This is a genomic window from Micrococcus sp. 2A (assembly GCF_039519235.1).
In the GTDB taxonomy this organism is placed as follows: domain Bacteria; phylum Actinomycetota; class Actinomycetes; order Actinomycetales; family Micrococcaceae; genus Micrococcus.
The window spans coordinates 847978-960105 of record NZ_CP154351.1 but is presented as its reverse complement, the minus strand read 5'-3'; the positions used below and the strand labels follow the sequence as shown (position 1 = coordinate 960105).

Sequence of the window (112128 nt, the reverse complement as noted above, 5' to 3'; positions counted from 1 at the left end):
AACGCGGGCGCGTCGGCGTGGGGCAGGGTGACCTGCGTGGACTGGAGGGCCGCGAGCGCCCGGCGCGCGTCGTCGAGCTTGGCGGCGGTGAGCGCGTCCTCGGTGAGCGCGCGGTGCTCCGCCTGCTCGTCCGGGTCCGCGTCGGCCAGGGCCTCGGGCAGCAGGCGGGCGACGGCGGCGTCGGTCGGCGCGGCGCGGCGCGGCCGCGGGTCGGCGGAGAGGTGGAGCCCCGCGACGAGGTCCCAGAACGCGGTGTCCTCCTCGGAGAGGCCGGCCGCGGGGCCCGCCTCCTTCCCCGTGGAGTCCGCGGCGGCCGCCTGCTCCGCCGCGGGGGCGTCGGAGGCTGCCGCGGCGCCGGCGGCGGGGTGCTCGGCCGAGACGACGTCGGCGTCGTCGTGGGCGCGGACCTCGTCCTGGCGGTTCTCCAGGAGGGTGACGACGTCCTTGACGAGGCCGCGCAGCAGGCGGACCTCCGGCTTCTCCAGCTGCGCGACGTAGCCGCGCCGCGTCCAGCGGAACCTCTGTGCCATGGCCCTCCTCAGTCCTCTGCCTGCTCGAGCGTCGCCCACAGGCCGAACCCGTGCATCGCGTTCACGTGGACCTCCGCGCTCTCCCGCGAGCCGGTGGACACCACGGAGCGCCCGCGCTCGTGGACCTCGAGCATGAGGGCCTCGGCCTTGGCGGCCGAGTAGCCGAAGTGGGAGCGGAACACGTAGGCCACGTAGCTCATCAGGTTCACGGGGTCGTTCCACACCACCGTGTTCCACGGGCGGTCCGCGCCGAGGTCCTCCCGGGGACGCTCGAGCAGGGCCGTGTCCGTGCCGGAGGCGGGGGCATCGGGGGCGGGCATGCCGTCCAGTCTACGGACCCGTGCCCCTGGCGGGGCCGCCCGCCCCGTTCGGTAGGGTGGCCACGTGAGCGAGACCACCGCGAAGAGCCCCCGCCCCGCCGCCTCCGTGGAGGCCTGCGTGGACGACTGGCGCATCCCCACCGCCCTCATGACGGACCAGTACGAGCTGACCATGCTCCAGGCGTCGCTGAAGGCGGGCACCGCGCACCGGCGCAGCCGCTTCGAGCTGTTCACCCGCCGCCTGGGCGACGGCCGCCGCTACGGCGTGGTGGCCGGCACGGGCCGCGCGCTGGAGGGACTGAGCCGCTTCCGCTTCGCCACCGCTGAGCTGGACCACCTCGCGGACAACTCCGTGGTGGACGACGCCACGCTGTCCTGGCTCGCGGACTTCCGCTTCTCCGGGGACATCACGGGCTACGCCGAGGGCGAGGCCTACTTCCCGCACTCCCCGCTGCTGCAGGTGGAGTCCACCTTCGCCGAGGCGTGCATCCTCGAGACCTATCTCCTCTCCATCCTCAACTACGACTCCGCGGTCGCCTCCGCCGCCTCCCGCATGACCGCGGCCGCCGGCGGCCGCCCGTGCATCGAGATGGGCTCGCGGCGCACGCACGAGGAGTCCGCCGTCGCCGCCGCCCGCGCCGCGGTCATCGCCGGCTTCGCGGCCACCTCCAACCTCGAGGCCGGCCGCCGCTACGGGATCCGCACCGTGGGCACGGCGGCGCACTCCTTCACGCTCCTGCACGACTCGGAGCGTGCCGCCTTCGAGGCGCAGGTGGACGCCCTCGGCGCCGCCACCACCCTCCTCGTGGACACCTATGACATCGACGCCGGCGTGCGCACCGCCGTCGAGGTGGCCGGGCCGGACCTGAAGAACGTCCGCCTCGACTCCGGCGACCTCGTGCAGCAGGCCCACCACGTGCGCGAGCTCCTCGACGAGCTGGGCAACACGGAGACCGGGATCCTGGTCACCTCCGACCTGGACGAGTACGCGATCGCGGCGCTGCGCTCCGCGCCCGTGGACTCCTACGGCGTCGGCACGCGGCTGGTCACCGGCTCGGGCGTGCCCACCGCCTCCATGGTCTACAAGCTCGTCTCCCGCCATGACGACGACGGCGCGTGGGTCGACGTCGCGAAGGCCTCCTCGGGCAAGGCGTCCCTGGGCGGCCGCAAGGAGGCCGCCCGCCGCCGCGACGCGCGCGGCCGCGCTGTCGCCGAGCTCGTGGGCGTCAACCGCGGCCCCGACGCGGACGCCGACGACCGTCCGCTCATCCAGGAGTTCGTCCGTGACGGCGAGCTGCTGCCCGGCTGGACCGGCCCCGAGGCCGTGACCCGCGCCGCCGAGCGCCACGCCGCCTCCCTGCGCGAGCTGCCGCCGAACGTCGCTCGGCTGCAGTCCGGCGAGCCCGCGATCCCCACCCTCATCCAGGAGCACTGACATGCCCGACCTCACCCGCGCCCTGATCATCGTCGACGTCCAGAACGACTTCTGCGAGGGCGGATCGCTCGCCGTCACGGGCGGCGCCGCCGTCGCCGCGGCGATCAGCGAGCACCTGGACGAGCACGTGGACCGCTACACCGCCGTCGTCGCCACGCGCGACTGGCACGTGGATCCTGGCACGCACTTCGCGTCCGAGGGCGAGGAGCCCGACTTCCGCGCCACGTGGCCCGTGCACTGCGTGGCCGGCACCCGCGGCGCCGAGCTGCACCCGGACCTGGACGCCGAGTATGTGGAGGCGGAGTTCCTCAAAGGCGCCCGCACCGCCGCGTACTCCGGCTTCGAGGGCTTCCTCGGGGAGCCCGACGCCGTCCGGTCCGGTGACGAGGCCGGCGCCCCGGCCGGCCCCCACGGCGCGACCCAGGGGGCGGCCCGCGCCGTCGCCGAGGGCGCTCCGGGCCTGGACGAGTGGCTGCGCGATCAGGAGGTGGAGGCGCTGACCGTCGTCGGCCTCGCCACCGACCACTGCGTGCGGGCCACCGTCCTGGACGCTGTGGACGCCGGCTACGAGGTGACGGTGCTGACCGACCTGTGCGCGGCCGTGGACGAGGCCGCAGGCCAGGCGGCCCTCCACGAGATGGAGGCCGCCGGGGCCGTGCTGGAGCTCGCCGAGGAGCTCTGAGCCGGATGGCCCGGGACGACGCGCCGGACACGCGCGCCTGGGACCGCCCCGTGCGCCGGGTGACGGAGCACCCGCTCTCCCCCGCCGACCGGACCGTGTGGCCTGCCGACATCCCGGCGGTGCGCCACCTGCTGGACCACGGCCTCGACCTCGGCGACGCCACCGTGATCGTCGGGGCGAACGGGGCGGGGAAGTCCACGGTCGTCGAGGCGATCGCGGAGGCGTTCGGCCTCAACGCGGAGGGCGGCACCCGCCACGTGTTCCACGAGACGCGGCGGACCTCCTCCGACCTCGCCGAGCACCTGCAGCTCGCGCGCGGGGCGGGAGCACCCAGGGGCGGCGTGTTCCTGCGGGCCGAGAACATGTACGGGCTGTTCACGTACCTGGAGTCCACGATTCCGGGATCGACCCTGCACCTGCGCAGCCACGGCGAGGCGTTCCTGCAGTTCTGCGAGGAGCGTGCCGGCGTGCGCGGCCTCTGGATCCTCGACGAGCCCGAGTCCGCGCTGTCCTTCGAGAGCTGCCTCGCGCTCCTGGTCCACCTGCGGATCATGGTCGAGGCGGGATCCCAGGTCGTCCTGTCCACGCACTCCCCCGTGCTCGCGGCGCTGCCAGGAGCCCGGATCCTGCTGCTCGACGAGGACGGCATCACGCCGACGGCCTACGACGACCTCCCGTTCGTCCGGCACCACCGCGCGTTCCTCGCGTCTCCCGAGCGGTACCTGCGCCCCCTGTGCTGACATCCGAGCTGAGCGCCCGCGGTCGAGCCGAGCCGCATCCAGCCGACCGAGACGTCCAGACGGCCCTGGGTGAGGACGGCTCGGTCCGGCGGTCCGCCCTGTCCGGGCCGCCTCCGGCGGCTCACCTCCGCCCGACGAACCACCCGCGGATCGTGGACATCCGCTTCTCCAGCTGGTCCTGGGACGCCTGGGCCACTGCCGGGCCGCCGCTGACCTCGCGGAGCCGGTTGTGGATCACGCCGTGCGGGGTGCCCGAGCGCGCGGACCACGCCGACACCAGCTTGGACAGCTCGGCGCGCAGCTCCTTCATGCGCCGGTGGTCCACCACCTCAGCCGGCTCCTTCGGCTCGGCGGCCTTCGGGCGGCGCTGGACCTGCTCCGCCTGGCGCTGGCGCAGCAGGGCGGAGACCTGGTCGGCGTCGAGCAGGCCGGGGATGCCGAGGAAGTCCTGCTCCTCGGCCGAGCCCACGGCGCCGCCGAGGCCGAACTCGCCGCCGTCGAAGAGCACCTTGTCGAAGCTCGCCCGGGACTCGAGCGCCTCGAACTTGGCGCCCGTCAGGGAGTCCGACCCCTTCTCCTCCCGGTTGGCCTGCGCGATGAGGTCCTCCTCGGGGGCGTCCTCGAGGTCCTCCACCTCGACGGCGCCCTCGCGTCGGTCCAGGGCGTGGTCCCGCTCGAGCTCCATCTCGTTGGCCAGGAGCATCAGCTGCGGCACGGAGGGCAGGAAGACGGATGCGGTCTCCCCACGGCGCCGCGATCGCACGAAGCGGCCCACGGCCTGCGCGAAGAACAGCGGCGTGGACGTGGACGTCGCGTAGACGCCCACGCAGAGTCGGGGCACGTCCACGCCCTCGGACACCATGCGCACGGCCACCATCCAGCGCTCGTCCGAGGCGGCGAACTCGTCGATGCGGTCCGAGGCGCCCTTGTCGTCCGAGAGGATGACGGCCGGCTTCTGGCCGGTCAGCGCCTCGAGCTGGGCGGCGTAGGCGCGGGCGTCCTCGTGGTCCGAGGCGATCACCAGGCCGCCGGCGTCGGGCACGTTGCGCCGCACCTCGGTGAGGCGCTGGTCCGCGGCCTTGAGCACGGAGGGGATCCACTCGCCCTGCGGGTCCAGCGCGGTCCGCCAGGCCGATGCGGTGATGTCCTTCGTGGCCGCCTCGCCGAGCTGGGCCTCCATGACCTCGCCCGTCGAGGTCTTCCACCGCATCTGCCCCGAGTAGGCCATGAAGATGACCGGCCGCACCACGTTGTCCCGCAGCGCGGGCCCGTAGCCGTACGTGTAGTCCGCCTTCGAGCGGGAGAGCCCGTCGGGCCCGTCCACGTACTGCACGAACGGGATGGTGGAGGTGTCCGAGCGGAAGGGGGTGCCGGTCAGCGCGAGGCGGCGCGCGGCCGGCTCGAACGCCTCCCTGATGCCCTCGCCCCAGCTCAGGGCGTCGCCGCCGTGGTGGATCTCGTCGAGGATCACCAGCGTCTTGGCGGCCTCGGTGCGGTTGCGGTGCAGCACCGGCTTGTTGGCCACCTGCGCGTAGGTCAGCGCCACGCCGCGGTACTCCGCGCCGTGCCGTCCGTCCGCGTTCTTGAAGTTCGGGTCGATCGCCAGGCCCACGCGCGCCGCGTTGTCCGCCCACTGCCGCTTGAGGTGGTCCGTGGGCGCGACCACGGTCAGCCGCTGCACCACACCGGCGTCCATGAGGATCTTGGCCACGCGGAGCGCGAAGGTCGTCTTGCCCGCACCGGGGGTGGCGACGGCGAGGAAGTCCTGCGGGGAGGCCGAGAGGTACTTCTCGAGGGCCTCCTGCTGCCACTGGCGCAGCTTGGGGGCGGTGCCCCAGGCTGCACGCTCGGGCAGAGCCGGGGGCAGGTCCTCGCCCACGTGGAAGAGATCGGGCTGGACGCCGGCGGACGGGACGGCGCCGGACGCGTCGGAGCCGGCGGGGTCAGGCCCGCCGAAGAGGGTGCCGCTCATCGACGAGCGGCCTCAGCCACGCCCGCGACCGCCGAAGAACCCGCGCTTGCCGCCGCCCGAGCCGGAGTCGCCGTCGCCGTCCTGGGGATCGCGCAGTCCCTCGTAGATCTCCTTGCACGTGGGGCACACGGGGAACTTCTCCGGGTCGCGGCCCGGCACCCACACCTTGCCGCACAGCGCGATCACGGGCGCGCCGGACAGGGCGGACTCCATGATCCTCTCCTTGCGCACGTAGTGCGCGAATCGCTCGTGGTCGCCCGGCTCGATGTCCTGGAGCTGCTCCTCGCGCTCCAGGACGGAGGTGCCGCCGCCGGCGGGCGCGAAGGGGTCGTTCAGGTCGGGTTCGCCGGTCACACTCATGCGGCCCATCCTAGCCAGTCGGTCAGAACGCCTTCACGGCCTGGAAGGTCTCGGCCTGCGCCCGTTCGTACCAGCGGGCGCCGAGCCGAACGCCCAGCCAGAGCAGCAGCGCGCCCCACGCCAGGCCCACCGCGAGCGCGCCCCAGGACCACACGGGCTCCCGCGTCACGGAGAACACGATCGCGGGGACGAGCATCGGCAGGGCCATGGCCGCCGAGGCCAGGAGCGCGCCGAACTGCACGATCATGGTGCGGACCATCGCGCCCTGCGGCTGCTGGAACGGGCTGTCGCCGGGCTTCGGCACCGGGTAGACCCAGCGCGCGGAGACGAGCGCTGCGAGGCCGCACACGGAGCCGAGGAGGCCGAGGGACAGGCCCAGCACGGCGGGCAGCGCGCCCCAGTCCTCCGCTGCGGCGCACGTGGCCACGGCCACCACGACGACGAGCGGGACGCCCCAGCCGAGCATGCCCATGAGCCGCCCGATCCGGTCGTCGATCCCCTTCACGCCGGCGACGACGTGCAGGTGGAACGCCGTGTGGTCGTAGGCGATGTCCGCCGAGAGGGAGTGGGCCAGCGCCCACGCCGTGATGGGCGCCATGGCCAGGAACACGGCCGGTCCGGCGCCGTCCTCGCCGATGCTGCCCGTGAACCACAGGAGCACGGCCATGAGCGGGATGGTGATGAGGCCAGCCATGTAGCGCGGGTCCGTGAACCAGTAGTGCTGCGCGCGGGCCGCGATCGCGGTGCGGGGGCCCGTGGCGGGGCGGCCGAGCCAGCGCAGCGGACGCGGGTCGGCGGCGGCCGCCTTCGCCTCACGCGCCGGCCCGCCCCCGACGCCCACGGGCCGCACCGTGCGGCGGACGGCCAGGTGCCACAGGGCGAGGGCCAGGGCGCACCAGAGGAGGGCGACGGCGAGCCGCACGGCCGCCAGCCCCCAGCGTCCCTCGGCGGCGGCCCAGGCGGCGGCCGCACCGGCGCCGAACGGCGTCCAGGAGGCGGCCTCGGCCACGGGCGGCGCGCCGGCCATGAGCGTGTCGAAGGACTCGGCGGCCTGGGCGAAGGCGATGCCGCCGAGCATGAGCGGGATCATGAGCAGCACGGAGACCGTCTCGCGCACCCGGCGGCGGCCGGCATAGGCCGAGATCATCCCCGTGACGCCGTAGCCCAGGGAGACGGCGGCGACCGCGCTGATGACGGCCCCGACCAGGCCGAAGGCGAGCGCGGCCGGCTGGTCCCGCCAGGACGCCGCGACGCCCAGGGTGACGATCAGCGTGGCGATCCCGACCGGCGTCGTGAAGGCGCTGAGGAGCAGACCGCGGACGAGCGTGCCGACGGGCACCGGGTAGACGAGGAAGCTGCGGGGGTCCAGAGTGGCGTCCACGCCGGTGACGAGCGGCGGCAGCACGAGCCACAGCAGGACGACCACCGAGGTGGCCAGGACGGTGAGCACCCCGCGGAAGGCGACGTCCTCGCCCGGCAGGGCCACGGTGAGCCCGACGACGAGGAAGACCGCCGCCCCGAGGATGTACAGCGCGCCGATGATGCTCATCACGAGCGTGAACGGGGAGCGGCGCCACTGGTTGACGGTGAGCGCCCAGCGCAGGCGGACAAGGGTGGCGGCCATGCCGTTCACAGCCATGCGAGGCCCTCCCCCGTGTGGCGCCCGCCGACGAGGTCCACGAAGCGCTCCTCGAGGTCGCGCCCGGCGCGGACCTCCTCCACCGTGCCGGTGGCGCGCAGGGTGCCGTCGGCGATGACGGCGACGTGCGTGCACATGCGCTGCACGAGGTCCATCACGTGGCTGGAGACGATCACGGTGCCGCCGCGGCCGACGTAGTCGTTCAGGATGTCGCGGATGTTCGCGGCGGAGACGGGGTCGACGGCCTCGAACGGCTCGTCGAGCACCAGGACGTCCGGGGCGTGGACCATCGCGGCGGCCAGGTTGACCTTCTTGGTCATGCCCGCGGAGTAGTCCACGACGAGCTTACGGCCGGCGTCCTGCAGGTCCATGACGCGCAGCAGGTCGGCGGTGCGCTGGGCCACGGTCTCGGCGTCGAGGCCGTGGAGCAGGCCCGCGTAGGTGACCAGCTGCGCGCCGGTGAGGCGGTCGAACGTGCGGACGCCGTCGGCGAGCACGCCCACGCGGCGCTTGGCCTCGAGGGGCTGCGCCCACACGTCCACGCCGTGGATCCAGGCCTGGCCGTGGTCCGGGCGGAGCAGGCCCGTGGCCATGGACAGCGCCGTGGTCTTGCCCGCACCGTTCGGGCCCACGACGCCGAAGAACGAGCCCGCCGGAACCTCCAGGTCCAGGCCCGCGAGGGCCGTCCTGTCCCCGAATCGCTTGGCCAGCGCCCGGGTGACGAGGGCGAGGTCCGGGTCAGGGCTGTCGTGGGCGCGGCGGAGCGGAGGCTCGGGGGCGGCGATCATGCCGCCGACGCTAACAGCGCGCTGACAGGCTTCGCCTCCGCCCTGGGGATGATCTCGCCGGCCCCTCCTCCCCCACCTGGCGGAGCCGCGGGGCGCTCAGGGCACGCCCGCGGGGCGTCGCCGCGCCGTGACGCTCAGTACAGGGCGGCGGCGAGGCGGCGACGCGAGGCCTGCACGCGCGGGTCGTCCACGCCCACCACGGTGTAGAGGTCGACGAGGTGGGAGCGCACGTCCTCGCGCGCGTCGCCGTGATGGCCGGCGATGAAGCGGACCAGGCGGGCGAACGCGTCCTCGACGTGGCCGCCGAGCACGTCGAGGTCCGCCACCGCGATCTGCGCGGCCGCGTCGTCGGGACGCTCGGCCGCCCCCGCGCGCACCGCGGCGGCGTCCGCGTCCTGCGTGCGCAGGAGCAGCTGGGCGGCGGAGCGGCCCTGCAGGGCGACGGCGTCCGCCGGGTTCTCGGCGAGCGCCCGTTCCCACGCGGCGACGGCGGCGGGCATGTCGTCGGCGGCGAGGGCCTCGTGGGCTGCCCGGTGCAGCGGGGGCACGGGGGGCGCCGCCGGTGCCGGCTCGCCGCCCGCGCCGGGACGCGCGTCCGCGACGGGAGGCACGGTGCCGGACACGCCGTTCTGGCGAGCGACCTCGAGGATCTCGCCCAGGAGCTGGGCGAGGGTCTCCTCCGGCACGGCTTGGTTCACGAGCGGCACGGGCTGGCCGGCCACCACCGCGAGGACGGCCGGGCCCGCGGGCAGGCCGATGGCCTGCAGCAGCCCGGGGTCTGCCACGACGTCCAAGCGCGCCATGACGAGGCGGCCCGCCTGGGCGTCCACGGCGTCGGCGAACTGGGTGTACAGGGCCTCGCTCGTCTGGTCCCCCGGGACGTGGAGGTGCAGGAGGACGGGGACCTGCGCGGAGAGCTGCACGAGCTGCTGGAACATCTGCTGGTCCGCCTGCGGGATCACCCATGAGCCCTCGGGCATCGCGTCCGGGCTCGGTCCCGCCGTGCCGGTGCCCGCGGCGGGCCGGGGCGAGCGCAGAGAGGACAGGTCGACAGCCCCGCGCAGGTGGGACGGGGCGGCGGAGGAGGGCTGGGAGGTCACGGTGCACGGTCCTTTCGAGACGGTCTGGGATCCACGGTAGACGCTCGACCGGCCGGGGCGCCCGCGGCCACCTCCGCCGCGGCCCCTGCCGTACCCTGATCCCGTGCATCATCCCGAGGACCAGGCGCCCCAGGCCGCGCCGGACGCCGCCTTGCCCACCCACGGCGCGTCCACGAGCCCGGCCCGTGCCTCCGCGCACCCGTCCACCCCGGCCGACTCGAGCCCGGTCGGCGCTCCGCCGGAGGGCTCCCCGGTCCGCGGCCGCCTGAGTCTGCGCCCCCTCGCCTGGCGCCGCTCCGGCCCGGCGACCGCGCCCGGCGACGACGCCGCACAGGACGAGCCGGTCCCGGAGCCCACCGAGGCGACCCCCACGGTCTCGTTCCGATCGCCGGTGAGCACCGGTTTCCTGCTCACGACGGGCGTCCTGCTCGCCCTCGCCGTCCTGGGATTCCTGGCCACCAACCAGCAGCTGCTCGTGATGATCATGGCCGCCCTGTTCATCGCCCTCGGCCTGGACCCCATCGTGCGCCGCTTCGAGCGATGGGGAGCCCCCCGCTGGGCCGGAGTCCTCGTGGCCGCCCTGGGCCTCGCCGCCGTCGCGGCCGCCTTCATCTCCCTGCTGATCCCCACCGCGGTGGAGCAGTCCACCCAGCTCGCGGAGGAGATCCCCGCGACGGTGGAGGAGGTGATGCGCTCGGAGTGGTTCCTCGCCCTCGACGCCCAGTTCCACATCCAGGACGCGGTGCGCCAGCACACGGACCAGCTCAACGGCGACGGAGCCTCGGTGGCCGCCCTCTTCGGCGGGATCGTGGGCCTCGGCCAAACCGTGCTGAACTCCCTGTTCGTCACGGTGGTCGTGGTGGTCCTGACCCTGTACTTCCTCTCCTCCCTGCCGCACATCAAGCACTGGGCCTACCGCCTGGCGCCCCGCTCGCGCCGCGCGCGTGTCCGTGAGCTCTCGGAGGAGATCACCTCCTCCGTGGGCCTCTACGTCATGGGCCAGACCCTCGTGGCCGCGCTGAACGCCACGGTCGCCTTCATCGCCATGAGCATCGCCGGCACCCCGTTCGCGGCCCTGCTCGCGTTCTTCGCCGCCATCATGGCGTTCATCCCGCTCGTGGGGGCGATGATCGGCGGGACGGTCATCACCCTCATCTCCCTCCTGGACTCGTGGCAGTCCGCCGCGCTGTTCGCGGCGATCTACGTCGTCTACCTGCAGGTCGAGGCCTACGTCGTCTCCCCCCGCGTCATGTCCCGCGCGGTGGACGTGCCCGCCGCCGTCGCGGTGATCGCCGTGATCGCGGGCGGCACCCTGCTCGGCGTGCTCGGGGCGCTCATGGCCATCCCGACGGCGGCCGCCCTGCTGCTGATCGTCCGCGAGGTGTTCATCCCGCGGCAGGAGACCCGGTGACCGGGACGATCCTCAGCGGCTGGCCCTCGTGCGCCAGCACACGGGGTGCCAGTGGCGCCGGTCCTCTCCGGCGTCCGCGTCTCCCATGATCCAGTCGGAGCGCCACGCCACGAGGTGGGCCTGGCCCTGGCGGATCACGCGTCCGCAGCCGGGGCAGGAGTAGTCCTTCACCGCGCGCCACGCGGGGATCTGGCGCACGTGCCAGCCGCCGTCGCTGCCGCTCTCGTGCGCGTAGCCCGGGTCCAGGCCGAGGCGCTCCTCGAGGGGATCGACCCGGCCTGGACCGGGGCGGGAGCGTCGTGAGGCGTCCCCCGACCCCGACCGCTCGCCCCGGCGCGGAGCGGACGAGCGGCGCGGGCGGTGGGAGCGGGGCATGCGTCCATGCTGGCACAGCGCCGTCCGCCGCGGCGCCGAGGGGCGGGCCCGCCCCTAGACTGGACCGGTGCGCCTCGTCATTGCCCGCTGCTCCGTGACCTACGAGGGCCGCCTCAACGCCCACCTGCCCTCCGCCACCCGCCTCCTCATGGTGAAGGCGGACGGCTCGGTGCTGGTCCACTCCGACGGCGGCTCCTACAAGCCCCTCAACTGGATGAGCCCGCCGGCCACCCTCCATGTCGAGGAGCCGAGCGAGGAGCAGGCGGCCCAGGGCGTCGTCGCCGTGTGGCGCGTCCAGGCGAAGAAGTCGGACGACCGGCTGCTGGTGCTGCTCGAGGAGGTCCTCTCGGACGTCTCCCACGAGCTCGGCGTGGACCCGGGGCTCGTGAAGGACGGCGTGGAGGCGGATCTGCAGCGCCTGCTCGCGGAGCAGATCGAGCTGCTCGGCGACGGGCACACGCTCGTGCGCCGCGAGTACATGACGGCCATCGGCCCCGTGGACATCCTGGCCAAGGGCCCGGACGGCACCGTGGCCGTGGAGCTCAAGCGCCGCGGGGACATCGACGGCGTGGAGCAGCTCACCCGCTACCTCGAGCTGATGAACCGCGACCCCCTCCTCGCGCCCGTGAGCGGCGTGTTCGCAGCGCAGCAGATCAAGCCGCAGGCCCGCACCCTCGCCGAGGACCGCGGCATCCGCTGCGTCACCCTCGACTATGACGCGATGCGCGGCGTGGACGATGCCGAGTCCCGCCTCTTCTGATCCGGCGCCCCCGACGGGCCCGCTGCGCTCCGCCCGCGCGCCGTGGGTGGCCGCGGACCACGGAGCGGACCCGGTGGAATGGCTGGTGACGTGGGCGGAGACTCCGGAGGCCGGACCGGGCGACGACGGCGCGCGCCTCGTGTGGGCCGGCCCCGCCGAGGCGGCGCCGCGCGAGGTGCTGGCCGCCGCGGCGGAGCCGGGCGTGGACCGGGACGCCGTGCGCGTGACCGGACCGCTCCTGGACCATCACGTCCACGGGGGCGCCGGGGTGGACCTGGCGACCTCTCCCGTCGGAGACGTGGCCGCCTGGCTCGAGCGCGGGCGCCGCGCCGGGGTGGGGACCGTGATCGGCTCGCTGCCGGCACTGCCCGCCGCGGATCTGGCCTCCGCCCTCGACCGGCTGCGGCCGCTGTGGGAGGAGGGCTCGCTGGCCGGCGTGCACCTCGAGGGCCCGTTCCTCTCCCCCGCCCGCGCCGGCGCCCACGACCGGGCCGCGCTGTGCACGCCCGCCTCGGCCGCCGGCCACGCGGTCCGTGCGGCGCTGCGCGGCCGGCCGCGCGGCCTCGTGCGCACCATGACGCTGGCCCCGGAGCTCGCCGGGTCGGCCGCGCTGGAGCGGGAGCTGGCTGCGGCCGGGACCGTGCCGTGCCTCGGCCACACCGACGCGGACCTGCTCGCGGCGAGGGCGGCGCTCGACCGGTGGGAGGCGTTGCGCCGGAGGACGGAGCGGTGCGGCGGACGGGCTCCGCGCCCCGTGGTCACCCACCTGTTCAACGCGATGCGCGGCTTCCACCACCGCGAGCCGGGACCGCTTCCGCTGCTCCTGGACGCCGCCCGCCGGGGGCGGCTCCGCCTCGAGCTCATCGCCGACGACGTCCACGTCTCCCACCACCTCGTGGACCTGCTGCTGGGCGATCCGGCCCTGGCCCCGGCCGTGTGCCTCGTCTCCGATGCGGTCGCCGCGACCGGCGCCGCGCCGGGAACGCGGCACCGCCTCGGCCCGCGCACGATCCACGCGGGCCACCACGCGCCCCGGCTGGGGCGCACGCCGGCGTCGACCGGAGCGGAGGAGGCCCCGCTCGCGGGCGGCCGCCGGTCCCTCGCGGACTCCGTCGCGGCGCTGCTGCGCCGCGGTCTCGACCCCGACGCCGTCCTGCGGGCGGCGACCCACGTGCCCCGCGAGAGCCTCGGCGCGGAGGCCTGCGACGGGGACGACCCGGCGCGGGCCGGCGTCGTGGTGTGGGGGCCCGCGGGGACGCGGACCGTGCTCGTGCGGACGCCGACACGGGTCACGCCGGCAGGATGAGGCCCTCTCCGTTCAGCGGGCCGACCGGGGTCAGCGGCGCGTGCGGGGGGTGGACCCGTCGCTGCGCCACCACAGCTGCCCGGCCTGGGACGGCCCGGCCTCGCACCACGCGCGGAGGGCGCCGGCGTCGGCCTCGTCCACCGTCAGGCGGACCGGCTCGCTGCCCCCGTGGACGTCGAGGACCGTCTGACCCACGGGCGCCGCATCCGGCACCCGGTCCATCTGGAGCGCCCAGCGCTCCCCCCGCCACGCGAGCGGGCCGGCGGGCATGAACCCGTTGAGCACCAGGACGCGCTCGTCGTAGCGGCCGATCACCCGCCGGGGCCGTCCCCGACCGGTGACCGCGATCCCCGGGAACGACCCCGGCGCACGCAGAAGGGCCCGGTGCCGCACCAGTCCGGCGACGGCCAGCAGTCCGAGGACTGCCAGCACGCCGACCAGGACGATGAGCACCGGGCCCCTCATGGTCGTGCCTGGACCGCGCGGCTCAGACGGCTGCGGCGTCGCCCAGGCGGGCGGACGTCGCGGCGATCACCACGCGGTCGTGGTCGACGGAGAAGAACCCGCCGTTGGCCTGCGCGGTCACGGTCCCGCCGTCGGCGGTGCGCACCACGACCTCGCCGTCGCCGAGCACGGCGAGCAGCGGGGTGTGGCCCGGCAGGATGCCGATCTCACCCTGGTAGGTGCGCGCCGAGACGGCCGACGCCGCGCCCTTCCAGATGGACCTCTCCTCGGAGACGATCTCCACCTCGAGCTCAGCCATGACGGATCAGCCCTCGGCCTGGATCTTGGCCCACTCGCGCTCGACGTCGTCCAGGCCGCCCACGTTGTAGAAGGCCTGCTCGGCGACGTGGTCGAGCTCGCCGTCGGCGATCGCCTTGAAGCCCTCGACGGTGTCCTTGACCGGCACGGTCGAGCCCTCGACACCCGTGAACTGCTTGGCGGTGTAGGTGTTCTGTGAGAGGAACTGCTCGATCTTGCGGGCGCGCGCCACGGTGATCTTGTCCTCCTCGCCGAGCTCGTCCACACCGAGGATCGCGATGATGTCCTGCAGCTCCTTGTTCTTCTGGAGGATCTGCTTCACGCGGATGGCGGTGTCGTAGTGGTCCTGGCCCACGTACTGCGGATCCAGCAGGCGCGAGGTCGAGGCCAGCGGGTCCACGGCGGGGTACAGGCCACGGGACGCGAGGTCACGGGTCAGGTTGGTGGTCGCGTCGAGGTGCGCGAACACGTTCGCCGGGGCCGGGTCGGTGTAGTCGTCCGCGGGGACGTACACGGCCTGCATCGAGGTGATGGAGTGGCCGCGCGTCGAGGTGATGCGCTCCTGGAGCACACCCATCTCGTCCGCGAGGTTCGGCTGGTAGCCCACGGCCGAGGGCATGCGGCCCAGCAGCGTGGAGACCTCGGAGCCGGCCTGCGAGAAGCGGAAGATGTTGTCGATGAAGAGCAGCACGTCCTGGTTCTGCACATCGCGGAAGTACTCCGCCATGGTCAGGGCCGAGAGGGCCACGCGCAGGCGCGTGCCCGGCGGCTCGTCCATCTGGCCGAACACCAGGGCGGTGTCCTTGAGCACGTCGGCCTCGTCCATCTCGACCCAGAGGTCGTTGCCCTCGCGGGTGCGCTCGCCGACGCCGGCGAACACGGAGGTGCCGCCGAAGTTGCGGGCCACACGGGTGATCATCTCCTGGATGAGCACGGTCTTGCCCACGCCGGCGCCGCCGAACAGGCCGATCTTGCCGCCCTTGATGTAGGGGGTCAGCAGGTCGATGACCTTGATGCCCGTCTCCATCATCTCGGTGGAGCCCTCGAGGGAGGCGAAGTTCGGGGCCGGCCGGTGGATCGGCCAGCGCTCGACGTCGCCGAGCTCCGAGGTCGGCATGTCCAGGGTCTCGCCGAGCACGTTGAAGATGTGGCCCTTGACCGCATCGCCCACGGGGACGGAGATGGGGGCGCCCGAGTCCAGCACGTCGGCGCCGCGGACGAGGCCGTCGGTGGACTGCAGGGAGACGGCGCGGACCATGTTGTCGCCCAGATGCTGGGCGACCTCGAAGGTCACGGTGCGCTTCTGGCCGTTGAGCTCGATCTCGGTGGTCAGGGCGTTGTAGATCTCGGGCATGGCGTTGCCGGGGAACTCGGCGTCGATCACGGGGCCGATGACCCGGGCGACGCGCCCGGTGGCGCCACGGGCCGGGGTGCCGGTGCCGTGGTCGGTGATGGTGGCAGTCATCTCTCTCACTTCTATCGTGTGTGGATGGCGGGTCAGTCGAGCCGAGGGAAGGCTCAGGAGTTGTTGAGCGCGTCCGCGCCCGCGATGAGCTCGGTGAGCTCCTGGGTGATCTCGGCCTGTCGGGCGTTGTTCATCAGGAGCGTGTACTCCTTGATGAGGCTCGAGGCGTTGTCGCCCGCCGACTTCATGGCCCGCTGACGGTTGGCGAGCTCAGAGGCCGCCGACTGGAGCATGGCGTTGAAGATGCGCGACTCGATGTACTTCGGCAGCAGGGCGTCGAGGACCTCCTCGGCGTCCGGCTCGAACTCGTAGAGCGGCAGGACCTCCTCCGCGGTCGCGACGTCCTCCTCCACGACCTCGAGCGGCAGGAGCCGCACGACGTGCGGGTTCTGCTTCACGAGGGAGACGAACTCGGTGAAGACCACGTGGATCTCGTCCACGCCGCCCGCCGCGGTGTCCGTGAGGAAGGCCTCGACGAGCGTCTCACCGATCTCGGTGGCGCGCTCGGCGACGGGGGCGTCGGTCTGGCCCGTCCACAGGCGCTTGTACTCGCGCCCGCGGAAGTCCATGTACGTCTGCGCCTTGCGGCCGACGACGTAGATGTCGACCTCGCGTCCCTCCCCGTGCAGACGCGTGAGCAGCTGCTCGGCCTTGCGCAGCACGTTCGCGGAGTATGCGCCGGCGAGGCCGCGGTCCGACGAGAGGATCAGCACGGCCGCCCGCGTGGGGTTCGGGGACTCGGTGGTGAGGACGTGGTCGATGTCGTGCTGGCTCGACACGGCCGAGACGGCGCGGGTGATCGCGTTCGCATACGGCAGCGACGCGTTGACGCGCTCACGGGCCTTGGTGATGCGGGACGTGGCGATCAGCTCCATCGCCTTGAAGATCTTCTTCATCGACGAGGTCGATGCGATCTTCTGACGGTAGACCCGGATCTGGGCTCCCATGGTGATCCTTTCCCTGGCGGGAGGGCGGCCCGGCGTCGTCCCCGTGGGGGGCCCGACGCCGGACCGCTGACCTCACCGACCTTCGGTCAGCGCTTCTGCTTGGTGATCTGCTCCTGCGCGACCTGGTCCTGGCCGATCGCGGCGTGCTTCTCGTTGTCGGCGACGCCGTGGCCCGAGACCTGGAAGCCCTTCTTGAAGTCCGCGATCTCCGCCTCGAGGGAGGAGAGGGTCGCGTCTTCGAGCTTGCCCGTGGCGGCGATGTCGCCGAGCACGGTGTCGCGGCGGCGCAGGTGATCGAGGAACTCCCGCTCGAAGCGGAGCACGTCCTCCACCGGCACCTCGTCCAGGTGGCCCTTGGAGCCGGCCCAGATGGACACGACCTGCTCCTCGACCGGGTACGGCGAGTACTGGGGCTGCTTCAGGAGCTCCATGAGGCGCTCGCCGCGGGCGAGCTGGCGGCGCGTGGCCGGATCCAGGTCCGAGGCGAACATGGAGAACGCCTGCTGGTCGCGGTACTGCGCCAGGTCCAGCTTCAGCGTGCCGGAGACCTTCTTCATGGCCTTGACCTGCGCGGCGCCGCCGACGCGGGACACCGAGATGCCCACATCCACGGCGGGACGCTGGTTGGCGTTGAAGAGATCCGACTGCAGGAAGATCTGTCCGTCGGTGATGGAGATGACGTTGGTCGGGATGTACGCCGAGACGTCGTTCGCCTTGGTTTCAATGATCGGCAGGCCGGTCATGGAGCCCGCACCCAGCTCGTCCGAGAGCTTGGCGCAGCGCTCGAGCAGGCGGGAGTGGAGGTAGAACACGTCGCCGGGGTAGGCCTCGCGTCCCGGCGGACGACGCAGCAGCAGGGACACGGCGCGGTAGGCCTCGGCCTGCTTGGAGAGGTCGTCGAAGATGATCAGCACGTGCTTGCCGCCGTACATCCAGTGCTGGCCGATGGCCGAGCCGGCGTAGGGGGCGAGGTACTTGAAGCCGGCCGGGTCGGACGCCGGGGAGGCCACGATGGTGGTGTACTCCAGGGCGCCGGCCTCCTCGAGGGTGGCGCGGACGCCGGCGATGGTCGACGCCTTCTGGCCGACGGCCACGTAGACGCAGCGGACCTGCTTCTGAGGATCTCCGGTGGCCCAGTTGGCGCGCTGGTTCAGGATGGCGTCCACGGCGATGGCGGTCTTGCCGGTCTGGCGGTCGCCGATGAGCAGCTGACGCTGGCCGCGGCCGATCGGGATCATGGCGTCGATCGCCTTGATGCCGGTCTGGAGCGGCTCGTGCACCGACTTGCGCTGGGTCACCGTGGGGGCCTGCAGCTCGAGGGCACGGCGGCCCTCGGACTCGATCGGGCCCAGGTCGTCCATGGGCTCGCCCAGCGGATCCACCACGCGACCGAGGAAGGCGTCGCCCACCGGCACGGAGAGGATCTCCCCGGTGCGCTGGACCTCCATGCCCTCGCGGATGTGCTGGAACTCTCCGAGGACGACGACGCCGATCTCGCGGCTGTCCAGATTCTGGGCCAGGCCCAGGATCCCGTTCTCGAAGCGCAGCAGCTCGTTCGCCATGACGGAGGGGAGGCCCTCCACACGCGCGATGCCGTCCGCCGCGGAGATGACGCGGCCGACCTCGGTGCGCTCGGTGCCGGACGGTTCGTAGGATGCCGCGAAATCGTTCAAGGCATTGCGGACGTCGTCGGCATTGATGGTCAATTCGGCCATCTGCAGTCCCTGCTCTCTGTGCTTGGTGATCATCGACGTGACGATGATGCGGTGGTGTGTTCTGCGGTGCGTCCGGGGCCGACCGAGGGGTCAGCCGGCCATCCGGCGCTGGAGGTCGTTGAGACGGCTGGCCACGGAGGCGTCGATCACGTCGTCGCCCACCTGGACCCGGATGCCCCCCACCACGGCGGAGTCGACCGTGACGTCTACGACGAGGTCGCGGCCGAAGGTCCGGCGCAGCCCGTCTGCGAGCCGCTCCTGCTGGACCTGCCCCAGGGGACGGGCGACCGTCACCTCGGCGATCCACTGGCGCTGACGCTCGGCGACGACGTCCGCGTGCGCGCGGACGGCCACGGAGGGCTTGACGCCACGGGGAACCGTGACGGCGCGCTCGACGAGCAGCTGCCCGGCCGGGCTGGCGGTGCTGCCCAGCAGGCGACGGGCCAGCGCGGCCCGCGCCTCGACGGGGGCCTGCCGGTCGGTCAGTGCGCGCTGCACCTCGTGCGACTCCTCGGTGAGGCGGTTGAAGGCCAGCAGCTCGCCCGAGAGGGCGGACAGGCCGTCATGGCCGCCACGCGCGGACTCGGCGGCCGCGGCATGCGCGGCCACCGTCTCCAGCGCATCGCCGAAGTCACGTTCCGCCGACCAGCGGCGGCCGGCAAGGTCCTTGAGGACCTGCAGAGCACCGGGGGTCGCCCGGGTGCCGAACAGGGAGTCCACGAGGCCGTGACGGCGCTCGGTGCTCCAGGCGGGGTCGGTCAGGGCACGCCGCAGCGCCCCCTGCTCGTCCACGACGTCCAGCGCGCTGAACAGCTCGCGTGCCAGGGCGACGCCGCCCTCGTCCAGCACCGGACCGACAGCCTGCAGAGAGGCGGTCAGGGAGTCCCTCGATGCACCCGTCATCATTCGGCCACACCCGCGCTCTGGTGCCGATCGAGATCAGCCAGGAAGCGGTCGACCACGCGCTGCGCGCGCGCATCGTCGTTCAGGGACTCGCCCACGATCTTGCTCGCGAGCGTCGTGGCCAGCGTGCCGACCTCGCCCTTGAGCTGCGTCGCGGCCTGGGCGCGCTCCGCGGCGATGTGGGCCTGGGCCTGCTCGGAGACGCGGTTCGCCTCGGCGACGGCACGCTCGCGGGCCTCGGCCACGATCTGGGTGGCCTCGGTGCGAGCCTCCTCGCGGATGCGGTTCGCCTCGGTGCGGGCGTCCGCCAGCTGGGACTCGTAGTCCGCCATCATCGCGTTCGCCTCAGCCTGGGCCTTCTCGGCCTTGGCGAGACCGCCCTCGATCGCCTCGACGCGGTCCGTGTAGGACTTCTCGAGGGTCGGGACGATGAACTTGATGACGATGAACATGAGCAGGGCGAAGCCCACCGCGACGACGAGGATCTCCCACGGATTGGGGATCAGGGGGTTGGCCCCCTCGGCCGCCGCGAGGATCAGTCCATTGCTGATCATGTTTCAACCATCCTTCGGTCGTGTGTCCTACAGGGCGTGAGGTGCGGACGACGTGGACACGGCGTCCCGCCCCGTGCGGTGCAGGGGATCAGAGGACGAACGCGAAGACCAGGCCCAGGATGGCGAGGGCCTCGGCGAGGGCGAAGCCGAGCAGCGCGATCGGCTGCAGGATGCGCTGGGCCTCGGGCTGACGGGCGACGCCGTTGATGTAGGCGGAGAAGATGAGGCCCACGCCGATGGCGGAGCCGATGGCGGCCAGGCCGTAGCCGATGAGGTTGAGGGAGCCCGAGATTTCCATGGTGTTCCTTTCACGGTGCCGGGGAGCCGGCAGGGTTGTGGAGGTAAGTCCGCCCGGGCGGCGCCCGTGGGGCGCTCCGAGTGGTCGGGTGGCGGCGAACCGCCGGACCGTGGCGACGATCTCGGATGAGGTCGCCGCCCGGCTGGTCAGTGGTCGTTCGCGTCGATCGCGCCCTGCACGTAGATGGCGGTGAGGAGCGTGAACACGAACGCCTGGAGGTACATGATGAGCAGCTCCAGGAAGTAGAGGGCCACGGAGCCGAGGATCACGAGGATGCCGGTCCCCTGCAGCGCGAGGTTGTGCGTCTGCGTGATCAGGAAGGCGGCGCCCGCGCCGGCGAGCATGACGATCATGTGGCCGGCGAGCATCGTCGCCATCAGACGCAGGGAGTGGGTCAGCGGACGCACGAGGAAGTTGGAGATGAACTCGAGCGGCACGAGCAGCGGGAGGATCCAGCCCGGCACGCCGCTGGGGACCACGGCGAGCTTGAGGTAGCGCGGGCCGTGGTGGCGCAGGCCGACGCCGATCCAGATCACATAGACGATGAGCGCGAGGCCGTAGGCGGCGCCGGCGTGGGAGAAGGAGGGCAGCTGCAGTAGCGGGATGGCGCCGAACAGGTTGTTCACCAGCACGAAGAAGAAGAGGGCGAACAGCAGGGGCACCCACTGCTTGAAGTGCTTCTCCCCCAGGATGTCCTTGGCGATGGAGTTGCGCACGAAGGAGTAGCCCGACTCGGCGAGCCACTGGGCCTTGCCCGGCACCAGCTTCGGGCGGCGCATCGCCCACGCGAAGAAGCCCGTGATGAGGACGACGCTCAGGAGGACGAGCAGCATCTGCTTGCCGAAGCCCGTGCCGTAGTGACCCATCCACGGGAAGATCTCCGGGAGGTGGCCGTCACTGATGGACGGGGGCACGAATTCCTTGGTGGCCAGCACGAGGGGTAGCACGCGGTTCCTCTCCGAAGTGATGCGTCGACTGGACGGCGGCATCGCCCCGTGCCGCGCTCGAGACCCGCTTCGATGCGGGGCTGAGAGGCGGTGCCGGAGGCGAGAGGCGGCACGAACATGCCGTCGAAGTGTTCGCTGGCAACGATACCAAACGGCGGTCCTTGTTCCGTACCGCACACGCGGCCCGCTGGCCAGGCGTCATGCACCGACGATCGCGCCCTCCGCGGCGGGCGGACGGCCGGAGGCGCCGCGGCTCAGTCCGCGTAGATGGAGCGGCGCGTGCGGGCGAAGACGAGCACCTCGGCGGCCTGCCACGCCACGATCACCACGAGGGCGGCGACGGCGGCCGGCGTCGCCTCGAGCCACCCCGGCCGCGGCGCCATCCCGGCCAGGATGCCGAACACGGCGATCTTCACCACGAACATCCCGATGCTCACCGGGAGCACGGCCTCGCGGGCGTGGTCCCACGCGAGCGCCGTCGTCGCGCCGGTGACCGCGGAGAGCGCCAGCACGATCCCCCCGCCGGTGAGGACAGAGGGCACGCCGCCGGGCCCGGAGAGGGTCAGGAACGCGAGCGCGGTCAGCGCGAGGGCGGCGCCGGCGCCGCCCACGCTCCACCAGAGGATCCCCCACCACCCCGCGCGGTTCTCCCAGCGGCGGCGTGGTCGGGCGGTGCGGGCGGTCATCGGACCTCCTGGTCGGGGCGGGCCGCGGGGCGGGCGTCACGACGACGGCGCGCGAGGGGCCGCAGCGTGAGCCACCCGGCTGCGGCGAGCGCGAGGGCGAGCACGGGGAGGACGATCGCGTCGTCCACGAAGTTGAGGGACACCACGCCCCAGGCCACGAGGAAGGCCCACAGCCACAGCAGCCAGACCGCCTGCGCGTGCGTGTACCCCCCGTCCACCAGCTTGTGGTGCAGGTGGCCGCGGTCCGCGGAGAAGGGGCTCGTGCCGCGGGCCGTGCGGCGCAGCACGGCGAGCACGAGGTCGGCCAGCGGCAGGGCCAGCACGGCGAGCGGCAGGAGGATGGGCATGTAGGCCGGCACGTTGCGGAAGCGGAGCCCGGCCAGGGAGTCGAGGTCCGCGGTCACGGCGACGGCGGCCGAGGCCATGAGCAGGCCGAGCAGCAGCACGCCCACCTCGCCCATGAAGATGCGGGCCGGATGGTGGTTGGACGGCAGGAAGCCGATGCACGTGCCGATCAACAGGGCCATCAGCAGCGTGGCGAGGTTCGAGTAGTCGAACTGGTCGATCGTGCGCGTGAGCAGGTAGGAGTAGACGAAGAACGCCGACCCGCCGATGAGGGCCATCCCGGCGGCCAGCCCGTCCAGCCCGTCCACGAAGTTGATGGCGTTCATGGTGAGCACGATGGCGAACACCGTGAGCCCGACCTGGACCGTCGGACTGCCCACGGGGATCCATCCCACCGGCATGGCCTCGATCCGGATCCCTCCGAACGCCACGGCGAGGGCCGCGGCGCACTGGCCGAGCAGCTTGATCCACCAGCGCAGGTCCCACAGGTCGTCGGCCATGCCCACGAGGATCACGATCCCCACCGCGACGAGCAGTCCGCGCACGGCGGCATCGTCGGTGAAGATGCCGTGGAAGAAGGGGACGGTGCCGGCCGTCGCGAGGCCGATCAGCACCGCGGCCGCCATCGCCACGCCGCCCAGCTTGGGCACGGGGGCACGGTGCATGTCCCGCTGGCGAGCGGGCGTGTACACGTGCGCCGCGGTGCCCACGCGGCGCACGAGCGGCGTCAGTGCTGCGCACGCGACGGCGGTGACCACCACCACGAGGAGGTAGGCGCGCATGGGCGGGGCTCAGGCCTCGCGGGTGTCGGACGCCCCGGGCTCGGCGGCGGTCGGCGCGGGCTCGGCCGATTCGACCTCGGCGGCGGTCGTCGCAGGGCCGTCGGCGCCGCCGGTGCCCTGCGGCGTCAGCATGGCCTCCGGGACGGGCGGCTCCTCGCCCTCCGCCAGCAGGTCCGGCACGATCTCGCGCATCTCCTCGAGCGGGACGGCGCCCTGCCGGGCCACGCGGAACGGGGTCACGGTGCAGTCCACGATCGTGGACGGCGCCTGCTCGGCGCGGTCCCCCGCGTCCAGGTACAGCGCGACGGACTCCCCGAGCATCTCCTGCGCGGCCACCGCCGTGGTGGCCGCGGGCAGGCCGGTGCGGTTGGCGCTCGAGACCGCCATGGGCCCCACGGCGTAGAGCAGCTCGCGGGTGACGGCGTCGTCCGGCACGCGCAGTGCCACGGTGCCGCGCGTCTCCCCCAGGTCCCACGTCAGGGTGGGCTGGGACTTCAGGATCAGGGTGAGGGCGCCGGGCCAGAAGCGATCGGCGAGCTCCTCGGCCTCCGCGGGGACGTCGTAGGCCAGCCCCGCCATCACCTTGGCGTCCGCGATGAGCACGGGCGGCGGCATGGTGCGCCCCCGGCCCTTGGCGGCGAGCAGCACGGCCACGGCCAGGGGGGAGAAGGCATCCGCGCCGATCCCGTACACGGTGTCCGTGGGCAGGACCACACACGCGCGGTCGGCGAGGACCTCGCGGGCCCGGGCGATGCCCTGTTCCAGCGCGGCGGGGTCGGAGACGTCGAAGAACTCACTCACGGCGCCCATTCTTCCACTACTGTCCCGCGGGACGGGCCCCGGCTCGCCCCGCCCGCCGCGGGACGGTCCGTGCGCACGGCGCCGATCCAGCGGTCGCGGCCGGTCAGGTCCTGGTGGACCCGCACGTCGGAGAACGCCCCGGAGTCGAGGAGGGCCGCCGTCAGCGCGGCCCCCTGGGTCTCGTGGTGCTCCATCGCGAAGACGCCGCCCGGGCGCAGCAGGACGGCCGCGCGTCCGGCGATCCCCAGCGGGAGGCGCAGCCCACGGTCGTCTCCCCCGTACAGCGCGCGGGGCGGGTCCGCCAGCGCCTCGGGCTGCACGGCGAGCTCCGCCTCCGGGACGTAGGGAGGGTTGGACAGGACCACGTCCACGACGCCAGCCAGGTCCTCCCCCGCCAGCAGCGCGTCCTCGCGGCGCAGGTCCACGCCCCACGGCTCGAGGTTGCGCCGCGCCCACGCGTGGGCGGCGTCGTCCAGCTCGACGGCGGTGACCGCCACGTCCCGCCCGTGCGCGCGGGCCCACGCGGCGAGCGCGGCGGCGAGGGCGCCCGAGCCCGTGCACAGGTCCACCGCGCGGGCCGGGCGGTCGAGGGCCCTGAGCGCGCGGACGCCCTCGGCGGCGACGAGCTCCGTCTCCGGCCGCGGCACGAAGACGCCGGGACCCACCGCGAGGTCCACCCCGTGGAAGTGCGCCACGCCGGTGATGTGCTGGAGCGGGTCGCGCCGCACGCGCCGGGCCACGGCGAGCTCGAAGCGCCGGGCCTGGTCCTCGCTCGGGCGCGCGCCGGCGAAGACGCGGGCGAGGGCCACGCCGCGGTCGGCCTCCATCACCGGGGCCAGGAGGGCCTCGGCGTCGGCGCGTGGGGCCTCGACGCCGGCCTCGGCCAGACGGGCGACGGCGACCCGCAGCAGCTCGGACCACTCGGGGAGCGCCCCCGTGCCGCGCGGCGCGGTGCTCACGCCCCCTCCCCCAGGGCGGCGAGACGGCGCTCCTCGTCGAGGGCGATGCAGGAGGCGACGACGGCCTCGAGCTGGCCGTCGAGGACGGCGTCCAGGTTGTGCGCCTTGTACCCCGTGCGGTGGTCGGCGATCCGGTTCTCCGGGAAGTTGTAGGTGCGGATCCGCTCTGAGCGGTCCATCGTGCGCACCTGGGCGGCGCGCGCGGCGGAGTCCTCCGCCTGCTGCTCCGCGCGCTGCCGTTCGAGGAGCCGGGAGCGCAGCACGCGCAGCGCCGCCTCGCGGTTCTGGATCTGCGACTTCTCGTTCTGCATCGAGACGACGATGCCCGTGGGCACGTGGGTGAGCCGGACCGCCGAGTCCGTGGTGTTCACGGACTGACCGCCGGGGCCCGAGGAGCGGAACACGTCCGTCTTGACGTCGTTCGGGTCGATCTGGACCTCATCCGGGGCGTCCACCTCGGGCAGCACGAGGACGCCGGCGGCGGAGGTGTGGATGCGCCCCTGCGACTCGGTGACGGGCACGCGCTGGACCCGGTGCACGCCGCCCTCGAACTTCAGCCGGGCGTAGACGCCCTCGGCCGGGTCCGTGGCACTGCCGCGGATCGCCACGTGGACGTCCTTGTAGCCGCCGAGGTCCGAGTGGGTGGCGGAGAGGACCTCGGCCTTCCAGCCGCGGGACTCCGCGTAGCGCAGGTACATGCGCAGCAGGTCGCCGGCGAAGAGGGCCGCCTCCTCGCCGCCCTCGCCGCCCTTGATCTCCAGGATCACGTCGCGGGCGTCGTCCGGGTCGCGCGGGATGAGCAGTCGGCGCAGCCGCTCGGCGGCCTCCGCCTCGGCGGCCTCGAGGCCGGGGAGCTCCTCGGCGAACGCCGCGGCGTCGTCGCCGCCCTCCCCCGCGAGCTCCCGCGCGTCGGCGAGGTCCGCCGCCGCGACCGTCCACACCTCGTGCGCGGCGGCGACCGCGCCGAGCTCGGCGAAGCGCCGGCCCAGGCGTCGGGCGAGCGCCGCGTCCGCGTGCACGGCGGGATCCGAGAGCCGGCGGGTCAGCTCGCGGTGTTCGTCCAGCAGCGTCTGAACGGAGTCGAACACGTCGGTCAGGCCTCTCGTCGTCGGAAGGATGGGGCGCCGTCGTCCCTCGGGGCCGGCGCGGCGCCCCACCACGACGGCCCCGCCCCGCGCCGGTCAGGTCGCGGGACGGGGCCGAGGCGGTCACGCCGGGATCAGTCGTCGCCCTTGGCGCCGGGCGTGTTCTTGGAGACCATCATGAGGAACTCCGCGTTGGACGCGGTGTCCTTGATCTTGTTGGTCAGCAGCTCGAGGGCCTGCTGCTGCTCGAGGCCCGAGAGCACGCGACGCAGCTTCCACATGATCTTGATCTCCTCGGCGGAGAGCAGGGCCTCCTCGCGGCGCGTGCCGGACGCGTTGACGTCCACGGCCGGGAAGATGCGGCGCTCGGCGAGCTGGCGGGACAGGCGCAGCTCCATGTTGCCGGTGCCCTTGAACTCCTCGAAGATCACCTCGTCCATGCGCGAGCCGGTCTCGACGAGCGCGGTGGCCAGGATGGTCAGCGAGCCGCCGTTCTCGATGTTGCGGGCGGCGCCGAAGAACTTCTTCGGCGGGTACAGCGCGGAGGAGTCCACGCCGCCGGAGAGGATGCGGCCCGAGGCCGGTGCCGCCAGGTTGTATGCGCGGCCCAGGCGGGTCATGGAGTCCAGGAGCACGACGACGTCGCGGCCCATCTCCACGAGGCGCTTCGCGCGCTCGATGGCGAGCTCGGCCACGGTGGTGTGGTCGTCGGCCGGGCGGTCGAAGGTGGAGGCGATGACCTCGCCGGCCACCGAGCGCTGCATGTCGGTGACCTCCTCGGGACGCTCGTCGACGAGCACCATCATGAGGTGCACCTCGGGGTTGTTCGTGGTGATCGCGTTGGCGATCGACTGCAGCACCATGGTCTTGCCCGCCTTGGGCGGGGAGACGATGAGGCCGCGCTGACCCTTGCCGATGGGGCTGACCAGGTCGATCACGCGCGGGCCCACGAGCTTGTGGTCCGTCTCCAGGCGCAGGCGCTCCTGCGGGTAGAGCGGCACGAGCTTGGCGAACTCCACGCGGTCCGGGTTCTCCGTGGCGGGCACGCCGTTCACCGTGGTGATCTTGGCCAGCGCATGGAACTTCTGGCGGTTGCCGCTCACGCTCTGCGAGGGCTTCTCGCCCTCGCGGGGGGCGCGGATCGCACCGACGACGGCGTCGCCCTTGCGCAGGCCGTAGCGCTTGACCATGGCCAGCGAGACGTAGACGTCGTTGTTGCCGGGCAGGTAGCCCGAGGTGCGCACGAACGCGTAGTTGTCCAGCACGTCGAGGATGCCGGCCACGGGCTGCAGGACGTCGTCCTCGGTCAGCTCGACCTCGTCCACCTCGGGGTTGCTGCGGCCCCGGCGGGCACGGCCGCGCTCGTTGCGATTGCGACGATTGCGGCGCCCGCCCTCGTCATTGCGGTCCTCGCGGCGGGAACGGCCGGAGCCGCCCTCGGAGCGGTCGCGGCCGCCGTCGTCGCCACGGTCGTTGCGATCCCGGTCGTTGCTGCGGTCACGATCGCGGTCCCCGCCACGGTCACGATCGCGGTCGTTGCGCTCGCGGTCCCCGCCACGGTCACGATCGCGGTCGTTGCGCTCGCGGTCCCCGCCACGGTCACGATCCCGGCCTCGGCCACGTCCGCGGCCGGAGTCCTCGCGGGTGCCCTCACGCCCGCCGCGGTCGTCCTCGCCGGAGGCCGAGGAGTCCTGCTCGCCGCGCTCGGCGGCGCGGTCCTCGCCGGAGGCGGCGTCGGCGTCCTCGGAGCGGCCGCGGGCGTCCTCGTCCCCGGCGCGACGGCGGCCACGGCCCCGACGCTCCTGGCGGGAGTCATCGCCGCGGGTGTCGTCGGCACGGGTGTCCTCGCCGCGGGAGTCGCCGCCACGGGCGGTCTCCACGGCATCCTGCTCGGCGCGCTCGGCGACCGGGGCCGTCTCGACGGAGCCCGAGGACTCCGCGCGGCGGGAGCGGCGGCGGGCCGGACGCTCGGCGGGGGCCTGCTCGGCGTCGCCGGAGGCGGCGGGAGCGGCGGCCGGCGTGTCAGCGGGCTTCTCGACCGGCTTCTCCGCGCGGGCCGCGGCATCGCGGTCGGCGACGGAGCCGCCGCGCTGATGGTCGGAGATCGCGGTCACGAGGTCCGACTTGCGCATGCGCGAGCCGCCCGTGATCCCGAGCTGCGAGGCCAGGGCCTGCAGCTGCGCGAGCTTCAGCGAGGCAAGGCCCCCGCCGGTGGTCGGCGTGGACTGTTCCGTGGATTCGGTCACGAAGGTTCCTTCTCCCTCGACAGCAGCTTCGGGGGCGCGGTGCGCGGTGAGGCTGCAGTGTGCGTCCGGCCGGGCACGCAGTGGTGCCCTGAGAACCGGGTCTGATGGTCTTCCCTGGGGTGGCCCCTCCCCGGCTCGCGCGCAGTCACTGCGTGGCGGAGCGGAGGAGCCGGAACTCGACCGGGCCGGGAGGCGGGGTGGCGACGCGCTCCGTGGATTCCACGGAAGCGGGGTGCCGCGTCCACTCAGCCGGCGGCGGGCTGGCGCGCGATCCTCACGAGGATCCCGCACCGGCGACGAGGCCGTGGGCCGGCCAGGTCAGCCGCGGTGGAGTGCTTCCACCCTAGCACCCTCGGTGGCCACGCCCGGCACCAGCACGCGCCACGCACGGCCCGTCTCCGCCGTCAGCGCACGGGCCGCGGCGGCCGCCTCCTCCCCGGCGCCAGCGCCGTGGGCGAGGACGAGCACGGTGGGACCGGCCCCCGAGACGACCGCGGCGTGGCCGCGGGCGCGCAGCCTGGCCACGAGGGCCGCGCTGTCCGGCATCGCCGCGGCGCGGGCGTCCTGGTGCAGCCAGTCCCGCGTCGCCGGCAGGAGCAGTTCGGGCGCGGCGGCGAGCGCGTGGACGAGCAGCGCCGCACGGCCCGCCTGCGCCGCCGCCACCGCGTGCGGCACGGTCGCGGGGAGCGCGGCGCGCGCGTCGCGCGTGGAGAGCTGCACGTCCGGGATCGCGATGACCGGAGTGAGGTCTGGGTGCAGGGTCAGGGGCGCCGTCTCGAAGCCGTCGCCCTCGTCCCGCGTCCATGAGACGGAGGCGCCGCCCGCGAGGGCGGGCGCCACGTTGTCCGGGTGTCCCTCTCGCCGGGCCGTGGCGTCCAGCAGCGCCGCGGTGGGCAGCCGCTCCTCCTCCGGCAGCAGCGCCTCGGCCGCCGCGCACGCCGCCACCACGGCCGCCGCCGAGGACCCGAGCCCCCGCGCATGCGGGATCCGGTTGACGGCGCTCAGGCGCAGCCCCGGCGCCCGGAAGCCGCGGAGCCCGAGGTGCTCGTGGGCCAGGTGAAGGATCAGGTGGCTCCCGTCGGTCGGGAGCGTGCCCGCCCCCTCCCCCGTCACGGATGCCCGGTCCGGGCCGTCCACGACGCTCAGCCGGACCTCGTCCCTCAGCTCGACGGCCAGGCCCAGGGAGTCGAAGCCGGGACCGATGTTGGCCGACGTCGCCGGGACCGCGACGACGGACTCGGCACCGACGGGGAGCTCACGCAGCGCAGCCATGCGCTCAGGCGAGCCCGAGGGCGTCGGCCACGGTCACGACGTCGAACGGCACCGAGCGGGGCGTGATGTCGTCGCCCTCCGCCGTCTTGAGGGCCCACTGCGGGTCCTTCAGGCCGTGGCCCGTCACGGTGATGACCCAGGTCTTGCCCGCGGGGACGTCCCCGGCGGCGTGGTGCTTGAGCAGGCCCGCGACGCCCGCGGCGGAGGCCGGCTCCACGAAGACGCCCTCCTTCGAGGACAGCCAGCGGTGCGCCGCGAGGATCTCCTCGTCCGTGACCGAGTCGATCAGGCCGCCGGAGGCGTCACGCGCCGCCGTGGCCATGTCCCACGAGGCGGGGTTGCCGATGCGGATGGCGGTGGCGATCGTGTCCGGATCGGTGACGGGGTGGCCGAGCACGATCGGGGCCGCGCCGGCGGCCTGGAAGCCCCACATCACCGGGGTCTTCGTGGCCACGGCCGGCAGCTCCTCGTCCGAGGTGCCCGGGTGCGGGTTCACGTAGGGGCGGGCGTACTCCTGGTAGCCCTTCCAGTACGCCGTGATGTTGCCGGCGTTGCCGACGGGCAGCAGATGGTAGTCCGGGGCGTCGCCCAGGAAGTCCACGACCTCGAAGGCGCCGGTCTTCTGGCCCTCGATGCGCGCCGGGTTCACCGAGTTCACGAGGAACACGGGGTAGTTCTCGGACAGCTTGCGGGCCACGTCGAGGCAGTCGTCGAAGTTGCCCTGCACCTGGAGGAGCTCGGCGCCGTGCGCGACGGCCTGGGACATCTTGCCCATCGAGATCCGGCCCTCGGGCACGAGGACCGCGCACGTGATGCCTGCCTGGGCCGCGTAGGCCGCGGCCGAGGCGGAGGTGTTGCCGGTGGACGCGCACACCACCGCCTTCGCACCGTTCTCCACGGCGGCGGTGATGGCCATGGTCATGCCGCGGTCCTTGAACGACCCGGTGGGGTTCATGCCCTCGAACTTGACGTGCACCTCGCCCTCCGCGAGCGCGGAGAGGTGCGGCGCGCGGATGAGCGGGGTGCCGCCCTCCCCCAGCGTGATGACGCGGGTGTCCTCGGTGACGGGCAGGCGGTCGGCGTACTCGCGGATGACTCCGCGCCACTGGTGGGCCATGGTTCAGTTCCCTTCGACTTTCAGGACGGAGACGACCTCATGGACGGCGTCCAGGGCGGCGAGCGCGTCCACCGTGGCGTCGAGGTCGCGCTGGCGCGCTCGGTGGGTGATGAGCCGCAGCGAGGCGCCCGGGGCGGCGGCGCGGTCGGACTGCACCTGGCGCAGGGTCTCGAGGGACACGCCGTGCTCCTCGAACACCGCGGCCACCCGCCGCAGCACGCCGGGCTCGTCCGCCACGTGCAGCACCACCATGCAGGAGGTGCTGGCCTCGGCGGCGTCGAGGGCGGGGAGCTGCGCGACGGGGGTGCGCAGCCGCGCCGGGCCCCCGCGCACGATGCGCTGGGCGATCGAGACGACGTCGCCCATCACGGCGGACGCGGTGGGCGCCCCGCCCGCGCCGGGACCGTAGAACATCAGCTGGCCGGCGTTCTCCGCCTCCACGAACACGGCGTTGTACGCGCCCCGCACGGAGGCGAGCGGGTGCTCGCGGGGAAGGAGCGTGGGATGCACGCGCAGCACGGCGCCGGACGTGCCGTCCTCGGCGGTGGCCCGCTCCGCGATCGCCAGCAGCTTGATGACGTAGCCGGCGTCCGCGGCCGCCGCGTTGTCCTCCGCCGTGATCGCGGTGATGCCCTCCACCGCGACGTCGTCCAGCGTGTAGGGCGCGCCGAAGGACAGCGTGGCCAGGATCGCCGCCTTCGCGGCGGCGTCGAGGCCGCCGACGTCGGCGGTGGGGTCCGCCTCCGCGTAGCCCAGGCGCTGCGCCTCGGCGAGGGCGTCCGCGAAGTCCGCGCCCTCGGTGTCCATGCGGTCCAGGATGAAGTTCGTGGTGCCGTTGGCGATGCCCATCACGCGGGTCACGGTGTCGCCCGAGAGCGAGTCGCGCAGGGGGCGGAGGATGGGGATGGCACCGGCCACGGCGGCCTCGAAGCTCAGCTGCGCGCCCGTCTCGGAGGCCAGGGCGAACAGCTCCTCGCCGTGCTGGGCCAGCAGCGCCTTGTTGCCCGTGATCACGGAGGTGCCGGCGGCCAGGGCACGGCGGATGAGGGTGCGGGCGGGCTCGATGCCGCCCATCAGCTCGATCACGATGTCCGCGCCGTCCACGAGCGCCTCGGCGTCCGTGGTGTACAGCGCCGGGTCGGCCCGCCAGTCGCGCTCGGCACCGCGGGAGCGCACCGCGATGCCGGTGAGCTCGAGCGGGGCGCCCACGCGGTCGCGGAGCGCCTCGGCGTCCTCGGTCAGGATGCGCGCCGCCTGGGAGCCCACGGTGCCGCCGCCCAGCAGGGCGACCTTGAGGGCGGCGGGGCCGGATGCCGCGGGGGCGTCCTGTGCAGGGTTCGTCATGCTCGGGTCTCCTCGTTGTGGGGATCCGCCTCGCGGGCGAAGAGGTCGTCCTCGGTCTCGCGCCGGATGATCACCCGGGCGGCGCCCTCGCGCACGGCGACGACCGCCGGGCGCGGCAGCGCGTTGTAGTTCGAGGACATCACGTGGGTGTAGGCGCCCGTGGCGGGCACGGCGAGCAGGTCACCGCGGCCCAGGTCGGCCGGCAGGTAGACGTCGCGCACCACGATGTCGCCGGACTCGCAGTGCTTGCCCACCACGCGGGAGAGCACCGGCTCGGCCTCCGAGGTGCGGCGCGCCGAGACTGCGGTGTAGTCGGCGTCGTAGAGCACGGGCCGCGGGTTGTCGGACATGCCGCCGTCGACGGCGACGTACCGGCGCGAGGCCGTCCCGCCGTCGGGGGCGTCCGCGTCCACCGTCTTGGTCACGCCCACGGTGTACAGCGTCAGGCCCGCCGGCCCGGAGATCGCGCGGCCGGGCTCGAGCGAGATGCGCGGGCACGCCAGGCCGAGGCGCTCCACCGCCCTCTGCACGTCCGCCGCGAGGGCGTGCGCGATCTCGGCGGCCGGGCGCGGGGAGTCCACCGCGGTGTAGGCGATGCCGTGGCCGCCGCCGAGGTCCAGCTCGCCCAGCTCCACGCCGTGGCGCTCCTTCACCTCGGCCAGGAACGCGAGCACGCGCTCGGCGGCCAGGCCGAAGCCGTCCGCCTCGAAGATCTGCGAGCCGATGTGGCAGTGCACGCCCAGCAGCTCGACGCCCGGCGCCGCCAGGGCGGTCTCCACGGCGACGGCGGCCGGGGAGCGCCCGGCCGCGTTGCCGTCCGCGTCCTGCACGGACGGGGCGAGCGAGAGGCCGAACTTCTGGTCCTCGTGCGCGGTGGCGATGAAGTCGTGCGTGTGGGCGTGCACGCCCGGCGTCAGGCGCAGCATGACCGGGGCGGTGCGGCCCGCGGCCTCCGCGAGCGCGGCGAGGTGCGTCAGCTCGTCCACCGAGTCCACGATGATCCGGCCCACGCCGACCTCGAGGGCACGGCGCAGCTCGGCGTCGGACTTGTTGTTGCCGTGCAGGCCGATGTGCGCGGGGTCGACGCCGGCGCGCAGGGCGATGGCCAGCTCGCCGCCCGAGGCGGTGTCCACGCGCAGCCCCTCCTCGGCGGCCCACCGGGCGGTGGAGACCGTGAGGAAGGACTTGCCGGCGTAGTACACGTCCGCTCCCCCGCAGAGCTCGCGGAACGCGGCGTCGAAGCCGTCGCGGAAGGCGCGGGCGCGAGCGCGGAAGTCGTCCTCGTCGATCACGAGCAGCGGGGTGCCGAACTGCTCGGCGAGCGCCGAGGCAGCGATCCCCTGCACCGTCAGCTCGCCGGAGGCGTCGCGGTCCACGCCGGCGGCCCACAGGACGGGCTCGAGGCGGTCCGGATCCCCGGGCACAGGCAGCCAGGCGGGGGCCAACGGGGAGGCGGCGGAGGCGCCGTCTTTCGTCGTCGCCATCCGCGCGCTCACATCGTCTCCGTCGCGGACACGCCGAGCAGGCCGAGGCCGTTGGCCAGCACCGTGGTGGTGGCGTCGTTCAGCCACAGGCGGGTGCGGTTTAGCGTCTCGACGGGACGGGGCGTGCCGTCGTCGGTGGGCAGCGGCACGATCCGGCACGCGGCGTACCACGCGTGGTACGCGCCGGCGATCACCTCGAGGTGCCGGGCCACGCGGTGCGGCTCCCGCAGGCGTGCCGCGGACGCGACGACGGCGGGGAACTCCGCCAGCTGGGCCAGGAGCTCGGACTCGGTCTCGTGGGTGAGCAGGGCGCCGTCGAACTCCGTGCGCTCCACGCCGTGGGCCACGGCCGTTCGCGCCGCGCCGCGGGTGCGGGCGTGGGCGTACTGCACGTAGTACACGGGGTTGTCGTTGGTGTTCGAGCGCAGCTTCTCGGGGTCGATCGTGATGGGCGAGTCGGCCGGGTAGCGCGCCAGGTCGTAGCGCAGCGCGTCCTTGCCGAGCCACTCGACGAGGTCCTTGAGCTCGATGATGTTGCCCGCGCGCTTGGAGAGCTTCGCTCCGTTCACCGAGATGAGCTGGCCGATGAGGATCTCGATGTTCTTCGCGGCGTCGTCGCCGGCGGCGGAGGCGATCGCCTTGAGGCGGTTCACGTAGCCGTGGTGGTCGGCGCCGAGCAGGTAGACCTTCTCCTCGAAGCCGCGGTCCCGCTTGTCCAGGTAGTAGGCGGCGTCGGCGGCGAAGTACGTGGGCTCGCCGTTCGCGCGGATGAGCACGCGGTCCTTGTCGTCGCCGAAGTCGGTGGTCTTCAGCCACACGGCGCCCTCGCGGTCCTCGATGTGCCCCTGCTCGCGCAGACGGGCGACGGCGGACTGGATGGCGCCGGACTCGTGGAGGGTCCGCTCCGAGGTGAAGACGTCGAAGTGCACGCCGAACGCGGTGAGGGTGTCCTTGATGTCCTGCATCTGCAGCCGGTAGGCGGTCTCGCGGACCACGGGGCGAGCAGCCTCGTCCGTCAGCTCGCGCACATCCGGGTGCTCGGTGAGGACGGCGTCGGCGAGGTCCTTGACGTAGCCGCCCGGGTAGCCGCCCTCCGGCACGTCGCGGCCGTGGAGGCGCGCGAGGACCGAGTCGGCGAAGACGTTCATCTGGTTGCCGGCGTCGTTGACGTAGTACTCGGCGGTGACCTCCGCGCCCGAGGCGCGCAGCAGGCGGGCGATCGCGTCGCCGAGCGCGGCCCAGCGGGTGTGGCCGATGTGCAGGGGGCCCGTGGGATTGGCGGAGACGAACTCCATGTTCACCACGTGGCCGGTCAACGCCGTGTTCCGGCCGTAGGACTCGCCGGCCTCGACGATCTGGCGGGCCAGCTCGCCCGCGGCGGCGGCGTCCAGGGTGATGTTCAGGAAGCCCGGGCCGGCGACGTCCACGGAGGCGATGCCCTCGGCGGCGGCGAGGCGCTCGGAGAGCAGGGCGGCGAACTCCCGCGGGGCCATCCCGGCCTTCTTGCCCAGCTGCAGCGCCGCGTTGGTGGCCCAGTCGCCGTGCTCGCGGCTGCGGGGTCGCTCCACCTTCACCCGCTCGGGGGTGATCTCGGCGCGCAGGTCGGACGGCAGGTCACCGGCGTCGACGGCGGCGTTGAGGACGGCGGACAGCAGGGCGGAGAGGTCTTCGGGCTTCACCCGGGCAAGTCTAGTTTGGCGGCGGGCGCCGTCCGCGCGGGTGAAGGCGGGAGACCCGCCGGGCCGGCCGGACCCATGGTGTAGTGTTGGGGAGTCCGCCGCGCGATCGACTCAGCCGCGCGTGCGCACCCCCGCCTCCGTAGCTCAGGGGATAGAGCGTCTGCCTCCGGAGCAGAAGGTCGTAGGTTCGAATCCTATCGGGGGCACCAGCCACGGGCGGCCACCACACGGTGGCCGCCCGTCGTCGTCCCCGCCCCGCCGGCATCGTGAGAACCTGGAGCAATGCCCCAGGTCACATCCGCCAGCCCAGTCCCGACCCCGACGTCGGAGCCCGAGTCCGCCCTGCGCCCCACCTCGGCGCTCGGGATCGCCGCCACGTTCATCGGCACCACGATCGGCGCCGGCTACGCCTCCGGCAACGAGATCCTGCAGTACTTCGTGAGCTTCGGGCTCTGGGGCGGCACGGGGGCGCTCATCATCGCGGGCGCCCTCTTCGTCCTGCTCTCGGCCATCGTGCTGCGCCTGGCGCAGACGCTGCGCACCACGGACATCCACCGGCTCGTGAACCCCACGACGTCGCGCATCCCCACGTGGTTCGCGGACCTGTGCATCACCGCGTCCCTGCTCGGCACGCTCGTGATCATGCTGGCCGGGGCCGGCGCGGCGGTGCAGACCTCCTTCGGCCTGCCGCACCTCGTGGGGTCCCTGCTCATGGCGGGCGTCTGCGTCGTCACCGTGCTGGCCGGCATCAACGGACTCGTGAAGGTCCAGGGGATCGTGGTGCCCCTGATCATCGTCGTCGCCGTCGGCGTCGCGTGGTGGGGGCTCGCGCACCCCGCTCCCCCCGTGGCCGACGTCGCCGCGCTGGTGACCTCGTCGCCGCTGATCAACCAGTGGTGGGTCTCCGGCATCCTCTACGTGGCGTTCAACGTCCAGCTCGCCTACGCCGTGCTGGCGCCGATCGGCAAGGAGAGCTCCTCGTCCGGCCGCACCCTCGTCGCCGGCGCCGGGCTCGGGGCGATCGGACTCGTGGTCATGGCCGGCGCGATCATGGTCGCGATGAGCGCCCACGCGGACCTCATCGGCCGCGCCGAGCTTCCCATGGTGGAGCTCGCCGCCATGATCGGCGGCTGGGCCGCCCTCCTGTACACGGTCATCCTCCTGCTCGCCCAGTTCACGACGGCGGTCTCCTGCCTGTACGGCGGCGTGGAGCGCCTGAAGATGCTCAGCAGCCTCCAGGCCGTGCCGGGCTGGGCGATCGCCGTCGCGACGGCGATCGCGGCCACCCTGCTCTCGAGCGTCGGCTTCTCCCAGCTCGTGGGGACCGTCTACCCCGTGCTCGGCTACGCGGGCGTCGTGATCGTGGTGATGCTCGTCATCACCGGGATCATCGAGCGGACCACGGTCCGCCGCCGGGCGGCGCGGGCCGCCCGCACCTGAGCCTCGCCACGGCGTCGACGCTCAGTCCCCCTCCCGCTCCCACGCGGCGTACCCGCCGGACAGGGAGAGCACCCGGCCGGTCAGCTCGGGTCGGGCGGCGAGGATGAGGTCCCGGGCCTTCGCGGAGCGCACCCCGGCGGCGCAGTGCAGCACCCAGCGTGCCGGCTCGCTGTCCCCCGCGCGCGCCAGGCCTGCCGCAGGATCCCGTTCGATCGCCCCGAGCGGCACGTGGACCGAGCCCTCGATGGCGCCGAGCCGGCGCTCCCAGTCCTCGCGCACGTCCACCACCACGACGTCGCCGCCCGGCTCGGCCAGCGCCCGCGCCAGCGCCGCGGCCGAGACCGCCTCCCCCGCCGACGGGGCCGCGCAGCCGACGTCGCCGCGGGCGGCCCGGTGCGCGTCCAGCGAGGTCACGGGCGAGCGGTCCGGATCCGGGGCGAGGGCCAGCGTGGTGAACCGCATGGTCAGCGCGTCGACGGTCAGGAGGCGCCCGAGGAGCGTCCCCCCCACGCCGGCCAGGTGCTTGATCGCCTCCGCCGCCATGAGCGTGCCGATGATCCCCGGCAGGACGCCGAGCACCCCCGCCTGCGCACACGTGGGGACATCGCCGGGCTCCGGCGGCTCGGGGAACAGGTCGCGGTAGACGGGGCCGTGGCCGGCATGGAACACGCTCACCTGCCCGGAGAAGCGCAGGATCGCGCCCCACACCACCGGCACGCCGAGGATCTCGCACGCGTCGGCCACGAGGTAGCGGGTGGCGAAGGTGTCCGTCCCGTCGACGACGAGGTCCACCGCGCGGACCAGCTCCAGCGCGTTCTGCGCCGTGAGGCGCTCGCGGTGCTCCACGACGCGCAGCTCGGGGTGCAGCGCGCGCATGCGGGCGGCGGCCGAGGCGGTCTTCGGCCGCCCGAGGACGTCCTCGCCGTGGATGACCTGGCGGTGCAGGTTCGAGCGCTCGACGACGTCGTCGTCGATCACGTGGACCTCCCCCACCCCGGCCGCGGCCAGGTAGGTGAGCACGGGCGCACCGAGGCCGCCGGCTCCCACCACCAGCACGCGGGAGCGCAGCAGCGCGAGCTGGGCCTCGGGGCCGAAGCCCTCGAGGGCGATCTGCCGGGAGAAGCGCTCGAGCTGCGTGTCGGCGAGCTCGTCGAGGCCGTGCGGCGCGCGGCACCCGCGGGGGTCCGCGGCGCTCACCTCACCACCACCCCGTCCGGTCGTCGCCCTCGCCCACGGGGGCGATCCGCCCGGCCATCGGCGAGGACGCCGTGGCGAGCGGACGCGGCGGGATGCGCCCGGCGTGGGCGGCCTCCCAGCCGGACTCGACCGCGAGCGCGAGCGCCCGGGCCATGCGCGCCGGATGCGCGGCGCGCGTGATGGCGGACGCGGCCAGGACGGCGTCGCACCCGGCCTCCATCGCGAGGACCGCGTCCGAGGCGGTGCCCACGCCGGCGTCGAGGATGATCGGCACGGACGCGCGCTCGCAGATCAGCTCGAGGGAGTGGCGGTTGAGGATGCCCAGGCCGCTGCCGATCGGCGAGCCGAGCGGCATGACGGCGGCCGCGCCCGCCTGCTCGAGGCGCCGCGCGGCCACGGGGTCGTCCGAGGTGTAGGCCAGCACGGTGAAGCCGTCGGCGACGAGCCGCTCGGTGGCCTCGAGGGTCTCGACGACGTCGGGCAGCAAGGTGCGCTCGTCGGCGATCACCTCCACCTTGACCATGTCCGTCTCGAGCGCCTCGCGGGCCAGCTGCGCGGTGAGGACGGCATCGCGCGCCGTGTGGCAGCCCGCCGTGTTGGGGAGCACCTCGATGCCGAGACGGTCCAGCAGCGGGATCACGCCCGAGCCCCCGCCCACGGCGTGGCGGCGCATGGCGACGGTCGTGAGCGTGGTGCCCGAGGCGACCAGGGCGGCCTCGAGCGCGGCGAGGTCCGTGATGCCGCCCGTGCCCATGATGAGGCGCGAGCCGATCTCGCGACCGCCGACGGTGAGGGGCGGGACGACGTCCGGTGCTCCCCCGCGCTCAGCCACCCTGCACCGCCGTCACGATCTCGAGACGCGCACCGGCCTCGGGCACGGTGGCGTCCCAGCGGGAGCGCGGCACGACGGCCTCGTCCACCGCGACCGCGACGCCGAGCCGTCCGCCGTCGGCGGCCGTGCCGTCGGGGCGGATCTCGCGGCCGGTCAGCTGCGCGACCACCGCGCGGAGGGAGAGCGGCGCGTCGAACGCTCTCGCCTCGCCGTTGACCGTCAGGGTGTGCGGGTTCATGCGGGGACCTCCTGCGTGGGGGCGGGGGACGACTCGGCGGACGGCGCCGAGACGGCGAAGCGGTCGGGGCGGACGAGGTCGAGCAGCCCCTCGTCGGCGGCGGTCCAGGCGGGGCCGGCCCCGCCCGGCCTGCCCGGCTCCCCCGCCGCCCGGCGAACCAGCTCCAGCGCGGCGTGCGCCGACCACGCCGCGAGCAGCACCCCGTGCCGGTGGTGGCCGGTGCAGACGATCACTCGGGGCGCATCCGGCAGCGGGCCGAGGAACGGGGCGTCGTCGGGGCTGCCGGGGCGGGCGCGCGTGGTGACCTCCTCGAGCAGGCAGTCCCGGATGGCGGGCAGGATGCGGGCGGCGTCCTCGAGGAGGTCGAGCACGGCGCCGGCGGGGGTGCCGGCCTCGCGGTCCTCGCGGCTCGTCGCGCCGAGCACGAGCCCGCCGCCCGCGCGCGGGACGAGGTACACGGGCCGTCCGCCCACCAGAGCGCGCACGGTCCGGCTGAGCAGGTGCTCCTCTCCCGGGGCCAGCAGGGACGCCGGCACCCGCAGGCGCAGGATGTCCCCGTGCACGGGGCGCAGCGGCAGGGGCAGGGCGGCGGGGTCGCCCCCGAGCGCGGCGTGGCCGAGCCCCGCGGCCAGCACGGCGACGTCGGCGGTGATCGGCTGCGCGGTCCCGGCACACCCGGCGGTGGTCACCTCCACCTCCTCGCCCACCTGGTGCACCGTCACGGCACGGGCGGGGACCAGGTGCACGCCGTCGTCGGCGGCGAGGCGCGTCAGGGCCGCGGCACGGGCCCGGCGGGGGTCGAGCTGATCGTCGTCGGGGGCGTCGAGGGCGCCGGCGAGGGCGGGTGAGAGGGCCGGCTCGGCGCGGCGCAGCGCCGCGACCGTCACTGGGGCGACGGGACGCGGCAGCCGCAGGGCGGTGCCGGGCTCCGCGGCGGGGGCCTGATCCGCGCCCGCGGCGTCGACGGCCGCGAGCGTCTCGCGCCAGCGCCGCGCGTCGGCGGGCTCGGCGCCCACGAGCCACGCACCCTCCACGCGGTGACCCGCGGAGGCGCCACCGGCCTCGATCCGGGCGACGAGGTCGCCGGTGAGCGCCCAGGACCGGGCGAGGAGCGCGCCGAGCCCGGACTGCGAGTACTGGGTCTCCCCGAGCGGGGCGAGCATGCCGGCCGCGGCGTGGGTGGCGGCGTCGCCGACGGCGGGCGCGTCCAGGTCTGGGGCGATCACGGTCACCTCGTGGCCGGCGTCCCGCAGGCGCACGGCCGTCGCGAGGCCGACGATCCCGGCCCCCACCACCACGCAGCGCATGGGCTCCTCCTCACGGCGGCATGATCCGCATCGAGTCTGATGGTCGGCGCGCCCCGCGCGTGCGCGGACTGCGTCCCTCTCAGCCCGCTGTGGCGCGGGCTCCCATGGATGCCGCCCAGCATACGCCCGGTGGGCGGACGTGGCAGGGTGGGCGCATGCCGCACCGCCCCGCCGCCCTCGCCACACGCGCCGAGCGCGCCCGCCGCCTCGCGGGCGCCCGCCTGTACGTCTGCACGGACCTCTCCCGCCACGTCCGCGACGACGGCGCCCTTGACGCCGGCGCGTTCGCCGCCTTCGCGGCCGCGTGCTTTCGCGGCGGCGTGGACGCCCTGCAGGTGCGGGACAAGCGGGTCGAGGTGGGCGTCGAGCTCGAGGCCCTGGCGATCGTGGTGGAGCTGGCGCGCGAGCACGGGGCGCTGTCCGCCGCGAACGACCGGGCCGACGTCGCACTCCTGGCCGGCGCGGACGTGTTCCACGCGGGCCAGGACGACCTGACGAGCACGCAGGCGAGGCGCGTGCTCGGCCCCGAGGTGCTGCTCGGGCGGTCCTGCCGCACCGAGGAGCAGGTGCGCGGGGCCGCGGCCGATCCGGAGCTGGACTACTTCTGCACCGGGCCGGTGTGGGAGACGCCGACCAAGCCCGGCCGGGCCGCCGTGGGGCTCGCTCTGCCGCGGTTCGCGGCGGAGATCACCGCCCCCGGCGGCGAGGCGGCGGGACGTGTGTTCTTCGCGATCGGCGGGATCGACGAGGACCGTGTGCCCGCGGTGCTGGGCACGGGCGCCGAGCGGATCGTGGTGGTGCGGGCCGTGACCGGCGCCGACGATCCGGAGGCGGCGGCGCGGAGTCTGCGTGCGGCGGTCACGGGCTGACGCTGCCGCGCCCGGGTGGGAGCGGCGCGGCAGCGCCGCGTGGACGACCCCCGCCCTCGCCACGGGGTCATCGACCGTGACCATGACGCGGTCGTGCTCCTGCGTCTCGTCGAGGGGTACCTCCAGGAGCGGCCTCGTCGAACTCCCTGGGTCTGCCCATGGTTCGAGGGCAGCCATTCCAGAACGATCAGTCCCGATCGCCCGCCCCCCGGTCCCGATGGCTGTGGTCGAGCGGGCCGTGCCAGCGGTCGGTGCGCCGGCCGACGTCGAGCCGCTCCCCCGCCGCGATGGCCTCCGCGAGCCACGGCTTGGCCGTGCGCAGGGCGTCCTCCCAGGCCGTCCCGCCCGCGGCGAGCACCGCGAGCGCCGAGGAGAGCGTGCAGCCCGTTCCATGCGTCGACCGGGAGGAGACGCGCGCGCCGCGCACCTCGGTGACCCGGCCTTCGGGGCCGATCACGGCGTCCGGGACCCCTTCCGCGAGGTCCGCGGCATGCCGGAGGTGGCCGCCCTTCAGGACGACCGTCACGCCGTGCTCCGCGGCGAGGCCGCGGGCCAGCTCCAGGGCGTCCGCCCACCGCGCGGGGACGTCCGCGCCGGTCAACGCCGCGAGTTCGGGCAGGTTGGGCGTGACGACGTCCACCGCTGCGAGCAGCGGCGCCCACCCGGCGGGCACGGCGGCGTCGGAGAGCGCGTCCCCCGAGCTCGCCACCATCACGGGATCCAGCACGACGCGCGGGGGCCGGACCCGCTCGAGCCAGTCGCGGACGGCATCCCGGAGCTCGGGCGAGCCGAGCATGCCGATCTTCACGGCGTCGAGCCCGATGTCCGCGGCGACCGAGTCCAGCTGGGCGCGGACGACGTCGACGGGCAGCGGATGCACCGCCTGCACGCCCTGCGTGTTCTGCGCCGTGACGGCCGTGATCGCGGTGAGCCCGTAGCCGCCCCACGCCGCGATGGTCTTGAGGTCGGCCTGGATGCCGGCGCCGCCGCCGGAGTCGGAGCCGGCGATGGACAGGACGCGGGGCACGGACCGGCAGTCGGGGGCGCTCATGCGGCCCAGGGTGCCACGTCCGGCGCCCCCGCCGGGCGGTTCGACACACGCGGCCCGGATGGTCTAGCGTCCGTGGTATCCCCACGGGGGCCCCTGGCATGGGGCTGAGATCGGACTGACGCCGTCCGACCACCGTCTGAACCTGTCCGGGTCATGCCGGCGAAGGAAGAAGGAGACACGGCCATGGCCGTTTCCGAGCGCACCGCTCCGCCCACCACCCCTGCCCCCGCCGAGGCCGCCGCGTCCGAGTCCGCCGAGGCCGGCGCCGCCGTCGTCGCGGAGGAGAACTACCCCACGCACCGCCTGGGCTTCCTCGAGGACCCCGAGCACGGCATCCGCGTGCCGGTGACCCGCGTGCACCAGGACGACTCCCCCGACGGCACCCCGAACGAGCCGCTCACCGTGTACCGCACCATGGGCCCGGGCGCCGACCCCACCCGCGGCCTTCCGCCCCTGCGCGCGGAGTGGATCCGCACGCGCGGCGACGTCGAGGAGTACGCGGGCCGCGAGCGCGACCTGCTCGACGACGGCCGCTCGGCCGTGCGCCGCGGCGCCTCCACCCAGGAGTGGCAGGGAGACAAGCGCGCACCCCTGCGCTCGGTCGAGGGCCGGCGCGTGACCCAGATGCACTACGCCCGCCGCGGGGAGATCACCCCGGAGATGCGCTACGCCGCCCTGCGCGAGGGCGTGGACGTGGAGCTGGTGCGCTCCGAGGTCGCGGCCGGCCGCGCCATCATCCCGGCGAACGTGAACCACCCCGAGTCGGAGCCGATGATCATCGGCAAGGCGTTCGCCGTGAAGGTCAACGCGAACATCGGCAACTCGGCGGTGACGTCGTCGATCGCCGAGGAGGTCTCGAAGCTGCAGTGGGCCACCCGCTGGGGCGCGGACACCGTGATGGACCTGTCCACGGGCGACGACATCCACACCACCCGCGAGTGGATCCTGCGCAACTCCCCGGTGCCGATCGGCACCGTGCCGATCTACCAGGCCCTCGAGAAGGTCGGCGGCGACCACCAGGCCCTGACCTGGGAGATCTTCCGCGACACCGTGATCGAGCAGTGCGAGCAGGGCGTGGACTACATGACCGTGCACGCCGGCGTGCTGCTGCGCCACGTGCCGCTGTCCGCGGACCGCGTCACCGGCATCGTCTCCCGCGGCGGCTCGATCATGGCCGGCTGGTGCCTGGGCCACCACAAGGAGAACTTCCTCTACGAGAACTACGACGAGCTCTGCGAGATCTTCGCGCGCTACGACGTCGCGTTCTCCCTGGGCGACGGCCTGCGGCCGGGTTCCGTGGCGGACGCCAACGACGCCGCCCAGTTCGCCGAGCTCGACACGCTGGCCGAGCTGACGGAGCGGGCGTGGGCGTACGACGTCCAGGTCATGGTGGAGGGCCCCGGCCACATCCCGCTGCACCTGGTGCGGGAGAACGTGGAGCGCCAGCAGGAGCTGTGCAAGGGGGCCCCGTTCTACACGCTCGGCCCCCTCGTCACGGACATCGCCCCGGCGTACGACCACATCACCTCGGCCATCGGCGCCACCGAGATCGCCCGCTACGGCACCGCGATGCTCTGCTACGTCACGCCCAAGGAGCACCTGGGCCTGCCGAACCGGGACGACGTGAAGACGGGTGTGATCACCTACAAGATCGCCGCGCACGCCGCCGACGTCGCCAAGGGCCACCCCGGCGCCCGCGACCGCGACGACGCGCTGTCCAAGGCGCGCTTCGAGTTCCGCTGGCGCGACCAGTTCGGCCTCGGCCTGGATCCGCAGCTCGCCGAGGAGTACCACGACGAGACGCTGCCGGCCGAGCCCGCCAAGACCGCCCACTTCTGCTCGATGTGCGGGCCGAAGTTCTGCTCCATGCGCATCAGCCAGGACATCCGCAGCGAGTTCGGCGGCGCGTCCGAGCAGGCGAGAATCGCCGAGGCTGGCATGGCCGCGAAGTCCGCGGAGTTCCGGGCCGCCGGCGGGTCCGTGTACCTGCCCGAGCCGAGCCTGCGCCGGCCCGAGGGGGACGCGGTGCTCGCGAGGGACTGAGCGGTCCGTGCCGCGGCGCGGGGGCCAGGGTGCTGGCCATGAGCACCTCCCCCGCGCGCGGGGCGAACCTGCCCGCGATCGCGGCGGCCACCGGCTGCCCCTGGGCGGAATGGAGGCGCGTCCGCCGGCCGACGGGAAACCCACGAAGGCCGCAGTCACCGCCACGCAGTCCAAGGTTGCTTCCCCCGAGGAGACGGCCGCCTGGAGGTGGCTCTGGAAGGACCTGCTGGGGCGACACTGTGACCAGCCTTGAGGGGCCAGCAGGAAGGGTGCGAGTGAGCTCTTGACACACACACACACTTCTTAGCGTTCGGTTCGACACCTGTAATGTGTGTCACATTCGCCCGCGAGGGCCCTGTGGAGGGAATCCGCCATGTATAAGACCAAGAAAGACGCGACAGTCTGGATCCTGGGCACAGCAACGCCTGCTGCTGCCGCCTTGGCTTCGAGCGCAGCAGCAGCCACGGTCGCTTCTGGGAATGGCTGGATCGTCACGAACGACCACGTCTCACTTTCCGTCAACTACTACGGCAACATCAGCGTCACCATCTGCGTGAAGCAAAGCAACGGGGACCGGTACAGCGGGGGCAGCATCACATACTCCGGCGGATCCCAAGGCACTCGGACTGCGACCACTGCATGCGCAACCGCCTGCGGGCAGCGCGTGAGCGCTTCCATGACGTACAAAGACACTCTTTCATTCACGGCGCCGAAAACTCGCATGACCTACAGCCTGAACCGTGCACCCGTGGGGGCCGTCGGCATTCCGGTCGACCGCGTCGTGGAGGTTGAGGTGAAGTGACCGCTCATTCGATCCTGACGCGTCCTCCCAGACGCCGCCCGTGACACGGTTGTTCGCCTCGCGCTTCCTCCTTCTCCTGATCGCGCTCGGAACAGCAGCGCTCCTCGCGTCCTACGTCGGGGTGGAGAAGGAGGAACGCTGGCACCTGGACGGCACGGTGTACGAGATCTCGGCATTCCCCGCTGGCGAGGCCTGGCCCATGATCCGGACGTCGCTGACGGGACCGGACTCCGGTTCTGCGGCCACGTCCACGAGCCCCCACGTGACGGCCCTCGCCGGCCGACCTGCTCTGGGCGTGCTCCCGGACGGCGTCGCCCCTACCGCGGTCGTCCCCAGCACCTCCCCCTTCGCCGCACGTGCCGCTGCGGGCGAGCTGAGCTGGCCGGACGTCGATCGGGTCGTCGTCCGAGACCTCTCCTCCGCGCCGGATCGCGCCACCGAAGCGGACCTCCTGGTCCCGTTCCTCTCCACCGACAGTTCGTCCCTTGCCGGCGTGATCGGCGGATCACCGGCCCAGGTCGACGAGCTCGTCCAATCGCTGCGGCGGGCCGGTGTCGTCGTCGACGTCGTCCCGCTCCCGCCGCCGTGGGAGGCAGCGATGCGACGCAGTGTCCATGTGCCCCTGCTCGCCGTGATCGCCGGCTTCGCCCTGCTGGGCGCACAGGTCGTCTGGCGCACGACCCTGCGCAGTCGACTGCTCCCTGCCGTCACCTCACACCGCCTCGTCGGTGCCTCCCCGCTGCGAGCGGCCCGGCTCGGTGTCTGGCCCGCCATACTCGCCTGGGCGACCGCCGCCGCGAGTGCCGGCGGAGTCTGGCTCGTGGCATGGCCCCGGTGGGACGCGGAGATCGGGCTCACGGGGGACACCGCTCTCCTCTGGTCCGCCGTGCTCGTCGTGGACGCCATCCTCATCCTCGGCACGACCCTGTCCACCCTCTGGGTCCGAAGGGCACACGCATGATGGCAGCCATGCGGGCCATTGCGGACGGTCTCCGCGACCTGTTCAACACGCCCGGACTGCTGTTCCTGTCCCTGCTGCACACGACCATGGCGTCGGTCGTGTTCGGACTGGCCCTGGGCGTCGCCGGCGGGGTGACCACGGCGCTCGAGGTGCTCGAGGACGCCGAGTCGTCGGGCCTGGTGACAGCCAGGATTCTGGACCCCGCCGTCACGACCGACCTCCGCCCCCGCGCCGTCGACACCGTCTCCCGGGCGTTCGCCGCCCATGTCGACGGAGTCGACCCCCGTGCCTTCCTCGTGACGGACGCCATCGGAATCGAGGACCCCCGGCTGCAGGGGGCGGTCATCGCCACGCCTGGTCTGGCCCGGGAGTTCGGCGCTGCCGCTGCCGTCAGTCCCGCCGAGGGTGTGTACTTCGCTCCCGCCGCGATCACCTCCGGGGGGCCGGGCGGCACCGTGTATGTGGGGTCCACACCCCACAGCTATGCCGGCCCACTCCCCGGGGACGCGGCCGCGCCGCGGGCCGACGGATCCCTCTGGCCCCTGGGTGAGTCGCCCGTCATCGTCACCAGCACCACGACCATGGCCGGCCTGATCGAACCGGCCCAGCTCGCGGCGGTCTACGGTTCCGTCGTGGCACGTCAGGACGCGGCCTCCGAGGTGAGAGCGGCACTCGACGTCCTCGAGGACGAGACGGGCGTGGTCGCCGAGTTGGCCCCGATCGCCTCGGCCAGGTCCCCGATCGCCCGAGAAGCCCGCGGTGCCGCTCTCATGATCACCGCCTACACCGCCGGGCTTGCCAGCGCCGTCGTGACAGTGGTGAGCCTCCTGACGACCATGACCCGTCGACTCACGCCCACGTGGCTGGCGCACCTGACGGTCGGGGCGCCCAGACGACTGATCCGGCTCCGGATCGCCACATCCGTGGCCGCGGTATGGGGCATTCCGGCCGTGCTCGGATCGTTGCTCGGCCTCGGCATCGCCTCGGAAGCGGGCGGACTGCGTCCGGCGCCTGTCGTCGTCGTGGTCGGACTGGCGGTCGTCCTGGCGATCGCCGCCGCATGCACCCGCCATCCCCTCCGCCGGCTGCACCGGGCCGTCCGCACGGCGGCACTCGTCGAAAGGACCGTGTGATGTCCCTGCTCACCGTGCACGACGTGCACCGCTCCTACCGCGGCCCCGCCGGGGATGTCCCCGTGCTCCGCGGCGTCTCACTCCAGGTCCCCGAGGGCGGCGTCCACGCGATCATGGGACCCTCCGGGTCTGGCAAGTCGACCCTGCTGCGGCTCCTCGCCTGCCTCGACACACCGGACGCCGGGAGCATCCGTGTGGCCGGGCGGAGCCTGCCGGCACCGTGGTCGTCCGACGGCGACGCCTACCGGAACCGGACTTGCGGCATCGTGCTCCAGGACCATCTGCTCATCGATCGGGCGACCGCCGTGGACAACGCGGCCCTGCCGCTGCTCTACGCGCGGCCGCGCACCTCGAAGCGGGAGCGCCGCGACATGGCCGCGGAGCTTCTGACGCGGCTCGGACTCGGAGACCGTCTCCGCCACCCCGTCGGCCGACTCTCCGGCGGCGAGCGCCAGCGCGTGGCCATCGCCCGGGCCGTGATCATGGGGCCCTCCCTGCTGCTCGCCGACGAGCCGACGGGCGCCCTGGACGAGGAGCGCACCGACGAGGTGATGGGGCTCTTCCGCTCCATGTCCCAGCCGGGGCGGGCGATCGTGATCGTCACGCACGACCCCGCCGTGGCGGCCCGGTGCGACCACACGTGGCGGCTGCGGGCCGGGCGGCTCGAGTGACGACGTCTGGCCGTGCCTCCTGCACAGGTGTCCGCAGACGGCGTGGCGTCCCCGGGCGTCGCGTTCCGGCTCCGGATGTCCGGGACCACTCCTAGGCTCGGGTGCATGAGCGCGCACCACGCCGACGACGGCCTCCCCGCCCCCGTCTCCACCCTCGCCGAGGATCCACCGGCCGACGGGCGACAGGCGCTGCCGAGTGGCGTCGTCGTGGGTGAGGACGGGCGGGCCCGCCCGCCGTGGGCGGCACGGGATCCGCTGCTGCGGGAGTACTACGACACGGAGTGGGGCCTGCCCGTCACGGACGAGCGGGGCCTGTTCGAGCGCCTCGTGCTCGAGGCGTTCCAGTCGGGCCTGAGCTGGCGGACCGTCCTGGCCAAGCGGCCCCGGTTCCGGGAGGTGTTCGCGGGCTTCGACGCGGACGCCGTCGCGGCGTTCGGGGACGCGGAGGTCGAGGCGTTGCTGGCGGACTCCGGCATCATCCGGAACCGGCGCAAGATCGAGGCCGCGATCGCGAACGCACGAGCCGTCGTCGGGATGCGCGGCGAGCGGTTCACCCCGCTGCACCCGGGCTCCCCCGGCGCGGGCCCGGCCTGGCACGGCGACGGCGACCGTCCCGCCACCGGCCTGCCGGGGCTGGTCTGGGCTCACCAGCCTGCCGCGACCCCACGGCCGGAGACGGTGGCGCAGGTCCCCTCGACCTCCGACGAGTCGCGCGCGCTCGCGAGGGCGCTGAAGGCGCACGGCTGCCGATTCGTGGGGCCGACCACGTGCTTCGCCCTGATGGAGGCCGCCGGGGTCGTGGACACCCACCTTCTCGGCTCGTGGCGAAGAGGGGCGTCCGGGATCTGGGAGTGAGCGGGGGCCTCCGGCAGGATGGGGAGCTCAACGCAGGACGTCCACACGAAAGGGTGACGACTGATGACCACCACCTCCGCCTCTCAGGGCTACCGCACGATCAACCCGGCCACCGGGGAGTTGCTGAAGTCCTTCGACAACGCCACGGATCAGCAGATCGCCGACGCCCTCGACGCCTCGCAGGCCGCCTACGAGCAGTGGTCCCAGAAGTCGGTGGCCGAGCGCGCCGCCGTCGTGAAGCGGATCTCCGAGCTGCTGGCCGAGCGGTCCAAGGACATCGCCGCGGTGATCACCACGGAGATGGGCAAGTCCCTCGGCGCGGCGGTCGGCGAGGTGCGCTACGGCGCCCAGATCTTCGGGTACTACGCGGACGAGGCCGAGGAGCTGCTCGCGGACCAGCCGATCAAGCAGTTCTCCGGGCAGGAGGCGTTCGTCCAGCGGCTGCCGATCGGCCCGCTGCTGGGGATCATGCCGTGGAACTTCCCGGTGTACCAGGTGGCCCGTTTCGTGGCGCCGAACCTCGTGCTCGGCAACACCATCCTGCTCAAGCACGCCGAGATCAACCCGCAGGTGGCGCAGCTGCTGGAAGAGCTCTTCACCGAGGCCGGGCTCCCAGAGGGCGTGTACCAGAACGTGTTCGCCACCCACGACCAGATCTCCACGATCATCGCCGATCCGCGCGTGCAGGGCGTATCCCTCACCGGTTCGGAGCGGGCCGGCGCCGCCGTCGCCGAGCAGGCCGGCCGGAACCTCAAGAAGGTCGTCCTCGAGCTCGGCGGCTCCGATCCGTACATCGTGCTCTCCGCGCCGGACGCCCGCGCCGCCGCCCGCGACGCACTGGCCACCCGGATGGGCAACTGGGGCCAGGCCTGCAACTCGAACAAGCGCATGATCGTCATGGAGGACCTCTACGACGACTTCGTGGACGAGCTGGTCCAGCGCTCCTCGGCGATGAAGCCCGGCGACCCAACCTCGCGCGACGCCGACGTCTACGGCCCGCTGTCCTCCGAGTCTGCGGCCGACGGGCTCGCCGAGCAGATCGCCGCGGCCAAGGAGGCCGGCGCCACCGTCCACGTGGGCGGCGAGCGCGTCTCCGGCCCCGAGGGCGAGGGATTCTACGTCTCCCCGGCCGTGATCACGGACGTGGACCAGGAGAACCCCGCCTACACGCAGGAGCTGTTCGGCATGGCCTCCGTGGTCTACAAGGTGTCCTCGGCCGAGGAGGCCGTGGCCCTGGCCAACGACTCCCAGTACGGTCTCGGCGGCGCCGTGTTCTCCACGGACCTGGACGAGGCCAAGCGCGTGGCCAACCAGCTCGAGGTGGGCATGGCGAACGTGAACCTCGCCTCCGCCGCCGGCGCGAACCTGCCCTTCGGCGGCGTGAAGCGCTCGGGCTTCGGCCGCGAGCTCGGCCCCATGGCCGTGGACGAGTTCGCCAACAAGCGCCTGTACGCGGTGCAGGGCCCCCTGGAGGGCTGACCCGGGGCCGGGTCGGCCGGACGGGTCCCCCGCTCCGGCCGGCCCGTCGGCCGCCTGACGCACACAGAGTGGTCACGACACGCCGTCACCGGACGCCGGTGGCGGCATGTCGTGACCACTCTGTTGGTTCGGGCCTGCTCGTCGGCCCCTCAGCCGCGCAGCGGGACGGTCGCCAGCACCTCGTGCAGCGGCCCGCCGGACCGGCCCTCGCCGAGCCGGGACGCCACGACCTCGAGCTCGTCCGCGGTCCACTCCGGCCCGCGGTACACCGCGAGCGCGCGCACGGCCTCGGCCAGCAGGACGGTGGCCGGCGCCGGCGGACGGGACTCGCCCCGCCTCCGACCCCGAGGTCGGGGCGCGACCCCCGAGACCCGCGCCACGGTGAGGTGGGCGCGCCGGCGGTCCCGGCCGTCGTCGTCGGCGAGCCAGGGCTCCGCCAGGAGCGCGCCGAGCTCCCGGACCTGCCCGCCCACCCCCACCCAGAGCGTGCGGTGGGAGAACTCCCCCGCCCCGGCCAGGTGCAGGTCCAGCGGCGCATGTCCCGCCGCGATGCAGCCGGCGTCGGCGACGACGTCGTCCACGGCGCCGGCGGGCACCTCCGGGTGGAACGCCAGCGTCAGGTGCCGCTGCTCCGGATCGGTCCAGCGCAGCGCGCGTCCGGCCCGGTCCCGGACGCCGTCGAGGGCCGGCTCGAGGTGGTCGAGCACGGCCCTCGGCGGACGGATCGCGAGGAAGAGCCTCACGCCTGCGCGTGCGGATCCGCGGCGGCTGCGGTCGAGCCCCCGGCGGCGTCCCGCGTCATGGCGGCCGGGGCCACGTCCGGGTGCGGATCGCGGCCGGCCACGATGTCGATCGCGCCGGTGAACTCGGCGTCGATCCGCCGCTGCACCCGGCGCGAGCGCTGTGTCACGAGGGACACCACCACACCCACCACGAGGGCGGCGACGAAGCCCGGCAACAGCTCGTACAGGCCGAACCACTCCCACGTCTCGGCACTGGCCTCGGACCAGAACCAGGCGACGGCGGCGCCGGTGACCATGGCGGCCATCGCGCCCCACGAGGTGAACCGCGGCCAGTACAGGGCGAGCAGGATCACGGGGCCGAAGGCGGCGCCGAAGCCGGCCCACGCGAAGGAGACGAGCTCGAGCACGGAGGAGTCCGGGTTCAGCGCGAGCAGGCCGGCGATCAGGGCGATCACGAGCACACCGAGGCGGCCCATCCACAGCAGCGTCTTCGGGGAGGCGGTGCGCCCGCCCACCTTGAACAGGTCCTCCACGAGAGCGGAGGAGCACACCACGAGCTGCGAGGACAGGGTGGACATGACGGCGGCGAGCACGGCCGCCAGCACGAGGCCCGCGATGAACGGGTGGAACATGATGGAGGAGAGCACGAGGAACACGGTCTCCGGGTCGGCGAGCGTGGTGCCCGGGTTGGCCTGGAAGTACGCGATGCCCACGAGCGCGGTGAGGACGGCGCCGAACACGGAGAGCGTCATCCACGTGATGCCCACGCGCCGGGCGACGGTCGCATCCTGGGCGGTGCGCAGCGCCATGAAGCGCACGATGATGTGCGGCTGGCCGAAGTAGCCGAGGCCCCACGCGAGCGAGGAGAGGACGCCGATCAGTGTCGCGTTGGCGAACAGCGAGAAGTGGTCCACGGGGTCACCGGCCCCCGCCGAGGCGGCATCGGCGGCACGCAGGCCCTCCACGACGGCGTCCCAGCCGCCCATGGAGATGATCACGACGATCGGCACGATCACCAGCGCGAGGAACATGAGGATGCCCTGGGCCACGTCAGTCAGGGATGCGCCCAGGAAGCCGCCGAAGAGGGTATACAGCACGGTGATGCCGGCCACCACGATCATGCCGGTGAGGTAGTTGATGCTGATGCCCTCGGCGTAGAGCGAGTCCGGCCCGAAGGTCGACTCGATGAACTTGCCGCCGGCCACCATGCCGGAGGACACGTAGAACGTGAAGAAGACGAGGATGATGAGGCCGGCCACGATGCGCAGGATGTGCGTGCGGTCCTTGAAGCGGTTCTCCAGGAAGGAGGGGATCGTCACGGAGTTTCCGGAGACCTCGGTGTAGGAGCGCAGGCGCGGGGCCACGATCTTCCAGTTCACCCAGGCGCCGACGACGAGGCCGACGGCCATCCAGCCCTCGACGAGGCCGGCGGCATAGATGGCGCCGGGCAGGCCCATGAGCAGCCAGCCGGACATGTCCGAGGCGCCGGCGGAGAGAGCGGCCACCGAGGGCTTCATGTTTCGCCCGGCCAGGAGGTAATCGTCCAGGTCGGAGTTCTGTTTCGAGGCGTACAGGCCGATCGCCACCATGGCGGCGAAGTACAAGCCGATTGCCAATAACAAATAGATCGTGTTCATGTCCATTATTCCAGAGTTCCACAGATCGTCTCTGAACCCCAGCCGAAAGTTCGTGTGACAGAATGCCCGGCTCACGGCGATGACGAGGCCCACACCCGCCGGGACGTCATCCCTCCGCGGCGAACACCCCGCGCAGCGCCGACCGGCCTCCGTAGACTGGTCCGGCCATGACCGACTCCTCACGCCCCGGGACCCCCGACGCCGCCCCCACCGCGCCCGTCGACGCCCCCGGCAGCACCCCCACCTCCCCCGCCCCGCGCCAGCCCTCCTTCCCCGAGCACCTGCCGGTGGCGGAGCGCCGCGAGGAGATCATGGCGGCCATCCGCGACCACCAGGTGGTGATCGTCGCGGGCGAGACCGGCTCCGGCAAGACGACCCAGCTGCCCAAGATGTGCCTGGCCCTGGGCCTCGGGGACGCCGGGACGATCGGCCACACCCAGCCCCGCCGCCTCGCCGCCCGCTCGGTGGCCGAGCGCATCGCCGAGGAGATCGGCGAGCCGATCGGCCAGACCGTCGGCTACCAGGTGCGCTTCACGGCGCAGACCTCCAAGCAGACCCGGGTCAAGGTCATGACGGACGGCATCCTGCTGGCCGAGATCCCCCACGACCCGCTCCTGAAGCGCTACTCGGTGATCATCATCGACGAGGCGCACGAGCGCAGCCTCAACATCGACTTCCTCCTGGGCTACCTCCGGCAGCTGCTGCCGCAGCGCCCGGACCTGAAGGTGATCATCACCTCGGCCACGATCGACCCCGAGTCGTTCGCGCGTCACTTCGGCCGACCCGCCACGGACGCCGAGCGCGCCGAGCGCGTGGCGGACGGGGTGCCGGAGGAGCAGGCCGACGTCGTCCCCGCCCCGGTCATCGAGGTCTCGGGCCGCACGTTCCCGGTCGAGATCCGCTACCGGCCGCTCACCGACGAGCCCTCCCCCGACGATCCCGACGACGACGCCGACGACGCCGCGGAGACGCGTGACCCCCTCGACGCGATCGGCGATGCCGTCCTCGAGCTGGCCGCGGAGCCGGCCGGGGACATCCTCGTGTTCCTGCCCGGCGAGCGGGAGATCCGCGACGCCGCGGACCACCTGGCCGGCGTCGTCGCGGGCTCGAAGCGCCTCGCCGGGACAGAGATCCTGCCCCTGTTCGGCCGCCTCTCGATGGCCGAGCAGCACCGCGTGTTCGGCCGCGCGGCGTCCGGGGTGCGCCGGCGGATCGTGCTGGCCACCAACGTCGCGGAGACCTCGCTGACGGTGCCGGGCATCAAGTACGTGATCGACACGGGCACGGCCCGCATCTCCCGCTACTCGAACCGCACGAAGGTGCAGCGTCTGCCGATCGAGCGCGTGTCCCAGGCGAGCGCCAACCAGCGCTCGGGGCGCTCGGGCCGCACGAGCGACGGCATCGCGATCCGCCTGTACTCGCAGGAGGACTTCCTCTCCCGCCCCGAGTTCACCGACCCGGAGATCCTGCGCACCTCGCTGGCCTCCGTCATCCTCCAGATGATGTCCCTCGGCGTCGCGCGGACGCCCGCGGACGTGAAGGACTTCCCCTTCCTCCAGCCCCCGGACGGCCGCCAGGTCACCGACGGCGCCACCGCACTCACCGAACTCGGCGCGCTCGCCGCCAAGGCGGGGACCATCACGCCGATCGGGCGCCGGCTGGCCCGCCTGCCCGTGGACCCGCGCCTGGGCCGCATGATCCTGGAGTCGGGCGAGCGCGGCTGCGTGCGGGAGGTCATGGTGATTGCCGCCGCGCTCACCATCCAGGACCCCCGGGAGCGCCCCACCGAGCAGCGCGAGGCGGCGGACGAGATGCACCGCCGGTTCGCGGACGAGAACTCGGACTTCTCCGCGATCCTCCGTCTGTGGGCCTACCTGCGAGAGCAGCAGAAGGAGCTCTCCGGCTCGCAGTTCCGCAAGATGTGCCGCCGCGAGCACCTGAACTGGCTGCGCGTGCACGAGTGGCAGGACCTCGTCCAGCAGCTGCGCCAGATCGCCAAGGACGTGGGCGTCACGGTCCAGGCCGGTCCCGTGGACCCGGTGGGCCAGCACGAGGCCGTGCACAAGTCGCTGCTGACGGGCCTGCTCTCGCAGATCGGCTCCTACGACGAGCGCCGCCGCGAGTACGCGGGCGCGCGCGGCACCCGGTTCGCCGTGTTCCCCGGCTCCGCGCTGTTCAAGAAGCGCCACCCGTTCGTCATGGCGGCCGAGCTCGTGGAGACCTCCCGCCTGTGGGCCCGCTCCGTCGCCCGGATCGAGCCGGAGTGGGCCGAGGAGGTGGCGGGCGACCTGGTGAAGCGCACGTACAACGAGCCGCACTGGTCGCGGCGGGCGGGCTCCGTCGTCGCGCGTGAGAAGGTGACGCTGTTCGGCGTCACCCTCGTGCCGGACCGCTCCGTGCGCTTCGGTCGCATCGACCCGGAGCTCTCCCGCGAGCTGTTCATCCGGCACGCCCTCGTGGAGGGCGACTGGCGCACACGCCACCACTTCTTCGCCCGCAACCGCCGCGCCCTCGAGGAGGTCGAGGCCCTCGAGACGCGCCTGCGCCGCCGCGACCTGCGCGTGGGCGACGAGGACCTCTTCGCCTTCTACGACGCGCGGATCCCGGGAGACGTCGTCTCCGAAAGGCACTTCGACGCATGGTGGAAGAAGGCGCGCCAGGAGCAGCCGGACCTGCTCGACCTCGACGTGGACGCCCTCCTCACGCAGGACGCTGCGGACCTCGACACGGACGCGTTCCCCACGACCTTCCGCTATCCGCTGCCCGGCGGCGACGTGGACCTCGACCTCGAGTACACGTTCGACCCCACGGGCGCCTCCGGCACGGACGGCGTCACGGTGGCCGTTCCGGTCCTCCTCCTGAACCAGGTGGCCCCGAGCCCGTTCGCGTGGCTCGTGCCCGGTCTGCGCGTGGAGCTCGTCACGGCGCTCATCAAGGCCCTCCCCAAGGCCGTGCGCAGGAACCTCGTGCCCGCCCCGGACGTGGCCCGGCAGCTCGTGGCCGACCTCGCAGAGCACGCGGACCCGCTCACGGACGACCTGCCCGCGGCGCTCTCGGCCGCCGTGCGCCGGGTCCGCGGGATCGTGGTGGAGCCGGAGCTCTGGGCGCCCGACGCGGTGCCCCCGCACCTGCGGATGGACTACCGCGTGGTGGACGCCCGCGGCGCCGTCATGGGCGCCGGCCAGGACCTCCCCGCCCTCCAGTCTCGCCTCGCCCAGGCGAACCGCTCGGCCATCGCGGCCCGCCTGGCCGGCACGGACGACCCCGCGAACGCGCGCCCGGGACCCCGCCAGGACGGCCGGGGCTCGGATCGTGGGGGCACCGGCGCTCGCGACGGCGGCCGGGGACGCCGCGGGCCGGGGAAGGACCGTCAGGGTGCCGAGTCCTCCGCCCAGGCGGCGGGTCACGGGGACGGTGGGCCGTCGTCGACCGCGCCCGACGCCGGCCGTGCCGCCCCCGCGTTCGCGGAGCGGCATGGACTGACCACGTGGAGCGTGGGCACCGTGCCCCGCAAGATCACCACGGAGGCGGGCGGCCGCGGCCCCGCGATCACGGGCTACCCCGCACTCGTCCCCGAGACGACGCCGGAGGGCCGCCCCGCGGCGGGGCTCACCGTGGCCCGCTCGGCCGAGGACCAGGCCGCGTGGCACCGCGCCGGCGTGATCCGGCTCCTGCTGGCCGCCCTTCCCAGCCCGCAGCGCTACGTGCTGGACCACCTCGACAACCGGGAGAAGCTCGCGTTCACGCAGAACCCGCACGGCTCGGTGGACTCGCTCGTGGCGGACTGCACGCAGGCCGCTGTGGACCGGCTCGTCGGCCCGGAGCTCCCGTTCGGCGAGGCCGAGTTCCGGGCGCTGTTCGACCGGGTCCGCGCCGACCTCATCGACACCGTGTTCGCGGTCACGAAGCTCGTGGAGCAGGTGCTCTCCCGCGCCGCGGAGGTGCGCCGCCGGCTCAAGGGCTCCGTCTCCCTCGCGACGGCGCCGGCGAAGTCGGACGTCAAGGCCCACCTCGAGCAGCTCGTGTTCCCCGGCTTCGCGGCCACCACGGGGTGGGAGCAGCTGCAGCACCTGCCCCGCTACGTGCAGGGCATGCTGACGCGCCTGGACCGCCTCGACGCCGGCGGGCACCTGCAGCGCGACGGCCAGGCCATGGCGGTGGTCCAGCGCCTCGAGGACGACTTCGACGCCGCCGTGGCCGCGCACCGCGCCCGCTTCGCCGGCACTCCCGTGCCGGCGGAGCTCGAGCGCGTGCGCTGGCTCATCGAGGAGCTGCGCGTCTCCTTCTTCGCCCAGGAGCTGGGCACGGCCGTGTCCGTCTCGGAGAAGCGGGTGCGCCAGGCACTGGCCGCCGCCGCCCGGGCCTGAGGCCGGGGCGGCACCGGCGGCGTCAGTCCTGCGGGACGGCGGCGGTGTGGCCGGCTGAGCGCAGTCCGTCGCGGATGCGCCGCGCGGCCTCCTCGAGGTCCTTCGGCTCGGGCGAGTTGTCCACGCGGGCCATGTCGTAGTCGTCCATGGAGTTGGACGGCCACACGTGCACGTGCAGGTGCGGGATCTCGTAGCCGGCCACCATCAGGCCGGCGCGCTGCGCACCGAACGCATCCACCTGCGCGCGGCCGATCCGCTGTGCGACCTGCATGAGGTGGGCGAGGAGCCCGGGGTCGGCGTCGACCCACTGGTCCACCTCCTCGCGGGGCACCACGAGTGTGTGCCCCTGGGCCAGGGGGCCCGCCGAGAGGAAGGCGACGCACTGCTCGTCCTGCCAAACGAAGCGGGCGGGGAGCTCTCCGGCGATGATGCGGGTGAAGACGCTGGTCATGGGGTGTCCTTCCGATCTGCGGGGTGGGCGGGCGCACGGCCCGCCGAGGGTCCGCCCTCAGTGTCCGTCAGGAGAGGCCCCCACGGCCACCGGCCGGGCCGGATCGTGGACCCATGAGGACCAGGAGCCGGGGAAGAGCGCCGCCCCGGGATGGCCCGCCACGGTCATCGCGAGGACCTGATGGGCGGCCGTGACGCCGGATCCGCAGTAGACGGCCACCCGGACGTCGTCCCGCACCCCGGCCGCCGCGAAGCGCGCCGCGAGCTGCTCGGGCGGCAGGAGGCGACCGTCGGGGCGGAGGTTCTGCGCGGTCGGCAGACTGCGGGCGCCGGGGATGTGGCCGGCCATCGGATCGAGGGGCTCGACCTCTCCGCGATACCGTTCGGCGGCGCGGGCGTCGAGGAGCAGGCCGTGCTCGGCGATCTCCTCGGCGCCGGCGGCGTCCACCACGGGCATGCGGCCCCACTGGATGGTCGCCGAGCCCGGCGTGGGGATCACCTCGCCCGACTGCAGCGGCAGTCCGGCCTCTCGCCACGCATCCAGCCCGCCGTCGAGCAGCAGCACGTCGGGCAGCCCCCCGTGGCGCAGCAGCCACCAGGCGCGCGCGGCGGCGAGGCCGCCGATGTCGTCGTACACGACCACGGTGTCGCCGTCGTCGATCCCCCACATGCGCACCGTCTCCGCGAAGTCCGCCGGATCCGGCAGCGGGTGACGGCCCTCCAGGGTCCCGGGCGGGCCGGCGAGCCGGCTCGGCAGGGCCACGTAGACGGCGCCGGGCAGGTGGCCGTGGAGATAGCCCTCATGGTCGGTCGCACCGCTGCCGAGCTCGTAGCGGATGTCGAGGAGCACGAGGCGCCGCGGTGCGGGGGCGTCGGCCTGCACGTAGGCGGGGACGGCCGGGACGGGCTCCGCCTCCATCGCGGGCGCCAGTCGGAGCCAGCCGGCCAGCACGTCCACCGTGACGACGGACGCCGCGGAGGCGGGGCGGATCGGGGCCGGGGCGTCGGAGGGAAGGGTGTGCACCCGCACACCATACGTGACGGTCCGTAACGCTCACCGCGCGGCGGACGCCCCGCGACGCGCCCCGTGTGCCCGGGGCACCACGCCGGATCCGGCCCCGCTGATAGCCTGGGACGAGTGCCCAGGAGCCGGTCATCGGCTCCGCGAAGCCCCCCGGGACCGTTCGGATCCGGCCGCGGAAGGAGGACCGTCAGCGTGACCAGCACCGCTCCCGACCCCCGCGCCGGACGCGTGCGCGCCACCCGCCAGAAGGCGGCTGTGGACCGTGCCCTGGACGAGCTCGAGGACTTCGTCAGTGCCCAGGAGCTCCACGCCCACCTCAAGGACGCCGGCGAGCGCGTCTCCCTCGCCACCGTGTACCGCACGCTGCAGCAGCAGCTCGAGGACGGCACCGTGGACGTCCTCCGGCGCGAGGACGGCGAGTCCGTGTACCGCCGGTGCGCCGCGCAGGGCCATCACCACCACCTCGTGTGCCGCTCGTGCGGGGCCACCGTGGAGCTCACGGCCCCGCCCGTCGAGCGGTGGGCGGCCGCCGTCGCCGCCGTGCACGGGTTCACGGCCACGGACCACACCGTGGAGATCACCGGCCTCTGCGCCGCGTGCACGGCGGCCGCGGCGGGCTGAGCCCCTGGGCGCCTAGCGGTGCTCAGGCCCCCCGGCGGGGTCGTCCAGATGCCCGAATACGGGCCGGTGGAGCGCGCCGCGCCCGTAGACCCGCTCGAGGTTCTCCTCCGTGAGCACGTGGGCGGGCACGCCCGAGGCGACCACGCGTCCGCCCATGAGGACCACATGGTCCGCCGCGGCCGCCTCGTCGAGGTCGTGGGTCGTGAACACCACGGAGACCCCCTCGTGCGGCTGCTCGTGGATCAGGTCGTCGATCGTGCGGGCCGAGACCAGGTCGAGGCCGGTGACCGGCTCGTCCAGCATGAGCACGTCATGCTCCTGGGCCAGACCCTGTGCGACGTACACGCGCTGCCGCTGGCCGCCGGAGAGCTGGTCGAGGTGCCGCGCCGCCAGGTCCGTGACCCGCATGCGCTCCATCGCCGCGTCCACCGCGGCCCGGTCGGCGGCCCTCAGGCGTCCGAACCAGCCGAGGGACGGGTACCGGCCCATGGTGACCACGTCCCGCACCGTGAGCGGGACGCCCTGCGGGAACTGGAGGGACTGCATCACGAAGGCGGTGCGGCGGGCCCGCTCGGCGGCGGGCTCGCCGAGCACGTGCACGGTGCCCGCCGCGGGCTCGAGCACTCCCGCGAGCGCCGCCAGGAGGGTGGACTTGCCGGAGCCGTTGGGCCCGATCACAGCCACCACGCACCCGGCGGGAACCGTGAAGGAGGAGGCCTCCACGGCCTGGTGCTCGCCGTGGCGCAGCTCGAGGCCTGCGGCCTCGGCGAGGATCCGGGGGTCGTTCACGAGGTCACGCTCCGGCGGGTCGGGAGGCCGTCACGCGTGCGGCGGGCCGCGGCGCGGAGGCGGCGCCCCCGGGCGGCCTGCACCGCGGCGCGCACGGCCAGGACGAGGAAGAACAGGACGATCGGCACGAGCGCCATGGTGGCGGATCCTGCCGTGCCCCAGTGGAAGCTCAGGATCAGGCCGAGGGTGACGGAGAGGGCGCCGATCAGCATGGAGGCGGCCATCATCCACGGCACGGTGCGTGTGATCAGCGCGGCGGTGGCGGGCGGGCCCACGAGCAGGCCGAACACGAGCACGGTGCCCACGGCCTGGAACGAGCCGATCACGGCGGCCCCGATCATCACGAGCAGGAGCGCGTGCGTGAGCCGGGGGCGCATGCCGAGGGCGCGCGCCTTGGCCTCCGAGAAGCTCAGGGCCAGCAGCGGACGGTACAGCACCAGGCCCAGCACCACGACGGCGGCCGCGATCGCGCCCTGCACCCGCAGCCCCTCCGGCGAGACGCCGAGGGCGTCGCCGAAGAGGATGGCGGTGAGGGAGCCCGTGTAGGAGTCCGAGAGCGAGATGATCACGACGCCGAGGGCCATCATCCCCACGAACAGCAGGCCGATGGCCGTGTCCTCCTTGAGGGTGGTGGCCCGGTGGACGAGCGAGATGCCGGCCATCATGACGGCGGCGGCCACGGCGGCGCCCACGTGCAGGTTCCCGCCCAGCACCACGGCGAGCGCGATGCCCGGCAGGACGCCGTGCACGAACGCGTCCCCGAAGAAGCTCATGCCGCGCAGCACGAGCCAGGTGCCCACCACGGAGCACGTGAGTGCGGCGATGAGCCCGCCGAGCAGGGCGCGTTGCTGGAATCCCAGCAGGAAGGGGTCGGTCAGCCAGTCCACGGGGGTGTCGGTCCTCAGGGTCGGTGTCGGTGGGGCCACGGGCGGTGCCCGCGGCGGGGGACGGGTCAGCCGGCGAGGGCGTCGGCGAGCGTCCGCGCGTTGTGGAGCATGGCGTCGGCATAATCGGACTCGGCGGAGTCCGCGGGCCCGACGCCGGACTCGTACAGCTCCACGACCGGCAGGTCCCCCGCCTCCCGGGAGACCGCGTCCACGAGGCCCGTGCCCGCTGCCACGGAGGTGAGGATCGCATCCGCGCCGGACTCGCGCACCTGGGAGGCCAGGGCCGCGAGCTCCTGGGAGGAGGGCTCCGCGTCCGTCGATCCGCCCGGGATCACGACGCCGGCCACCTCGAACCCGTACGCCGCTCCGAAGTAGCCGTAGGCGTCGTGGTCGGTGACGAGCGTGCGCCGCTCCGCGGGGACGGCCGCCAGGATCTCGCGAACCTGCCGGTCGGTGTCCTCGAGCTCCCCCTGCACGCGGCGCCCGCACTCGGCGTAGCCGTCGTCGCCGGTGTGCTCGGCCAGGGCGTCGCCCATCACCGACGCGGCCGTGGCCATGCGCGCCACGTCCATCCAGACATGCGGGTCCTGCGAGCCGTGGGCGTGGCCCTCGTGGGCGTGGGCGGCGTGCTCCTCGGCACTCTCCCCCGCGTGCTCGGCCTCACCGGCGCCGAAGGGCAGGGGGTCCAGCCGGGGTGCCACCTCCACGACGTCGGCGCCGTCCCGCTTCGCATTCTCGAGCGCGGACCCCATGCCGCCCTCGAGGCCGAGGCCGTTGGAGAACACGAGTCCGGCGCGGACCATCTGGGCCACCTGCTCGGAGGACGGGGACACGTCGTGCGGATCGTCGCCCGGGCCCATGATCGTCCCGGACTCCGCGTCGCGGCACGCCGTGACGTCCGCGAGGACCGATCCGAGCTGGGTGGTGGTGGCCACGGCGACGGGCTTCCCCTCCCCCGGGTCGGCGGCCGGGCGGCCGGCCCCCTCGCCGGCCTCGGAGCCGCACGCGCTCAGCCCGAGGGCGAGCACGAGGAGGGGTGCGGCGAGAGTGCGGGCACGGCGGGGAGCGGTCACGGGCGAGGGGTCCTTCCGGGGGGGCGGCGGCGCCCGACGAGGCGTCTTGTTGCTAACGATTCTCATGTTAGCAGGTTCCGGCGCCCGCCGCCCGGGGCCCCGCTCAGGCCAGCCGCATCCGCCGTGGGGTCTGCGTGACGTCGTGGATCTCACCCACGAGCTCCTCGAGGACGTCCTCCAGGAACAGCACGCCCACGGTGGTGCCCTCCGTGGTGATCACGCGCGCCAGGTGGGAGCCGGTGCGCTGCATGAGCGCGAGCGCGTCCTCCACCTCGTCGTCGGCGCGCACGTTGGCCAGGGAGCGGATGCGCGTGAGCGGCACGGGACGCTCGTAGGCGTCGGGGGCCACCATGAGCACGTCCTTGAGGTGCAGGTAGCCGGTGTACCCGCCGTCGGGGTCCTCCACCACGAAGCGGGAGAAGCCCACCCGTCCCACGGCCCACTCGAAGGCCTGCGGGGTGACGTCCTCCGGCACCGTGACCACGCGCTCCAGCGGGACCATGACGTCGCCGGCCGTGTAGGAGGAGAACTCCAGGGCGGAGTGCAGCACGCCGGACTCGTCCTCGAGGGTGCCCGAGCGCGTGGACTCGGCCACGATCGACTGGACCTCCTCGAGCGTGAAGGAGGAGGCCACCTCGTCCTTCGGCTCGATCCCGAACGCCCGCAGCACGAGGTTCGCGGCCCAGTTCAGGGACACGATGATGGGGTGGAGCAGGCGGCTGAGCCACACGAGCGGCTGGGCCAGGAGCATGACGGCGCGATCGGCGAACGACACCGCCGCGTTCTTGGGGATCATCTCGCCGAACGTCACGTGGAGGAACGTGACCACCAGGAGGGCGACGACGAACGCGGCGATGTCCGCGACGCCCGCAGGCACGCCGACGGCCTCCATCGGCACCACGAGCAGGTGGTGCAGGGCCGGCTCCGAGACGTTGAGGATCAGGAGCGAGCACACGGTGATGCCGAGCTGGCACACGGCCAGCATCGCCGAGACGTGCTCCATGGCGTACAGGGCGGTCGTGGCCGGCCGGGAGCCTGCCTCGGCGCGCGGCTCGATCTGGGAGCGGCGAGCACCCATGACGGCGAACTCGCCCGCCACGAAGAAGGCGTTGGCGACCAGCAGGACCACCAGCCAGAGCAGTCCGATCACGTCCTCGCTCATGCGCGGGCCTCCGTCCTGTCCGCGGGCACCGGGTCGAAGCGCACGCGCTCCACCCGCCGTCCGTCCATGCGCTCCACCGCGAGCGATCCGCCGTCGACGGCCACGACGTCGCCCACCCGGGCGATGCGGCCGAGGCGGGCCATCACGAAGCCGCCGATGGTCTCGTAGGCGCCGTCCTCGGGGACGGACAGCGCGGTGATCTGGGCCTGCGCCTCGTCCGGGCGCAGATCGGCCGGGAAGTACCAGCGTCCGGAGGCGGTCTGCAGGACGCCGGGGGTGATCCGGTCGTGCTCGTCGGCGACCTCGCCCACGATCTCCTCCACCACGTCCTCGAGGGTGACGACGCCGGCGGTGCCGCCGTACTCGTCCACCACCACGGCCATCTGCAGGTTGGCCTCGCGCAGCTCCGCGAGCAGCTGGTCCAGGTGGACGGTCTCGGGGACGCGGATGATGTCCGACATGAGGGAGCCGGCCGTGAGGTCGGCGCGGCGCTCCCGGGGGACGGCCGCGACCCTCTTCACGTGCACGACGCCGCGGATGTCGTCCGAGGACTCGCCGATCACGGGGAAGCGGGAGAAGCCGCTCTGCCGGGCGAGCTCCACGACGTGGGAGAGCCCCTCGTCCTCGCCCACGGTCTCCACGCGGATGCGCGGGGTCATCACGTCGGCCGCCGTGCGGTCCGCGAAGCGCAGGGTGCGGTCCAGGAACGTGGCCGTCTGCTGGTCGAGCGTGCCGAGCTGGGCCGAGCGCCGCACGAGCGAGGAGAGCTCCTCAGGGCTGCGGGCGCCGGAGATCTCCTCCTTCGCCTCGATCCCGAAGCGCCCGAGGACGCGGTTGGAGAAGCCGTTGAGGACCGCGATCGCGGGCCGGAAGACGGCCGTGAACACGAGCATGGGCCGCGCGAGCCGACGCCCGATGGGGAGGGGCTGGGAGATTGCCATGTTCTTGGGCACCAGCTCGCCGATCAGCATGGAGAGCAGCGTGGCCGTCACCATGGCGACGAGGAGCGAGACGGTGCCCGCGATCGCCTCGGGTACGCCCGCCCCGATCAGGAGCGGGTCCACGAGGCGCCCGATCGCCGGGTCCATGACGTAGCCCGTCAGGAGCGTGGTGAGCGTGATGCCCAGCTGGCACGCGGAGAGCTGGGTGGACAGGGACTTCAGGCAGTGCAGGAGCGGCTCGGCGCCGCGGTCGCCCTGGTCCACCATCCGCTGCACGGTGGGCACGTCGATCGCGATGAGCGAGAACTCGACGGCCACGAAGAATCCGGTGCCCAGGACGAGCAGGATGCCGGCGATCAGCAGGATCCACTCCACGGGGCCTCACCCCCTCCCCGAGGAGTCGGGGTGGGCGTCGAACGGGCGACGCCGGGACTGGAAGGCTCCGATCCGGCCCCGTCCGCGAGCGCGGACGGGCAGGCTGGCACAGCAGTGTCAGGGTGATCCATAGTGCGACCAGTATAGGGGCGGGGCCGCGGGCGGAGAGACCCCTTCGGGCGTGCCGCGCCGCCTCACCACGAGGCGGCCACGGGCCGGCCCTCGTCGTAGCCGGCGGCGGACTGCAGCCCCAGGACGGCCCGCTCGCGGAACTCCGCCAGGTCCCGCGCACCCGCGTACGTGAGGGCGGAGCGGACGCCGGCGGTGATGGTGTCCAGCAGGTCCTCCACGGAGGGGCGGCGGGGGTCCACGTCCATGCGCGAGGAGGAGATGCCCTCCTCGAACATGCCCTTGCGGGCCTTGGTGAAGGGGTCCTCGTGGCGCGTGCGGTGCTCGACGGCCCGGGCCGAGGCCATGCCGAAGCTCTCCTTGTGGCGGCGGCCGTCGGCGTCGTGCACGAGGTCCCCCGGGGACTCGAGCGTGCCCGCGAACCACGAGCCGATCATCACCGAGCTCGCCCCGGCCGCGAGGGCAAGGGCCACGTCACGCGGGTGCTTCACGCCGCCGTCGGCCCACACGCGGGCACCGGCCTCGCGGGCGGCGGCCGCGCACTCCAGCACGGCGGACAGCTGCGGGCGGCCGACGGCGGTCTGCATGCGCGTGGTGCACATGGCGCCCGGGCCCACCCCCACCTTCACGATGTCGGCGCCGGCGGCCACGAGGTCGTGCACGCCCTCGGCGGTCACCACGTTGCCGGCGACCACCGGCACGCCGGGGTCGAGCGAGCGCACCGCGGCGAGGGCGTCGAGCATCGTCTCCTGGTGGCCGTGCGCGGTGTCCACCACGAGCACGTCCACGCCGGCCTCGAGGAGGGCGGAGGCCTTCTCCCCCACGGCGCCGTTGATGCCGAGGGCCGCGCCCACGCGCAGCCGTCCGCCGGCGTCGCGGCTGGGCATGAAGAGGGAGGAGCGCAGCAGGCCCGCGCGGGTGACCACGCCGCGCAGGCGCGGGGCCCCGCCGCCGGTCCCGGACTCGACGACGGGCGCCACGTCGAGGTGGGCGGCGTGCAGGCGCTCGAAGGCCGCGCGCAGCACGTCCGCGCCGGGGTGGGCGCCGGCGTCCCCGCCCAGCTCGTCCGCGGTCAGCGTGAGCGCGGCCGGGTGCATCACGGAGGACGCCGAGGCGAAGCGGTCCACGTCGTCGCAGTCCCGCGGACGGACCAGGCCGAGGAGGCCGCCGTCGGCGTCCACCACCGCGACGACGCCGTGGTTGCGTCGGTCCATGAGGTGCAGCAGGTCCAGGACGGTGTCGTGCGCGCGCACCGTCAGCGCGGTGTCCACCACGGGGTGGGCGGACTTCACGCGGGCGACCGTCTCGGCGATCACGTCGGCGGGGACGTCCTGGGGCAGGATCCCGAGGCCGCCGCGGCGGGCCATCGTCTCCACCATGCGCCGGCCGGTGACGGCGGTCATGTTGGCCGAGACGAGCGGGATGGAGCCGCCCGTCGCGTCGTCCGGGGCGATGTCCACGTCCATGCGGCTCGCGACGTCGGAGCGGGAGGGGACGAGGAACACGTCGTTGTAGGTGAGGTCGACGCTCGGCGGGGTGAGGAAGCGCATGTGGCCAGTCTTCCAGACCGGGACGCGGCCCCTGCCGGACGCTCCGCCCTCGCCCTCGCCGGGGCCTGAGCACCTATGATGTTCGGAGGCGTCCGCCAGCGGCAGCACGGGCGCACCGCTCGCGACCGGACCGCTCCCCTGGGCGGTCCCCGTCGGACCATCGCATCACAAGGCTCAGGAAGAGGCGTTGCACAGTGCCAGAACTCACGTCTGATCGGCTCGCGCAGGAGTTCCCCGGGAACGAGAAGCTCGTGGCCGAGATCTACCGGAAGTACCGCGCCGACGAGGGCTCCGTGGATCGTCAGTGGGCACAGATCTTCGCTCGCCTCGAGGCGAGCGCCCCGCAGCAGGCGGCCTCCGCCACGCCGTCGAAGCCCGCCCCCGCGAAGACGTCCCCCGCGAAGGCCGCCTCGGCCGAGGGCGACGGCCCGCAGTCCGCCACCGCGCCGTCGGCGAACGCCACCCCGGTCCGCACCGGCGGGGACACCCGCGCCGCGTCCGCAACCGCGACGGCCGCCCCCGCCACCGCCCAGCCGAAGACCGCGCCCGCCAAGACCAGCGCCAAGAAGGCCGCCGCCCAGGCCGTGCCCTCCGAGCCCGCCAAGGACGAGCCCACCGCGGGCGCCTCCACGAAGGAGGAGAAGGCCACCGTGCTCAAGGGCATGGCCAAGGCCGTGGCCTCCAACATGGACGCCTCCCTCTCCATGCCCACCGCCACCACGGTGCGCGACGTGCCCGCCAAGCTGCTCATGGACAACCGCGCCATGATCAACAGCCACCTGGCCCGCACCCGCGGCGGCAAGGTCTCCTTCACGCACCTCATCGGCTACGCGATCGTGCGCGCGCTGAACGAGATGCCCGCCATGAACGTGCTCTACGAGGAGCGCGACGGCAAGCCCACCATGGTGGAGCCCGCCCACGTGAACTTCGGCCTGGCCATCGACCTGCCCAAGCCGGACGGCACGCGCGCGCTCGTGGTCCCCAACGTGAAGGCCGCCGAGACCCTGGACTTCCGCGGCTTCTGGCAGGCCTACGACGACCTGGTCCAGCGCGCCCGCAAGAACAAGCTGACCATGGACGACTACGCCGGCACCACGGTCTCGCTGACCAACCCCGGCGGCATCGGCACGGTGCACTCCGTGCCCCGCCTCTCCAAGGGCCAGGCCGCCATCATCGGCGTCGGTGCCCTCACCTACCCGGCCGCCTTCCAGGGCGCCGCGGAGAGCACCCTCAACGACCTGGCGATCTCCCGCACCATCACGCTGACCTCCACGTACGACCACCGCGTGATCCAGGGCGCCGGCTCGGGCGAGTTCCTCAAGATCATCCACGGCTACCTGCTCGGCGAGGACGGCTTCTACGACGAGGTCTTCCAGTCCCTGCGGATCCCCTACGAGCCCGTCCGCTGGGCCCAGGACGTCCAGGTCAACCCGGACGAGCAGGTCGGCAAGGTCGCCCGCGTGCAGCAGCTCATCCACGCGTACCGGGACCGCGGCCACCTCCTGGCCAACGTGGACCCGCTCGAGTACACGATGCGCACCCACCCGGACCTGGACGTCCGCGAGCACGGCCTCACCCTGTGGGACCTGGACCGCCCGTGGCCCACGGGCGGCTTCGGAGGGCAGTCCACGCTGCCCCTCCGCGCCATCCTCGGCGTGCTGCGGGACGCGTACTGCCGCACCATCGGCGTCGAGTACATGCACATCCAGAACCCGGCCGAGCGCGCCTGGTTCCAGGACCAGCTCGAGCGCCCGTACAACAAGCCGACCCGCGAGGAGCAGCTGCGCATCCTCAGCCGCCTGAACGCGGCCGAGGCCTTCGAGACGTTCCTGCAGACCAAGTACATCGGCCAGAAGCGCTTCTCCCTCGAGGGCGGCGAGTCCCTCATCCCCCTCCTGGACCACATCCTGGGCGACGCCGCGGACGCGGGCATAGACGAGGTGGCGATCGGCATGGCCCATCGCGGCCGTCTGAACGTGCTCACCAACATCGCCGGCAAGACGTACGGCCAGGTGTTCCGGGAGTTCGAGGGCGCCACGCCGAACGGCGCCTCCGGCTCCGGCGACGTGAAGTACCACATGGGCACGGAGGGCACCTTCATGTCCGACGCCGGCAACAGCACCCGCGTGTACCTCGCCGCCAATCCCTCGCACCTGGAGGCCGTGGACCCGGTCCTGGAGGGCATCGTCCGCGCGAAGCAGGACCGCCTCGACCTCGGCTCGGAGCACCCGGACTCCTTCAGCGTGCTGCCGATCCTGGTGCACGGCGACGCGGCCTTCGCCGGCCAGGGCGTGGTGACCGAGGTGCTCAACCTCTCCCAGCTGCCCGGCTACCGCACCGGCGGCACCGTGCACGTCATCGTCAACAACCAGGTGGGCTTCACGACGCCGCCCTCCCAGGCCCGCTCCTCCGTGTACGCCACGGACGTGGCCAAGAGCATCCAGGCGCCGATCCTCCACGTGAACGGCGACGAGCCGGAGTCCGTGATGCGCGTGGCCCAGCTGGCGTTCGAGTACCGCCAGCGCTTCAACAAGGACGTCGTCATCGACCTCGTGTGCTACCGCCGCCGCGGCCACAACGAGGGCGACGACCCGTCGATGACGCAGCCGCGCATGTACAACCTGATCGAGCAGAAGCGCTCCACCCGCAAGCTGTACGTCGAGTCCCTCGTGGGCCGCGGCGACATCACGCAGGAGGAGGCGGACACCGCGCTGCGGGACTACCAGCAGCAGCTCGAGCGCGTGTTCGCGGAGACCCACGAGTCCAACGCCGACACCTCGGGCACCGGCGGCATCGAGCCCGCGAGCGACCGCGACCGCGCTCCCCAGGCCCCGGCCAAGACGGCCATCTCCCCGGAGACCCTGCGGGCCATCGGCGAGGCGCACCTGGCGACCCCGGAGGACTTCACCGTCCACCCGAAGCTCTCGACCCTGCTGGAGCGCCGCGCCAAGATGGCCGTGGACGGCGGGATCGACTGGGGCTTCGCAGAGCTCGCGGCGTTCGGCTCCCTCCTGATGGAGGGCGTGCCGGTGCGCCTCGCGGGCCAGGACTCGCAGCGCGGCACCTTCACGCAGCGCCACTCGGTGTTCCACGACCGCGTCACGGACGAGGAGTGGACGCCGCTGAAGAACCTCTCGCCGGACCAGGCGAAGTTCTGGGTCTACAACTCGCTGCTCTCCGAGTACGCCGCCCTCGGCTTCGAGTACGGCTACTCGGTGGAGCGCTCCGACGCCCTGGTGCTGTGGGAAGCGCAGTTCGGCGACTTCCTCAACGGCGCGCAGACCGTGATCGACGAGTTCATCTCCTCGGCCGAGCAGAAGTGGTCGCAGAGCTCCTCGGTGGTGCTCCTGCTCCCCCACGGCTACGAAGGCCAGGGGCCGGACCACTCCTCCGCCCGCATCGAGCGCTTCCTGCAGATGTGCGCCGAGGACAACATGCGCGTGGTGAACCCCTCGAACGGCGCGAGCCACTTCCACCTGCTACGCGAGCAGGCCTACGCCCGCCCGCGCAAGCCGCTGATCGTGTTCACGCCCAAGCAGCTGCTGCGTCTCAAGGCGGCGGCCAACTCGGTGGAGGACTTCACGCAGGGCCGCTTCCAGCCGGTCATCCCGGACGCCGGGGTGGACGCGAAGAAGGTCACGCGCGTGCTCCTGGTCTCCGGCCGGCTGTACTACGACCTGCTGGCCCGCCGCGAGAAGTCCGGCGACGAGACGACCGCGATCGTCCGCGTGGAGCAGCTCTACCCGCTGCCCCTCGAGGAGATCCGCGAGCAGCTCGCCGCCTACGGCGACGCCGAGGTCATGTGGGTGCAGGACGAGCCGGCCAACCAGGGCCCGTGGCCCTTCATGGCCCTCAACCTGGTGCCTCAGCTGGGCCGCGAGGTGCGCCTCGTCTCCCGCCCGGCCTCCGCCTCCACCTCGGCGGGCACGAAGGGCCGGCACGACACCGAGCTGCAGACCCTCCTGGACACCTCGTTCGGCCGCTGAGCCGGCGCGAAAGGACACACCCGTGCAGTCTCGCCAGATCCGGATCGCCGCCGTCGGCGACCACATCCTCGCCGGCGCGGGGGATGCCCGCGCCATCGGGTGGTGGGGTCGCGTGCTTGCCCGCACGTCCGCCCAGGACGTGACCCTCGAGAACTACGTCCTCGCGGTGCCGCATGAGACCACGGAGCAGCTCAACGAGCGCTGGTGGGGCGAGGCCTCGCGGCGGTTCTCCGACACCACGGAGAACCGCCTCGTGGTGGCCCTCTCGGACGCCGACCTGGACATCGAGGCCTCGTCCTCGGCCCGTTCGCGCCTCAACCTCGCGAACGTGCTGGACACCGCCTCCCAGCGGGACATCCCCGTGCTCGTGGTCGGCCCCACCCCCTCTCTCGACGAGGAGCGCAACGCGCGGCTCGCCGAGCTGAACGCGGCGTACCTGGACGTGGCCGACCGCCGTCGCCACGTGTACGTGGACGCGTTCACGCCGCTCGTGGGCCACGAGCAGTGGCGCTCGGACCTGGCGTCCGGCCAGGGCCTGCCGGGCCAGGCCGGGCACGGGCTGATCGCGTGGCTCGTGCTGCACCGCGGGTGGTACCAGTGGCTGGGCGTCCCGGAGCCCACCGCCTGACGCGCACCGCTCCCGCGGTGTGACAGAATGGACCACTGACCGAAGCCCGCTTCATCGGAGAGGAGACCCCCATGAGCAAGCGTGGACGCAAGCGTCGCGATCGCAAGAAGGGCGGCGCCAACCACGGCAAGCGCCCCAACGCCTGAGCATCGCTCAGCCGCATCGCAGGAGAAGGGCCGACCCCCACGGGGTCGGCCCTTCTCGTGCATCGGGGGCGGGCTGCGCCGTCAGCCCCGGTGGTGCGTGGTGGTCACCTGGGTGATGCGAGTCATGATGGTGGCGCGCAGCTGCGCGGGCGCCTTCTCCTGGCAGGACCGACGCACGGCCGTGCGGATCAGCAGCTCCAGCTCCTGCTGACGGTGGCAGTCGGGGCACTCGTCCACGTGGGCGCGCACCTGCTCGAAGTCCTCCGGCGTCAGGGCGCCGTCGAGGTAGCGGTACAGCTGCTCCATGCGGCGCTCGACCGCCTCGCGGCACTCGCGGCCGCCGTCGTCCTGGGTCATCGCGTGGCCTCCTTCGTGCTCGTCGCCTCGGTGTCCACCCCGCGGCCCTTGGGACCCATCCCGCGCTCGGCGGCGTAGTCCGTGAGGCGCTCCCGCAGCTGCTTGCGCCCGCGGTGGAGACGGGACATCACCGTGCCGATGGGCACGTCGAGGATCTCGGCGATCTCCTTGTAGGCGAAGCCCTCCACATCGGCGAAGTACACGGCGAGGCGGAACTCCTCGGGGATGGCCTGCAGCGCCGCCTTGACCTCCGAGTCCGGCAGGTGGTCGAGCGCCTCGGTCTCCGCGGAGCGCAGCCCCGCGGAGGTGTGCTCGGCCGCGCGGGCCATCTGCCAGTCCTCCACCGTGTCCGTGTCCGCCTCGAGGGGCTGGCGCTGCCGCTTCCGGTACAGGTTGATGTACGTGTTGGTGAGGATGCGGTAGAGCCAGGCCTTGAGGTTCGTGCCGGGCCGGTACTGGTGGAACGAGGAGTACGCCTTCGTGTAGGCCTCCTGCACCAGGTCCTCGGCGTCCTGCGGATTGCGCGTCATGCGCATCGCGGCCGAGTACAGCTGGTCCACGAACTCGAGGGCGTCTCGCTCGAAGCGGGCGCGGCGCTCGGGGTCGGACTCGGCGGCGACGTCGATGCTCGCGAGGTCGTGCTCCGGGGCGTCGGCGGGCCGGGCGATCTGGCGCGCGCTGTCTTCAGTGCTCATCGCCGCCCAGTCTACGGGGGACGGCCGCGGCGCCGACGGCGTCGGTGTGGCCGAGGCGGGCGCGGCCAGCAGTGCGGTGCTCACGGGTGCGGCCTCCTCCCCGGCTCGGGCGGTGCCGGCGGGGTCTCTCCCGCACCGGCCTCTGCTGCCCGGGTACAGCGCGCCCGAGGCGACGCCTATTCCCCCGCCTCGTTCCCCGCGCGCCTCGGTAGGCTGGGCCGGTGACCGAACCCACGCCGCCCCGCCCCTCCGCGCCGTCGGGCGCGCCCTCCTCCACTCCGTCCGTGCCGGACCCGTGGCCGGCGCCGACCACCGCCGGGCCCGTGGTCGGGACGGTGCGCCTGCCGGGGTCCAAGTCCCTCACGAACCGCCTGCTCGTGCTCGCGGCGATCGCGGACGGGCCCTCGGAGCTGCGCGGCGCGCTGGACTCCCGGGACACCCGCCTCATGCGCGCGGCGCTGACGGCGCTCGGCGCGCGCTTCGAGGACGGCGACGACGGCGTCCTGCTCGTGCACCCCCTGCCCGTGGGCGAGCCCCTCGCGGGCGAGGTGCACGTGGACTGCGGCCTGGCCGGAACGGTCATGCGCTTCCTCCCGGCGGTGGCCGCGCTGCGCCCCGGACGCGTCGTCCTCGATGGGGACCCGGGCGCCCGCGAGCGGCCCATGGGCCCGCTCGTGGACGGCCTGCGCCAGCTCGGCGTGGGCGTGACCGAGGCCGGGGAGCCGGGCCGGCTCCCGCTGGTGCTGGACACGACGGCCGCGGCCGCCGCCCCGGAGGAGGTCGCCGTGGACGCCGCCGGGTCCTCGCAGTTCCTCTCCGGCCTCCTGCTCTCCGCCGTGCGCCGCCCGAGCGGTCTGACCGTCCGGCACACGGGCTCCCGTGTGCCCAGCCCGGAGCACGTCTCCATGACCGTGGCCGTGCTGCGCGAGCGCGGCGTCCGCGTGGACATCCCCGCCGCGGGGGTGTGGCGCGTACACCCCGGTCCGCTGGCGGGCTTCACCGCCGTCGTCGAGCCGGACCTGTCGAACGCGGGCCCGTTCCTGGCCGCGGCCGTCGTGACCGGGGGGACCGTGACGGTGCCCGACTGGCCCACGGGCACCACGCAGCTCGGCGACCGCTGGCGCTGCATCCTCCCCGCGTTCGGGGCCGACGTGGCCTTCGAGGTCGGGAGCGAGGACCGTTCGCAGGGCGCGCTCACGGTCACCGGCGGCGTCGGAGAGGACGGGGCGCCGCGCGTGACCGGGGCCGGCGAGGTCCCGGACACCGCCGAGCTGGCGCCGACGGTCGCGGCGCTGGCGCTGCTGGCGGAGGGCCCGACGCGCCTGACGGGCATCGCCCATCTGCGCGGGCACGAGACGGACCGGCTCGCGGCCCTCGCCGCGGAGGCCGCCCGCTTCGGCGTCGAGGTCAAGGAGGGCGCGGACGAGCTGGGCTTCCCCGGCCTGGACGCGTCGGGGCCCCTGAGGCCTGCGCTCGCCGAGACCTACCACGACCACCGGATGGCGACGTTCGCCGCCGTCATCGGGCTGCGGGTGCCGGGCACGCGCGTGCACGACGTGGCCACCACCGCGAAGACCATGCCGGGCTTCCCCGCCCTGTGGGCGGCGCTCGTGGGCGGGGAGGAGGCCTGATGGGACGGCGGCTGGACCCCACGGCGTGGGACGAGGCGGACATCCGCGAGCGTCCCTCCAAGCGCGGCACTCGACCGCGCACGAAGGAGCGGCCCGCGCACGAGGACGCGCAGACCGGCATGGTGACGACGGTCGACCGCGGCCGGTACACCGTGGTGCTCCCGGACCGCCTCGACGAGCGGATCACCGCGATGCGCGCCCGCGAGCTGCGGCGCACCCCGATCGCCACCGGCGACCGGGTCGCCGTCGTGGGGGACCTCTCCGGCGACGACGGCACGCTGGCCCGCGTGGTGCGCGTGGAGGACCGGGGCACGGTGCTGCGCCGCTCGGCCGACGACTCGGACGAGGTGGAGCGCGTGGTGGTGGCCAACGCCGACACCCTGATGATCATGGTGGCCGCGGCCAATCCGGAGCCGCGCACCGGCTTCATCGACCGCGCCCTCGTGGCCTGCTACGACGCCGGCATCCACCCCGTCCTGCTCATCACCAAGACGGACCTGCGGGACCCGGCCGAGCTCGTGGCGCACTACGAGTCCCTCGACCTCGAGGTCATGACCTCTGGCGCCTCGACCTTCGAGGCGGAGACCGGGGACACCGAGCTGGACGGGAGCCTCGTGGACCGCGTGGCCCAGCGGCTCGAGGGCCACGTCGCCGCGTTCGTGGGCCCGTCCGGCGTGGGCAAGTCCACGCTGCTCAACGCCCTCACCGGCGCCACGCGCGCCACGGGGCACGTCAACGCGGTCACAGGCCGGGGCCGGCACACCTCCTCCTCCGCGCTGGCCCTCCCCCTCACCGACGCCCACGGCGCCCCCCTGCCCGACACGTGGGTGGTGGACACCCCAGGCATCCGCTCGTTCGGCCTCGGCTGGGTGGACCCGGACCGCGTGGTGGAGGCGTTCGGCGACCTCGCCGGCGGCCTCGAGGACTGTTCCCGCGGGTGCACGCACGGCGCGGACTCCCCCGGCTGCGGCCTCGACCCGTGGGTCGCCGCCGGACACGCGGGCGCGGCGGGTCCGGCGCGACTGGCCTCGCTGCGGCGCCTGCTCGGCAACCGGTCCACGGCCGAGGGCGAGACCTCCGCCTCCTCCGAGGACTGAGGCGGTATAGCGTGGCACCCATGGAGAGCACCGGACAGACGAACGGGCGGGACCTCACGGAGGACCTGCGCCTGGCCCACATGCTGGCCGACAACGTGGACTCGATCACCATGGCCCGCTTCAAGGCCCAGGACCTCCAGGTCAGCACCAAGCCGGACCTCACCCCCGTGTCGGACGCGGACCGCGCCGCCGAGGAGTCCATCCGCGCCACCCTGGCGAAGGCCCGTGCGCGGGACACCGTGCTCGGCGAGGAGTTCGGCGGCCGCTTCAGCCGGGTCGGACGCCAGTGGGTCGTGGACCCGATCGACGGCACGAAGAACTTCGTACGCGGCGTGCCCGTGTGGGCCACCCTGATCTCCCTGCTGGTGGACGGCGAGCCGGTGGTCGGCGTCGTGTCCGCCCCCGCGCTGCACCGCCGCTGGTGGGCCGCCTCCGGGCAGGGCGCCTTCACGGGCACCTCGCTCATGCGCTCCGAGCGCATCCACGCCTCCTCCGTGGACCGGCTCTCCGACGCCTCGCTCTCCTTCTCCTCCCTCGAGGGCTGGCGCGAACGCGGTTCGATCCGCGCGTTCCTCCAGCTGACCTCGGACGTGTGGCGCGTGCGTGGCTTCGGCGACTTCTGGTCCTACATGCTCGTGGCCGAGGGCGCGGTGGACATCGCGGCCGAGCCCGAGCTCGCGCTGCACGACATGGCCGCGCTCGTGCCGATCGTGCGCGAGGCCGGCGGCCGCTTCACCTCCCTCGAGGGCGAGGACGGTCCCTTCGGCGGCAACGCGCTCGTGACCAACGGGCTGCTGCATGACGAGGTCCTGGCGCGGCTGCGCCTGGCCGACGACGACGGCCCGTGGGGCGCCGAGGACGGGACCACGCACGCATGACCGCGCGGCGCGTGGCGGAGCCGGACGGGCCGCGCAGCGTGCTCCCCGCCGTCGCGCTGGGCGGAGCCGCGGGCGCGGCGTGCGGCGCGGGGGTGATGAACGCGGTGACCGCGCTGGCCGGGGCGCCGAACTTCCGCGGCACGTTCGGTGCCGCGTTCGGGGCGGTCGACGTGCTCGTCCAGGCCCTGCCGCTGTTCGTGGTGAACGTGCTCGGTTCGTTCCTGCTCGGCCTGCTGTGGGCGGCCTCGCGACGCCGCGGGCCGGACTGGCGTCCACGCCTGGTGGCGGGGCTGGGAACCGGCTTCCTCGGTGCGTTCACCACCATCTCCAGCGCCGTCGCCCTGATGCTGTGGCCGGTGCGGCTGGGCGCCGCGGCGTCCGGGGCGGGTGGTGTCCTCGCCGCGGCGACGTCGGTGCTGCTGGTGCTCGCGCTGATGGCTGCACTCTCGACGGCGGCGGCCGTGCTCGGCCTGCGCACCGGGGGCGCCCCGGCGTCGCGCGTGGTCGGGACGGATCGTTCGGAGGAGGACGCATGAGCGGCGCGGGATACGAGGTCTTCGCTCTCTTCCAGGTGGCCCTCCTGGCCTGCCTCGCGGCGGGCGGGGCGCTCGGCGCCCTGGCGCGCCGACGCCTGACCGACCGGCTCGGCCCCCGGGGTCTGCTCACCGCCAACACGACGGCGGCCCTGCTCCTCGGCGTCACCGTCGGCCTGGCCGTGCCGGAGCTGGTGTACGCGTCCGGGGGCTGGGGCGACGGCCAGGGGTTCATACTCGTCGCGGCGGTGTCCGCCGTGGTGTCCGGGTTCTGCCTCGCCCTGGGGACGTGGTCCACAGTGGCCGCTGAGGCCGCCGACGCCGTGCTCGCCCGTCGATGGGGCGCGGCCGCTCGCCTGTGGGCCGCGCAGCTGGGGCTGGGGCTGGTGGCCGTCGTCGTCGGCTGGGGCGCCGGCCTGGGCCTGCGCGCGGTCCTGGCCGGCTGAGGGGCGGGCGGGCGCGCCCGCTAGGCCCGTCTCGCCCGCCCCGCGAGGGCGTCGTGGAGGAGCATGATGCGGCGCAGTCGCCACCGCTGCAGGCCGGCGACCACGGAGAGGATCAGGGCGCCCGCAGCGAAGGCGAGGAACGTGATCAGGCCGTCGCCCACATCCCCCTGCAGGGCGATGACCCCGCCGATGGCCAGGCCGATGACCACCGAGGTGGGGCCCAGGACTCTGGCGGGCAGGGCCGTCACGGCCGCCCCGCGGAGCTCGGGGGCCGGCAGCGCTGACGTCCCCCTCGCGATCTGGCCCTCACGGCCGCAGGCCCAGGCGAAGTAGCGGCGCCGCAGCGCGTACCGACGCACCGTCTGGGCGGCATCGTGGAGCGCGGCGCACACGAACGGGTAGACGACCACCATCGAAGGCAGCTGCTGGGGAAGCCCCGGGACGGACCTCATCGCCGCGTCCATCAGGTCCGTCCCCGTGATCGCGTCCAGGCCGACGACGACGAGGATCCCGCCCAGGGCACCGAACAGACAGACGTACATCATCACCAGTGCCAGCCGGCCGACCACCTGGGCCGCCCCCGCAACGGCACCCGTGCCGATGCCCGCGGCGCGGGCTTTCTCGAACTCGTGCCGCCGCTGCTCCCGGGACAGGCCGGTGCGCCGCCGCTCGTGCGCCAGTGCCTGGGCGGCCTCGTCGACGTCGCCCGTCCCGAAGGCCCGCTCGCGCTCGCTCCGACGCATCGCGCGCACGATCAGGCGCGCAGACTGCTCCGGCGACGTCTGGTGAGGACCGCCGGACGGGTTCCGAGCGGCCTCGACACCCGTCGTCGCCGCTCATACATCGAGGTGCATCCCCGTCCCCTCTCGTCTGACGGCCATTCTGCGGTCCGGGCACGGGTCGCCGCACACCGGGCGCGGACACGAGGAAGGCCCCGGAATCGTGACGATTCCGGGGCCTTCCCGTGGTGGTGAGTGGAGCCGGCGGGAATTGAACCCGCGTCCGATGTGGTGTTGCCAGGTCTTCTCCGGGCGCAGTCTGCTATGGGTGTTGCTCGGCCCTGTCCGTCCCGCAGACGGGCGGACAACCCGGGCCCAGCCGGATTGATGTCGGCATCACGACCCCCGGCGAGGGTGACGCCCAGTGGCTATCTAGCTGACGCCATGATCCGGGACGACAGCGATCCCGGGATGACGGACTCGGTCACTGATCAGGCAGCGAGAGCGAAGTCAGTGCGCTTAGAAGTGGCACTTATTGGTTTGCAGAGAGCGTTGACGAGATGACTCTGCATCCTCGGCCCGCTTCCCCCGACTCGACACACACCGTCGAAACCGATCGGCCCCTGGGGGCGACTCCTCTATGAGGTTGTCAATCACCACTCGCGCGAACCCGCCTGAACGGGCTTGCGAGATGGACAACGTACCACGGGCGGGGATCATTCCCGCAAGGGGGCCTCGCGCGCGCCCGAGTGCCGGCCGTCCGGGTGCCGGCCGCCTCCGCTCAGGCCGCGCGGCGGTTGCGGGCCCGCATGGCGCGCTGCGCCTCGCGGGCGTCCTGCTTCTCGCGCAGCACGTGGCGCTTGTCGTACTCCCGGTTGCCGCGCGCGATCCCGATCTCCACCTTGACCCGGCCGTCCAGGAAGTACAGCTGCAGCGGCACGATGGTCAGGCCCGACTCCTGGATCTCACGGCTGATCTTGATCAGCTCCGCACGGTGCAGGAGGAGCTTGCGGCGCCGGCGGGCGGCGTGGTTGGTCCACGAGCCGTTGAGGTACTCGGGGATGTACACCTGCTCCAGGAACAGCTCGTCCCGGTAGAACACGGCGAACCCGTCCACCAGGGACGCCTTGCCCTCGCGCAGCGACTTCACCTCTGTGCCGGTCAGGACCAAGCCGGCCTCGTAGGTGTCGAGGATGGTGTAGTCGTGCCGGGCCTTGCGGTTGGAGGCGATCACCATGCGCTCGCCGGGGGCCGGCTGCTTGGCGGGCTTCCCCTTCGCGTTCTTTCCCATGGCCGGGCTCCTTCCGCTTGCGATGCGCGCGTGACACAGGGTCACCCAGTCTACGGGACGGCCCGCCCGCGGCGGCGGGCGGGCCGGTTGCTCCGCTGGGGGCGTAGCAGCCCTGCGTCAGGACAGCGGCGCCCCCGTGAGGGCGCGCACCTGCTCCTCGGTCACGCCGGGAGCGGTCTCCACGAGCGTGAGCTCGGGCTGCTCCGGGGTGCCGACGACGTCGATGACGGCCAGGTCCGTGATGATGCGGTCCACGACCGCCCGGCCGGTCAGCGGCAGCGAGCACTGCGCGACGATCTTGGGCGTGCCGTCCTTGGAGACGTGGTCCATCATGACGATCACGCGGCCGGCGCCGTGGACGAGGTCCATCGCGCCGCCCATGCCCTTGACCATCTTGCCGGGCACCATCCAGTTGGCCAGGTCGCCGGCCGCGGAGACCTCCATGCCGCCCAGCACGGCGACGTCGATCTTGCCGCCGCGGATCATGCCGAAGCTCATCGCGGAGTCGAAGAAGGACGCGCCCGGGCTCACCGTGACGGTCTCCTTGCCGGCGTTGATGAGGTCCGGGTCCACGTGGGCCTCGTCCGGGTACGGGCCGACGCCGAGGATCCCGTTCTCCGACTGCAGCACCACGGTGCGACCCTCGGGGAGGTGGTTCGGGATGAGCGTGGGCATGCCGATGCCGAGGTTCACGTAGGCGCCGGCCGGGAGCTCCTGGGCGGCGCGGGCGGCCATCTGGTCCCGGGTGAGGCCCTGGGGGGCGGGCAGCTGGGCCGGGGCGGTCTGCTCAGTCATCGGGTCTCCTCCTGGGCCTCGCCCGGGGCCTGACGCACGGTGCGCTTCTCGATCGGCTTCTCGATGTCCGTGCCGACCTCCACGATCCGGTGCACGAACACTCCCGGCAGGTGGACCTCGTCCGGGTCGATCTCCCCGGGCTCCACGAGCTCCTCCACCTGTGCGATGCACACGCGCCCGGCCATCGCGGCGGGCACGGAGAACTGCCGGGCGGCCTTGTTGAAGACGAGGTTGCCGTGCCGGTCGCCCTTCTTCGCGTGCACGAGCGCGATGTCCGTGACGATGGACTCCTCGAGCACGTAGACCTGGCGCTCGGCCGGGTCGACGCTGATGTATTGCTCCCCCAGCACGAACGTGCCCGTCGGCTTGGCCTCCGAGGCCTTCACCACGTTCCCCTCGGCGTCGTAGCGCATGGGCAGGCCGCCCTCGGCGACCTGCGTGCCCACGCCCGAGCGGGTGTAGAACGCCGGGATGCCGGAGCCGCCGGCGCGCAGCTTCTCCGCGAGGGTGCCCTGCGGCACGAGCTCCACCTCAAGCTCGCCCTCGAGGTACTGGCGGGCGAACTCCTTGTTCTCCCCCACGTACGAGCTGGTCATCTTGCGGATGCGCTGCGCCGAGAGCAGGACCCCCAGCCCCCAGCCGTCGACGCCGCAGTTGTTCGAGACGACGGAGAGGTCGTCGGCGCCCTGCTCGAGCAGGGCCTCGACGAGCTGGATGGGGTTGCCGGAGAGGCCGAACCCGCCGACGGCGAGCGAGGCGCCGGACGGGATGTCCGCCACCGCCTCGGCCGGGGTGGCGACGGTCTTGTCGAGGGCCATGGGACTCCTTCGTGGGCGGGACGGGTCGTGGCGGTGCCGCGTCAGCGGAACAGGATGAGGGCCTCGCCCTGACCGCCGCCGCCGCACAGGGCCACGGCGGTGCGGCCGGAGCCGCGGCGGTCCAGCTCGAGGGCGGCGTGCAGGGCCAGGCGGGCGCCGGAGGCGCCGATGGGGTGGCCCAGGGCGATGGCGCCGCCGTGGATGTTGCACTGCTCGGCGGAGTAGTCCAGGTCCTTGAGCGACTGCAGGGACACCGCGGCGAACGCCTCGTTGATCTCGATGAAGTCGAGGTCGGAGGCCTCCCAGCCCTGCTTGGCCAGGGCCGCGGAGATCGCGTCCGAGGGCTGGGAGTGCAGCTGGGAGTCCTTCGGGCCCGCGGTCTGGCCGGGGGCCCCGATCGTGGCGAGGATCGTCAGGCCGTGCTCCTCGGCGTAGGCGCGGGAGGTCACGACGACGGCGGCGGCGCCGTCCGAGAGCGGCGACGCGTTGCCGGCGGTGATGGTGCCCTCCTTCGCGAAGGCGGGGCGGAGCTTCGCCAGAGTCTCGGCGGTGGTGTCGGCGCGGACGCCCTCGTCCGCAGAGACCACCACCGGCTCGCCCTTGCGCTGCGGGATCTCGATCGGGGCGATCTCGCCCTCGAAGACGCCGTCGGCCTGCGCGGCGGCGGCACGCTGGTGGGACCCGGCCGCGATCTCGTCCTGGGCCGCCCGGTCGAGGCCTCGCTCGCCGTTGCCGGACTCGGTCAGCTCGCCCATGGCCTCCGTGGTGAGGGCGTCCGTGAGGCCGTCGTAGGCCACGGAGTCGAGCACGGTGACCTCGCCGTACTTGTAGCCGGCGCGCGCCTTGGGCAGCAGGTGCGGGGCGTTGGTCATGGACTCCTGGCCGCCGGCCACCACGACGTCGGCGTCGCCGAGGCGGATGAGGCGTGCGGCGTCGATGATCGCGGTGAGGCCGGAGAGGCAGACCTTGTTGACGGTCATGGCGGGGACCGTCCACGGCAGGCCCGCGGCGAGCGAGGACTGGCGCGCGGGGTTCTGCCCCTGCCCGGCCTGGACGACCTGGCCCATGATGACGGTGTCCACCTCGTCCGCGCCGACGCCGGCCCGCTCGAGCGCGTGCCTGATCGCGTGGGCGCCGAGGTCCATGGCGGTCAAGGAGGCCTGGCCGCCGAGCAGGCGGGTGAACGGGGTGCGGGCGCCGCCCACGATCACGGCGTCGGCGGGCTGCGGGGCGGGGTGCTCGGTGGTCATCAGGATCCTCCAGCGGGGGCGGGCCCGGCGTCGCGGGCTCAGTGAATGGCGATGAACTGAGATCACCGCCAGTGTATGGCGCAGGTCACGTTCGGGCCAGCCGCGTCCGGCATCGGCTCCCCGACGACGCCGGCCCGCACCTTCGCTGCGGAAGGTGCGGGCCGGCGTCGGGACCCGGGGGTGGGGCGCCCCGGGAGGGATCAGGCCTGCTCGGCCTCGTCGCGGGCGATCTGGGCCTGCTCGGCGCGCCAGCGGATGCCGGCGTCGATGAAGTCGGTGATCTGACCGTCGAACACGGAGGCGGGGTTGCCCTCCTCGTGGCCCGTGCGCAGATCCTTGACCATCTGGTACGGGTTCAGCACGTAGGAGCGCATCTGGTCGCCCCAGGACGCCTTCACGTCGCCGGCCATCTCCTTCTTCTTCGCGTTCTCCTCGGCCTTGCGCTGCAGGAGCAGGCGGGACTGGAGGACGCGCAGGGCGGCGGCGCGGTTCTGGATCTGCGACTTCTCGTTCTGCATGGAGACGACGATGCCCGTGGGGATGTGCGTCATGCGCACAGCGGAGTCCGTGGTGTTCACGGACTGGCCACCGGGGCCCGAGGAGCGGAACACGTCCACCTTGATCTCGGACTCGGGGATCTCGATGGAGTCGTCCGACTCGATGAGCGGCACGACCTCGACGGCGGCGAAGGAGGTCTGGCGGCGGCCCTGGTTGTCGAAGGGGCTGATGCGCACCAGGCGGTGCGTGCCGGCCTCCACGGAGAGGGTGCCGAACGCGAAGGGCGCGTTGACCTCGAAGGTCACGGACTTCAGGCCCGCCTCCTCCGCATAAGCGGTGTCCATGACCTTGGTGGACCAGCCCTTCTGCTCGGCCCAGCGCAGGTACATGCGCATGAGGGTCTCGGCGAAGTCGGCGGCGTCCACGCCGCCGGCGCCGGCGCGGATGGTGATCACGGCGTCGCGCTGGTCGTACTCGCCGCTGAGCAGCGTGACGACCTCGAGCTCATCGAGGGTCTTGCGGATGCCGACGAGCTCCTCGTCCGCCTCCACCAGCAGGTCCGGCTCGCCCTCCTCGGTGGCCAGCTCCACGAGGCTCTCCAGGTCCCCGATGCGGTCCGCGAGCGAGGTGATGCGCTTGAGGTCCGCCTGGCGGTGGGAGAGCTTGGAGGTGACCTTCTGCGCCGCCTCGGGGTCGTCCCAGAGGTCCGGCGCGGAGGCCTGGGCCTCGAGGGTATCGATGTCCGCCTTGATGCGCTCGACGTCCGAGACCTGCTCGATGGAGGCGAGGGTGTGGCGCAGAGCGTCGATCTCTGCGGAGAAGTCAGTGTCAGCCATGGTGGGGCGAGTCTACCGCGCGGGGTGGGGCGGGGTGGGGCGACGTCGGCGGCCCGGTCACGTACTATCCCGCCCAGGTCAGCGGGCATAGACTCACAGGGCAGTCACCGAACCGCCGGGAGTTGCCATGGCACAGTCCACCGTCCGCCGCTGCGCCGAAGGGCCCCGGGGTCCGCGCGACCCCGGTCCGCCACGGCCCCTCGAACGCCCTGCTGAAGGTGGTCATGGCCCTCACGGGTGCCGTCTTCACCGCGTTCGTGTTCGTGCACATGATCGGCAACCTGAAGGTCTACCAGGGCGCCGAGCACTTCAACGCCTACGCCCATTGGCTGCGCGCCGCGTTCGAGCCCGTCCTCCCCCACGAGGGCCTGCTCTGGATCCTGCGGGCGTTCCTCCTCCTGTGCCTCATCGGCCACGTGTGGGCCGCCGCGCTGATCGTGATCCGGGCCCGGCGCGCTCGGGGCCCGCACCCGCGGCGAAGGATCCGGCCCGGCTCGTGGCTGACGCGCGCGATGCCCACCACGGGCGTCGTGCTGCTCCTCTTCCTGGTCTTCCACGTGCTCGACCTGACGCTGGGGGCCCGGCCCGCGGCGCCCGACGCGTTCCAGGCCGCGACGCCCGAAGCGAGCAGCGCCTATGCCAACGTGATCGCCAGCTTCAGCCGCTGGCCCGCCTCGCTCGTCTACATCCTGGCCATGCTGGCCCTCGCGGCGCACCTCATCCACGGGATCGTGGCCATGGTGGCGGACCTCGGCATCGCCGGCGGCCCCCGCTTCTGGGGCGTCCTGAAGCTGATCGCCCTGGTGCTCGGCCTCGTGATCGCGATCGGCAACATCACCATCCCCCTCGCCGTCCTGACGGGAGCCCTCGCATGAGCAGCCGCGCCGCCGACCACACCGTCGACCTCTCCTCGCGGGAGGCCACCCGACCCGAGGCCCCGCCCACCGTTGCCCCCGCCGCCCCCTTCGTCCTCGACGGCCGCGCCCCCGAGGGCGACCCGGCCACCGCCTGGACCCGACGCAAGCTCGAGTACCAGCTGGTCAGCCCGCTGAACCGCCGCAGGTTCACCGTGGTCGTGGTGGGCACCGGCCTGGCCGGGGCCGGCTGCGCCGCGGCGCTCGGCGAGCTGGGCTACCACGTGGTGAACTACACGATCCACGACTCCCCGCGTCGAGCCCACTCCGTGGCCGCACAGGGCGGCATCAACGCCGCGCGCGGCCGCAAGGTGGACAACGACTCGCTCGGGCGCTTCGTGAAGGACACCGTCAAGGGCGGTGACTTCCGCGCCCGCGAGGCCGACTGCTTCCGCCTGGCCGAGGAGTCCGTCCGGGTGATCGACCATGCCGACGCCCTCGGTGCGCCCTTCGCCCGCGAGTACGGCGGTCAGCTGCGCACGCGCTCCTTCGGCGGCGTGCAGGTCTCCCGCACGTACTACACCCGTGGGCAGACCGGCCAGCAGATGGAGGTCTCCGCCACCAAGGCCCTCCTGCGCCAGGTGGCCGCCGGGACGGTGGAGCTGCGCACGCGCCGCGAGATGCTCGACCTGATCGTGGAGGACGGCCGGGCGCGGGGCGTCGTCGTCCGCAACCTGCTCACGGGCGAGGTCGAGGCGCAGACCGCCCACGCCGTGGTGGTGGCCACGGGCGGCTACGGGAGCGTGTTCCGCCAGTCCACACTCGCCAAGAACTCGAACGTGACGGCCGCCTGGCACGCACACCGGCGCGGAGCACTGTTCGCCTCGCCGTCCTTCATCCAGTTCCACCCCACCGCGCTGCCGGTGAGCTCGCGCTGGCAGTCCAAGACCACGCTCATGAGCGAGTCCCTGCGCAACGACGGCCGCATCTGGGTGCCCGCCCGCGCCGGGGACGACCGCCCGGCGAACGAGATCCCCGAGGGCGAGCGCGACTACTACCTCGAGCGCAAGTACCCGGCCTACGGCAACCTCGCCCCGCGCGACATCTCCTCCCGCGCCGCGCGCGAGCAGATCATCGCCGGCCACGGCGTGGGCCCCCTGAGGAACAGCGTGTACCTCGACTTCCGGGATGCGCTCGAGCGTCTGGGCGTGGAGACCATCCAGGAGCGCTACGGCAACCTGTTCGAGATGTACCGCGACGCCACCGGCGAGGACCCGTACACCGTGCCCATGCGCATCGCTCCCGGCGCCCACTTCGCGATGGGCGGGCTCTGGAGCGACTACGACCTGATGACGTCCGTCCCCGGCCTGTTCGTCGGCGGCGAGGCCGGCTGGGCCTATCACGGGGCCAACCGCCTCGGCGCGAACTCCCTGCTCTCGGCGTGCGTGGACGGCTGGTTCACCCTCCCCTACGCCGTGCCGAACTTCCTCGCGGACCACCTCCACGAGCCGCTCCTGGACGCGGACGCGCCCGCGGTGCGCGACGCCGTCGCGGGGGTGCAGGACCGGACCCGGCGCCTGCTGGAGATCCGCGGCACGCACTCCGCGGACCACTTCCACGCCGAGCTCGGCGAGATCCTCTACGAAGGCTGCGGCGTGAGCCGCACGGCTGCGGGCCTGGCCGAGGCACTGCGGCGGATCCGCGCGCTGCGCGAGCAGTTCTGGACCGACCTGCGCGTGCCCGGCACGGGCGAGCAGCTCAACCAGGAGCTCGAGCGCGCCGGGCGCGTGGCCGACTTCCTGGACATGGGCGAGCTCATGTGCCGGGACGCCCTGGACCGCGAGGAGTCCTGCGGCGCCCACTTCCGCGAGGAGCACCAGACCCCCGAGGGCGAGGCACTGCGCGACGACGACGCCTGGCGCTTCGTCTCCGCCTGGGAGCACGTGCCCGGCGACGACGACGTGCACCCCGGCGAGCCGGTGCGTCACATCGAACCCCTCGACTTCACCACGGTGAAGCTGCAGACCCGCGACTACCGGTGAGGACGGACGCACCATGAGACTGACCCTGGAGATCTGGCGGCAGGACTCCCCCGCCGCCGAGGGACGCTTCGAGACGTACGTGGTGGAGGATGCCACCGAGGAGATGTCCCTGCTCGAACTGCTGGACCGCCTCAACGAGCAGCTCGTGGAGGAGGGCTTCGAACCGGTGGCGTTCGACTCGGACTGCCGCGAGGGCATCTGCGGCGCGTGCGGCATCACCGTGGACGAGCGCCCGCACGGGCCCGTGGCCAACACGCCGTCCTGCCGCCAGCACCTGCGCTCCTACCGGGACGGCGACCGCATCCGCCTCGAGCCGTTCCGGTCCGACGCCTTCCCGGTGCAGCGGGACCTGGTGGTGGACCGCGGCGCCCTGGACCGCGTGGTGGCCTCGGGCGGCTTCGTGGGAGTCGACGTCGGCACCGCGCCGGACGCGGACGCGCGCCAGATCCCCTTCCGCACCGCCGAGAAGGCGCTCGACTTCGCGGCGTGCATCCAGTGCGGCGCGTGCGTGGCGGCCTGTCCCAACGGGTCCTCGCACCTCTTCACCGGATCGCTGCTGGAGCACCTCGCCACGCTCCCCCAGGGCCAGCCGGAGCGCGGCCGCCGCGCGCTGAGCATCACCGCGACGGCGGACGCCGAGTTCGGCCCCTGCTCCGTGTACGGCGAGTGCGCCCAGGTGTGCCCGGCCGGCATCCCGCTCTCCGCCATCAGCGCGGTGAACCGGGAGGCCGTGCGCGCGCGGCTGCGCGGCGGCCGCGACGACTGACCGGCCGAGCGCCCGCACCCGGCACCCGGCACCCGGCACCCGGTGAGCCTGGTCTCACCGGGTGCCGGGAGCGCCTCGGAGATCCCCGCCGAGAGTAGATTTGTCCGTGTCAGAACCCGCACATCCGCGTCAACTCCGTGAGGGGATGAACCGCATGGCTTCTTCCGTTTCCCCGTCCGACGCCGCCCCGAACGGCTCTGTCACCGAGAAGGGCGCGGGCGCCGGAACGGCGCCTCCCGCGGCGGCGCCGCCGTCGTCCACGGGGATGATCCTGAAGGTCCTGGCGATCCTGCTGGTGACCGTGGCCGTGTGGCTGATTCCGCCGCCCGAGGGCGTGGACCCGCGCGGCATGCACATGGCCGGCATCTTCCTCGGCACCATCCTGGCGCTCATCCTCCAGCCGCTCCCGACGGCGTCCGTCGCCCTGGTGGGGCTGGCGGCGGCCATGATCACGGGCACCATGGACCCCGGCAAGGAGGCGCTCACGGGCTTCGGCAACAGCGCCGTGTGGCTGATCGTGGCGGCGTTCTTCATCGCCGACGGCTTCCTGCTCACGGGCCTGGGCCGGCGCATCGCGCTGTGGTTCGTCACCAAGCTGGGCAAGTCCAGCCTGGGCCTGAGCTACGGCATGGCCGTCACGGACCTGATCCTCGCCCCGGCGACGCCGTCCAACACGGCGCGCGCTGGCGGCGTCGTCTTCCCGATCATCTCCTCCCTGGCCCGCGTGCAGGGCTCCACCCCGGACACGCCGGAGTCCCGGCGCCGGCTCGGCGCCTACCTCTCGATGACCGCGGTGCAGGTGAACACGATCACCTCGGCCATGTTCCTCACCGCCATGGCCGGCAACCCGCTGGCCGCCAAGTTCGCGGCGGACAACGGCGTGCAGATCACGTGGGGCTCGTGGGCGCTAGCCGCGATCGTGCCGGGCCTCGTGGCGCTCGCCGTGATGCCGTGGGCGATGACCAAGATCTACCCGCCGGAGCTGACGAAGACCCCGGATGCCCCTGGACGCGCCCGCGAGCAGCTGCACCAGGCCGGCCCCATGAGCCGCGGCGAAGTGATCATGGCGGGCACGTTCGTCGCGCTGCTGCTGATGTGGGTCCTCGGCTCCCTGCTGGACCTCAACGCCACCGCGGTGGCGTTCGTGGGCGTCGCCGCCCTGCTCGTCACCAAGGTGCTCACCTGGAAGGACATGGCCGCCAACGGCGGCGCGTGGTCCACGCTCGTCTTCTTCGGCGTGCTCGTGGGCATGGCGACACACCTGAACGAGCTGGGCGTGATCGACTGGATCGGCCGCTCCGTCTCCGGCGCGGTCGGCGGCCTGCCGTGGTACGTGGCCTTCGCGCTGCTGGCCCTCGTGTACTTCTACGTGCACTACCTGTTCGCGTCCAACACGGCGCAGATCGTGGCGATGTACGCCGTGTTCCTGACCGCCGCGGTGGCCGCCGGCACCCCGCCGGTCTTCGCTGCCCTCGCCTTCGGCTTCATCGGCAACCTCTTCGGCGGCCTGGCCCACTACTCCTCCGGCCCCGCGGGCGTGGTGTACGGCTCCGGCTACGTGCCCACCAAGGAGTGGTTCCGAGTGGGCTTCCTGGCGAGCCTCGTGAACATCGTCATCTGGACCGTGGTGGGCGGCGCCTGGATGAAGGTCCTCGGCATGTGGTGAGGTCCGCTCGGGAATGAGCAGCGCGCCCCCGCCTCGGGAGTCCTCCTCGACGCGGGGGCGTTGCCGTGTCCGGTTCCTCCCGCACCGTGTCCGGTTCCTCCCGCGCCGTACGATTCCTCCCGCGCCCACCAGCGAAGCATCATGACCGCGCCGATGATGCGCCCGATCTCAGCGCCACCGCTCGAGGGCCTGGGCGATCTCCGCGAACGCCCGCTGCCCGGCCGCCACGCCGGCCGCGAGGTCGTCGGCGCCGTCGTCCGGTGCCTCGATCCATGTGCCCTCGAGGTCGAGGAAGACCACCGTGGCACGCCACCCGTGGCACCACCGTGGTACCCCTCGGAAGGACCCGGCCGGAATCACCGGGTGAGGGCCGTCCGGGAGCTGCCCTCCGCCTGCACGGGGACCGTTGCGGGGATGACCCCGGTGAACCACCCTCCAGCGGGCAGCAGGCTCACCTGCGCCTCGAGGCGGACGATCACGGTCGCGCCGTCCCCGGCCACCCCGGCCTCCATGTCTGCGAGGCCGGGCACGCTCTCCTGCCCGCCCACGGCCGACAGGTATGCGTCGGCGGACGCGGCGACTTCGTCGTCGGACAGGACCACCGTGGGGTTCTCGTCCAGGCGGAAGCCCAGCTCCTCGGCACCGGCGAGCGCGGCCCCGTCCGCGAGGGACTGCAGCCGCCTCGCCTGGATGGCCACCGTGGTGACGGCCAGCATGACGAGCATGAGGGCGATCAGCACGGCGCACAGTCCGACGGTGAGGACGGTGGTCTGGCCGCGGTCGTCAACGAGTCGGGTCCGGGCACGCATCAGAACCTCGGCACCAACTGCCGAGCCTCGGAGCCGACGCTCACGGGGCTGAGCGAAGCGGACCAGGGCGCCGGTGCGAACGGCACGGGGACCTCGACGGCCACGCTGACCTCGACCACCTCAGCGGGCTCACGGGTTCCGCAGCCGCCGACGCTGCACCGCACGGACACGTCGGCGAGGTCGGAGGAGACGCCGTAGTCGGCGAGGGTCAGCTGGATGGTGGAGGCGGCCTGCCCGGCGGAGACCTCCTCCGTGCTGGCGACGAGGACCCTCGCGGCCTGGTCCGCCGCGGCGACCGACGCGAAGGCGGCGGCCTGGATCTGGGACACGTAGATCATCAGATACACCACGGGGATGAGCAGGACCAGGGACAGCATGAGGAATTCGACCGTCGCAGAACCGCGCTCCCCGACGTGGTTCTGCGTCTCAGTGCCGGTACGCATGGCCGCTCACCGTGAGTGGAACGGGTCCCGGGAGGAATCCGACTCCGGGCAGCGAGCTCGAGACGGTGACGCGGACGATGGGAACGCCTCCCTGGCTCGTCGTCTCCGCCGTGATGGCCGCACCCGACTGACCGGGAGCACTCGCCGCCAGGACTTCCCGCGCCCGTTCCACACCGTCCCCGGGGTGGCGGTCCGCGAGTGCCCCATAGCGGGCCCCCGCCGACGCGGCGTCGATCATCACGTTGCGGGTGTGGATGACGATGCCGGCCTGCAGGAGTGCGGCGAAGAGCAGGACGACCAACGCCATCACCATCGACGACTCAGCGACGGCGGCACCCGTCTCGTCCTGCCGGCGGCTCCCCGGCCGGAGCCCGGGAGCCGCCACAGGGGGCATCCAGTGGGACTGCGACATGGGTCAGGCGCCCGTGGACACCTTGTCGATGGCCTGGTTGAACAGGTCCTGCAGAGCAGGGCCGGCGATCAGCAGGAGGCCCGCCACCAGGACGGCGGACATCAGGGTGATCATGACCCAGCCCGGCACGTCGCCGCGGTCGTCACGGACGTCGGTGGGGATGAAGCTCTGCAGTGCGGTGATCAGGGCGGCGAAGGCGTGGTGGTGGTTCATGGTTCCCTCCTCGGGATGGCGGGCATGGCCCGGTGCGGTGCGATGGGTCGTCTGGGCGGATGGCTGGCGGGTGGGGGCTATTCAGTTGTGGGTCTTCAGAAGCCCAGACGCATCAGCGAGATGCCCGGGAAGACGGCGAAGATGACGGTGAGCGGCAGGATGCCGAAGACGAGCGGGACCATCATCTGGATCTCTTTGCGGCCTGCGGCCTCCATGAGCTCACGGCGGCCCATCTCGCGGACGTCCTGGGCCTGGGCACGCAGGACGTCGGCCAGCGGAGTGCCGCGGTCGAGGGCGATGAGGACACCCCCGATGAAGCGCTCGATGGGCGGCAGCTGGACTCGGCGAGCGGTGGCCTTCAGGGCCGCGGCGAGGGAGGCGCCCGCACGCATGTCCGCGAGCGCCCGTTCGAACTCGCCGGCCAACTCGCCTCGTGCACTGGTCGCGATCCGCTCCAGAGCCCCCGCCGCGCTCTCTCCCGCACCGACGGAGAGTGCGAACAGCTCCGCCACGGAGGGGAACTCCGTGAGGATGGCGGTGCGGCGACGGGTGATCTGCAGGGAGAGGAGTTGGTCCCGCAGCAGGTGACCGGCCAGCGCACCCACGACCACGAAGGCGAGCCCCGAGAGCGCCGGAATCCGGCCGGACGCCGCCAGCAGGACGGCGACGACGGTCGCCAGGGCCGCGCCTGCGCAGGTGCACAGGACCTGCTGCGCCCGGTAGTCGGCCGGTGTCAGCTCGGATCCTGCCGCCTCGAGCTTGTGGGCAAGCGCTTCCCCAGCCGGAATGAAGCGCTGCAGCCGGCCCATCACCGCACCCATGACGGGATCGAGGATTCGACCCCAGGCACCCCACGGCGAGGTGGCCGCACCCTCCTCCTGCAGCAGGCGCGAGGCAGGGGTGTGGTGGCGCAGCTGCGGGGCCACGCGCTCCACCAGACTCGGACGCCACCCCAGCGGCTGGGCGGCGACGATGAGCCAGAGCCCGGTCCCGAGTGTCAGCCCCAGGACGCCGCCCCAGACGAGAAGAACGCTCACGCCAGCACCCTTCTCTCACGTGGCAGCGCCCCGATGCGCAGCATGACCTGGTAGCAGACCACGGAGACGACGAGGCCGATGAGGAGCACTATTCCGCCGGTCACCGACTGGTAGGCGGCAACGGCCATGGGCTGGGTCCCGAGCAGGACGAGCACGATCCACGGCGCGCAGACGGCCAGGCGGGCCGCGTTCACCGTCCAGGACTGCCGTGCCTCCAGCTCAGCCCGGATACGTGCGTCCTGCCGCAGGAACTCGGAGAGGGTCTGCAACAGCACGCCGATGTCTGCGCCACCGACCTCCCGGGTCAGGCGCAGCGAGACGACGAGCCGGTCTGCCACGGGGTCCGCCATGCGCACCTTCAGCCTCTCGAGGGCGTCGAGGAACCGAGCACCCGAACGGTAGTCCCGGGCGAACGCCACGAAGGGTTCCCGCAGCCCCTCGGGGCCGGAGTCGCCCAGCTGGATGAGGGCTTCCGGGAGGGTCAGGCCGGCCCGGATGGCGGACCGGGCATGGTCGATCGCGTCCGGCCAGAGCTCCCGCAGGGCGATGCTCCTGCGCCGGGCCTGCCAGGTCAGGAGGAGCCAGGGCACGGCGCCGCCGAACAGGCCGAAGCACGCCGCGATGGTCCATGTTCGGGTCACGGCGAAGACGAGCAGGGCGGCGATCAGCGCTCCCGCCGTCATCGCGGACACCACGCCGGCCGGGGACAGCCCGGAGACACCGGACTGGGCGATCAGCACGCGCAGCCGCGAATCGGAGCTCACGCGAGGCGTGCCGGCGGCGGGCTCCGCCCACACCGACCACCACACGAGGAAGAGGCCCACACCCAGTGCCAGACCCCACACCACGGCCATCAGCGCAGCTCCAGGAGCTCGTGCACGTCGACCCCGTGCCGGTCTAACGCCTCGAACTCGAGACTGGCCGCCGGATTCACCTCGAGGTCGCCCTCCCGGTCCCGGCGGAACAGGATCGACGTCTCGATGACCCCTTCCTCCACGCGGGACCCGACGCTGAGGATCTCCCGGACCCGCCGGCGGCCCTCGCGATCCCGCTCGCAGTGGACCACCAGGTCGATGCAGGTGGCCACGGTCGGGACCACGAAGCTGCGGGAGATGTTCTCCCCGGCGAGCAGGGGCAGGGTGCACAGCTTGGTGAGGGCGTCGGAGGCCGAGTTGGCATGGATCGTGCACATGCCCGCCAGTCCCGAGTTCAAGGCGACGAGCATGTCGAGCGCCTCAGCCTCGCGGACCTCGCCCACGATCAGGCGGTCCGGCCGCATGCGCAGGGCCTCCTTCACCAGGCGACGAAGCGGGATCTCGCCATGGCCCTCCAGGTTGGGCTGGCGGCACTGCAGCCCCACGACGTCGCGCACCGGGATCTGCAGCTCGAAGATCTCCTCCACGGTGATGACGCGCTCCCTCGGCCCGATGGAGGCCGCCAGGCAGTTCAGCAGCGTCGTCTTGCCCGCCTGGGTAGCCCCCGAGACGAGGACGTTCATCCCCGCGTCCACGGCGGCGTCGAGGAAGCGCGCCGCGGAGGCAGAGAGCGAGCCGGAGCGAACGAGGTCGTCCAGACGTCTCGTTCGGCTGATGAACTTGCGGATGTTGACGGCCCAGTGCCGCCGAGTGATGTCCGGGATGGCCACGTGCAGGCGCGAGCCGTCGGGCAACGAGGCGTCCACGAACGGCATCGAGAGGTCCAGTCGCCTCCCGGTCGTCTTCAGCATCACCTCGACGAGATCCCGGACCTCTTCCTCGGTGAGGACGAGGCCGGTCAGCTCTGAGCGTCCGGCGCGGGCGCAGTAGACCTGGTCGGGGGCGTTCAGCCAGATCTCCTCCACTCCGGGGTCGTCCATCAGCCGCTGGAGGGGTCCGAGACCGGCGATGCAGTCATAGAGGTCCTGTCTCGCCTGGCCGGCATCGTCCAGCGGCGGCAGGGAGCTCACCAGCGAGCGGGACTCGTAGTCCGAGACCGCCTCGTGGATCAGCAGCCGGACGCGTTCGCCCTCCCGTTGCGGATCGACACCCTGACGACGGACGACTTCTCTGACCTCGTCCTCGAGTATGCGCACGGCATCCATGCATCCTCCTGTGCCCGTTTGAAGCGCCATCCCCCGGCGCCGCACCGCATGTCGTGATCGAACCTATCTCCCCGACTCGGATGGGTTCCATGGGGTTCCCCAAGCTGTGGACAACTGTTCATCGGACGTCTTCCCGGGGCAGGTTCTCCACAGTGAGGGACACCCCGTCGCGTCCGCATCGCCCCAGCTGTCATCCTGGCCGCGGCGTCAGCCCGGCGCCCCTGGACACCGGCCCCGAGAGGATCCGTCATGACCTGGACCGTGCGCCTCCTGGGCGAGTCCGGGGACGACGACGTCTGGGTCGTCTCCGACCTTCCCGCCGACCCCGCACGGCAGGACGACGAGGTCCGCCGCCGCTTCCCCGCAGGCTCGCTCCGCCGCGGCCGTTCCGCATCCGGCGCCCTCACCTACGTCGTCCGTCCGGCCGGCGCGGGCCCGGCCCGACGCGCCCCCGGGCCTGAACTGAGCATCCTGTCGGAGGACGGACCGGACGCGGGGCGGATCGCTCCCGTCTCGCCGGCCGGAGTCTCGGCGGGGCGCGGCACGGGCGACCTCCTCCTGGACGACCCGACCGCGCCCGCCCGCCCCACTCGGTTCGCCCTCGCGGCCGCCGGGCTCACGGTGCGACGGCCTGGCCGCTCGACGCCTGAGCAGTGGAACGGGCTGGAGCCCCTGCTCGTGGGCCGATGCTCCCTCGGAACGATGCGCGGGCCACAGCGTCCCCTGGACCCGCCCCGCGAGGTGGCGGCGGCCGTCGTCGACCTCGGCAGTCCCCCGGGCGAGCAGGCGATGCTGCTGCCGCTCCTCATGGCTGCCGGGCCGATCGTCATCGGCCTCGTGCTCGCCCTGACCAGCGGAAGCGGGCTCTTCCTGCTGTTCGGCCTGATGTCGGTCCTGACGGTCGGGACCATGATCGGCCTGCAACGACGTGCCCGGCGCGAGCACGCCCGTGCCCTGCGCGGCCGAGCCTCGGAGCTGGCCGCCCGTCGCTCGGGCCAGGTGCCGTGCCCGGGGCAGGTCACCCGTGCCGCGCGGTCGCGCTCCGCGGATCGCTTCGGGGTCTCAGGGCAGGGGCAGGACGCAGCCTGCGTCCTCCGCTGGGGGACGGGCATGGGGCCGTTTCCGCTGTCCCGGCCGGAGGCCGCGCGGCAATGGCAGGAGGCCGTCGTCGTGTCACAGCCCGCCCTCTCGACCCTGGCCGACGAGGGGAGCATCACGGTGACCGGTGCACGGCGTCCCCTCGACGCCGCGGCCCGGTGGGCGCTCTTCCAGCTCCTGCGCCACGCCGTGGCCGCGGGACTGACGCTCACGGTCACCACGCCCCACGGCAGGGAGTGCTGGTGGCGGGGCGGGGCGGCCGCACGCGAGCTGCACCTCGGTCTGCCGGCTTCGGACTGGGTCGCGCCGACGCGGGCACGATGGCTTGAGGCGCTGGGCCGGGCCGACGTCGCTCCGCCACCCTCCGCGGATCCGCAGCGCCCGGTGTCCGAGGTGCGATTCAGCGCCGAGGCCGAGGATCCGTCCGTCCCCTCCGTGCCTGGGGATCGTCTCGACCTCACCGCCCGTTCCCTCCACCACGCCGGGGACGGGACCACGCTGGCCGACGTCGAGATGACGGGCATCTCCCCCGCGACCCTCACGTGGTGGCTCCTGGAGCTGGCCGACGACGTCGTCGGCCTCGGGCTCCTCTCGGGGACGACGGCGGCACCGCCGTTGCGCCCGCCGCCGCAGGTGGGGACGCTCTCGGCGGTCGACGGGGTCCGCGCGCCCGTGACGACGGGCGATCCCGCCCGGCCGCCCGCTGGCGGGCCGCCGGCCACGGGCGGGCTGTGGCTGGATCTCGCGGCCGACGGGCCCCACATCCTGGTCGCCGGGACGACGGGCTCGGGGAAGTCCGACCTGTTGCTGTCCCTGCTCGTGGGTCTGAGCGCGCACCACCCTCCGGCCGAGCTCGCCTTCATCCTGCTGGACTTCAAGGGCGGGGCATCCTTCGGGCATCTGGCTGCCCTTCCGCACACCATGAGCGTGGAGACGAACCACGTGGGCGCCGCCTCGCTGCGCGCCCTCTCGGCGATCAGCGCTGAGCTGAGGCGACGCGAGGCGCTCTTCGCGGGGCTCGGGGTGAGCGACTACCCCGCCTTCCGCCGTCGCCGTCCGGACGTGGCGCTGCCACGCCTGGTGGTGGCGGTCGACGAGCTGCGGGTCCTCATGGACGACCACCCCGACGCCGGTGCGGTGCTCCAGCGCCTCGCCGCGACCGGGCGGTCCCTCGGATTCCACCTGCTGCTCGCAACGCAGCGGGCGACGGGTGCAGTCAGCGGGGACATCCGCTCCAACCTGGGCGCCACGATCGCCCTGCGCACGGCCACGGAGCAGGAGTCCTGGGACCTCGTCGGCTCGCGGGACGCCTTCCGCCTGGACGCCTCCCGCCCCGGATCGGCCATCCTCTCCCGGGCGGGCCGCGCGCCCGTCGCGTTCCGTGCCTCGCAGTGGGCGGTGGCTGCCGCCGAACCCGTGTGGCGGCGGGCGGGCGAGGAGGCCGTGCCGGCCGCCACCGCCGCTTCGTGGGGGGCCGTCGTGGAGCACGTGAGGGACGCGTACGCGCAGGGATGCTGGCCGACACCGGCGCCGGTGGTCTCTCCCGCCCTCCCGGGAGTGTGGGCCCCCGACCGCTCGAGCAGGCGGGGCCGCGACGCTCTCGCCCTCATCGACGACGCGTCCCGCGCACGGCACGTGGCCTGGCGCTGGCCGCACGGCTCCGCGGGGAACACGGCATGGATCGCGGAGGCGGCCGGCGGCCGCGAGCTGATCCTGGAGTCCGTCCTCGACGTGGCCGCGCGTGGGCCGGGCGGCGTGCTCGTGCTCGACGGCTCCGGAGAGACGGGTCACCCGGGCCTGCCCCATGGCCACACCGTCCTCACCCCCGACGGGGGCGACGAGGCCGCCCAGGCTGCCGTCGCGGCGCTCGACGCGCTCGCCGATCACGGCGGCACCGCGGTGGTCACCGGGTGGGCCGGCTGGGCAGGTCTCCGGGTGGGCGAGACGTACCGGTCCTTCGATGAGGAGCTGCACCACTGGCTGGGCACCCAGCGGGGGAGACGGGTGCGGTTCGCGGCCCTGGGCGGCCGCGACCTCGCGACCTCACGCCTCCTGCTGCACCTCCCCCACCGGTTCTACGTGCCGGCGGGCACGAGCGGGGAGCACCGGCTCGTGTGGCCGAAGGTCATCGCGGTGGAGCCGCTTCCCGGCCGGGCAGTCTTCGTCTCCCCCGATCACCCGGAGCCCGGCATCCCCGCTCAGCTGTCCTTCCCCAGCAGAGAGCCCGCCCGCGGACCCGCTGCGGTGTCCGGCCACGCGTCTACGCTGTGACCCATGGCTCAGATCATCCTCTTCCACCACGCCCTCGGCCTCACGGACGGTGTCCGCGACCTCGCCGAGAAGATCGCCTCCGGCGGCCACCAGGTGCACACCCCGGACCTCTTCGACGGCGCCGTGTTCGGCACCCCGCAGGAGGGCATCGCGCACGTGGAGAGGCTCGGCGGCTTCGACCGGATCGCGCTCGAGGGCATGCGCGTGGCCGCGGAGTTCCCGTCCGCGTCCGTCGTCGCCGGTGTCTCGATGGGCGTGGTCCCCGCCCACAAGGCGGCTCAGACCGTGCCCGCCTTCCGCGCGTGCATCGACATCTCCGGGTTCGTCCCGCTCACCGCGTTCGCCCCTCTGTGGCAGCCCCACACGGCCCTGCAGGTGCACCTCGCCTCCGAGGACGCCTGGGTCAGGGACGAGGACCTGCCGCTGGCCCGCTCGATCGCCGCGACGGATGAGAATCCGGACGCCCCCGCGGTGCTCTTCGAGTACGAGAGCGCCGAGCACCTGTTCATGGACTCCTCGACCTCCGGCTACGACGCCGACCTCACGGACGTGGTGGTCCGCCGCATCCACGAGCTGTTGGCGTGAACCTCCCCGTCCTCGGCTCGCTGGCCTCCCTCGCCGGGGCTGGGCTGCTGCTCACGGACGCACGGCGCCGAACGTGGGCCGCTGCGGTGCGCGCGGCGGACCTCGTACTCGGCGGGTTCGGCGTGATCCTCACCCTCGCGTTCGGCGGGTCCGCCCTGTCCATGATCTCCACCCTCAGCGACGAAGGGTGGGACGCCGTCGGCGACGCCGCGGCCGCGTTCTCCGCCGCCGCCGCTCTCGTCGCGCTCGCCGCGGTCACGCTGCTGTTCACCATCGTGCGGCGCTGGTGGCCGGGCGACCTCACCCGCTGACCGCCGCCACCGCCGCGGTCAGCGCGCGGCACTCCGCCGTCGTCGGGTCAGCGTGGCCAGCGCGGCCACCGCCACGAGCACGAAGCCCACGAGGGCGGCGAACACGTAGCCGGCCGCCGGCGAGATCGCGTCGATGAAGACGCCCGCCACCGGCGCGCCGAGAGCGGCGCCCGCAGTCATGGCCGAGCCGTAGAAGCCCATCGCCTCGCCGCGGCGCTCCTCCACCACCAGGTTCGAGAGCCGCGAGGACGCAGCGGCCAGCGTGGGCGCCGTGAGCAGGCCCGAGGGGATCGAGGCGAGCGCCAGCGGCCACAGACCGTCCACGACCGCCATGGGCATCGTGAACAGGGCGAACAGGGCCATGAGCAGGTACGGGTGGACCTGGCGCCCCCAAGCCCCGTAGAACAGGCCGCCGATCGCCGAGGCACCGCACCACAGCGCATACACCACGCCCACCGCGGCCGCCTGGCCGGCGCGCTCCAGCTCGGCCACCATGGACACCTCGGTGCCCACCATCACGATGCCCGCCGCCATGGACACCACGAGCACGCCCAGGGCCTCCGGGGTGACCCACGCGAAGTTCTTCTCCCGCCACAGCGCGAGCCGCTCCCGCCGCGTCAGGCCCAGGCGGGCCTGGGGCACCGGCCCGGAGCCGTCCTCCGCGATGCGGGGCATGGCACCCGTGATGATCGGGATCGCTCCGGTCACCAGCGGCACGGTGCCCGTGGCGAGGTCCGGGGCGGTCATCTCCACGTGCATCGGCGCGCCGTGCACGGACTGGGCCACCGCCTGATCGCGGTCCTCGGCCTCCGTGTACGGGTCGTCCGTGGCCGGCCCGACGACGGCCAGCTGGCTCGAGCGCGTCGGCGGGTTGAACCACATCAGCAGCAGGCCGCCAAGGGCGCTGGAGAGGCCCACGATGGTCAGCCCGAGCGCGCTGGACCACGTGGCGGCCACCACGGCGCCGAGGGCCGGGCCCATCATGAAGATGGTCTCGGTGATGATCGAGTCGAGGGCGAACGCGGTCTGGCGATCCTTGCCGTGAGTGAGCACGCCGAGGCCCTGGCGCACCACGGAGAAGATGGGCAGCGCGAACACGCCGCCGAGGAACACGGCCAGCAGCATCCAGGGGAAGGGCAGCCACGGCACGATCGGCCAGATGAGGGCCTCCGCCACCACGGACGGCAGCAGCGCCCGGCGCAGACCCTTGGCGTCGACCACGCGGCCGCGCCACGGAGCGCCGACGGCGATGCCCAGCGTCATGGCCGCCGCCGCGAGGCCGGCCTGGCCGTAGCCGAGGCCGAGCGTCAGCGCCACGTGCAGCGTGAGGATCACGCCGGCCGCCGTGTGGGGGAAGCGGGCGATGAAGCCCACCATCAGCAGTTGGCGGATCCGAGGGTCCTGCAGCAACCGTCCGTACGCTCCGAAGTCCACCCCAGAAGCTTAGGGCTTCCGGTGTGTGGTGCAGTCCGGCTCACACCGGGCCTGCCGAGACCGCGCCCGCTCAGTTCTTCCGCTGGTCCTTCGCGCGCAGCAGGTCCAGGGCGATCGCCGTGCCCAGCACCGCGCAGCGCACCACGGGCGGCATCGCGGGGTCCACGGTGAGCTGGTACCGCGAGCGCCCCGCGAGAGCGTTCAGGAACCCGGCGAACTCCGCCGTCACGCGGGCGATCTGCCGCTCCCCGGCCGCGAACGTGTAGTCGTAGTCGAACAGGTCGCCCGTCACGGAGAACCGCGTCCCGTCGACCACCTCCACGCTCACGGCGGTGCGGAAGAACGCGAACTCCCGGGCCACGTTGGCCAGCGGATACCCCTGCGCGTCGAACACCTGGAAGCGGTCCCGCCCGAAGGTCGCCGGGTCCTGCAGGTGGAAGAGGACGCGGCCGTCCTCCCCGTCCACCACGTCGAACTCACGCGAGCCCATCAGCATGCGGCTCAAGCCCCCGCCTCGGGTCACCACCGTCGCCACGGTCTCCCCGTCGGGGCCGAGGATCGCCATGTCGTTGGAGTTCCACGTGGTCATCTGCTGCACCGTCACGGCGTTCACGTGCGCGAGGCGGCCTGCGTCGAAGGTCCCGGTCATGCGACCAGTGTCCCGCCGTCGTCGTCCTCCCGGAATACCCCCGGCTCGGCACGCGTTGACGGATATGGTTCAGTTTTGAAAGACGACGAGGGGCCCGCCCCCTCGCCCGTCCGGCCCCGCCCCGCCCCGCCCCGAAGGAGCAGCCCATGCAGTTCGGCGTCTTCACGATCGGTGACATCACCACCGATCCGACCACCGGCACCACCCCCACCGAGCACCAGCGCATCAAGGACACCGTGCGTATCGCGCGGCACGCCGAGCAGGCGGGCTTCGACGTGTTCGCCACGGGCCAGCACCACAACCCGCCGTTCGTGGCCCCGGGCAACCCGCCCACGCTGCTCGCGTACCTGGCGGCCGTGACGGAGAAGATCCAGCTCTCCACGGCGACCACGCTCATCACCACGATGGACCCGGTGCGCCTGGCCGAGGACTACGCGTACCTGCAGCACCTCGCCGACGGCCGCGTGGACCTCACCCTGGGCCGCGGCAACACCGGACCCGTGTACCCGTGGTTCGGCAAGGACATCCGCCAGGGCATCCAGCTCGCCGTAGAGAACTACCACCTCCTCTACCGCCTATGGCACGAGGAGACCGTTGACTGGAGCGGCAAGCACCGCACCCCGCTGCAGGACTTCACCCTCACGCCCCAGCCGCTCGACGGCGTGGCGCCCTTCGTGTGGCACGGCTCCATCCGCTCGCCCGAGATCGCCGAGCAGGCCGCCTACTACGGCGACGGCTTCTTCCACAACAACATCTTCTGGAACAAGGAGCACGTCATCCAGATGGTGCGCCTGTACCGCCAGCGCTTCGAGCACTACGGCCACGGCAAGGCACACCAGGCCTACGTGGGCCTCGGCGGCCAGGTCTACATGGCCAAGAACTCGCAGGACGCCGTCAAGGAGTTCCGCCCGTACTTCGACAACGCGCCGGTGTACGGCCACGGCCCCTCCCTCGAGGACTTCACCCGCCAGACCCCGCTGACCGTGGGCTCCCCGCAGGAGGTCATCGAGCGGACCCTCGGCTTCCGCGACTGGGTGGGCGACTATCAGCGTCAGATGTTCCTGATCGACCATGCGGGCCTGCCCACGGACACCGTCCTGAAGCAGATCGACATCCTGGGCGACGAGGTGCTCCCCGTGCTCCGCAGGGAGTTCGACGCCCTCACGCCGGCCGACGTGCCCGAGGCGCCCACCCACGCGTTCCTCGTCGAGCGCGCCCGTCGCGGCGAGGCGCCCGTCCCCGGCGGCGCCGAGGGCTCGGCCGCCCACGCGGAGCGGGAGTCCGGCCGATGAGCGCCGTCACCGGCCCGTTCACGCCCGAGACGCGGCACATCGCCGTCGTCTCCGGCGGCCTCGGGGAGTCGTCCCAGACCCGCATGCTCGCCGAGCGCCTCGCCGAGGCGGCCTCGAGCGCCCTCGCGGGCCGGGGCTCGGCCCCCGAGATCCACCTCATCACCCTGCGGGAGCTGGCGGTCGACGTCGCCCAGGCGCAGGTGACCGCCACCACCTCCCCGGCACTGCGCGCCGCGCTCGACGAGGTCGAGCAGGCCGACGCCGTCATCGCCGTCTCCCCCACCTTCAAGGCGTCCTATGCGGGCCTTTTCAAGGCCTTCTGGGACCTCGTGGACGACGACGCCGTGCGCGGCACCGCCGTGCTGCTCGGCGCGACCGGTGGCACCGCGCGGCACTCGCTCATGATCGACACCGCGATGCGGCCGCTCTTCTCCTACCTGCGCACGCGCATCATCCCCACGGCGGTGTTCGCCGCCTCGGACGACTGGGGCGAGGTGACCGGGGCCGCGGCGTCCATGCGGGACCACCCGCTGAGCGCGCGCATCGCGGCCGCAGGGAGGGACCTCGCCGAGGTCATGCTCCTGCGCCCCGCGCGGCCGCGCCGCGCGAAGGGCGAGGCAGAGCTGGAGGTGACTCCGTTTGACCAGCTCCTCAACCCCGGCGCCTGAGCCGGTTCCCGGCTCCGCCGACGCCGCGACGTGGTACGGCTCCGCCCCCGAGGACCGCAGGCCTGAGGGTGCGGCCCAGCAGGCGTGGCGCGCGTACTTCGAGTCCACCCAGATGCTCTCCGAGCTGCTCGAGCGCGGACTGAAGCGGGACGCCGGGCTCTCGCTGGCCGACTACAACCTGCTGCTGCTCCTCTACGAGTCCCCCGATGGCCGCCTGCGCCTCGGAGAGCTCGCCGGGCGCATGGTCTTCTCCCCCTCGCGCATGACGTACCAGGTCAAGAGCCTCGTGGCCCGCGGCCTGATCGAGCGCCACCCCGCGGAACGGGACCGGCGCGGATTCGAGGCTGTGATCACGGACGAGGGCCGCCGCGCCTTCCGCCGCGCAGCCGTCCATCACGCGCGCGAGATCGACGACCTCTTCCTCAGCTCCCTGGAGCCCGGGGAGGCGGAGACCCTCGGCCGGGTGTTCTCCCGGCTCGGCCACCGCCTCGAGGGGCGGTGCTGACGCACCAGGCCCGGTGATCCTCGCGGAATCACCGGGCCTGGTGTGCTGCTGTGGCCGTGAGGCCGGACGGATCAGCCGATGCGCTGGCCGCCCAGGGTCACCACCGTGTCCGCGGGGGCGTCGGCGGAGCTGACCGCGATCACCTTCACGGAGCCGCCGGCGGGGACGTCCGCCGGGACGTTGATCCAGGCCATCGGCTGCACGGTGTGCAGCTGCATCTCGCCCAGCACGGAGCCGTCCGCGTCCAGGGCGTAGACCTTCATGTACTCGAAACGGCCCTCGTCCGTGGTGATCTGGGTGCGGGTGCCGCGGGCCACGCCCTCGGCGGCGGTGTAGGTCACCTCGGTGGTGAGGTCCGGGGCCGGCGTGGCCTTGGCGGGAGCGGAGGCCTTGGCCTTGGCGGGAGCGGAGGCCTTGGCCGGAGCCTCAGCCTTGGCCGCGGCGGGAGCCTTGGCGGCCTTCTTCTCCGCCGCAGCCTTCCTCTCGGCGACGGCCTTCTTCTCCGCGGCCGCCTTCGCCTCCTGCTTCGCGATCAGCTCGTCGGCGATCTCCTTCTGTTCCTCCGCCGGGATCGTCGTGACCTCGGACTCGGCCACAGGGGCCGCTCCGGCGGTGGGCATGTCGGCGGCGTGCTTCGGGGCGGGGCGGGGGGTCTTGCCGGACGTCGCCGAGGAGGCCTTGGCGGCGTCGAGGGCACGGGTCGACTCGATCGGGACCATGATCGAGGACATGGCCTTCGCGTCGCAGCTGACCGCCTCGCCGTCCTCGTCGAAGGTCACCGGCGCGACGCCCGAGATGACGCCCACCACGCGCTGCTGCGCGTCGTAGACCGCTCCGCCCGAGTCGCCGGGGTGGGTGGTGGCGGCGTCGAGGGCGACCTGGTCGGCATAGCCGTCGGCGCACACGGCGTCGCTGTCGAACGCGTGGGCATGGCTCAGGGAGTTGGGGTGGCCCATCGGGACGGAGGAGCCGTGCGTGTACACGGTCTCGCCCGCCTCCACGGAGGCGGCGGGCCGGGTGGCCCAGTCGCCGACCACGCGGACGTCCTCGGCCAGGCCGATGCGCACCAGGTCCACGCCGGACTCGCCGGGCAGGGCGGTGACGGTACCGATGCGCGCGCCCTCGGCGGAGCGCACCGGGGAGCCGACCTCCCACACGGCCCCGCCGCAGTGGGCCGCGGTGTAGGCGGTGGACTCGTCCACGATGGTCAGGCTGCACGCCCCGGCCGGCGCCGAGAGCGCCGATCCCTGGGTGAGCGGGGTGGACGCGAGGGCGGGGCCGGCGGCGGCGACCGCCACGGCGCCCAGCGCGGCGGTGGCCGCGCCGGTCAGGGTTCTGCTTCTCATGACATCTCCTCCAGATGGATGCCTAGGACCGGCCGGAAGTGCACGGTCGTCCAGCGCGGGGCGGCCGAAACGGCGGCGCCCCTCCCCCACCACGGTAGCCGATGGGGGTCGGCACGCCCATGGGAGCGCGGGGCTCAGGGCCGGCGGACGGTGATCTCCACGGAGTCGGCCCGCTCAGCCAGCAGGGGCAGGTCCGACAGCACCATGCGCAGCGTGGCGGCCATGAGCCGCACGTCGGCGTCGTCCACGCCGCGGGTCGGCATGGCCACGACCTTGAGCTCCGGGCCCGAGCCGCCGCCGTTCATCACCGCGCCGGACGCCGTGCGCGTCGCGACGCCGGATCCCGGCGCGAGGCCGAGGTTCAGCAGGTGCGGCACGAGGTCCGCGACCTCCGCGATCTCATCGGCCACCTCCTGGTCCACGTACGACGGCGTCCACTCCTGCTGCTGTGCGAGCGCCCACACGGCGGGGCGGCGCACCACGTAGGTGTGCTCGGCGCCGGCGTCGACCACCACGAGCTCACATCCCTCGTCCACCGCCGAGAGGCACGCCCGCGGCATCCACACGGCCACCGGCCGCGCCTCGGGGTTCCACGCCGTGAGGGCGGGCACGTTCGTGAACACGGGCAGGGCGGCGCGGCCGTCGGCGGCGCGCAGGGTCACCAGGGCGACGTCGGCCGCCTTGTCCCCGTGCGCGCCGAACTCGTGCCCGTGGCCGGCGTGGTCCGCGTGGTCGTGCACGTCCGCCTCGTCGACCGCGAGCGTCGGGACCACGGCGGCGAAGACCCGGATGTGCCCGAGCACCGCGGAGACGTCCTGCTCGGTGGCCTCCGAGCGGGCGAGCCGCTCTATGACGTCGGTCCACCGGGCGTCGGCGGTGCCGTCGTCGGCGTCGAACGCGTGCAGCGGATTGGCGGAGCCGTCCACGCCGCCGCCGGCGAGGTCGCGGCCCTCCCACGGGACGCCGGCCGTGTCCGCGACGTTCTCCCCGGCCGTCTTCTCCCGCATCCGGTCCAGCGCGGCGCGGATGTGCCCCGGCAGCTCCCGCGATGCCGGCCGCTCGAGCGCGACGGTCTCCTCGTGCGCGGAGTCCGCGCTCATTCGGCCACCGCGAAGGGGTGCGCGGCCCGCGCCTCGTCCACCGTGGAGCCGCCGGCCACCGCGAGCGCCTGCTCGAGGCTGAACCGGCCTGCGTAGAGGGCCTTGCCCATGATGGCTCCCTCGACGCCGTCGCCCACCATCCCCGCGAGCGCGGCGACGTCCTCGAGCGAGGAGATGCCGCCCGAGGCGACCACGGGCTTGGCCGTCTTCGCGCACAGCTGCGCGAGGAGCTCGGTGTTCGGCCCCTTCAGGGTGCCGTCCTTCGTGACGTCGGTGACCACGTAGCGGGCGCAGCCGGCGTCCTCGAGGCGGGCCAAGACCTCCCAGAGGTCGCCGCCCTCCTTCGTCCAGCCGCGGGCCGCCAGGGTGGTGCCGCGCACGTCCAGGCCCACGGCCACCTGCTCGCCGTGGCGCTCGATCACGCGCGCCGTCCACGCCGGGTCCTCCAGGGCCGCGGTGCCGAGGTTCACGCGGGTCGCGCCCATCTCGAGGGCCCCCTCGAGGGACGCGTCGTCGCGGATGCCGCCGGAGAGCTCGATCTTCACACCGAGCTCCTCCACCACGCGGCGCATGACGTCGCGGTTGTCCCCGCGGCCGAACGCGGCGTCGAGGTCCACGAGGTGGATCCACTCGGCGCCGGCGCGCTGCCAGTCGAGGGCCGCAGTGAGCGGGTCGCCGTAGGAGGTGGCGGAGCCGGCCTCCCCCTGGACGAGACGGACGGCGCGGCCGTCCTGCACGTCCACGGCGGGCAGCAGCTCGAGGGCGGGGGTGTTCGGGGTCATGGGGTACCTCTCAGCGGGAGACGGTCAGGAAGGCGGCGGCGATCGCCATGGCGGCGAGCACGAGGGCGATGACGACGGCCCACCCGGGGGCCTTCTGCGTGCGCATCGACCAGGCGGCACCGAGCAGGATGCCGCCGAGGGCGAGGTAGAGGACGGACCAGTAGGGCATCAGAGGGTCTCCAGCCAGTTGCGGAGCAGCGCCTGCCCGGCCTCGCCGGACTTCTCGGGGTGGAACTGCGTGGCGGACAGCGGCCCGTTCTCCACGGCGGCGATGAAGTCCGCGCCGTGGTGCGCCCACGTCACCTGCGGGGGGCGCATGGTGGGGATGGTCTGGTCGAACTCCCAGCACAGCACGCCGTAGGAGTGGACGAAGTAGAACCGCTCGTCCTCGATCCCCCGGAACAGCGCGGAGTCCTCCGGCGGTCGGACGGTGTTCCAGCCCATGTGGGGCAGGACCTCGGCCGGGAGCTCCTCGACCACGCCGGGCCACTCCCCCATGCCCTGGGTCCGCTCGCCGTGCTCCACCCCGGCGTCGAAGAGGACCTGATGGCCCACGCAGATGCCCAGCACGGGGCGACCACCGGCCACGCGGCGGCCGATCCAGCGGGTGCCGCCGACCTCGGTGAGAGCGCGCATCACCGAGGCGTAGGCGCCCACGCCGGGCACGAGCAGCCCGTCCGCGTCCAGCACGGCGTCCGGATCCCGGGTGAGCTCGACGACGGCCCCGGCGCGCTCGAGGGCGCGCACGGCCGAGTGCACGTTGCCGGAGCCGTAGTCCAGGACGGCAACGCGCGGGCGCACCCCGGGCACGGACGTGGGCGCCGCCATCAGAGCGCGCCCTTCGTGGAGGGCACGTCGTCCACGCGCGGATCGTCCTCGACGGCCGCGCGCAGAGCGCGGGCGAACGCCTTGAACTGGGCCTCCACGATGTGGTGGGGGTCGCGGCCGCGGACGACGTCCATGTGCAGGCAGATGGCCGCGTGCTGCGTGATCGCCTCGAAGACGTGCCGGGTCAGGGAGCCGGTGAAGTGGCCTCCGATGAGGTGGTACTGCTGCCCGTCCGGCTCGCCCTCGTGCACCAGGTACGGACGCCCGGAGACGTCCACGACGGCGCGCGCGAGCGCCTCGTCCAACGGCACGGAGGCCTCGCCGAAGCGGCGGATGCCCCGCTTGTCCCCGAGGGCGACGCGGAGCACCTCGCCGAGCGTGATCGCGACGTCCTCCACCGTGTGGTGCACGTCGATGTGGGTGTCCCCCGTGGCGCGGACCCTGAGGTCGATCCGTGAGTGGCGCGAGAGCGCCGTGAGCATGTGGTCGTAGAACGGGACACCCGTGGAGATGTCCGCGGCGCCGGAGCCGTCCAGGTCCATCTCCACGTGCACGTCCGACTCGCTCGTGGTGCGCTCCATGCGCGCCCGGCGTCCGGAGATCAGCTCGGCTGCCACGGGTCCTCCTGGGGATACGGGGGTGACGGTCGCATCCATCCTAGGTTCGGCGGCGCATGCCCGGCCGCGCGCGTCGTTGCGTCTCGCGCGGCGGCCGGCGCGGGGTCACCGTGCACCCGCGGCGAGGGCCTCCTCGAGGGCGGTGAGGAACGCGGTGGTCTCCTCCTCCGTGCCCGCGGTGACGCGCAGGTGGTGCGGGATGCCGACGTCGCGCACCAGCACCCCCCGCTCGAGGAGCGCCTCCCACACGGCGTGCGCGTCCTCCAGGTGGCCGAAGAAGACGAAGTTCGAGTCCGAGACGGCCGGGTCCAGGCCCAGCTCGCGCAGCCGGGCCACGATCCGGTCGCGCTGGGCCTTGATGTCCGCCACGGTCTCCAGGAGCGTCTCCACGTGCTCGAGGGCGGCGATCGCGGTGGCCTGCGTGACCGAGGAGAGGTGGTAGGGCAGGCGCACGAGGCGCAGGGCATCCGCCACGGCCGGGTCCGCGGCGAGGTAGCCGAGGCGGGCGCCGGCCAGGGCGAACGCCTTGGACATGGTGCGGGTGACGATGAGCCGCTCGCGCCCCTCCAGGAGGGTGAGGGCCGAGGGCGTGCCGTCGAGCGCGAACTCGGCGTAGGCCTCGTCCACGACCACCATGGCGCCCGGGCCGCCCTCGGCCTCGTTCCGGGCCTGGGCGGTGTAGACGGCCTCGATCACGTCCAGCCCAAGGGCGGTGCCCGTGGGGTTGTTGGGCGAGGCGAGGAAGACGAGGTTCGGACGGTGCTCGCGCACCATGGCCGCGGCATGCTCGGCCGAGAGGGTGTGGTCCGCGGCGCGACCGCCGTCGACGAATGCCGTGTCCGTGCCCGCGGCCAGCAGCGGATACATGGAGTAGGAGGGGAGGAAGCTGAGGACGCTGCGGCGCGGCCCGCCGAAAGCCTGGAGGATCTGCTGGAGCACCTCGTTGGAGCCGTTGGCCGCCCACACGTGTGCCGCGGTCAGCCCGTGGCCGAGGTACCCGGCCAGGCTCTCCCGCAGCCGGGTGAACTCGCGGTCCGGGTAGCGGTTCAGCCCCCCGGCGACCTGCGCCACCCGTGCCACGACGGCCTCCGCGACCTCCGGGGGGACGGGGTGCGTGTTCTCGTTCGTGTTGAGCATGAACGGCACGTCCAGCTGGGGGGCGCCGTAGGGGCTCTGCCCGCGCAGGCCCTCGCGCAGCGGGAGGGAGCTCAGATCGGTCATACGGGCCATTCTAGGAACGGGAGCACGCCGAGCGCGCCGTGAGTCGCCGGCCGGCCCTCAGTCCCCCGCGGGCACGAACAGGGACTCGCCCAGCTCGAGCTCCCGGCCCTCCAGGCTGTTCAGCTCGGCGATCCGCGTCATGGTGGTGAAGGGGTCCTCCTCCGGCGCAGCCTCGGCGGCGATGGACCACAGGCTGTCCCCCGGCATGACCGTGACGGTCTCCAGACGCGCGCCCGGGCCCTCGGAGGAGACCGCCGCAGGGGAGGTGAGGACGCCCGCGAGGAACGCCGCGACGACGGTGAGCACGGCCGCCGCCAGCATGAGCGGAAGCCCGCGGAGCACGAGACGGCCGCGCCTGTTGAGGCGGAACCCGCTCGGAGCGGGGCGAGCGGGGACGGGACGGGAGAGAGCTGCGGTCAGGGTGGTCATGGTGGTGGTCGCCTTCCTCCCGCTGCGAGCGGGAATTCGAACGTGTGTTCGAACCTGTTCGAATCCATGTCTAGCACACACCTTCGAGACACGCCCAGCGTGGATCGAACATATCTTTGGATCCGGTGACGGACTCCACTAGGGTCGAGGGCACCGGACGTGCTCCGACCCGCGGTGGATCGCCTTCAGGGCAAGACCATCAGCAGGGGTGGACACGCTAAGCGACCTCGGGAGAACGGACCGCCGCATGGCCACCCCTGACCACCAGACCCCAGCCGGGTCCGCCCCCTCGCTCACGTCCCGCCAGCGGCGGATCGTGGAGACCATCCGCCACGCGATCGCTGAGTGCGGCTACCCGCCCTCCATGCGGGAGATCGGGGACGCGGCGGGCCTCGCCTCGCTCTCCTCCGTCACGCATCAGCTCGGCCAGCTCGAGCGCTTCGGCTACATCCGCCGCGATCCGGGCCGCCCCCGCGCGCTCGAGGTGCTGCTGGCCGAGGACGGGACGGCGCTGACTGCCGAGACGGCCTCCCCCGTCGCCCCGGTCTCCGAGCTCCCCCAGATCCCCTCGTGGCACACGGACGCCGCCGAGGGCGACGCCGTCTCCATCCCGTGGGTGGGACGGATCGCGGCCGGCGGCCCCATCCTCGCCGAGCAGCAGGTGGAGGAGGTCATGACGATCCCGCGCCGCCTCACGGGTGAGGGCGAGCTGTTCATGCTCCGCGTCTCCGGCGACTCGATGGTGGACGCCGCCATCTGCGACGGCGACTGGGTGGTGGTGCGCCGGCAGGAGACCGCGGACAACGGGGACATCGTGGCCGCGCTGCTCGACGACGAGTCCACCGTGAAGACCTTCCGCCAGCGCGACGGCCACACGTGGCTGCTCCCCCAGAACACCGCCTACGAGCCCATCATGGGTGACCACGCGACCATCATGGGCCGCGTGGTCACCGTGCTGCGGGCGCTCTGAACGGCGCCCGCGGCGCGGACGGTCAGACCAGGCCGAGCCACCGCCAGTACGTGGCGGAGAAGAGCAGGACCATGAGGTAGCCGATCACCGTGATGGGCAGTCCCGCCTTGAGGAACTGCATCGGGGTGAACGCGCCCGTGCCGTACGCGAGCATGTTCTGCGGCGCGGAGACCGGCAGCAGGAAGCCGAAGCAGATCAGGAACTGCATGATCACGACGAACCCGAGGCCGCCCTCCGCGGCGTTCGGGATGGACGCGGCGAAGGCGATGAACACCGGGATCAGGGCGCTCGAGAGCGCGGTGGCCGAGGCGAAGCCCAGGTGGATGAGGATCGTGAAGGCGCCCATGACGGCGATCAGCGCGACGATCGGCAGCTCGGCGAGGCCGAGCGCGGTGAAGGTGCGCTCGGAGAGCCACGCGGCGGCGCCCGTCTTGAGCAGCAGTGAGCCGAGCGAGATGCCCACGGCGAACACCACGAGCGTGCCCCAGTTGACGAGCTTCTCCACGGTCTTCCACGAGAACACGCCGACGCGCGGGAGCAGGAGGAAGGCGACGGCGGCCAGGGTCACGGTGGTCGCATCGACGGGATGCAGGACGCCCTGGGTGGCCCACGCGGTCACCAGGAGGACGGCCACCACCGTCAGGCGCATCTCCTTGCCCGTCATCGGGCCGAGGGCGGCGAGGTCGCGCTGGACGACCTCGCGACCGCCGACCATGCGGTCCGTCTCCGGCTTGATGGCCCAGCGCATCACGAAGTAGAGCACCACGGACATGACGGCGGCCCACGGCGCGCCCCACACGAACCACTCGAGCCACGTGATCTGGCGGCCCATCTGGTCCTGGATGAAGCCGACAGCGACGAGGTTCTGGGCCGCGGAGGTCATGATGCCGATGTTCCAGATGGAGATGGCCTGCGCGGCGGTGATGACGAGCAGGGCGCTGAGCTTCGAGTCGGTCGGCATGCCGAAGGCCGCTACGAGGCCCATGAGGATCGGCACCACCGCGCCGGCGCGTGCCGTGGCCGACGGGACGAAGAAGGACAGGATGATCGTGATGACGATCGTGCCGATGAGGATGTTGCTCGTCTTCTCGCCGGCGAACTTCAGCACGAGCAGCGCCACGCGCTTGTGCAGCCCCGTGGCCTGCATGGCGGCGGCGAGCACGAGGGCGCCGGCCACGAGGGCCACCGCGGAGTTGGAGAAGCCGCCCAGCGCGAGCCCCAGGGCGCCTGACGTGCCGAGGGCGGTCTCCGGGTCCGCCATGTCCGGGGCGAATCCGACGAGGAACGCGATCAGCCCGATGATGAGCACGGCGCTGACCGGGTAGGTGACGGCCTCGCTCACCCACACGATGACGGCGAACGCGAGGACCGCGAGCGCCCGCTGTCCCGCGACGGAGAGTCCGAGCTCCTGCAGGCCGGGCATCAGGGCCACCGCGGCCATCGCGAGGACGGCCAAGGCCAGCCACACCGGCTTGAGGTTCAGGTGCGCCAGGAAGGAGTCGTGGTGGCGATTCGCCGCGCGCTCGTGCGCCCGAACCACCTCCCGCTCCTCGCGGGCCTGGCCGCCCAGGGAGGCGCGGCGTTCGGCCGTCCTCCGCAGTCGATGGGATCCTGAGGTCCTGCCGGTGGCCAGGGCCGCCCGCCTTCCCGCCGCGCGCGGCGGCGTGCTCGCTCCGGAGGGCCACGGGGCCGGGGCCCTCACCACGACTCTAGGCCTGACGTGGGCTCCTGACGGCCGCCGGCCGGGTGTCGTCGGACGCCCTCAGTCCTCCTCGGCGAGGCGCGCCAGCACGCCCCGCACCACCTGCCGGTCCGTGGTCCGCCAGAAGTCCGGCAGAGCGCTCGTGATGTAGCCGCCGTAGCGCTCGGTGGCCAGACGTGAGTCCAGCACGGCGACGACGCCGCGGTCCCCGACGGCGCGCACGAGGCGGCCGGCGCCCTGGGCCATGCGGACGGCGGCGTGCGTGGCCGACACCTTCATGAACCCGTTGCCGCCGTGCCGGGCGATGTCCCGCGTGCGCGCCTGGGAGAGCGGGTCGTCCGGGCGCGGGAACGGGATCCGGTCGATCACCACGAGGCGCAGCGAGGAGCCCGGCACGTCCACGCCCTGCCACAGGCTCATGGTCCCGAAGAGGGAGGCGTCCCGCTCCTCGGCGAACTGCCGGACGAGTGCGGAGAGGGTGGCATCGCCCTGGCACAGGATCGTCTGCGTCGGGCCCAGGCGGCGGCGCATCTCCGCCGCGGCGTCCTCGGCGGCCCGCCGGGAGGAGAACAGGCCGAGCGTGCCGCCGTTCGAGGCCTTCATGAGCTCCCCGAGCTCGTCGAGGGACTCGGGGGAGGCCGTCCTCCCGGGACGCGGCAGGTGCCGGGCCACGTACAGCACGCCCTGGCGGGGATAGTCGAAGGGGCTGCCGACGTCGAGGGCGGTGTACGCGGGGGCGTCAGGCCCGGCGAGGCCGACGTCACCGGCCACCGAGTCGAACCGCCGCTCCCCCGTGCCCACGGTCAGCGTGGCGGAGGTGAGCACCGTGGTGGCCTTGCCGAAGAGCCCCTCACGCAGCTTGCCTGCCACCGAGATGGGGGCCACGTAGAGCTGCGGCGGGTCCTCCTCGTTGCCGGGCTGCCAGCCGACGCCGGGCTCGAAGTGCCCGGGCCGCGTGGCCCACAGGACCTCCGGGAAGTCGGCCTCGGGGCGCGCGGCGAGCATGCGCTCGGTGACCTCGAGGACCTCGACGAGGCGGGAGCGGGCCATCTGGTGGCCGCCGTCGCCGTCGGCCTCCTTGTCCTTGCTCTGACCGAGGTCTGAGAAGCACTGCCGGGCGGCGGCGAGGACGGCGGTCAGCGCCTGCTCCTGCACCTCGTCCGGGCCGGTGGCGAGCAGCCCCGAGGGGGTGCCCGCGAAGGCGCGGTCCAGGGCAGCACCGGCCTTCACGAGGTCCTCGACCGCCACCGAGGTGTGGCGCCGGACCGAGGTGGCGGCGCCGTGCACGATCGAGCCGGAGAGCTGGCCCGTCACCGCGCCGGTGACGCGGTCCTGCAGCTCGTGCGCCTCGTCCACCACCACGGCGGAGTAGGCGGGGAGCACGGCGAGTCCCTCGAACGCGCTGATCGCGAGCATCGCGTGGTTGGTGACCACCACGTCGGCGTCCGCGGCGTCCGCGCGGGCGTGCTCCGAGAAGCACTCGTCCGCCATGGGGCAGCGGGACGCGCCGAGGCAGTCGACGGCCGAGACCGAGACCTGCCGCCAGGCGCGGTCCGTCACGGGGACCTCGAGGTCGTCGCGGTCGCCCGTCTCCGTCTCGTCCGCCCACGCACGCAGGTACATGACCTCCTTGCCCAGCAGCGACGACGGCCCTGAGGCCCCGTCCGAGGCGGAGCCGATCACGCCGCCGTCGTCGGCCACCGTGAAGAGGGCCTCCTCGCCCTCGTCCCCGGGATACCCGCCGTCCACCTTGTGCCGGCACAGGTAGTTGGAGCGCCCCTTGACGAGCGCGACGACGGGCTCGCGCGGCAGCTCCCCCTTCAGCGCCTCCACGAGGCGCGGGGCGTCCCGCTTCATGATCTGCGCCTGGAGGGCCAGGGTGGCCGTCGCGATCACGACGGGGTCCTCCTGGTCCATGGCGTGCTGCAGCGCCGGGATCAGGTAGGCCAGCGACTTGCC

At 73.2% G+C, this 112128-nt stretch carries 106 protein-coding genes, 1 tRNA gene, 1 other RNA gene and 2 riboswitches (2 of these 110 cut by a window edge); of the genes, 36 read left to right on the top strand and 72 right to left on the bottom strand.

Annotation, left to right across the window (positions count from 1 at the left end; translation table 11 throughout):
- Together AAG742_RS04480 and clpS are read right to left on the bottom strand one after the other, a co-directional pair.
- Positions 1–530: the 5' portion of a DUF2017 family protein gene (locus tag AAG742_RS04480; RefSeq protein ID WP_248115144.1), read on the bottom strand. It extends 226 nt beyond the left edge of the window; 530 of the gene's 756 nt are visible here — the first part of the coding sequence; the start codon lies at positions 528–530; its stop codon lies beyond the left edge, outside the window.
- Between the two features lie 8 nt (positions 531–538).
- Complete coding sequence (gene clpS, locus AAG742_RS04475; RefSeq protein ID WP_248115145.1) at positions 539–850, bottom strand: ATP-dependent Clp protease adapter ClpS; 312 nt, start codon at positions 848–850, stop codon at positions 539–541.
- A gap of 106 nt (positions 851–956) precedes the next feature.
- Between clpS and AAG742_RS04470 the strand changes: the two genes are divergently transcribed.
- Genes AAG742_RS04470 through AAG742_RS04460 form a run of 3 tightly spaced genes read left to right on the top strand, consistent with a single transcriptional unit; the run spans position 957 to position 3707 of the window.
- The gene (locus tag AAG742_RS04470; RefSeq protein ID WP_298713469.1) at positions 957–2285 is read left to right on the top strand and encodes a nicotinate phosphoribosyltransferase; all 1329 of its coding nucleotides are present in this window, start codon (positions 957–959) and stop codon (positions 2283–2285) included.
- Position 2286: 1 nt separating this feature from the next.
- Positions 2287–2967 carry an isochorismatase family protein gene (locus AAG742_RS04465; RefSeq protein ID WP_248115146.1) on the top strand — a complete coding sequence of 227 codons (681 nt, stop codon included), beginning with the start codon at positions 2287–2289 and terminating at the stop codon, positions 2965–2967.
- A gap of 5 nt (positions 2968–2972) precedes the next feature.
- On the top strand, positions 2973–3707 hold the full coding sequence (locus AAG742_RS04460; RefSeq protein ID WP_248115147.1) for an AAA family ATPase: 735 nt from the start codon (positions 2973–2975) through the stop codon (positions 3705–3707).
- 121 nt (positions 3708–3828) lie between these two features.
- On the opposite strand, the gene AAG742_RS04455 is transcribed toward AAG742_RS04460, so the two are convergent.
- The 5 genes from AAG742_RS04455 to AAG742_RS04435 all read right to left on the bottom strand — a co-directional run bounded on the left by AAG742_RS04455 (position 3829) and on the right by AAG742_RS04435 (position 9566).
- Positions 3829–5679 carry a DEAD/DEAH box helicase gene (locus AAG742_RS04455; protein WP_248115148.1) on the bottom strand — a complete coding sequence of 617 codons (1851 nt, stop codon included), beginning with the start codon at positions 5677–5679 and terminating at the stop codon, positions 3829–3831.
- A 12-nt stretch (positions 5680–5691) separates the two neighbouring features.
- Positions 5692–6039 carry a DUF3039 domain-containing protein gene (locus AAG742_RS04450; RefSeq protein WP_248115149.1) on the bottom strand — a complete coding sequence of 116 codons (348 nt, stop codon included), beginning with the start codon at positions 6037–6039 and terminating at the stop codon, positions 5692–5694.
- A gap of 22 nt (positions 6040–6061) precedes the next feature.
- Entirely contained in the window at positions 6062–7678 is a 1617-nt protein-coding gene (locus tag AAG742_RS04445; RefSeq protein WP_248115150.1) for a Tat (twin-arginine translocation) pathway signal sequence, read from the bottom strand.
- Positions 7669–8466 carry an ABC transporter ATP-binding protein gene (locus AAG742_RS04440; RefSeq protein ID WP_248115151.1) on the bottom strand — a complete coding sequence of 266 codons (798 nt, stop codon included), beginning with the start codon at positions 8464–8466 and terminating at the stop codon, positions 7669–7671. The genes AAG742_RS04445 and AAG742_RS04440 overlap by 10 nt, the downstream gene beginning before the upstream one ends.
- A 134-nt stretch (positions 8467–8600) precedes the next feature.
- The gene (locus AAG742_RS04435) at positions 8601–9566 is read right to left on the bottom strand and encodes a tetratricopeptide repeat protein (RefSeq protein WP_248115152.1); all 966 of its coding nucleotides are present in this window, start codon (positions 9564–9566) and stop codon (positions 8601–8603) included.
- A 103-nt stretch (positions 9567–9669) separates the two neighbouring features.
- Between AAG742_RS04435 and AAG742_RS04430 the strand changes: the two genes are divergently transcribed.
- A complete protein-coding gene (locus AAG742_RS04430; protein ID WP_248115153.1) occupies positions 9670–10977 on the top strand; it encodes an AI-2E family transporter in 1308 nt (435 codons plus the stop codon).
- 12 nt (positions 10978–10989) lie between these two features.
- Here AAG742_RS04430 and AAG742_RS04425 read toward each other — a convergent pair whose 3' ends face one another.
- Positions 10990–11352, bottom strand: a complete 363-nt coding sequence (locus tag AAG742_RS04425) for a hypothetical protein (protein WP_248115154.1) — start codon at positions 11350–11352, stop codon at positions 10990–10992.
- A gap of 67 nt (positions 11353–11419) precedes the next feature.
- On the opposite strand from AAG742_RS04425, the gene nucS reads away from it, so the two are divergent.
- Positions 11420–12112 carry an endonuclease NucS gene (nucS, locus tag AAG742_RS04420; RefSeq protein ID WP_248115155.1) on the top strand — a complete coding sequence of 231 codons (693 nt, stop codon included), beginning with the start codon at positions 11420–11422 and terminating at the stop codon, positions 12110–12112.
- A gap of 85 nt (positions 12113–12197) precedes the next feature.
- Positions 12198–13418: a hypothetical protein gene (locus AAG742_RS04415; RefSeq protein ID WP_343282346.1), complete on the top strand. Its 1221-nt coding sequence runs from the start codon at positions 12198–12200 to the stop codon at positions 13416–13418.
- Positions 13419–13448: 30 nt separating this feature from the next.
- Here the strand turns inward: AAG742_RS04415 and AAG742_RS04410 are convergent, their stop codons facing one another.
- From AAG742_RS04410 to argS, 20 genes are all read right to left on the bottom strand, one after another.
- The gene (locus AAG742_RS04410) at positions 13449–13871 is read right to left on the bottom strand and encodes a DUF2550 family protein (RefSeq protein ID WP_298713010.1); all 423 of its coding nucleotides are present in this window, start codon (positions 13869–13871) and stop codon (positions 13449–13451) included.
- Between the two features lie 34 nt (positions 13872–13905).
- The gene (locus AAG742_RS04405) at positions 13906–14181 is read right to left on the bottom strand and encodes a F0F1 ATP synthase subunit epsilon (protein ID WP_248115158.1); all 276 of its coding nucleotides are present in this window, start codon (positions 14179–14181) and stop codon (positions 13906–13908) included.
- 6 nt (positions 14182–14187) lie between these two features.
- Positions 14188–15645: a F0F1 ATP synthase subunit beta gene (atpD, locus tag AAG742_RS04400; RefSeq protein ID WP_248115159.1), complete on the bottom strand. Its 1458-nt coding sequence runs from the start codon at positions 15643–15645 to the stop codon at positions 14188–14190.
- A 53-nt stretch (positions 15646–15698) separates the two neighbouring features.
- Positions 15699–16592, bottom strand: a complete 894-nt coding sequence (locus AAG742_RS04395; protein WP_298713007.1) for a F0F1 ATP synthase subunit gamma — start codon at positions 16590–16592, stop codon at positions 15699–15701.
- A gap of 86 nt (positions 16593–16678) precedes the next feature.
- Entirely contained in the window at positions 16679–18307 is a 1629-nt protein-coding gene (atpA, locus tag AAG742_RS04390; protein WP_248115319.1) for a F0F1 ATP synthase subunit alpha, read from the bottom strand.
- Between the two features lie 90 nt (positions 18308–18397).
- Entirely contained in the window at positions 18398–19210 is an 813-nt protein-coding gene (locus tag AAG742_RS04385; RefSeq protein WP_298713005.1) for a F0F1 ATP synthase subunit delta, read from the bottom strand.
- Positions 19210–19764 carry a F0F1 ATP synthase subunit B gene (locus AAG742_RS04380; RefSeq protein WP_248115162.1) on the bottom strand — a complete coding sequence of 185 codons (555 nt, stop codon included), beginning with the start codon at positions 19762–19764 and terminating at the stop codon, positions 19210–19212. Before AAG742_RS04380 ends, AAG742_RS04385 begins: the two co-directional genes overlap by 1 nt.
- A gap of 88 nt (positions 19765–19852) precedes the next feature.
- On the bottom strand, positions 19853–20062 hold the full coding sequence (gene atpE, locus AAG742_RS04375; RefSeq protein ID WP_248115163.1) for an ATP synthase F0 subunit C: 210 nt from the start codon (positions 20060–20062) through the stop codon (positions 19853–19855).
- Between the two features lie 146 nt (positions 20063–20208).
- Positions 20209–21009: a F0F1 ATP synthase subunit A gene (atpB, locus tag AAG742_RS04370; protein WP_298713003.1), complete on the bottom strand. Its 801-nt coding sequence runs from the start codon at positions 21007–21009 to the stop codon at positions 20209–20211.
- 254 nt (positions 21010–21263) lie between these two features.
- Positions 21264–21695, bottom strand: coding sequence for a hypothetical protein (locus AAG742_RS04365; protein WP_298713000.1), 432 nt, complete (start codon positions 21693–21695; stop codon positions 21264–21266).
- Entirely contained in the window at positions 21692–22822 is a 1131-nt protein-coding gene (locus AAG742_RS04360) for an MraY family glycosyltransferase (RefSeq protein ID WP_248115166.1), read from the bottom strand. Before AAG742_RS04360 ends, AAG742_RS04365 begins: the two co-directional genes overlap by 4 nt.
- 9 nt (positions 22823–22831) lie before the next feature.
- Positions 22832–23632 carry an L-threonylcarbamoyladenylate synthase gene (locus AAG742_RS04355; protein ID WP_298712997.1) on the bottom strand — a complete coding sequence of 267 codons (801 nt, stop codon included), beginning with the start codon at positions 23630–23632 and terminating at the stop codon, positions 22832–22834.
- Positions 23620–24582, bottom strand: a complete 963-nt coding sequence (locus AAG742_RS04350; protein WP_298712994.1) for a HemK/PrmC family methyltransferase — start codon at positions 24580–24582, stop codon at positions 23620–23622. The genes AAG742_RS04355 and AAG742_RS04350 overlap by 13 nt, the downstream gene beginning before the upstream one ends.
- Positions 24579–25670 (bottom strand): peptide chain release factor 1, encoded by a 1092-nt coding sequence (gene prfA, locus AAG742_RS04345; RefSeq protein ID WP_298712992.1) that lies wholly within the window; start codon positions 25668–25670, stop codon positions 24579–24581. The genes AAG742_RS04350 and prfA overlap by 4 nt, the downstream gene beginning before the upstream one ends.
- Positions 25671–25801: 131 nt before the next feature.
- Positions 25802–27913 (bottom strand): transcription termination factor Rho, encoded by a 2112-nt coding sequence (gene rho / locus AAG742_RS04340; RefSeq protein ID WP_298712989.1) that lies wholly within the window; start codon positions 27911–27913, stop codon positions 25802–25804.
- Positions 27914–28231: 318 nt separating this feature from the next.
- Positions 28232–29185, bottom strand: coding sequence for a homoserine kinase (thrB, locus tag AAG742_RS04335; protein ID WP_298712986.1), 954 nt, complete (start codon positions 29183–29185; stop codon positions 28232–28234).
- A gap of 4 nt (positions 29186–29189) precedes the next feature.
- Entirely contained in the window at positions 29190–30302 is a 1113-nt protein-coding gene (thrC, locus tag AAG742_RS04330; RefSeq protein ID WP_298712984.1) for a threonine synthase, read from the bottom strand.
- A gap of 3 nt (positions 30303–30305) precedes the next feature.
- Positions 30306–31646 (bottom strand): homoserine dehydrogenase, encoded by a 1341-nt coding sequence (locus AAG742_RS04325; protein ID WP_298712981.1) that lies wholly within the window; start codon positions 31644–31646, stop codon positions 30306–30308.
- Positions 31643–33130: a diaminopimelate decarboxylase gene (gene lysA / locus AAG742_RS04320; RefSeq protein ID WP_298712978.1), complete on the bottom strand. Its 1488-nt coding sequence runs from the start codon at positions 33128–33130 to the stop codon at positions 31643–31645. Before lysA ends, AAG742_RS04325 begins: the two co-directional genes overlap by 4 nt.
- An 8-nt stretch (positions 33131–33138) precedes the next feature.
- On the bottom strand, positions 33139–34809 hold the full coding sequence (argS, locus tag AAG742_RS04315) for an arginine--tRNA ligase (protein ID WP_298712975.1): 1671 nt from the start codon (positions 34807–34809) through the stop codon (positions 33139–33141).
- Between the two features lie 133 nt (positions 34810–34942).
- Between argS and AAG742_RS04310 the strand changes: the two genes are divergently transcribed.
- Positions 34943–35018 (top strand) — tRNA-Arg (locus tag AAG742_RS04310).
- Positions 35019–35091: 73 nt separating this feature from the next.
- A complete protein-coding gene (locus AAG742_RS04305) occupies positions 35092–36249 on the top strand; it encodes a hypothetical protein (RefSeq protein ID WP_298712973.1) in 1158 nt (385 codons plus the stop codon).
- 21 nt (positions 36250–36270) lie between these two features.
- Here AAG742_RS04305 and moeB read toward each other — a convergent pair whose 3' ends face one another.
- From moeB to AAG742_RS04285, 4 genes are read right to left on the bottom strand one after another with little or no spacing between them, the layout of a single operon-like run.
- Entirely contained in the window at positions 36271–37446 is a 1176-nt protein-coding gene (moeB, locus tag AAG742_RS04300; protein ID WP_298712970.1) for a molybdopterin-synthase adenylyltransferase MoeB, read from the bottom strand.
- Position 37447: 1 nt separating this feature from the next.
- Positions 37448–38278, bottom strand: coding sequence for a thiazole synthase (locus tag AAG742_RS04295; RefSeq protein ID WP_298712968.1), 831 nt, complete (start codon positions 38276–38278; stop codon positions 37448–37450).
- On the bottom strand, positions 38271–38516 hold the full coding sequence (thiS, locus tag AAG742_RS04290) for a sulfur carrier protein ThiS (RefSeq protein WP_298712966.1): 246 nt from the start codon (positions 38514–38516) through the stop codon (positions 38271–38273). The genes AAG742_RS04295 and thiS overlap by 8 nt, the downstream gene beginning before the upstream one ends.
- The gene (locus tag AAG742_RS04285; protein WP_298712963.1) at positions 38513–39823 is read right to left on the bottom strand and encodes an FAD-dependent oxidoreductase; all 1311 of its coding nucleotides are present in this window, start codon (positions 39821–39823) and stop codon (positions 38513–38515) included. Before AAG742_RS04285 ends, thiS begins: the two co-directional genes overlap by 4 nt.
- A 4-nt stretch (positions 39824–39827) precedes the next feature.
- Positions 39828–39932: riboswitch (TPP riboswitch) on the bottom strand.
- A gap of 46 nt (positions 39933–39978) precedes the next feature.
- Here AAG742_RS04285 and AAG742_RS04280 point away from each other — a divergent pair.
- Positions 39979–40692, top strand: a complete 714-nt coding sequence (locus tag AAG742_RS04280; protein ID WP_298712960.1) for a thiamine phosphate synthase — start codon at positions 39979–39981, stop codon at positions 40690–40692.
- Between the two features lie 187 nt (positions 40693–40879).
- Here AAG742_RS04280 and thiD read toward each other — a convergent pair whose 3' ends face one another.
- On the bottom strand, positions 40880–41743 hold the full coding sequence (gene thiD, locus AAG742_RS04275) for a bifunctional hydroxymethylpyrimidine kinase/phosphomethylpyrimidine kinase (protein WP_298712954.1): 864 nt from the start codon (positions 41741–41743) through the stop codon (positions 40880–40882).
- Positions 41744–41816: 73 nt separating this feature from the next.
- A riboswitch (TPP riboswitch) is annotated at positions 41817–41928 on the top strand.
- Here thiD and thiC point away from each other — a divergent pair.
- The 7 genes from thiC to AAG742_RS04240 all read left to right on the top strand — a co-directional run bounded on the left by thiC (position 41927) and on the right by AAG742_RS04240 (position 49687).
- Positions 41927–43786 carry a phosphomethylpyrimidine synthase ThiC gene (gene thiC / locus AAG742_RS04270; protein ID WP_298712952.1) on the top strand — a complete coding sequence of 620 codons (1860 nt, stop codon included), beginning with the start codon at positions 41927–41929 and terminating at the stop codon, positions 43784–43786. Its footprint overlaps the riboswitch before it by 2 nt.
- A gap of 373 nt (positions 43787–44159) precedes the next feature.
- Positions 44160–44588 (top strand): hypothetical protein, encoded by a 429-nt coding sequence (locus AAG742_RS04265; RefSeq protein WP_298712950.1) that lies wholly within the window; start codon positions 44160–44162, stop codon positions 44586–44588.
- A gap of 40 nt (positions 44589–44628) precedes the next feature.
- Complete coding sequence (locus AAG742_RS04260) at positions 44629–45549, top strand: hypothetical protein (RefSeq protein ID WP_298712947.1); 921 nt, start codon at positions 44629–44631, stop codon at positions 45547–45549.
- An 8-nt stretch (positions 45550–45557) separates the two neighbouring features.
- On the top strand, positions 45558–46682 hold the full coding sequence (locus tag AAG742_RS04255) for a hypothetical protein (RefSeq protein ID WP_343282345.1): 1125 nt from the start codon (positions 45558–45560) through the stop codon (positions 46680–46682).
- Positions 46682–47353 (top strand): ABC transporter ATP-binding protein, encoded by a 672-nt coding sequence (locus AAG742_RS04250; protein ID WP_298712941.1) that lies wholly within the window; start codon positions 46682–46684, stop codon positions 47351–47353. The genes AAG742_RS04255 and AAG742_RS04250 overlap by 1 nt, the downstream gene beginning before the upstream one ends.
- A 105-nt stretch (positions 47354–47458) precedes the next feature.
- The gene (locus tag AAG742_RS04245) at positions 47459–48208 is read left to right on the top strand and encodes a DNA-3-methyladenine glycosylase I (protein WP_298712938.1); all 750 of its coding nucleotides are present in this window, start codon (positions 47459–47461) and stop codon (positions 48206–48208) included.
- A 63-nt stretch (positions 48209–48271) separates the two neighbouring features.
- Complete coding sequence (locus AAG742_RS04240) at positions 48272–49687, top strand: NAD-dependent succinate-semialdehyde dehydrogenase (RefSeq protein ID WP_298712935.1); 1416 nt, start codon at positions 48272–48274, stop codon at positions 49685–49687.
- Between the two features lie 149 nt (positions 49688–49836).
- Here the strand turns inward: AAG742_RS04240 and AAG742_RS04235 are convergent, their stop codons facing one another.
- Positions 49837–50430 (bottom strand): 2'-5' RNA ligase family protein, encoded by a 594-nt coding sequence (locus AAG742_RS04235; RefSeq protein ID WP_298712930.1) that lies wholly within the window; start codon positions 50428–50430, stop codon positions 49837–49839.
- Positions 50427–52073, bottom strand: a complete 1647-nt coding sequence (putP, locus tag AAG742_RS04230) for a sodium/proline symporter PutP (protein ID WP_298712927.1) — start codon at positions 52071–52073, stop codon at positions 50427–50429. The genes AAG742_RS04235 and putP overlap by 4 nt, the downstream gene beginning before the upstream one ends.
- 161 nt (positions 52074–52234) lie before the next feature.
- On the opposite strand from putP, the gene hrpA reads away from it, so the two are divergent.
- Positions 52235–56434 carry an ATP-dependent RNA helicase HrpA gene (gene hrpA / locus AAG742_RS04225; protein WP_298712924.1) on the top strand — a complete coding sequence of 1400 codons (4200 nt, stop codon included), beginning with the start codon at positions 52235–52237 and terminating at the stop codon, positions 56432–56434.
- A 22-nt stretch (positions 56435–56456) separates the two neighbouring features.
- On the opposite strand, the gene AAG742_RS04220 is transcribed toward hrpA, so the two are convergent.
- The gene (locus AAG742_RS04220; RefSeq protein WP_248115187.1) at positions 56457–56885 is read right to left on the bottom strand and encodes an HIT family protein; all 429 of its coding nucleotides are present in this window, start codon (positions 56883–56885) and stop codon (positions 56457–56459) included.
- 57 nt (positions 56886–56942) lie between these two features.
- Positions 56943–57908, bottom strand: coding sequence for a sulfurtransferase (locus AAG742_RS04215; protein WP_298712921.1), 966 nt, complete (start codon positions 57906–57908; stop codon positions 56943–56945).
- Positions 57909–58100: 192 nt separating this feature from the next.
- Between AAG742_RS04215 and AAG742_RS04210 the strand changes: the two genes are divergently transcribed.
- Entirely contained in the window at positions 58101–58529 is a 429-nt protein-coding gene (locus tag AAG742_RS04210; protein WP_298712918.1) for a transcriptional repressor, read from the top strand.
- 12 nt (positions 58530–58541) lie between these two features.
- On the opposite strand, the gene AAG742_RS04205 is transcribed toward AAG742_RS04210, so the two are convergent.
- The 6 genes from AAG742_RS04205 to AAG742_RS04180 form a co-directional block, all read right to left on the bottom strand.
- Positions 58542–59318, bottom strand: a complete 777-nt coding sequence (locus AAG742_RS04205; RefSeq protein WP_298712915.1) for an ABC transporter ATP-binding protein — start codon at positions 59316–59318, stop codon at positions 58542–58544.
- On the bottom strand, positions 59315–60205 hold the full coding sequence (locus AAG742_RS04200) for a metal ABC transporter permease (protein ID WP_248115191.1): 891 nt from the start codon (positions 60203–60205) through the stop codon (positions 59315–59317). Before AAG742_RS04200 ends, AAG742_RS04205 begins: the two co-directional genes overlap by 4 nt.
- A gap of 65 nt (positions 60206–60270) precedes the next feature.
- Positions 60271–61278 carry a metal ABC transporter substrate-binding protein gene (locus AAG742_RS04195; protein WP_298712912.1) on the bottom strand — a complete coding sequence of 336 codons (1008 nt, stop codon included), beginning with the start codon at positions 61276–61278 and terminating at the stop codon, positions 60271–60273.
- Positions 61279–61381: 103 nt separating this feature from the next.
- A complete protein-coding gene (locus AAG742_RS04190; protein WP_248115193.1) occupies positions 61382–62440 on the bottom strand; it encodes a hemolysin family protein in 1059 nt (352 codons plus the stop codon).
- Positions 62437–63756 (bottom strand): hemolysin family protein, encoded by a 1320-nt coding sequence (locus tag AAG742_RS04185; protein WP_298712909.1) that lies wholly within the window; start codon positions 63754–63756, stop codon positions 62437–62439. The genes AAG742_RS04190 and AAG742_RS04185 overlap by 4 nt, the downstream gene beginning before the upstream one ends.
- Before the next feature lie 194 nt (positions 63757–63950).
- The gene (locus AAG742_RS04180) at positions 63951–65435 is read right to left on the bottom strand and encodes a GuaB1 family IMP dehydrogenase-related protein (protein ID WP_298712906.1); all 1485 of its coding nucleotides are present in this window, start codon (positions 65433–65435) and stop codon (positions 63951–63953) included.
- Between the two features lie 194 nt (positions 65436–65629).
- Here AAG742_RS04180 and AAG742_RS04175 point away from each other — a divergent pair, with 194 nt between their 5' ends.
- The gene (locus AAG742_RS04175; RefSeq protein ID WP_298712904.1) at positions 65630–69421 is read left to right on the top strand and encodes a multifunctional oxoglutarate decarboxylase/oxoglutarate dehydrogenase thiamine pyrophosphate-binding subunit/dihydrolipoyllysine-residue succinyltransferase subunit; all 3792 of its coding nucleotides are present in this window, start codon (positions 65630–65632) and stop codon (positions 69419–69421) included.
- A gap of 22 nt (positions 69422–69443) precedes the next feature.
- Complete coding sequence (locus AAG742_RS04170; protein ID WP_298712901.1) at positions 69444–70049, top strand: GDSL-type esterase/lipase family protein; 606 nt, start codon at positions 69444–69446, stop codon at positions 70047–70049.
- 227 nt (positions 70050–70276) lie between these two features.
- Here AAG742_RS04170 and rsrA read toward each other — a convergent pair whose 3' ends face one another.
- Both rsrA and AAG742_RS04160 read right to left on the bottom strand, forming a co-directional pair.
- On the bottom strand, positions 70277–70552 hold the full coding sequence (rsrA, locus tag AAG742_RS04165; RefSeq protein WP_248115198.1) for a mycothiol system anti-sigma-R factor: 276 nt from the start codon (positions 70550–70552) through the stop codon (positions 70277–70279).
- Complete coding sequence (locus tag AAG742_RS04160; RefSeq protein WP_298712898.1) at positions 70549–71247, bottom strand: sigma-70 family RNA polymerase sigma factor; 699 nt, start codon at positions 71245–71247, stop codon at positions 70549–70551. The genes rsrA and AAG742_RS04160 overlap by 4 nt, the downstream gene beginning before the upstream one ends.
- A 221-nt stretch (positions 71248–71468) precedes the next feature.
- On the opposite strand from AAG742_RS04160, the gene aroA reads away from it, so the two are divergent.
- The 5 genes from aroA to AAG742_RS04135 are packed head-to-tail and all read left to right on the top strand — an operon-like array spanning position 71469 to position 75832.
- Positions 71469–72878, top strand: a complete 1410-nt coding sequence (gene aroA, locus AAG742_RS04155; RefSeq protein WP_298712896.1) for a 3-phosphoshikimate 1-carboxyvinyltransferase — start codon at positions 71469–71471, stop codon at positions 72876–72878.
- Positions 72878–73975 (top strand): GTPase RsgA, encoded by a 1098-nt coding sequence (gene rsgA, locus AAG742_RS04150; protein ID WP_298712893.1) that lies wholly within the window; start codon positions 72878–72880, stop codon positions 73973–73975. Before aroA ends, rsgA begins: the two co-directional genes overlap by 1 nt.
- 20 nt (positions 73976–73995) lie before the next feature.
- Positions 73996–74853 (top strand): histidinol-phosphatase, encoded by an 858-nt coding sequence (gene hisN / locus AAG742_RS04145; RefSeq protein ID WP_298712890.1) that lies wholly within the window; start codon positions 73996–73998, stop codon positions 74851–74853.
- Entirely contained in the window at positions 74850–75389 is a 540-nt protein-coding gene (locus tag AAG742_RS04140) for a CrcB family protein (RefSeq protein WP_298712889.1), read from the top strand. Before hisN ends, AAG742_RS04140 begins: the two co-directional genes overlap by 4 nt.
- Positions 75386–75832 (top strand): CrcB family protein, encoded by a 447-nt coding sequence (locus tag AAG742_RS04135; protein WP_298712886.1) that lies wholly within the window; start codon positions 75386–75388, stop codon positions 75830–75832. The genes AAG742_RS04140 and AAG742_RS04135 overlap by 4 nt, the downstream gene beginning before the upstream one ends.
- Before the next feature lie 20 nt (positions 75833–75852).
- On the opposite strand, the gene AAG742_RS04130 is transcribed toward AAG742_RS04135, so the two are convergent.
- The 7 genes from AAG742_RS04130 to prfB all read right to left on the bottom strand — a co-directional run bounded on the left by AAG742_RS04130 (position 75853) and on the right by prfB (position 82039).
- Positions 75853–76575: a hypothetical protein gene (locus AAG742_RS04130; protein WP_298712883.1), complete on the bottom strand. Its 723-nt coding sequence runs from the start codon at positions 76573–76575 to the stop codon at positions 75853–75855.
- 229 nt (positions 76576–76804) lie between these two features.
- Positions 76805–77175, bottom strand: a transfer-messenger RNA (tmRNA) gene (ssrA, locus tag AAG742_RS04125).
- Between the two features lie 157 nt (positions 77176–77332).
- Positions 77333–77842 (bottom strand): SsrA-binding protein SmpB, encoded by a 510-nt coding sequence (smpB, locus tag AAG742_RS04120; protein ID WP_298712880.1) that lies wholly within the window; start codon positions 77840–77842, stop codon positions 77333–77335.
- A gap of 117 nt (positions 77843–77959) precedes the next feature.
- A complete protein-coding gene (locus AAG742_RS04115; protein WP_298712877.1) occupies positions 77960–78637 on the bottom strand; it encodes a CoA transferase subunit B in 678 nt (225 codons plus the stop codon).
- Complete coding sequence (locus AAG742_RS04110) at positions 78634–79455, bottom strand: CoA transferase subunit A (protein WP_298712874.1); 822 nt, start codon at positions 79453–79455, stop codon at positions 78634–78636. The genes AAG742_RS04115 and AAG742_RS04110 overlap by 4 nt, the downstream gene beginning before the upstream one ends.
- Before the next feature lie 41 nt (positions 79456–79496).
- Positions 79497–80705, bottom strand: a complete 1209-nt coding sequence (locus AAG742_RS04105; RefSeq protein WP_298712871.1) for an acetyl-CoA C-acetyltransferase — start codon at positions 80703–80705, stop codon at positions 79497–79499.
- A 200-nt stretch (positions 80706–80905) separates the two neighbouring features.
- Positions 80906–82039 carry a peptide chain release factor 2 gene (gene prfB, locus AAG742_RS04100; protein WP_248115209.1) on the bottom strand — a complete coding sequence of 378 codons (1134 nt, stop codon included), beginning with the start codon at positions 82037–82039 and terminating at the stop codon, positions 80906–80908.
- Positions 82040–82263: 224 nt separating this feature from the next.
- Here prfB and AAG742_RS04095 point away from each other — a divergent pair, with 224 nt between their 5' ends.
- The 4 genes from AAG742_RS04095 (at position 82264) to AAG742_RS04080 (ending at position 87367) form a co-directional block, all read left to right on the top strand.
- Positions 82264–82914, top strand: coding sequence for a succinate dehydrogenase (locus AAG742_RS04095; protein ID WP_298712867.1), 651 nt, complete (start codon positions 82264–82266; stop codon positions 82912–82914).
- Positions 82911–84935: a fumarate reductase/succinate dehydrogenase flavoprotein subunit gene (locus tag AAG742_RS04090; protein WP_298712864.1), complete on the top strand. Its 2025-nt coding sequence runs from the start codon at positions 82911–82913 to the stop codon at positions 84933–84935. Before AAG742_RS04095 ends, AAG742_RS04090 begins: the two co-directional genes overlap by 4 nt.
- A 13-nt stretch (positions 84936–84948) precedes the next feature.
- Positions 84949–85701, top strand: coding sequence for a succinate dehydrogenase/fumarate reductase iron-sulfur subunit (locus AAG742_RS04085; RefSeq protein ID WP_298712862.1), 753 nt, complete (start codon positions 84949–84951; stop codon positions 85699–85701).
- A 265-nt stretch (positions 85702–85966) separates the two neighbouring features.
- On the top strand, positions 85967–87367 hold the full coding sequence (locus tag AAG742_RS04080) for an anion permease (protein WP_298713466.1): 1401 nt from the start codon (positions 85967–85969) through the stop codon (positions 87365–87367).
- Between the two features lie 168 nt (positions 87368–87535).
- Here AAG742_RS04080 and AAG742_RS04075 read toward each other — a convergent pair whose 3' ends face one another.
- From AAG742_RS04075 to AAG742_RS04040, 8 genes are all read right to left on the bottom strand, one after another.
- Positions 87536–87667, bottom strand: a complete 132-nt coding sequence (locus AAG742_RS04075; protein WP_298712859.1) for a hypothetical protein — start codon at positions 87665–87667, stop codon at positions 87536–87538.
- 56 nt (positions 87668–87723) lie between these two features.
- Complete coding sequence (locus AAG742_RS04070; protein ID WP_298712856.1) at positions 87724–88176, bottom strand: pilus assembly protein TadG-related protein; 453 nt, start codon at positions 88174–88176, stop codon at positions 87724–87726.
- Positions 88176–88619 (bottom strand): hypothetical protein, encoded by a 444-nt coding sequence (locus tag AAG742_RS04065; protein ID WP_298712854.1) that lies wholly within the window; start codon positions 88617–88619, stop codon positions 88176–88178. Before AAG742_RS04065 ends, AAG742_RS04070 begins: the two co-directional genes overlap by 1 nt.
- On the bottom strand, positions 88603–89013 hold the full coding sequence (locus AAG742_RS04060; protein WP_298713463.1) for a TadE/TadG family type IV pilus assembly protein: 411 nt from the start codon (positions 89011–89013) through the stop codon (positions 88603–88605). The genes AAG742_RS04065 and AAG742_RS04060 overlap by 17 nt, the downstream gene beginning before the upstream one ends.
- A gap of 21 nt (positions 89014–89034) precedes the next feature.
- On the bottom strand, positions 89035–89244 hold the full coding sequence (locus tag AAG742_RS04055; RefSeq protein WP_298712852.1) for a hypothetical protein: 210 nt from the start codon (positions 89242–89244) through the stop codon (positions 89035–89037).
- A gap of 95 nt (positions 89245–89339) precedes the next feature.
- On the bottom strand, positions 89340–90281 hold the full coding sequence (locus AAG742_RS04050; RefSeq protein WP_298712849.1) for a type II secretion system F family protein: 942 nt from the start codon (positions 90279–90281) through the stop codon (positions 89340–89342).
- Positions 90278–91135, bottom strand: coding sequence for a type II secretion system F family protein (locus AAG742_RS04045; protein WP_298712846.1), 858 nt, complete (start codon positions 91133–91135; stop codon positions 90278–90280). Before AAG742_RS04045 ends, AAG742_RS04050 begins: the two co-directional genes overlap by 4 nt.
- Positions 91135–92361, bottom strand: a complete 1227-nt coding sequence (locus tag AAG742_RS04040; RefSeq protein ID WP_248115220.1) for an ATPase, T2SS/T4P/T4SS family — start codon at positions 92359–92361, stop codon at positions 91135–91137. The genes AAG742_RS04045 and AAG742_RS04040 overlap by 1 nt, the downstream gene beginning before the upstream one ends.
- A gap of 249 nt (positions 92362–92610) precedes the next feature.
- On the opposite strand from AAG742_RS04040, the gene AAG742_RS04035 reads away from it, so the two are divergent.
- The 3 genes from AAG742_RS04035 to AAG742_RS04025 are packed head-to-tail and all read left to right on the top strand — an operon-like array spanning position 92611 to position 96626.
- Positions 92611–95730, top strand: a complete 3120-nt coding sequence (locus tag AAG742_RS04035; protein ID WP_298712795.1) for an FtsK/SpoIIIE domain-containing protein — start codon at positions 92611–92613, stop codon at positions 95728–95730.
- Positions 95731–95733: 3 nt separating this feature from the next.
- Positions 95734–96315 (top strand): dienelactone hydrolase family protein, encoded by a 582-nt coding sequence (locus AAG742_RS04030; protein ID WP_248115222.1) that lies wholly within the window; start codon positions 95734–95736, stop codon positions 96313–96315.
- Positions 96312–96626 carry a hypothetical protein gene (locus AAG742_RS04025; protein ID WP_298712792.1) on the top strand — a complete coding sequence of 105 codons (315 nt, stop codon included), beginning with the start codon at positions 96312–96314 and terminating at the stop codon, positions 96624–96626. The genes AAG742_RS04030 and AAG742_RS04025 overlap by 4 nt, the downstream gene beginning before the upstream one ends.
- A gap of 18 nt (positions 96627–96644) precedes the next feature.
- Here AAG742_RS04025 and AAG742_RS04020 read toward each other — a convergent pair whose 3' ends face one another.
- The gene (locus tag AAG742_RS04020) at positions 96645–98060 is read right to left on the bottom strand and encodes an MFS transporter (RefSeq protein ID WP_298712789.1); all 1416 of its coding nucleotides are present in this window, start codon (positions 98058–98060) and stop codon (positions 96645–96647) included.
- Between the two features lie 70 nt (positions 98061–98130).
- Positions 98131–98709: a hypothetical protein gene (locus AAG742_RS04015; protein ID WP_298712786.1), complete on the bottom strand. Its 579-nt coding sequence runs from the start codon at positions 98707–98709 to the stop codon at positions 98131–98133.
- 146 nt (positions 98710–98855) lie between these two features.
- Here AAG742_RS04015 and AAG742_RS04010 point away from each other — a divergent pair, with 146 nt between their 5' ends.
- From AAG742_RS04010 to AAG742_RS04000, 3 genes are read left to right on the top strand one after another with little or no spacing between them, the layout of a single operon-like run.
- Complete coding sequence (locus tag AAG742_RS04010) at positions 98856–100001, top strand: LLM class flavin-dependent oxidoreductase (RefSeq protein ID WP_248115226.1); 1146 nt, start codon at positions 98856–98858, stop codon at positions 99999–100001.
- Positions 99998–100669: a CE1759 family FMN reductase gene (locus AAG742_RS04005; protein ID WP_248115227.1), complete on the top strand. Its 672-nt coding sequence runs from the start codon at positions 99998–100000 to the stop codon at positions 100667–100669. Before AAG742_RS04010 ends, AAG742_RS04005 begins: the two co-directional genes overlap by 4 nt.
- Complete coding sequence (locus AAG742_RS04000) at positions 100641–101174, top strand: MarR family transcriptional regulator (protein ID WP_343282344.1); 534 nt, start codon at positions 100641–100643, stop codon at positions 101172–101174. The genes AAG742_RS04005 and AAG742_RS04000 overlap by 29 nt, the downstream gene beginning before the upstream one ends.
- 71 nt (positions 101175–101245) lie before the next feature.
- Here AAG742_RS04000 and AAG742_RS03995 read toward each other — a convergent pair whose 3' ends face one another.
- The 8 genes from AAG742_RS03995 to AAG742_RS03960 all read right to left on the bottom strand — a co-directional run bounded on the left by AAG742_RS03995 (position 101246) and on the right by AAG742_RS03960 (position 107497).
- The gene (locus AAG742_RS03995; RefSeq protein ID WP_343282343.1) at positions 101246–102520 is read right to left on the bottom strand and encodes a trypsin-like serine protease; all 1275 of its coding nucleotides are present in this window, start codon (positions 102518–102520) and stop codon (positions 101246–101248) included.
- A gap of 134 nt (positions 102521–102654) precedes the next feature.
- The gene (locus AAG742_RS03990) at positions 102655–103620 is read right to left on the bottom strand and encodes an SseB family protein (RefSeq protein ID WP_343282342.1); all 966 of its coding nucleotides are present in this window, start codon (positions 103618–103620) and stop codon (positions 102655–102657) included.
- Complete coding sequence (priA, locus tag AAG742_RS03985; protein WP_248115231.1) at positions 103617–104402, bottom strand: bifunctional 1-(5-phosphoribosyl)-5-((5-phosphoribosylamino)methylideneamino)imidazole-4-carboxamide isomerase/phosphoribosylanthranilate isomerase PriA; 786 nt, start codon at positions 104400–104402, stop codon at positions 103617–103619. Before priA ends, AAG742_RS03990 begins: the two co-directional genes overlap by 4 nt.
- A gap of 10 nt (positions 104403–104412) precedes the next feature.
- Positions 104413–104571, bottom strand: coding sequence for a hypothetical protein (locus AAG742_RS03980; protein ID WP_248115232.1), 159 nt, complete (start codon positions 104569–104571; stop codon positions 104413–104415).
- Complete coding sequence (hisH, locus tag AAG742_RS03975; protein ID WP_343282341.1) at positions 104571–105230, bottom strand: imidazole glycerol phosphate synthase subunit HisH; 660 nt, start codon at positions 105228–105230, stop codon at positions 104571–104573. The genes AAG742_RS03980 and hisH overlap by 1 nt, the downstream gene beginning before the upstream one ends.
- Positions 105230–105886 (bottom strand): imidazoleglycerol-phosphate dehydratase HisB, encoded by a 657-nt coding sequence (gene hisB / locus AAG742_RS03970; protein WP_319074736.1) that lies wholly within the window; start codon positions 105884–105886, stop codon positions 105230–105232. The genes hisH and hisB overlap by 1 nt, the downstream gene beginning before the upstream one ends.
- A gap of 66 nt (positions 105887–105952) precedes the next feature.
- Positions 105953–107068 carry a histidinol-phosphate transaminase gene (locus AAG742_RS03965; RefSeq protein WP_248115234.1) on the bottom strand — a complete coding sequence of 372 codons (1116 nt, stop codon included), beginning with the start codon at positions 107066–107068 and terminating at the stop codon, positions 105953–105955.
- 57 nt (positions 107069–107125) lie between these two features.
- Entirely contained in the window at positions 107126–107497 is a 372-nt protein-coding gene (locus AAG742_RS03960; RefSeq protein WP_248115235.1) for a LysM peptidoglycan-binding domain-containing protein, read from the bottom strand.
- Between the two features lie 247 nt (positions 107498–107744).
- On the opposite strand from AAG742_RS03960, the gene lexA reads away from it, so the two are divergent.
- Positions 107745–108467, top strand: a complete 723-nt coding sequence (gene lexA / locus AAG742_RS03955) for a transcriptional repressor LexA (protein WP_298984799.1) — start codon at positions 107745–107747, stop codon at positions 108465–108467.
- A gap of 22 nt (positions 108468–108489) precedes the next feature.
- Here the strand turns inward: lexA and AAG742_RS03950 are convergent, their stop codons facing one another.
- A complete protein-coding gene (locus AAG742_RS03950) occupies positions 108490–110007 on the bottom strand; it encodes a DASS family sodium-coupled anion symporter (protein ID WP_319074732.1) in 1518 nt (505 codons plus the stop codon).
- Between the two features lie 222 nt (positions 110008–110229).
- Positions 110230–112128: the 3' portion of an ATP-dependent DNA helicase gene (locus AAG742_RS03945; RefSeq protein WP_298984803.1), read on the bottom strand. The gene runs 198 nt beyond the window's last position; only the last 1899 of its 2097 coding nucleotides appear in the window; the start codon falls outside the window, past its right edge — the gene reads right to left on this strand; the stop codon is at positions 110230–110232.

Excerpts from the sequence above, each read along its gene's own strand:
- atpD (WP_248115159.1), bottom strand. The coding sequence starts at position 15,645 with ATGACTGCCACCATCACCGACCACGGCACCGGCACCCCGGCCCGTGGC.
- AAG742_RS04355 (WP_298712997.1), bottom strand. The coding sequence starts at position 23,632 with ATGGGCGCCGTGAGTGAGTTCTTCGACGTCTCCGACCCCGCCGCGCTG.
- AAG742_RS04255 (WP_343282345.1), top strand. The coding sequence starts at position 45,558 with ATGCGGGCCATTGCGGACGGTCTCCGCGACCTGTTCAACACGCCCGGA.
- rsgA (WP_298712893.1), top strand. The coding sequence starts at position 72,878 with ATGGGACGGCGGCTGGACCCCACGGCGTGGGACGAGGCGGACATCCGC.
- AAG742_RS04245 (WP_298712938.1), top strand. The coding sequence starts at position 47,459 with ATGAGCGCGCACCACGCCGACGACGGCCTCCCCGCCCCCGTCTCCACC.
- AAG742_RS04005 (WP_248115227.1), top strand. The coding sequence starts at position 99,998 with ATGAGCGCCGTCACCGGCCCGTTCACGCCCGAGACGCGGCACATCGCC.
- AAG742_RS03960 (WP_248115235.1), bottom strand. The coding sequence starts at position 107,497 with ATGACCACCCTGACCGCAGCTCTCTCCCGTCCCGTCCCCGCTCGCCCC.
- AAG742_RS04085 (WP_298712862.1), top strand. The coding sequence starts at position 84,949 with ATGAGACTGACCCTGGAGATCTGGCGGCAGGACTCCCCCGCCGCCGAG.
- AAG742_RS04065 (WP_298712854.1), bottom strand. The coding sequence starts at position 88,619 with ATGCGTACCGGCACTGAGACGCAGAACCACGTCGGGGAGCGCGGTTCT.
- AAG742_RS04240 (WP_298712935.1), top strand. The coding sequence starts at position 48,272 with ATGACCACCACCTCCGCCTCTCAGGGCTACCGCACGATCAACCCGGCC.
- hisB (WP_319074736.1), bottom strand. The coding sequence starts at position 105,886 with ATGGATGCGACCGTCACCCCCGTATCCCCAGGAGGACCCGTGGCAGCC.
- thiD (WP_298712954.1), bottom strand. The coding sequence starts at position 41,743 with ATGAGCGCCCCCGACTGCCGGTCCGTGCCCCGCGTCCTGTCCATCGCC.
- AAG742_RS04080 (WP_298713466.1), top strand. The coding sequence starts at position 85,967 with ATGATCCTGAAGGTCCTGGCGATCCTGCTGGTGACCGTGGCCGTGTGG.
- AAG742_RS04035 (WP_298712795.1), top strand. The coding sequence starts at position 92,611 with ATGACCTGGACCGTGCGCCTCCTGGGCGAGTCCGGGGACGACGACGTC.
- AAG742_RS04220 (WP_248115187.1), bottom strand. The coding sequence starts at position 56,885 with ATGACCAGCGTCTTCACCCGCATCATCGCCGGAGAGCTCCCCGCCCGC.
- AAG742_RS04015 (WP_298712786.1), bottom strand. The coding sequence starts at position 98,709 with ATGACCGGGACCTTCGACGCAGGCCGCCTCGCGCACGTGAACGCCGTG.
- hrpA (WP_298712924.1), top strand. The coding sequence starts at position 52,235 with ATGACCGACTCCTCACGCCCCGGGACCCCCGACGCCGCCCCCACCGCG.
- AAG742_RS04105 (WP_298712871.1), bottom strand. The coding sequence starts at position 80,705 with ATGACCACCGAGCACCCCGCCCCGCAGCCCGCCGACGCCGTGATCGTG.
- AAG742_RS04440 (WP_248115151.1), bottom strand. The coding sequence starts at position 8,466 with ATGATCGCCGCCCCCGAGCCTCCGCTCCGCCGCGCCCACGACAGCCCT.
- AAG742_RS04090 (WP_298712864.1), top strand. The coding sequence starts at position 82,911 with ATGAGCAGCCGCGCCGCCGACCACACCGTCGACCTCTCCTCGCGGGAG.
- AAG742_RS03990 (WP_343282342.1), bottom strand. The coding sequence starts at position 103,620 with ATGAGCGCGGACTCCGCGCACGAGGAGACCGTCGCGCTCGAGCGGCCG.
- prfB (WP_248115209.1), bottom strand. The coding sequence starts at position 82,039 with ATGGCTGACACTGACTTCTCCGCAGAGATCGACGCTCTGCGCCACACC.
- hisN (WP_298712890.1), top strand. The coding sequence starts at position 73,996 with ATGGAGAGCACCGGACAGACGAACGGGCGGGACCTCACGGAGGACCTG.
- AAG742_RS04045 (WP_298712846.1), bottom strand. The coding sequence starts at position 91,135 with ATGGCCGTGGTGTGGGGTCTGGCACTGGGTGTGGGCCTCTTCCTCGTG.
- AAG742_RS04265 (WP_298712950.1), top strand. The coding sequence starts at position 44,160 with ATGTATAAGACCAAGAAAGACGCGACAGTCTGGATCCTGGGCACAGCA.
- AAG742_RS04250 (WP_298712941.1), top strand. The coding sequence starts at position 46,682 with ATGTCCCTGCTCACCGTGCACGACGTGCACCGCTCCTACCGCGGCCCC.
- AAG742_RS04445 (WP_248115150.1), bottom strand. The coding sequence starts at position 7,678 with ATGGCTGTGAACGGCATGGCCGCCACCCTTGTCCGCCTGCGCTGGGCG.
- AAG742_RS03995 (WP_343282343.1), bottom strand. The coding sequence starts at position 102,520 with ATGAGAAGCAGAACCCTGACCGGCGCGGCCACCGCCGCGCTGGGCGCC.
- AAG742_RS04280 (WP_298712960.1), top strand. The coding sequence starts at position 39,979 with ATGCCGCACCGCCCCGCCGCCCTCGCCACACGCGCCGAGCGCGCCCGC.
- AAG742_RS04450 (WP_248115149.1), bottom strand. The coding sequence starts at position 6,039 with ATGAGTGTGACCGGCGAACCCGACCTGAACGACCCCTTCGCGCCCGCC.
- AAG742_RS04325 (WP_298712981.1), bottom strand. The coding sequence starts at position 31,646 with ATGACGAACCCTGCACAGGACGCCCCCGCGGCATCCGGCCCCGCCGCC.
- AAG742_RS04455 (WP_248115148.1), bottom strand. The coding sequence starts at position 5,679 with ATGAGCGGCACCCTCTTCGGCGGGCCTGACCCCGCCGGCTCCGACGCG.
- AAG742_RS04285 (WP_298712963.1), bottom strand. The coding sequence starts at position 39,823 with ATGCGCTGCGTGGTGGTGGGGGCCGGGATCGTCGGCCTCGCGACGGCC.
- AAG742_RS04070 (WP_298712856.1), bottom strand. The coding sequence starts at position 88,176 with ATGCGTGCCCGGACCCGACTCGTTGACGACCGCGGCCAGACCACCGTC.
- rsrA (WP_248115198.1), bottom strand. The coding sequence starts at position 70,552 with ATGACCCAGGACGACGGCGGCCGCGAGTGCCGCGAGGCGGTCGAGCGC.
- hisH (WP_343282341.1), bottom strand. The coding sequence starts at position 105,230 with ATGGCGGCGCCCACGTCCGTGCCCGGGGTGCGCCCGCGCGTTGCCGTC.
- AAG742_RS03980 (WP_248115232.1), bottom strand. The coding sequence starts at position 104,571 with ATGCCCTACTGGTCCGTCCTCTACCTCGCCCTCGGCGGCATCCTGCTC.
- thrC (WP_298712984.1), bottom strand. The coding sequence starts at position 30,302 with ATGGCCCACCAGTGGCGCGGAGTCATCCGCGAGTACGCCGACCGCCTG.
- AAG742_RS04190 (WP_248115193.1), bottom strand. The coding sequence starts at position 62,440 with ATGAGCGAGGACGTGATCGGACTGCTCTGGCTGGTGGTCCTGCTGGTC.
- AAG742_RS04010 (WP_248115226.1), top strand. The coding sequence starts at position 98,856 with ATGCAGTTCGGCGTCTTCACGATCGGTGACATCACCACCGATCCGACC.
- AAG742_RS04130 (WP_298712883.1), bottom strand. The coding sequence starts at position 76,575 with ATGCGTCGGAGCGAGCGCGAGCGGGCCTTCGGGACGGGCGACGTCGAC.
- atpE (WP_248115163.1), bottom strand. The coding sequence starts at position 20,062 with ATGGAAATCTCGGGCTCCCTCAACCTCATCGGCTACGGCCTGGCCGCC.
- clpS (WP_248115145.1), bottom strand. The coding sequence starts at position 850 with ATGCCCGCCCCCGATGCCCCCGCCTCCGGCACGGACACGGCCCTGCTC.
- AAG742_RS03965 (WP_248115234.1), bottom strand. The coding sequence starts at position 107,068 with ATGACCGATCTGAGCTCCCTCCCGCTGCGCGAGGGCCTGCGCGGGCAG.
- AAG742_RS04465 (WP_248115146.1), top strand. The coding sequence starts at position 2,287 with ATGCCCGACCTCACCCGCGCCCTGATCATCGTCGACGTCCAGAACGAC.
- thiS (WP_298712966.1), bottom strand. The coding sequence starts at position 38,516 with ATGAACCCGCACACCCTGACGGTCAACGGCGAGGCGAGAGCGTTCGAC.
- lysA (WP_298712978.1), bottom strand. The coding sequence starts at position 33,130 with ATGGCGACGACGAAAGACGGCGCCTCCGCCGCCTCCCCGTTGGCCCCC.
- AAG742_RS04060 (WP_298713463.1), bottom strand. The coding sequence starts at position 89,013 with ATGCCCCCTGTGGCGGCTCCCGGGCTCCGGCCGGGGAGCCGCCGGCAG.
- AAG742_RS04305 (WP_298712973.1), top strand. The coding sequence starts at position 35,092 with ATGCCCCAGGTCACATCCGCCAGCCCAGTCCCGACCCCGACGTCGGAG.
- AAG742_RS04055 (WP_298712852.1), bottom strand. The coding sequence starts at position 89,244 with ATGAACCACCACCACGCCTTCGCCGCCCTGATCACCGCACTGCAGAGC.
- AAG742_RS04135 (WP_298712886.1), top strand. The coding sequence starts at position 75,386 with ATGAGCGGCGCGGGATACGAGGTCTTCGCTCTCTTCCAGGTGGCCCTC.
- AAG742_RS04030 (WP_248115222.1), top strand. The coding sequence starts at position 95,734 with ATGGCTCAGATCATCCTCTTCCACCACGCCCTCGGCCTCACGGACGGT.
- AAG742_RS04385 (WP_298713005.1), bottom strand. The coding sequence starts at position 19,210 with ATGACGGGTGCATCGAGGGACTCCCTGACCGCCTCTCTGCAGGCTGTC.
- AAG742_RS04040 (WP_248115220.1), bottom strand. The coding sequence starts at position 92,361 with ATGGATGCCGTGCGCATACTCGAGGACGAGGTCAGAGAAGTCGTCCGT.
- AAG742_RS04365 (WP_298713000.1), bottom strand. The coding sequence starts at position 21,695 with ATGACCGCCCGCACCGCCCGACCACGCCGCCGCTGGGAGAACCGCGCG.
- AAG742_RS04110 (WP_298712874.1), bottom strand. The coding sequence starts at position 79,455 with ATGGCCCTCGACAAGACCGTCGCCACCCCGGCCGAGGCGGTGGCGGAC.
- thrB (WP_298712986.1), bottom strand. The coding sequence starts at position 29,185 with ATGGCTGCGCTGCGTGAGCTCCCCGTCGGTGCCGAGTCCGTCGTCGCG.
- AAG742_RS04380 (WP_248115162.1), bottom strand. The coding sequence starts at position 19,764 with ATGATCAGCAATGGACTGATCCTCGCGGCGGCCGAGGGGGCCAACCCC.
- AAG742_RS04360 (WP_248115166.1), bottom strand. The coding sequence starts at position 22,822 with ATGCGCGCCTACCTCCTCGTGGTGGTGGTCACCGCCGTCGCGTGCGCA.
- AAG742_RS04140 (WP_298712889.1), top strand. The coding sequence starts at position 74,850 with ATGACCGCGCGGCGCGTGGCGGAGCCGGACGGGCCGCGCAGCGTGCTC.
- thiC (WP_298712952.1), top strand. The coding sequence starts at position 41,927 with ATGGCCGTTTCCGAGCGCACCGCTCCGCCCACCACCCCTGCCCCCGCC.
- AAG742_RS04405 (WP_248115158.1), bottom strand. The coding sequence starts at position 14,181 with ATGGCTGAGCTCGAGGTGGAGATCGTCTCCGAGGAGAGGTCCATCTGG.
- AAG742_RS04160 (WP_298712898.1), bottom strand. The coding sequence starts at position 71,247 with ATGAGCACTGAAGACAGCGCGCGCCAGATCGCCCGGCCCGCCGACGCC.
- priA (WP_248115231.1), bottom strand. The coding sequence starts at position 104,402 with ATGACCCCGAACACCCCCGCCCTCGAGCTGCTGCCCGCCGTGGACGTG.
- atpA (WP_248115319.1), bottom strand. The coding sequence starts at position 18,307 with ATGGCCGAATTGACCATCAATGCCGACGACGTCCGCAATGCCTTGAAC.
- AAG742_RS04180 (WP_298712906.1), bottom strand. The coding sequence starts at position 65,435 with ATGCGCTTCCTCACCCCGCCGAGCGTCGACCTCACCTACAACGACGTG.
- AAG742_RS04460 (WP_248115147.1), top strand. The coding sequence starts at position 2,973 with ATGGCCCGGGACGACGCGCCGGACACGCGCGCCTGGGACCGCCCCGTG.
- AAG742_RS04395 (WP_298713007.1), bottom strand. The coding sequence starts at position 16,592 with ATGGGAGCCCAGATCCGGGTCTACCGTCAGAAGATCGCATCGACCTCG.
- AAG742_RS04115 (WP_298712877.1), bottom strand. The coding sequence starts at position 78,637 with ATGACTGAGCAGACCGCCCCGGCCCAGCTGCCCGCCCCCCAGGGCCTC.
- AAG742_RS04425 (WP_248115154.1), bottom strand. The coding sequence starts at position 11,352 with ATGCCCCGCTCCCACCGCCCGCGCCGCTCGTCCGCTCCGCGCCGGGGC.
- AAG742_RS04095 (WP_298712867.1), top strand. The coding sequence starts at position 82,264 with ATGGCCCTCACGGGTGCCGTCTTCACCGCGTTCGTGTTCGTGCACATG.
- smpB (WP_298712880.1), bottom strand. The coding sequence starts at position 77,842 with ATGGGAAAGAACGCGAAGGGGAAGCCCGCCAAGCAGCCGGCCCCCGGC.
- putP (WP_298712927.1), bottom strand. The coding sequence starts at position 52,073 with ATGGACATGAACACGATCTATTTGTTATTGGCAATCGGCTTGTACTTC.
- lexA (WP_298984799.1), top strand. The coding sequence starts at position 107,745 with ATGGCCACCCCTGACCACCAGACCCCAGCCGGGTCCGCCCCCTCGCTC.